The 115,343-nt window shown below is 45.7% G+C and carries 102 protein-coding genes and 1 pseudogene (1 of these 103 cut by a window edge); 84 read left to right on the top strand and 19 right to left on the bottom strand.

Annotation, left to right across the window (positions count from 1 at the left end):
- The first annotated feature begins 357 nt into the window (after window positions 1-357).
- From ABIE48_RS15925 to ABIE48_RS15910, 4 genes are all read left to right on the top strand, one after another.
- Entirely contained in the window at window positions 358-783 is a 426-nt protein-coding gene (locus tag ABIE48_RS15925) for a MarR family winged helix-turn-helix transcriptional regulator (protein ID WP_192713951.1), read from the top strand.
- A gap of 203 nt (window positions 784-986) precedes the next feature.
- A complete protein-coding gene (locus tag ABIE48_RS15920; RefSeq protein WP_192713952.1) occupies window positions 987-1,718 on the top strand; it encodes an NADPH-dependent F420 reductase in 732 nt (243 codons plus the stop codon).
- 385 nt (window positions 1,719-2,103) lie between these two features.
- Window positions 2,104-3,060 carry a sigma-70 family RNA polymerase sigma factor gene (locus ABIE48_RS15915; RefSeq protein WP_192713953.1) on the top strand — a complete coding sequence of 319 codons (957 nt, stop codon included), beginning with the start codon at window positions 2,104-2,106 and terminating at the stop codon, window positions 3,058-3,060.
- Between the two features lie 75 nt (window positions 3,061-3,135).
- Window positions 3,136-3,561 (top strand): SRPBCC family protein, encoded by a 426-nt coding sequence (locus ABIE48_RS15910; protein ID WP_192713954.1) that lies wholly within the window; start codon window positions 3,136-3,138, stop codon window positions 3,559-3,561.
- Between the two features lie 80 nt (window positions 3,562-3,641).
- Here ABIE48_RS15910 and ABIE48_RS15905 read toward each other — a convergent pair whose 3' ends face one another.
- Both ABIE48_RS15905 and ABIE48_RS15900 read right to left on the bottom strand, forming a co-directional pair.
- Window positions 3,642-4,058: a VOC family protein gene (locus ABIE48_RS15905; protein WP_192713955.1), complete on the bottom strand. Its 417-nt coding sequence runs from the start codon at window positions 4,056-4,058 to the stop codon at window positions 3,642-3,644.
- 98 nt (window positions 4,059-4,156) lie between these two features.
- The gene (locus ABIE48_RS15900; RefSeq protein WP_192713956.1) at window positions 4,157-4,708 is read right to left on the bottom strand and encodes a TetR/AcrR family transcriptional regulator; all 552 of its coding nucleotides are present in this window, start codon (window positions 4,706-4,708) and stop codon (window positions 4,157-4,159) included.
- A gap of 148 nt (window positions 4,709-4,856) precedes the next feature.
- Between ABIE48_RS15900 and ABIE48_RS15895 the strand changes: the two genes are divergently transcribed.
- Window positions 4,857-5,783 carry a ketopantoate reductase family protein gene (locus tag ABIE48_RS15895; RefSeq protein ID WP_192713957.1) on the top strand — a complete coding sequence of 309 codons (927 nt, stop codon included), beginning with the start codon at window positions 4,857-4,859 and terminating at the stop codon, window positions 5,781-5,783.
- 19 nt (window positions 5,784-5,802) lie between these two features.
- Here the strand turns inward: ABIE48_RS15895 and ABIE48_RS15890 are convergent, their stop codons facing one another.
- A complete protein-coding gene (locus tag ABIE48_RS15890; RefSeq protein WP_145018805.1) occupies window positions 5,803-6,612 on the bottom strand; it encodes an AraC family transcriptional regulator in 810 nt (269 codons plus the stop codon).
- 96 nt (window positions 6,613-6,708) lie between these two features.
- On the opposite strand from ABIE48_RS15890, the gene ABIE48_RS15885 reads away from it, so the two are divergent.
- From ABIE48_RS15885 to ABIE48_RS15850, 8 genes are all read left to right on the top strand, one after another.
- On the top strand, window positions 6,709-8,637 hold the full coding sequence (locus tag ABIE48_RS15885) for a glutaminase domain-containing protein (RefSeq protein ID WP_192713958.1): 1,929 nt from the start codon (window positions 6,709-6,711) through the stop codon (window positions 8,635-8,637).
- Between the two features lie 150 nt (window positions 8,638-8,787).
- Window positions 8,788-9,036, top strand: a complete 249-nt coding sequence (locus ABIE48_RS15880) for a hypothetical protein (RefSeq protein WP_145133101.1) — start codon at window positions 8,788-8,790, stop codon at window positions 9,034-9,036.
- 157 nt (window positions 9,037-9,193) lie between these two features.
- Complete coding sequence (locus ABIE48_RS15875; protein WP_192713959.1) at window positions 9,194-9,493, top strand: IDEAL domain-containing protein; 300 nt, start codon at window positions 9,194-9,196, stop codon at window positions 9,491-9,493.
- Window positions 9,494-9,714: 221 nt separating this feature from the next.
- Window positions 9,715-10,197 carry a DUF2975 domain-containing protein gene (locus ABIE48_RS15870; protein WP_192713960.1) on the top strand — a complete coding sequence of 161 codons (483 nt, stop codon included), beginning with the start codon at window positions 9,715-9,717 and terminating at the stop codon, window positions 10,195-10,197.
- 168 nt (window positions 10,198-10,365) lie between these two features.
- Entirely contained in the window at window positions 10,366-11,244 is an 879-nt protein-coding gene (gene rarD / locus ABIE48_RS15865) for an EamA family transporter RarD (protein ID WP_192715253.1), read from the top strand.
- 286 nt (window positions 11,245-11,530) lie between these two features.
- The gene (locus tag ABIE48_RS15860) at window positions 11,531-11,989 is read left to right on the top strand and encodes a MarR family winged helix-turn-helix transcriptional regulator (RefSeq protein WP_145018824.1); all 459 of its coding nucleotides are present in this window, start codon (window positions 11,531-11,533) and stop codon (window positions 11,987-11,989) included.
- Between the two features lie 79 nt (window positions 11,990-12,068).
- A complete protein-coding gene (locus ABIE48_RS15855; RefSeq protein WP_192713961.1) occupies window positions 12,069-13,049 on the top strand; it encodes an aldo/keto reductase in 981 nt (326 codons plus the stop codon).
- Window positions 13,050-13,083: 34 nt separating this feature from the next.
- Entirely contained in the window at window positions 13,084-13,962 is an 879-nt protein-coding gene (locus tag ABIE48_RS15850; protein ID WP_192713962.1) for an NAD(P)H-binding protein, read from the top strand.
- Between the two features lie 251 nt (window positions 13,963-14,213).
- Here ABIE48_RS15850 and ABIE48_RS15845 read toward each other — a convergent pair whose 3' ends face one another.
- Window positions 14,214-15,041, bottom strand: a complete 828-nt coding sequence (locus ABIE48_RS15845; protein ID WP_192713963.1) for a helix-turn-helix transcriptional regulator — start codon at window positions 15,039-15,041, stop codon at window positions 14,214-14,216.
- 218 nt (window positions 15,042-15,259) lie between these two features.
- Here ABIE48_RS15845 and ABIE48_RS15840 point away from each other — a divergent pair, with 218 nt between their 5' ends.
- The 3 genes from ABIE48_RS15840 to ABIE48_RS15830 all read left to right on the top strand — a co-directional run bounded on the left by ABIE48_RS15840 (window position 15,260) and on the right by ABIE48_RS15830 (window position 18,620).
- Window positions 15,260-16,009: an SDR family oxidoreductase gene (locus tag ABIE48_RS15840; protein ID WP_192713964.1), complete on the top strand. Its 750-nt coding sequence runs from the start codon at window positions 15,260-15,262 to the stop codon at window positions 16,007-16,009.
- 399 nt (window positions 16,010-16,408) lie between these two features.
- A complete protein-coding gene (locus ABIE48_RS15835; RefSeq protein ID WP_192715254.1) occupies window positions 16,409-16,831 on the top strand; it encodes a hypothetical protein in 423 nt (140 codons plus the stop codon).
- Window positions 16,832-17,126: 295 nt separating this feature from the next.
- Window positions 17,127-18,620 carry an alpha/beta hydrolase family protein gene (locus ABIE48_RS15830; RefSeq protein WP_192713965.1) on the top strand — a complete coding sequence of 498 codons (1,494 nt, stop codon included), beginning with the start codon at window positions 17,127-17,129 and terminating at the stop codon, window positions 18,618-18,620.
- Between the two features lie 190 nt (window positions 18,621-18,810).
- Here ABIE48_RS15830 and ABIE48_RS15825 read toward each other — a convergent pair whose 3' ends face one another.
- Window positions 18,811-19,521 (bottom strand): SDR family NAD(P)-dependent oxidoreductase, encoded by a 711-nt coding sequence (locus ABIE48_RS15825; protein ID WP_192713966.1) that lies wholly within the window; start codon window positions 19,519-19,521, stop codon window positions 18,811-18,813.
- 103 nt (window positions 19,522-19,624) lie between these two features.
- Here ABIE48_RS15825 and ABIE48_RS15820 point away from each other — a divergent pair, with 103 nt between their 5' ends.
- Window positions 19,625-19,984: a MerR family transcriptional regulator gene (locus ABIE48_RS15820; RefSeq protein ID WP_192713967.1), complete on the top strand. Its 360-nt coding sequence runs from the start codon at window positions 19,625-19,627 to the stop codon at window positions 19,982-19,984.
- 300 nt (window positions 19,985-20,284) lie between these two features.
- Here the strand turns inward: ABIE48_RS15820 and ABIE48_RS15815 are convergent, their stop codons facing one another.
- Complete coding sequence (locus tag ABIE48_RS15815) at window positions 20,285-20,929, bottom strand: TetR/AcrR family transcriptional regulator (protein WP_354520646.1); 645 nt, start codon at window positions 20,927-20,929, stop codon at window positions 20,285-20,287.
- An 86-nt stretch (window positions 20,930-21,015) separates the two neighbouring features.
- Between ABIE48_RS15815 and ABIE48_RS15810 the strand changes: the two genes are divergently transcribed.
- The 16 genes from ABIE48_RS15810 (at window position 21,016) to ABIE48_RS15735 (ending at window position 38,164) form a co-directional block, all read left to right on the top strand.
- The gene (locus ABIE48_RS15810) at window positions 21,016-21,576 is read left to right on the top strand and encodes a cysteine hydrolase family protein (protein ID WP_192713968.1); all 561 of its coding nucleotides are present in this window, start codon (window positions 21,016-21,018) and stop codon (window positions 21,574-21,576) included.
- Window positions 21,577-21,592: 16 nt separating this feature from the next.
- Window positions 21,593-22,795, top strand: coding sequence for a multidrug efflux MFS transporter (locus tag ABIE48_RS15805; RefSeq protein ID WP_192713969.1), 1,203 nt, complete (start codon window positions 21,593-21,595; stop codon window positions 22,793-22,795).
- A gap of 315 nt (window positions 22,796-23,110) precedes the next feature.
- The gene (locus ABIE48_RS15800) at window positions 23,111-23,761 is read left to right on the top strand and encodes an MBL fold metallo-hydrolase (RefSeq protein ID WP_192713970.1); all 651 of its coding nucleotides are present in this window, start codon (window positions 23,111-23,113) and stop codon (window positions 23,759-23,761) included.
- Window positions 23,762-24,047: 286 nt separating this feature from the next.
- A complete protein-coding gene (locus ABIE48_RS15795; RefSeq protein WP_192713971.1) occupies window positions 24,048-25,169 on the top strand; it encodes a helix-turn-helix domain-containing protein in 1,122 nt (373 codons plus the stop codon).
- Window positions 25,166-26,845 (top strand): ABC transporter ATP-binding protein, encoded by a 1,680-nt coding sequence (locus ABIE48_RS15790; protein WP_354519248.1) that lies wholly within the window; start codon window positions 25,166-25,168, stop codon window positions 26,843-26,845. Before ABIE48_RS15795 ends, ABIE48_RS15790 begins: the two co-directional genes overlap by 4 nt.
- 288 nt (window positions 26,846-27,133) lie before the next feature.
- Complete coding sequence (locus tag ABIE48_RS15785; protein ID WP_192713972.1) at window positions 27,134-27,889, top strand: class I SAM-dependent methyltransferase; 756 nt, start codon at window positions 27,134-27,136, stop codon at window positions 27,887-27,889.
- Window positions 27,890-28,065: 176 nt separating this feature from the next.
- Complete coding sequence (locus ABIE48_RS15780; protein WP_192713973.1) at window positions 28,066-28,518, top strand: DinB family protein; 453 nt, start codon at window positions 28,066-28,068, stop codon at window positions 28,516-28,518.
- A 194-nt stretch (window positions 28,519-28,712) separates the two neighbouring features.
- Window positions 28,713-31,106 (top strand): excinuclease ABC subunit UvrA, encoded by a 2,394-nt coding sequence (locus tag ABIE48_RS15775; RefSeq protein ID WP_354519246.1) that lies wholly within the window; start codon window positions 28,713-28,715, stop codon window positions 31,104-31,106.
- Window positions 31,103-32,065 (top strand): serine hydrolase domain-containing protein, encoded by a 963-nt coding sequence (locus ABIE48_RS15770; RefSeq protein WP_354519244.1) that lies wholly within the window; start codon window positions 31,103-31,105, stop codon window positions 32,063-32,065. The genes ABIE48_RS15775 and ABIE48_RS15770 overlap by 4 nt, the downstream gene beginning before the upstream one ends.
- Window positions 32,066-32,377: 312 nt before the next feature.
- Entirely contained in the window at window positions 32,378-32,731 is a 354-nt protein-coding gene (locus ABIE48_RS15765) for a helix-turn-helix transcriptional regulator (protein WP_354519242.1), read from the top strand.
- Window positions 32,728-33,231, top strand: a complete 504-nt coding sequence (locus ABIE48_RS15760; RefSeq protein WP_354519240.1) for a GyrI-like domain-containing protein — start codon at window positions 32,728-32,730, stop codon at window positions 33,229-33,231. The genes ABIE48_RS15765 and ABIE48_RS15760 overlap by 4 nt, the downstream gene beginning before the upstream one ends.
- A gap of 429 nt (window positions 33,232-33,660) precedes the next feature.
- Window positions 33,661-34,317 carry a response regulator transcription factor gene (locus tag ABIE48_RS15755; RefSeq protein ID WP_192713974.1) on the top strand — a complete coding sequence of 219 codons (657 nt, stop codon included), beginning with the start codon at window positions 33,661-33,663 and terminating at the stop codon, window positions 34,315-34,317.
- Between the two features lie 2 nt (window positions 34,318-34,319).
- Window positions 34,320-35,759: a sensor histidine kinase gene (locus ABIE48_RS15750; protein WP_192713975.1), complete on the top strand. Its 1,440-nt coding sequence runs from the start codon at window positions 34,320-34,322 to the stop codon at window positions 35,757-35,759.
- Entirely contained in the window at window positions 35,756-36,541 is a 786-nt protein-coding gene (locus tag ABIE48_RS15745) for a hypothetical protein (protein ID WP_192713976.1), read from the top strand. The genes ABIE48_RS15750 and ABIE48_RS15745 overlap by 4 nt, the downstream gene beginning before the upstream one ends.
- Before the next feature lie 281 nt (window positions 36,542-36,822).
- On the top strand, window positions 36,823-37,083 hold the full coding sequence (locus ABIE48_RS15740) for a hypothetical protein (RefSeq protein WP_192715386.1): 261 nt from the start codon (window positions 36,823-36,825) through the stop codon (window positions 37,081-37,083).
- 157 nt (window positions 37,084-37,240) lie between these two features.
- The gene (locus ABIE48_RS15735) at window positions 37,241-38,164 is read left to right on the top strand and encodes an alpha/beta hydrolase (RefSeq protein ID WP_192713977.1); all 924 of its coding nucleotides are present in this window, start codon (window positions 37,241-37,243) and stop codon (window positions 38,162-38,164) included.
- A 254-nt stretch (window positions 38,165-38,418) separates the two neighbouring features.
- Here ABIE48_RS15735 and ABIE48_RS15730 read toward each other — a convergent pair whose 3' ends face one another.
- Window positions 38,419-39,945, bottom strand: coding sequence for a monooxygenase (locus ABIE48_RS15730; protein ID WP_145018862.1), 1,527 nt, complete (start codon window positions 39,943-39,945; stop codon window positions 38,419-38,421).
- Window positions 39,946-39,969: 24 nt separating this feature from the next.
- Window positions 39,970-40,377 (bottom strand): RidA family protein, encoded by a 408-nt coding sequence (locus ABIE48_RS15725; RefSeq protein ID WP_354519236.1) that lies wholly within the window; start codon window positions 40,375-40,377, stop codon window positions 39,970-39,972.
- Between the two features lie 896 nt (window positions 40,378-41,273).
- On the opposite strand from ABIE48_RS15725, the gene ABIE48_RS15720 reads away from it, so the two are divergent.
- Complete coding sequence (locus ABIE48_RS15720; RefSeq protein WP_192713978.1) at window positions 41,274-42,707, top strand: PAS domain S-box protein; 1,434 nt, start codon at window positions 41,274-41,276, stop codon at window positions 42,705-42,707.
- Between the two features lie 113 nt (window positions 42,708-42,820).
- Here the strand turns inward: ABIE48_RS15720 and ABIE48_RS15715 are convergent, their stop codons facing one another.
- Window positions 42,821-43,192 carry a MerR family transcriptional regulator gene (locus tag ABIE48_RS15715; protein ID WP_192713979.1) on the bottom strand — a complete coding sequence of 124 codons (372 nt, stop codon included), beginning with the start codon at window positions 43,190-43,192 and terminating at the stop codon, window positions 42,821-42,823.
- A gap of 117 nt (window positions 43,193-43,309) precedes the next feature.
- Here ABIE48_RS15715 and ABIE48_RS15710 point away from each other — a divergent pair, with 117 nt between their 5' ends.
- Together ABIE48_RS15710 and ABIE48_RS15705 are read left to right on the top strand one after the other, a co-directional pair.
- Window positions 43,310-44,164 carry a patatin-like phospholipase family protein gene (locus ABIE48_RS15710; RefSeq protein WP_192713980.1) on the top strand — a complete coding sequence of 285 codons (855 nt, stop codon included), beginning with the start codon at window positions 43,310-43,312 and terminating at the stop codon, window positions 44,162-44,164.
- A 382-nt stretch (window positions 44,165-44,546) separates the two neighbouring features.
- Entirely contained in the window at window positions 44,547-45,608 is a 1,062-nt protein-coding gene (locus tag ABIE48_RS15705) for a DUF4037 domain-containing protein (RefSeq protein WP_192713981.1), read from the top strand.
- A gap of 288 nt (window positions 45,609-45,896) precedes the next feature.
- Here the strand turns inward: ABIE48_RS15705 and ABIE48_RS15700 are convergent, their stop codons facing one another.
- The 3 genes from ABIE48_RS15700 to ABIE48_RS15690 form a co-directional block, all read right to left on the bottom strand.
- Window positions 45,897-46,814, bottom strand: coding sequence for an AraC family transcriptional regulator (locus tag ABIE48_RS15700; RefSeq protein ID WP_145018892.1), 918 nt, complete (start codon window positions 46,812-46,814; stop codon window positions 45,897-45,899).
- A gap of 111 nt (window positions 46,815-46,925) precedes the next feature.
- Window positions 46,926-47,708 (bottom strand): phytanoyl-CoA dioxygenase family protein, encoded by a 783-nt coding sequence (locus ABIE48_RS15695; protein WP_192713982.1) that lies wholly within the window; start codon window positions 47,706-47,708, stop codon window positions 46,926-46,928.
- A gap of 193 nt (window positions 47,709-47,901) precedes the next feature.
- Window positions 47,902-48,741, bottom strand: coding sequence for an SDR family NAD(P)-dependent oxidoreductase (locus tag ABIE48_RS15690; RefSeq protein ID WP_192713983.1), 840 nt, complete (start codon window positions 48,739-48,741; stop codon window positions 47,902-47,904).
- A gap of 173 nt (window positions 48,742-48,914) precedes the next feature.
- On the opposite strand from ABIE48_RS15690, the gene ABIE48_RS15685 reads away from it, so the two are divergent.
- Window positions 48,915-49,826, top strand: coding sequence for an AraC family transcriptional regulator (locus ABIE48_RS15685; RefSeq protein ID WP_260869142.1), 912 nt, complete (start codon window positions 48,915-48,917; stop codon window positions 49,824-49,826).
- 856 nt (window positions 49,827-50,682) lie between these two features.
- On the opposite strand, the gene ABIE48_RS15680 is transcribed toward ABIE48_RS15685, so the two are convergent.
- Entirely contained in the window at window positions 50,683-52,422 is a 1,740-nt protein-coding gene (locus ABIE48_RS15680) for a sensor histidine kinase (protein ID WP_145018901.1), read from the bottom strand.
- Window positions 52,419-53,153, bottom strand: coding sequence for a response regulator transcription factor (locus ABIE48_RS15675; RefSeq protein WP_145018904.1), 735 nt, complete (start codon window positions 53,151-53,153; stop codon window positions 52,419-52,421). The genes ABIE48_RS15680 and ABIE48_RS15675 overlap by 4 nt, the downstream gene beginning before the upstream one ends.
- Window positions 53,154-53,436: 283 nt before the next feature.
- On the opposite strand from ABIE48_RS15675, the gene ABIE48_RS15670 reads away from it, so the two are divergent.
- From ABIE48_RS15670 to ABIE48_RS15650, 5 genes are all read left to right on the top strand, one after another.
- Entirely contained in the window at window positions 53,437-54,696 is a 1,260-nt protein-coding gene (locus tag ABIE48_RS15670; protein ID WP_186325803.1) for a TraB/GumN family protein, read from the top strand.
- Between the two features lie 238 nt (window positions 54,697-54,934).
- A complete protein-coding gene (locus ABIE48_RS15665; RefSeq protein ID WP_145018910.1) occupies window positions 54,935-55,246 on the top strand; it encodes a YbjQ family protein in 312 nt (103 codons plus the stop codon).
- A gap of 78 nt (window positions 55,247-55,324) precedes the next feature.
- Window positions 55,325-56,128 (top strand): CPBP family intramembrane glutamic endopeptidase, encoded by an 804-nt coding sequence (locus tag ABIE48_RS15660; protein WP_192713985.1) that lies wholly within the window; start codon window positions 55,325-55,327, stop codon window positions 56,126-56,128.
- A gap of 324 nt (window positions 56,129-56,452) precedes the next feature.
- Complete coding sequence (locus tag ABIE48_RS15655; protein WP_192713986.1) at window positions 56,453-56,998, top strand: phosphotransferase enzyme family protein; 546 nt, start codon at window positions 56,453-56,455, stop codon at window positions 56,996-56,998.
- A gap of 291 nt (window positions 56,999-57,289) precedes the next feature.
- Window positions 57,290-59,161, top strand: coding sequence for a heparinase II/III domain-containing protein (locus tag ABIE48_RS15650; protein ID WP_192713987.1), 1,872 nt, complete (start codon window positions 57,290-57,292; stop codon window positions 59,159-59,161).
- Window positions 59,162-59,377: 216 nt separating this feature from the next.
- On the opposite strand, the gene ABIE48_RS15645 is transcribed toward ABIE48_RS15650, so the two are convergent.
- Together ABIE48_RS15645 and gap are read right to left on the bottom strand one after the other, a co-directional pair.
- Entirely contained in the window at window positions 59,378-60,358 is a 981-nt protein-coding gene (locus tag ABIE48_RS15645) for an NAD-dependent epimerase/dehydratase family protein (RefSeq protein ID WP_192713988.1), read from the bottom strand.
- Between the two features lie 178 nt (window positions 60,359-60,536).
- The gene (gene gap / locus ABIE48_RS15640; RefSeq protein WP_145018922.1) at window positions 60,537-61,547 is read right to left on the bottom strand and encodes a type I glyceraldehyde-3-phosphate dehydrogenase; all 1,011 of its coding nucleotides are present in this window, start codon (window positions 61,545-61,547) and stop codon (window positions 60,537-60,539) included.
- Window positions 61,548-61,768: 221 nt separating this feature from the next.
- Between gap and ABIE48_RS15635 the strand changes: the two genes are divergently transcribed.
- From ABIE48_RS15635 to ABIE48_RS15500, 28 genes and pseudogenes are all read left to right on the top strand, one after another.
- On the top strand, window positions 61,769-62,368 hold the full coding sequence (locus ABIE48_RS15635; RefSeq protein WP_145018925.1) for a TetR/AcrR family transcriptional regulator: 600 nt from the start codon (window positions 61,769-61,771) through the stop codon (window positions 62,366-62,368).
- A gap of 379 nt (window positions 62,369-62,747) precedes the next feature.
- Window positions 62,748-64,112 (top strand): cytochrome ubiquinol oxidase subunit I, encoded by a 1,365-nt coding sequence (locus ABIE48_RS15630; RefSeq protein WP_145018927.1) that lies wholly within the window; start codon window positions 62,748-62,750, stop codon window positions 64,110-64,112.
- Window positions 64,109-65,125 carry a cytochrome d ubiquinol oxidase subunit II gene (locus ABIE48_RS15625; protein ID WP_354519229.1) on the top strand — a complete coding sequence of 339 codons (1,017 nt, stop codon included), beginning with the start codon at window positions 64,109-64,111 and terminating at the stop codon, window positions 65,123-65,125. The genes ABIE48_RS15630 and ABIE48_RS15625 overlap by 4 nt, the downstream gene beginning before the upstream one ends.
- A gap of 100 nt (window positions 65,126-65,225) precedes the next feature.
- Window positions 65,226-66,968, top strand: a complete 1,743-nt coding sequence (gene cydD / locus ABIE48_RS15620; protein ID WP_397341283.1) for a thiol reductant ABC exporter subunit CydD — start codon at window positions 65,226-65,228, stop codon at window positions 66,966-66,968.
- The gene (gene cydC / locus ABIE48_RS15615) at window positions 66,965-68,695 is read left to right on the top strand and encodes a thiol reductant ABC exporter subunit CydC (protein ID WP_192713990.1); all 1,731 of its coding nucleotides are present in this window, start codon (window positions 66,965-66,967) and stop codon (window positions 68,693-68,695) included. The genes cydD and cydC overlap by 4 nt, the downstream gene beginning before the upstream one ends.
- Before the next feature lie 67 nt (window positions 68,696-68,762).
- On the top strand, window positions 68,763-69,497 hold the full coding sequence (locus ABIE48_RS15610; RefSeq protein ID WP_192713991.1) for a response regulator transcription factor: 735 nt from the start codon (window positions 68,763-68,765) through the stop codon (window positions 69,495-69,497).
- A 230-nt stretch (window positions 69,498-69,727) separates the two neighbouring features.
- Window positions 69,728-70,594, top strand: coding sequence for a GNAT family N-acetyltransferase (locus tag ABIE48_RS15605; RefSeq protein WP_192713992.1), 867 nt, complete (start codon window positions 69,728-69,730; stop codon window positions 70,592-70,594).
- A 98-nt stretch (window positions 70,595-70,692) separates the two neighbouring features.
- Window positions 70,693-71,328, top strand: a complete 636-nt coding sequence (locus tag ABIE48_RS15600; RefSeq protein WP_192713993.1) for a TVP38/TMEM64 family protein — start codon at window positions 70,693-70,695, stop codon at window positions 71,326-71,328.
- A gap of 261 nt (window positions 71,329-71,589) precedes the next feature.
- Entirely contained in the window at window positions 71,590-72,420 is an 831-nt protein-coding gene (locus tag ABIE48_RS15595; protein ID WP_260869303.1) for a helix-turn-helix transcriptional regulator, read from the top strand.
- Between the two features lie 259 nt (window positions 72,421-72,679).
- Window positions 72,680-73,831, top strand: coding sequence for a Gfo/Idh/MocA family protein (locus tag ABIE48_RS15590; protein WP_192715260.1), 1,152 nt, complete (start codon window positions 72,680-72,682; stop codon window positions 73,829-73,831).
- A gap of 200 nt (window positions 73,832-74,031) precedes the next feature.
- Window positions 74,032-75,201, top strand: a complete 1,170-nt coding sequence (locus tag ABIE48_RS15585; RefSeq protein WP_192713994.1) for a dihydrodipicolinate synthase family protein — start codon at window positions 74,032-74,034, stop codon at window positions 75,199-75,201.
- A gap of 38 nt (window positions 75,202-75,239) precedes the next feature.
- Window positions 75,240-76,061 (top strand): sugar phosphate isomerase/epimerase family protein, encoded by an 822-nt coding sequence (locus ABIE48_RS15580; protein ID WP_145018956.1) that lies wholly within the window; start codon window positions 75,240-75,242, stop codon window positions 76,059-76,061.
- 76 nt (window positions 76,062-76,137) lie between these two features.
- Window positions 76,138-77,379 carry a Gfo/Idh/MocA family protein gene (locus ABIE48_RS15575; RefSeq protein ID WP_192713995.1) on the top strand — a complete coding sequence of 414 codons (1,242 nt, stop codon included), beginning with the start codon at window positions 76,138-76,140 and terminating at the stop codon, window positions 77,377-77,379.
- A gap of 404 nt (window positions 77,380-77,783) precedes the next feature.
- The gene (locus ABIE48_RS15570; RefSeq protein WP_145018962.1) at window positions 77,784-78,734 is read left to right on the top strand and encodes an ABC transporter permease; all 951 of its coding nucleotides are present in this window, start codon (window positions 77,784-77,786) and stop codon (window positions 78,732-78,734) included.
- Complete coding sequence (locus ABIE48_RS15565; protein ID WP_192713996.1) at window positions 78,728-79,624, top strand: carbohydrate ABC transporter permease; 897 nt, start codon at window positions 78,728-78,730, stop codon at window positions 79,622-79,624. Before ABIE48_RS15570 ends, ABIE48_RS15565 begins: the two co-directional genes overlap by 7 nt.
- Before the next feature lie 86 nt (window positions 79,625-79,710).
- Window positions 79,711-81,312: an extracellular solute-binding protein gene (locus ABIE48_RS15560; RefSeq protein ID WP_192713997.1), complete on the top strand. Its 1,602-nt coding sequence runs from the start codon at window positions 79,711-79,713 to the stop codon at window positions 81,310-81,312.
- 106 nt (window positions 81,313-81,418) lie between these two features.
- On the top strand, window positions 81,419-82,861 hold the full coding sequence (locus ABIE48_RS15555) for a response regulator (RefSeq protein ID WP_192713998.1): 1,443 nt from the start codon (window positions 81,419-81,421) through the stop codon (window positions 82,859-82,861).
- A 398-nt stretch (window positions 82,862-83,259) separates the two neighbouring features.
- Window positions 83,260-84,711 carry a sensor histidine kinase gene (locus ABIE48_RS15550; protein WP_354519224.1) on the top strand — a complete coding sequence of 484 codons (1,452 nt, stop codon included), beginning with the start codon at window positions 83,260-83,262 and terminating at the stop codon, window positions 84,709-84,711.
- A gap of 325 nt (window positions 84,712-85,036) precedes the next feature.
- Window positions 85,037-89,596 (top strand): family 43 glycosylhydrolase, encoded by a 4,560-nt coding sequence (locus tag ABIE48_RS15545; RefSeq protein WP_483312689.1) that lies wholly within the window; start codon window positions 85,037-85,039, stop codon window positions 89,594-89,596.
- 914 nt (window positions 89,597-90,510) lie between these two features.
- Window positions 90,511-90,996 (top strand): sigma-70 family RNA polymerase sigma factor, encoded by a 486-nt coding sequence (locus ABIE48_RS15540; RefSeq protein ID WP_192714001.1) that lies wholly within the window; start codon window positions 90,511-90,513, stop codon window positions 90,994-90,996.
- The gene (locus tag ABIE48_RS15535) at window positions 90,996-92,072 is read left to right on the top strand and encodes an anti-sigma factor (protein WP_192714002.1); all 1,077 of its coding nucleotides are present in this window, start codon (window positions 90,996-90,998) and stop codon (window positions 92,070-92,072) included. The genes ABIE48_RS15540 and ABIE48_RS15535 overlap by 1 nt, the downstream gene beginning before the upstream one ends.
- Window positions 92,054-92,389 carry a hypothetical protein gene (locus tag ABIE48_RS15530; protein ID WP_192714003.1) on the top strand — a complete coding sequence of 112 codons (336 nt, stop codon included), beginning with the start codon at window positions 92,054-92,056 and terminating at the stop codon, window positions 92,387-92,389. Before ABIE48_RS15535 ends, ABIE48_RS15530 begins: the two co-directional genes overlap by 19 nt.
- A gap of 357 nt (window positions 92,390-92,746) precedes the next feature.
- Entirely contained in the window at window positions 92,747-93,613 is an 867-nt protein-coding gene (locus ABIE48_RS15525; protein ID WP_192714004.1) for a class I SAM-dependent methyltransferase, read from the top strand.
- A 193-nt stretch (window positions 93,614-93,806) separates the two neighbouring features.
- Window positions 93,807-94,015, top strand: a pseudogene (locus ABIE48_RS15520) (short-chain dehydrogenase); the annotation flags it as partial.
- Window positions 94,016-94,030: 15 nt separating this feature from the next.
- Window positions 94,031-94,912, top strand: a complete 882-nt coding sequence (locus ABIE48_RS15515; RefSeq protein WP_145018981.1) for a fumarylacetoacetate hydrolase family protein — start codon at window positions 94,031-94,033, stop codon at window positions 94,910-94,912.
- A 293-nt stretch (window positions 94,913-95,205) separates the two neighbouring features.
- Window positions 95,206-95,715, top strand: a complete 510-nt coding sequence (locus tag ABIE48_RS15510) for an NUDIX hydrolase (RefSeq protein WP_145018984.1) — start codon at window positions 95,206-95,208, stop codon at window positions 95,713-95,715.
- 356 nt (window positions 95,716-96,071) lie between these two features.
- Window positions 96,072-96,584 carry a DUF4871 domain-containing protein gene (locus tag ABIE48_RS15505; protein ID WP_145018986.1) on the top strand — a complete coding sequence of 171 codons (513 nt, stop codon included), beginning with the start codon at window positions 96,072-96,074 and terminating at the stop codon, window positions 96,582-96,584.
- A 174-nt stretch (window positions 96,585-96,758) separates the two neighbouring features.
- Complete coding sequence (locus tag ABIE48_RS15500) at window positions 96,759-96,911, top strand: hypothetical protein (protein WP_260869148.1); 153 nt, start codon at window positions 96,759-96,761, stop codon at window positions 96,909-96,911.
- 453 nt (window positions 96,912-97,364) lie between these two features.
- Here ABIE48_RS15500 and ABIE48_RS15495 read toward each other — a convergent pair whose 3' ends face one another.
- Window positions 97,365-98,285, bottom strand: a complete 921-nt coding sequence (locus ABIE48_RS15495; protein ID WP_192714005.1) for an MmyB family transcriptional regulator — start codon at window positions 98,283-98,285, stop codon at window positions 97,365-97,367.
- 124 nt (window positions 98,286-98,409) lie between these two features.
- On the opposite strand from ABIE48_RS15495, the gene ABIE48_RS15490 reads away from it, so the two are divergent.
- The 6 genes from ABIE48_RS15490 to ABIE48_RS15465 all read left to right on the top strand — a co-directional run bounded on the left by ABIE48_RS15490 (window position 98,410) and on the right by ABIE48_RS15465 (window position 105,169).
- Window positions 98,410-99,351, top strand: a complete 942-nt coding sequence (locus ABIE48_RS15490; protein ID WP_192714006.1) for a zinc-binding dehydrogenase — start codon at window positions 98,410-98,412, stop codon at window positions 99,349-99,351.
- Between the two features lie 713 nt (window positions 99,352-100,064).
- The gene (locus ABIE48_RS15485) at window positions 100,065-101,258 is read left to right on the top strand and encodes an aminotransferase-like domain-containing protein (protein WP_192714007.1); all 1,194 of its coding nucleotides are present in this window, start codon (window positions 100,065-100,067) and stop codon (window positions 101,256-101,258) included.
- A gap of 95 nt (window positions 101,259-101,353) precedes the next feature.
- Window positions 101,354-102,460 (top strand): iron-containing alcohol dehydrogenase family protein, encoded by a 1,107-nt coding sequence (locus ABIE48_RS15480; protein ID WP_192714008.1) that lies wholly within the window; start codon window positions 101,354-101,356, stop codon window positions 102,458-102,460.
- Window positions 102,461-102,484: 24 nt separating this feature from the next.
- On the top strand, window positions 102,485-103,513 hold the full coding sequence (locus ABIE48_RS15475) for an ABC transporter substrate-binding protein (RefSeq protein WP_354519216.1): 1,029 nt from the start codon (window positions 102,485-102,487) through the stop codon (window positions 103,511-103,513).
- Window positions 103,514-103,585: 72 nt separating this feature from the next.
- Window positions 103,586-104,380: an ABC transporter permease subunit gene (locus ABIE48_RS15470; RefSeq protein WP_145019001.1), complete on the top strand. Its 795-nt coding sequence runs from the start codon at window positions 103,586-103,588 to the stop codon at window positions 104,378-104,380.
- Between the two features lie 39 nt (window positions 104,381-104,419).
- Window positions 104,420-105,169: an ATP-binding cassette domain-containing protein gene (locus ABIE48_RS15465; protein ID WP_192715263.1), complete on the top strand. Its 750-nt coding sequence runs from the start codon at window positions 104,420-104,422 to the stop codon at window positions 105,167-105,169.
- A gap of 217 nt (window positions 105,170-105,386) precedes the next feature.
- Here the strand turns inward: ABIE48_RS15465 and ABIE48_RS15460 are convergent, their stop codons facing one another.
- The gene (locus ABIE48_RS15460; protein WP_145022913.1) at window positions 105,387-105,701 is read right to left on the bottom strand and encodes a winged helix-turn-helix transcriptional regulator; all 315 of its coding nucleotides are present in this window, start codon (window positions 105,699-105,701) and stop codon (window positions 105,387-105,389) included.
- Between the two features lie 181 nt (window positions 105,702-105,882).
- Here ABIE48_RS15460 and ABIE48_RS15455 point away from each other — a divergent pair, with 181 nt between their 5' ends.
- Complete coding sequence (locus ABIE48_RS15455; protein WP_192714009.1) at window positions 105,883-106,788, top strand: NAD-dependent epimerase/dehydratase family protein; 906 nt, start codon at window positions 105,883-105,885, stop codon at window positions 106,786-106,788.
- A 324-nt stretch (window positions 106,789-107,112) separates the two neighbouring features.
- Here the strand turns inward: ABIE48_RS15455 and ABIE48_RS15450 are convergent, their stop codons facing one another.
- The gene (locus ABIE48_RS15450) at window positions 107,113-108,219 is read right to left on the bottom strand and encodes a glycosyltransferase (protein ID WP_192714010.1); all 1,107 of its coding nucleotides are present in this window, start codon (window positions 108,217-108,219) and stop codon (window positions 107,113-107,115) included.
- A 455-nt stretch (window positions 108,220-108,674) separates the two neighbouring features.
- On the opposite strand from ABIE48_RS15450, the gene ABIE48_RS15445 reads away from it, so the two are divergent.
- The 7 genes from ABIE48_RS15445 to aepY all read left to right on the top strand — a co-directional run.
- Complete coding sequence (locus ABIE48_RS15445) at window positions 108,675-109,358, top strand: succinylglutamate desuccinylase/aspartoacylase family protein (protein ID WP_192714011.1); 684 nt, start codon at window positions 108,675-108,677, stop codon at window positions 109,356-109,358.
- Between the two features lie 364 nt (window positions 109,359-109,722).
- Window positions 109,723-110,856 (top strand): glycosyltransferase family 4 protein, encoded by a 1,134-nt coding sequence (locus ABIE48_RS15440; RefSeq protein WP_192714012.1) that lies wholly within the window; start codon window positions 109,723-109,725, stop codon window positions 110,854-110,856.
- 1 nt (window position 110,857) lies between these two features.
- Window positions 110,858-111,877 carry a phosphotransferase gene (locus tag ABIE48_RS15435; RefSeq protein ID WP_192714013.1) on the top strand — a complete coding sequence of 340 codons (1,020 nt, stop codon included), beginning with the start codon at window positions 110,858-110,860 and terminating at the stop codon, window positions 111,875-111,877.
- Between the two features lie 805 nt (window positions 111,878-112,682).
- Window positions 112,683-113,240 carry a C40 family peptidase gene (locus ABIE48_RS15430; RefSeq protein WP_192714014.1) on the top strand — a complete coding sequence of 186 codons (558 nt, stop codon included), beginning with the start codon at window positions 112,683-112,685 and terminating at the stop codon, window positions 113,238-113,240.
- 416 nt (window positions 113,241-113,656) lie between these two features.
- Window positions 113,657-114,397 (top strand): YheC/YheD family protein, encoded by a 741-nt coding sequence (locus tag ABIE48_RS15425; protein WP_192714015.1) that lies wholly within the window; start codon window positions 113,657-113,659, stop codon window positions 114,395-114,397.
- Window positions 114,398-114,426: 29 nt separating this feature from the next.
- Window positions 114,427-115,326 carry a phosphoenolpyruvate mutase gene (gene aepX / locus ABIE48_RS15420; protein ID WP_145019025.1) on the top strand — a complete coding sequence of 300 codons (900 nt, stop codon included), beginning with the start codon at window positions 114,427-114,429 and terminating at the stop codon, window positions 115,324-115,326.
- Window positions 115,326-115,343 carry the start of a phosphonopyruvate decarboxylase gene (aepY, locus tag ABIE48_RS15415; protein WP_145163930.1) on the top strand. It continues 1,143 nt past the right edge of the window, so only the first 18 of its 1,161 coding nucleotides appear in the window; the start codon lies at window positions 115,326-115,328; its stop codon lies beyond the right edge, outside the window. Before aepX ends, aepY begins: the two co-directional genes overlap by 1 nt.

Here is a 115,343-nt window from a genome sequence, read left to right as displayed (position 1 = left end):
TTATATTGCCCTCTTTGCAGATCCAGCAAAACTATTTATGATAATGTCAATACCATTGAGCAGTCAACTGAAACGAACATTTATTTAGCAGGCTAAGTATTATTGTAACACAAAAGAGAGTGATTTATCTCTAAGCCTATACAGAATGAAGGTGAAGAAAAAAAACGAGCGTACAACATGAGAAGCAGCTTGCTTAACAAATGGTCTGTGGGAGGTTCAGTTCACCTTTTAAAGAAATTCGCAGCCCACTGCATTTCATCCTGTTATGTATATTAAGCTCAGTTGACACCAGAATTTCACCATGATATATTGAGCCCGCTTCATCATAACAAGATGCTTAAATGAGGAGATAAATGAATGTCAGATACAGTGGATTGTGATATTCGTCAGTCGTTAGATAGAATTTCTTCCCAAATGCGCCGGGATTACAGCGAGTCTCTAAGAGAACTTAACCTTTATGTCGGCCAAGAAAATTTACTTTATCGATTATGGTTAGGCGATGGGGTAACACAAATGCAGCTATGTGAACATTTAAAATGTGAACCGCCTACAGTAACTAATATGGTTAAATCACTGGAGCAAAACGGATTTATATATCGTAAACGTGATGAACATGATGCTAGGGTAATGCGAATCTTTCTAACCGACAAAGGCAAAGCATTAGAGAACCCGGTTGAAATGAAATGGAGACAACAGCAGGGAAAATTACTGCACACCATTTTACCCGAAGAACGCTTGTTATTAAGGAGGCTTTTAAAGCAAATGGAGAGTAACTTATTATAAGTTATCTCTTCGGAATTTTACTTAGCAAACTAACTAACTACATCAAGGAGATATAGGATTGGTTGACAACAGGTTACTTACTAACTCTTGGTATTTTGGGGATGCAAAAATAGAAATTAAGTCTTGTTAACCGTCGTAGTTGCCAGTTAACCAGACTGTCACCACGGTAATATAACACTTAGAATAGGACAGGAGAAATGAAAATGAGATTTGGAATTATAGGTGCAGGACCAATCGCGTTAAATATTTCAAAAAAATTAGTTGAGAATGGACATGATGTCAAAATTGCAGATGCTCGCAGTATTGAACGGCTAGAAGGAAAAGAACTTGCAGGAACACCTGTGAATGTAAATGAGGTAATTACAAACATTGATGTTCTAGCCATATCTATCCCTTTCCACGCACTGCCAAGCATTCGCAACATTGTAGATCAAGCGGGGGAGGACGTAGTCATTCTAGACACCTCAAATTATTATCCATATAGAGACAACAAAATCCATGAAATTGAGAAAGGGATGGTTGAAAGTGTTTGGGTATCAAATCAGTTAGGGAGACCCATCACTAAAGCTTTCAACAATCTGTTAGCCTATACGTTAGAACATAAAGGGACTCCCGAAGGTACGAGAGGCCGCATTGCCATAGCGATTGCTGGTGATAACCAGTTGCATAAACAAATAACCATGAACATCGTAAATGAGCTAGGCTTCGACCCAGTAGATAGCGGATCTTTAAGTGATTCGTGGAGACAACAGCCGGGAACTCCTGCATACTGCACAGAACTTACCAAAGAGGAACTAACCGAAGCATTAAATAAGGCAAATAAAGAAAAAGCCCCATTCCTACGGGATGAAGTGATAGAGAGACTATCGGCAGCCAACGGGGGATATTCGCACCAAGACATTGTGAATCTGAATAGAGATATATTTAGTTCTTAACACGCTTGAGTGCCGCGTAACTGCGGCTTTTTCTATTTAAACGATATGACAAGAACATATATGGTTAACCGTGGTTAATAAGGATTCTCATTGTTGATGTAGTTTTTAGCATTTTATAATACGTGGTTGAGCAGGGTCGATAGAAGAACTGAGTGTGATAAGTATAAGGAGAAAATTGAGTTCTAGATTAAAAATAATGTGCCAGACTCAGCGAATATAGTTTTCTTAGTGCTACAAAGCTCAAACTAAAAACTATATGCTAGGTGTCCCTTGGGTTGAAAAATGCCTAGACATAAAAATGCCCAGAAACAGTTGATGAATTAGACCGCTTCATTGAATATAATGAAGGTACTGCCCTTCGGGGAGATCGCTAAGGGAGGACACGATGAACGAGAAGGTATTTGACGAACCATTATTTGCAAGCTTGAAGCCGGGCTTAACTTCGTTCTGTTACCGAATGCTAGGCTCCATGGACGATGCGGATGATGCTGTTCAGGAGACGAGTATTCGGGTCTGGCAGAGCTGGAGCACGTTCAGACAGGATTCCTCGTTCAAAACTTGGGTCTATCGGATTGCCTCCAACCTGTGCTTGGACAAGCTGAGACAATCCAAACGCCGCGCGCTTCCCGTTGACCTGTTCGACCCGGCCGTCGCCATCGTCGAGCCGCGCGACACGCAGCCGGACTCTGCCTGGATCTGGCCGTCTCCCGACTTTGGGGGCAATCCGGAGGATCGGCTCGTCCGCAGAGATACCCTTCAACTGTGCTTCATCGCTCTCCTGCAGACCTTGCCTCCGCGGCAGCGCGCGGTACTCATTTTGAAGGATGTATTTGAATGGTCCTCCAAGCAGATCGCTGATACGTTGGCGATGTCGCCGGCAGCGGTGAACAGCGCCTTGCAGAGAGCCCGAGAGACGATGGACCGGGCGCAGCTTCGCTCGGATGAGCTCAGCAGCATGGACGTTCAACCGGAGCAGGAGCTGCTGTCCCGGTATGTGGAGGCCTTCGAGCAATTCGATATTGCTGCGCTCGTCGCTTTGTTCCACGAGGAAGGCTGCATGTCGATGCCGCCCTTCGAGATGTGGATCCACGGCAAGGAAGATTTGTCCGCCTTCTATTCGCTTACTCGCTGGCATTGCGAAGGTTCGCGTTTTGTGCCGATTACGGTGAATGGCGGTTATCCGGCGTTGGCCCAGTATATGCCGGACAAAGAGGGCTCTGGCCTGGTACCCTGGGGCATTCACGTCATCGAAACAAAAGAAAATCAAATCCTTCACGTTCAAAACTTCATCAATACAAAATTATTTTCGCGATTTGGGATGCCTAAGCGACTCGACCGATGAATTTCGTATTTGGCATTCGTCTATATTATTGAGACTAACCAAACGACGAATATGATGAGAGAGGTGTCCAATCAAATGGAAACGAATCAACCAACGAAAGTAACCGTACAAACCGTCATTCAAGCCCCCGTCGACAAAGTATGGCGCTATTGGTCCGAGCCGGAGCACATCACGAAGTGGAATCAAGCGTCCGAGGACTGGCATGCGCCGAGAGCGGAAAACGATCTGCGGGTTGGCGGCAAGTTTACGACACGGATGGAAGCGAAGGATGGCAGCATGGGCTTTGATTTTGGCGGCGTCTACGATGTCGTGAATCTGCATGAAGCGATCGGCTACACCATGGATGACGGAAGAAGAGTGGATATTGCTTTCGTCGATCAAGGGAATGAGACGAAGGTCATTGAAACGTTCGACGCGGAAAGTTCCAATCCCGTCGAGTTCCAGCAAGCAGGCTGGCAAGCGATCATGGACAATTTCAAGGCCTATACCGAACAAAACTAATCATCACGAAGAAGACGCCGGGGAAGATGCCCGGCGTCTATTATTTTTAAACCCTGGTATGAGCATGCTCCCCGTTAGCCTTAACCTTGTGCCGCATCCATGTTCATGTAGTTAATGGCCCACAGATGGCCGTCCAAGTCCACGAAGCCCCAATGATACATGATCCCATGATCTTCAGGTTCAGCGTGCAATTTCCCGCCCAAGGAGACCGCGGTATTCACGATTTCATCGACCTTTTCCCGGCTCTCGAAGGCCAATGCGATCGTCATCTGCGCATACTTGCTCGTATCGACGGATTCCTTCTCCGTGAGCGTATTAAAGAATGCTTGATTGATCAGCATGACCTGCAGGTTGTCGCCGATCACGATGGCTACCGAATTCTCGTTTTCGGGGAATTGCGGATTGAGCTCGAATCCGAGTCCGGTGAAGAACGCTTTCGATTGTGCTACGTCTTTTACAGGCAGGTTGAAGCTCGTGAATGCGGACATTAATGCCATTTTCAAAACACCTCTTCGTCAAATTAGTTTGTGTTCATTTATGCCTTCGTTTATATAGACGACAGCCGATCCGGGAATTCATCGGTCTGAAGACAGACTCATTCTTTAAAATAGGGCGTAATCCCGCTTGAATACAGGTTCTCCACTAGCTTGAAAAATTGTTCTGACGATAAATCCTTTTGGCGCTGGATCCAAAGTCGAAATAAAGAAAGGGAAGTTGTAAGGTAAAACTCAATGAAGTATGGCGTTAAGGAGTGGTTTTGCGGAACGTTTAATTCTAATTGCCCCAAAGTGATTTCTTTTTTTAAGCGTTTTAAAAAACGGGCGCTTCCATAATCTCCTAAAAGGGCATTAAGAACCAGGAGATGTTCTCTTTTGTCCAGACAATAGAGCGTATCTTGAAACGTATGCATCGATAGCTCTTGATTCGCCAATTCTTTTTTCATGTCATTCAATAAGTCATTTTCAACAGAGTCTAACAATTCGTAAATGTCAGTAAAGTATTGATAAAAGGTGCTGCGGTTATATCCTGACTTTTTCGCAATCTCCTGAACTGAAATTTTCTCAATCGGCTTTTGGCTATATAACTCACAAAAAACTTCTATAAACGTTTGTCTTGTTTTCTCTGTTATTTGGGGTTGCTTTTTCATGTTACCCTCCTACTAGCCAATAAAAATATCATCCGACAAATCCTAAAATACTGATGGTTGATCAAGGAATAATAAAGATTTATGATCACATCATACAACACGTTGTCTGATAATCCAAAGGAAATGTTAATAAGTAGGGGTGGTTTTCATGTCAGCAAAACAAGACAGAATTTTAATTTTTGGTGCAGGTGTCATCGGGAGCATGTACGCAATGAAGCTTATTGAAGCAGGGTTTGATGTTACCCTGTTTGCCCATTCTATTAGATATAAATCATTAAGAGAAAATGGCCTGCAGTATAAAGAACAAGGTTCAGTAAAATCGATAAAAGTGAAGGTCATTGATACGCTCAAAAATGACGATATTTACGATTTTATTTTCGTCACCGTTCGTTATGACCGGTCCGAATCAGCGTTGTTAGCGCTAAAAGATAATCAAAGCAAACACATAGTTACGATGACTAGTAATTCAATTGGATTTTCTTCGTGGCTGGATATCGTAGGGGATCGTCTTTTACCCGCTTTTCCCGGCTTCGGCGGACAGATTAAAGATGGAGTATTGCATGCTCGATTTCTACCAAAGATTATAGCGGCAACTGCATTTGGAGAAATGAATGGTGAAGTGACAGAACGCATCGAAAAACTCGCAAAATTATTTAAAACAGCAAAGCTTCCTTACGTTATTAAAAAGGATATGCAAGCGTATCTCATCACACATTCCGTATCCGACATTGCCATGTTGAGCGTTTTGCATTCTGAGAATAATATAATTGACAAAAAAACAATCAGAACCAGAAAGACGGCACGCAAAATAACAGTCACTTTAAAAGCGTATTTAAGGGCTATACAAAAAGCTGGCGTTTCAATTGATCCACCCATGCTTAAAATGGTGCTTAAATTTCCGAACTTATTTTTGGATCTTTTCTTTTTGACATGGCTGCGAACTAAAATGGTCAGCGATATGATGCTGCCGGATTATGCGAATCGTGCTAACAATGAGATTGTGCAGCTGAGCAATGATTTAATGAAATTTTTAAGTCAAAATGATATCAAATCGGTTGCGCATTCATCTGAATAGATGGAAGACGACGTCATTGTTATTTTTTAATCTGCCGATACTCTGAAGGGGAAACACCGGCAATGGATTTGAAGACAGAGGAGAAATAATGTTGGTCGGCGAAATTCAGCTTGTTTGAAATTTCGTTAATGCTGAGATGGGTATTCAGTAAATATTGCTCGGCCAATTCAATTTTGTGTTTGCGAAAATAGGCGTAAGGCGTGATCCCATACGTTTCCCGAAACATCTTGATCATATGATTTTTCGAATAGCCGAGTTGTTCACACAGATCGTCCAAATCCACTTTATTCTCGATATTGCCGTCCAGATACGACTTGATCTGCTCGGATACGGTTGGCGCTTTATGTTTTAAATGGTTCTTTAAGCGCAATACGATTTTAAGAAGAAGGACGGTTACTTCGTCTATAAAGCTGGGATAGTCCATATGTGTGGCCGACGATAGGTTAATGATCTCATTCATATAGGAGAGAATGTTACACTCCTTGATGAGATACGTATTTTCAGGGAGATATTGTTTGAATAAAGATTCGGCAAAATCACCATTAAAAATAATCCAAATTTTAATCCAGGGCTGATCTTCGCTGGAATAATAGATATGGTCGCTGTTTTTAGTCAATATGTAAACGTCGTTTTTCTGAGGGTACAGCGTTTGGGAATTGATCTCTAGAACGCCGCTGCCGTCGATGATATATTCAAACGAGTACAGGTTTTCTCCATGGCGTTCGATCCGGTAATTCTTATCACAGTAAGAGATGCCCGACATGAGCACATTGAGTGGAAGCTTGGAATCATTAAGATGCCAAAAATTGAAAATGGTTTCGTTCATCATGATAATCCTCACATTTACAATGATAAATCCTATTAAATTACGTTTCGGAACATGATAAATTATACACTAAGAAACGCATTAATGGGAGGAATCCAAATGAATCTTCGTGCACCAGCTGTTCCGCTGATTACGGTTGATCCTTACTTTTCCGTCTGGTCCATGGCAGACAAGCTCAATGAATCGGACACCAAGCATTGGACGGGCAAACCTCACCGGATGACCGGCACTGTGCTGGTTGATGGGAAAGAATATGTTTTCATGGGCATTAAGCCGGATAGCCTGCTCATGGAGCAGACAAAATTGGATATTCATGCTTTGTCAAGCCAATACGAGTTTGCATGCGATGAGATTCGGTTAACCGTTACGTTCACGACTCCGCTGCTGTTGGATGATTTGAAGCTCATGTCCAGACCAGTGTCCTATATTCATGTGACAACCGAGTCGAACGACGGGAAAAAACATGACGTCACAGTTGCCATCACCGTAGATGGAGAGTTATGCCAAAACTTAAAATATGAGTTTCCGACCGTGTATACGGATCTGAGCGAACCTGGTTTTGCTTGCGGCAAGGTGGGCAGCAGCATTCAGCATCCGTTAACCAGAAGCGGGGATGATCTTCGAGTTAACTGGGGCTACGTCTATCTCGCATCCAATCATAGCGGCGCTTCAGTAAGCGCTTCCGAAGATACAAACCTCTACGGAACCGTAAATCATGCCATGGGGCTATCGATCGTTCTGGATACGGAGCAGAATGCAGAAGGGCTTTTTGCAGTCGGCTATGACGATATCAAATCGATCGAATATTTTCATCAAAAGCTGGATGCCTATTGGAGAAAAGACGGGGAGACGATTGAAGAGGCTATAAAGCAGGCGCTAAATGAATATGATACGTTGTATGAAAAATGCGAACGGTTTGCTGAAAAATTGTATCAAGACGCCTCGGCATCGGGAAGCGAAAAGTATGCAGACCTGGTATCCCTCGCTTACCGGCAAGCTATTGCCGCCCATAAAATCGTAGCGGGTCCGGATGGAGAAGTTCTGTTCATTTCCAAGGAGAACTTCAGCAATGGCTGTGCGGCTACGCTTGACGTGACTTACCCATCCATTCCACAATTTTTGCTATATAATCCCGAATTGGTGAAAGGGATGCTTCGGCCGATTTTCAAGTACGCTTCAACCGAGGTTTGGCATTATGACTTTGCTCCCCACGATGTGGGCACCTACCCGCTTTTGAATGGGCAAGTATACAGCAACGGAACTACACCCGACTGGCAAATGCCGGTCGAAGAATGCGGCAATATGTTAATATGCGCTGCGGCTGTCGCGATAACTGAGCAGGATATTTCATTTGCACAAGAAAACTGGGGACATCTTGAAACTTGGTGCCAGTACTTGATCCAAAACGGCATCGATCCGGATAACCAGCTGTGTACCGACGATTTTGCAGGGCACTTGGCCCATAACTGCAACTTGTCGCTTAAAGCGATTATGGGTATCGCCAGCTTTTCTATCTTGAACCGCATGGCAGGAAACGAGGAAAAGGCAGAGGAACTCATGGAACTCGCCCGATCGATGGCGGAGCAATGGAAGTCTATGGCTGCAAACGATGACGGTACGTTCCGTCTGGCATTCGATCGCCCCGGCTCTTTTAGCATGAAGTATAATGCCATCTGGGATAAAATCTTCGGCCTGAACTTATTCCCTGAGGATACGTTCAAGGCAGAGACGCAAGCCTATATCGAGAAGCATTCGGGTGCCTACGGCCTTATGCTGGACAATCGCAACACCTACACCAAATCCGATTGGATCGTGTGGAGTGCCGCGCTCTGCAAAGACAAGGATGATTTCAATACGATCGTCGATCGGTTATGGCTCGCTTACGATCAATCGGAGAGCCGCGTTCCGATGACCGATTGGTACCAGACGACCGACGCGAAGATGGTTGGTTTCCAGAACAGATCGGTACAAGGCGGGTTATTTATCAAGCTTCTTATGGATAAGGAGATTTGCAAGCTTCAATCGTAGTCAACGACTTGCATTAGAATAGCGAAATAGTCAAATCCCCCTTTGAGTATTTATTCTGAAGGGGGATTTGCTGTCTTCAGAGGACAAGGTAGATATCAGCTGAAATTGCATGCCTGAATTATGAGGGAAATGATTATGGAGGTGTGCTTCATGAAAGTTGAAATTGAAGTGAGGGCGTTTGGGAAAGTGGAAGTTCAAGGTACAGAAGATGCTTATCAAAGTACGGAAATAGCGCGTGTTTTCAAACTACCAAAAGAAACAACCTTAGGTGAGCTTGAGTCATTATTAACCAAGTTATTTGGTGAAGTTGAACATGGGTATTCGAATCCGAAACAGTGTTTAGGTAAAATCACAATGCGCGCCAAGAAAGCCAATGGTGACAACGTTGATTTGAGTTAGAGATCCGCGATCCAATAATATAAACTGACCAGACGCTAACCAAAGGTAGCTTGGAATAATCAGGCGCTTTTTTCTAATTTGATGACATTAAGCATAAACATAAACAAGGGCGATCCTTTAATTCTAAGTAACAGGTTCATTGGAGGCTGATGGGATTATGACCGAAGGAGATTGGGTATTTGCCAGCTACAGAGGGCAGAAGGTAACCGGCTTTTTGTTGCTGATGCGGGAATCCACGGTTTTGGTTCAAGCCACAATTCCACATGATTTGGGAATTATCGAAGTTTCTACGGATCGGGTTTCTTGGAATAACGACGCTGTAATATGTATGGACGATTTACCGGAACTTATAGATCTCTCCTTGGATTGGAAAGATAAAGAATGGTTTGAGAAGTGGACACACGAACTATCGTTATGGAAGCGGTTAACGGATCAAAATGTATCGATGAGGTCGTGAATGAGCAGGCCCGGTGTTAAACCGATGCTATATTTGGGCTGCAGGCGTTAAGCTAACGGACAGTTTTGTTGAATGAGTTGTAAATTTAACATTTTAAAGGAAGAGCATTTCTTTGTCATGAGAAATGCTCTTTATTTTTATATAAAACGATATTAATTTATTGTAAAACAATAAATTATGTGGCAAAGTAAAAACTGACATCAAATAAGTGAGGTGCACTTATGAAACGAGGAACAACACTCTTTTTGAAGATGGCTGTTATTATGATTGGAATACCAATTCTCGCATTGTGCATATTTTTAGTGCCTAAGATCGGGAGTTTTGCTGGAGAATTGTATCCCAAAATAGCTTATATGAAATCTCTCGTTTTAATGGATATGTACGCAGCAGCGATTCCTTTTTACTTTGCTCTGTATAATGCCTTTAAACTATTAAGCAATATTGATAAGAACCAAGCGTTCTCGGAATTATCGGTAAAAGCATTAAAAAATATAAGATACTGTGCCATCACAATCAGTACCCTGTACCTGTTAGGTATGCCACTCTACTATCTCATGGGAAGGAGAGTTGACCCTCCAAGTTTCATACCAATGGGATTGGTCATTATTTTCGCCTCTATGGTGATCGCCGTTTTTGCTGCTGTTCTCCAAAGACTTTTACAAGAAGCTATTACTATAAAATCAGAAAATGATTTAACGGTCTGAAGTGGAGCATATGGCGATTATTTTACTATTGATGTGATGTTAGTAAAACGAAAAGTGAGCGTAAAGGAGCATTCGGGGATTTGGGCTAAAATATTAATCCCTTTACTTAAACGATGATCGAGGCGTATAATCCGTTAAGACATCGGAGTAAGGAGAGGGAAATTGATGATGAACAATGGATTGGTCAATGCTATTATCGCGTATATCATGTGGGGGATTCTCCCGCTTTATTGGAAGTTGTTTAACGATGTGCCGGCAGGCGAGATACTGTCACATCGGGTTGTCTGGTCGTTCGTCTTTATGGGTATTTTCGTCGCAGTCCAGCGTCGCTGGGGTGACATGAAACGAATTGCGGCTAGCCGCTCGCTCCTGCTGTCGCTCACCGCTAGCGGACTGCTGATCGCTGCCAATTGGCTCATCTTCATCTGGGCGGTCAACAACGACCATGTCGTCGAGACAAGTCTAGGCTATTATTTGAACCCGTTGGTGAACGTGCTGCTTGCGGTTGTCTTCCTTCGTGAGAAGCCAAACCGTGGCCAATGGCTCGCGATTGCCATTGCTGGCGCCGCGGTGCTCATCATCGCCATCGACTACGGACGGTTCCCATGGATTTCAATCTCACTGGCTGCGACGTTTGGCTTGTACGGCCTCGCGAAGAAGAAGATCGGACAAGACGCTTCTGTAGGCTTGCTGTCGGAGACAGCTGTAGTCCTGCCCGTTGCGCTTGGCTACTGGATCTATTTGGCCGCCGTGGGAAAAACGACGGCATGGACGCTACCTGTGTCCACTTTCGTCGAACTGCTTCTTTCCGGCGTGGTAACAGCGCTACCGCTGCTTTTCTTTGCGCGAGCGGCCGCCCGGATGGCGCTGTCTACACTCGGCTTCGTACAATATATCGGGCCGACGATCATGCTGTTACTGAGCGTATTCGTGTTCAAAGAATCGGTCTCGCCGGTTCTTCTCATCGGCTTTGCGCTCATCTGGACAGCGCTTGTCGTATACGCTGCGGCATCGGTTCGCGGCACGAAACTCGCGAAGGCTCGATGACGGCGACAAAACGTCTACCCGGTACCGTTATATCAGCCATTTCCGTCCGCTGGGGGGGAGATGGCTGTTTTCTGTTCGGGGTTAAACTAACGGGCATGATAGTTTAAGATTCATGTGCGGTGAACGTTATCCTAAGTAACTGCGAAAAAAATCAGAGAATAAAAGGGTAAAGAGGCCCTGCAGGAAAGCTGGAATGAGGGCAGTGGCGTCAATACATACGAGTCATTGACAAAAATAAATACCCCATATATAGTGTAGACATCTACATGAATTAAAGGAGAAACCTATGCCAAGCGTTTTCGAAATGTACCCCTATAGCCTATACATCAAAGTAATTGCACAACGGGTCCGGGAAATCATCGACCAGCTTCTGAAGGACCATGGCTTGAATAGCTCGCAAGCGATTCTTCTCTCGCATATTCATCAATCCATTGAGGAGCATATAGAGATCAATCGAAAATATCTTGAAAGAACAATGGCTTTAAGCGGTCCGTCTGTGACGAATTTATTGAACGGTTTGGAAAAGTCCGGATTTATCACGCGTAATAGCAACCCTAAGGATGGACGCAATCTTCGCATTGACATAACAGATAAAGCCAAACAATTTCTTAGCGAGAGGAGTGATGCCTTCTCGAAATCTGAAGAATTGATCACACAGGGGATGTCTGATGCCGAAAAAGCCATGTTTGTTTCTTTGCTGACCCGTGCTTTTGAAAACGTCGAAAAACTGCCGCCGAATGGATGAATTTACCACATTTGATTATTTTTTGAACGAATATGTAGTCGGCTACATAATTTATTTTAAAGTTCAGGAGGTTTCCATAATGAATGATCAACCAAACGGACTGGAGCTATCCAGAATCGGACTCGGCTGCGGCCATATGTCAAATGTCAATGAAGCTGTCAAAAGTGCAGGCGTTGCTGCCATTCATACCGCTTTTGAGAGCGGAATCAATCATCTCAACACAGGGGACTTTTACGGTGCCGGCCGAAGCGAGATGGTCATCGCCGAAGCGCTTAAGGGGTACAAAAGGGATGACTATTTTATATCGCTGAAGTTCGGAGCATTGAATGCGCCAAGCGGCTCCTTGTACGGACTGGATGTTTCCCCCCAACATGTTAAAAACTATCTTGCCTATTCGCTCACACGACTCAATCTTGACTATATTGATCTGTATCAGCCCGCAAGAATTGATCTGGGTATTCCTGTAGAAGAAACGATCGGCGCCATTTCCGATTTGGTTAAGGCCGGCTATGTCAGACAGATTGGAGTCAGCCAGGTTGACGCAGAGACGTTGAGAAGAGCGCATGCCACGCATCCGATCAGCTGGGTGGAAGTCGAATACTCGCTTTTTAACCGAAGTATCGAGAAAGAACTTTTGCCAACTGCGAGGGGATTGGGCATCGGAGTAGTTGCCTTTGGGGCATTGGCTCATGGTCTTCTTGCCGGCCAATGGACTGATGAGCGGATCGAAAAGAGCAAGGGCGGCTATGTTCCGATGTTTTTTGAAGAGAATATAGGAAAGAACGTTGCCCTGGCCAAAAAACTAGAAGAGATCGCCGTAAAAAAACAAATGACATTATCCCAACTGGCGTTGGCATGGATATTATCCAAAGGCGAAGATATCATACCGCTTATCGGTACCATATCGCCGGTTCATCTTCAAGAAGCTTTGCAATCACTCGATATTCATTTGACCGAAGAAGATATCAGGGAAATTGAAGATGCAATACCCGAACAGGAGATCGCCGGCGCTTCTTTTCCCAATATGCAATTTAGAAACGGGGAGACTGTTTCCGTATAAACACGATCATACAAATGAAAGGATGTTGTTTGTTATGATTATCGTTACCGGAGCCAATGGGAAATTGGGGCGGGGCGTAGTAGAACAACTACTCAAACGTGTACCTGCCGAAGAGATCGGTGTCAGCGTCCGCGATCCGAATCAAGCACAAGAGCTTCGGGAACGTGGAGTTCGTGTCCGTCGGGGAGACTACGACGATGCCGAGAGTCTGCACCACGCCTTTGAGGGGGCGTCACAGGTTCTCATCGTTTCGTCCGGCATCATGGGCGAGGCTGACATCCCGCATGGCATTCAGCAACATCTAACCGCGATTGACACGGCAAAGAAGGCAGGGGCTAGCCGGGTGCTGTACACAAGTCATATAGGTTCTTCCCCAACCTCACACTTCGCCCCTATGATTCACCATGCGGCTACGGAAAAACTGCTGAATGCTTCAGGTATGGCCTTCACATCGCTCCGTAATGGCTACTACGCCGCATCGGCATTCCTGTTGATCGGTGGAGCCATAAAAACAGGGGAACTGATCGCTCCTGAGGATGGTCCGGTTGCCTGGACAGCTCACTCCGATTTGGCCGAGGCTGCGGCGGCGATCATCAGCGAGCAGAAACTGGATGGCATAACCCCCAATCTTACGGGATCCGAGGCCATTGACATGGAAGGGATTGCGTCAATCGCTTCCGAGGTCTTGGAGCGAACCATCCGCCGAATCGTTGTGTCGGACGAAGAGTTTCGAGACCGCATGATGGCTCAAGGCGTGCCGGAAGCAAGTATAAATATGCGGATGGGGATGTTTCTGGCAAGCCGTCAGGGCGACTTCGCACAAGTCGATCCGGCTCTGGCTGATTTGATCGGCCGGCCTCCGAAAAGTTTTAGAGAGGTTCTGAAAGAGTCGATTTCTCAGCAGCAAGGTTGATTGCGTTAAAAATGAAGGAGCAGTTTTGCCGGCGGCAACTGCTCCTTTATTCAGCTAAAGGGCAGGATAGTTTAAAGATAAAATTGATCATTACGGTAAATGAAAGGGGAGAAATTACATGCTATATCACTTTAGTGTGGATGATAGTATCAAGGTATTTGTTCCCAAAGAAAAAACAAAATCGCCCCGCTTTTCCTACAGTAGTATAGGCATTTGACGAAGAGCAAGAATGTTGTTTTGGGATCATGAACTTACTTAAGCAATTCTTCCAACTGTTCTTCGGTTCCCGAGTTTTCAAGTGGCGTGAACACCCTCATTGCTAAAGCGCTGCTTTCAGAGATTGTAAACGTATGGTAACGGAAAGTCAGCTGGCCAGCTTCTGGAAGATGGATTATTTGTTCACCTTCCAAAATACCGGAAACATCTTGTCGATCCCATAACGTCCTGAACTCCTCGCTCCTGTCATATAACTTGTCGAATAGCTCTTGGAACCACGAATCGTTCATGTTCAAGGCAAACCGATTTCTGAAAAAAGCCACCATCGTAGAGGCGACATTCTCCCAGTTAACGATGCGGGACTTGTTGTCTTCGACCTCGAAGACACGCCAGAGCATATTTCTTTTGAGCTCCGGAGCTCGGTTTAAGTCTCCGCACAACGTACCCGATATTCGGTTCCACGCAAGAACGTTCCAGTGCCTGTCGATAATGTAGGCCGGGTAAGTTCCCATTCTGTCCAGAATCCGCTGAAGGGAAGTGGGAACGGAATCATCCGCTTTTGGCTGAGGAAGTGAGGAATGATTGGCCAATACGAAAAGATGGTTGCGTTCGTCGCTGCTAAGCCGTAATGTTCGTACCAAGCTTTCCAAGACTTGCTCAGACACATGAATGTCCCGGCCTTGCTCCAGTGCGGTATACCACGGCAAGGAGATGCCTGATAAGCTTGCCACTTCCTCCCGTCTTAAGCCCGTTATGCGACGGCGCGATGATTCAACCAGCAACCCCGCCTCTCTTGGGGATAAACGCAAGCGGCGTGACCGGAGAAAGTCAGCCAATTGTTTACGTCTTCTTTCATCATTCATCACGTAGTTCCCTCTCCATATGGTGATAGAATTTATAGCAGTATGAATTCAGATCTATTTGTTGGTACTATGGCTCATTATAATCTACTTATCATCCGTCGTGAAGGGGAGTCGGAGATAAGACAAGCTGTACCGAAATTCGCATTGATCAGCTGTTCACGGCTGATGAGAATCATATTGCAAGGTCGGTCCAACTATCGAATACAAAGGAGAATATTATGGTGAAATCAGAACAGATCGAACGTGGGCATTGTTTCAAGGGAAAGCGTGTTGTTGTTCTTGGAGGAACGTCCGGAATCGGGTTTGCGGCAGCCGAAGCCGCTGCATGGGAAGGGGCGTCCTTGGTCGTAGTGTCCAGTCAAAAAGAAAGAGTTGACCGTGCTGTTTCACGTTTGCCTGAAGGTACCCAGGGATATGCGGTTGATATGACAAATGAGGAACAAGTTCGTCAATTTTTCAGCGAAATCGGGGAATTCGATCACTTGGTCTTTACTGCCGGCGATACATTGATGGTTGAAAATCTGGACGCCACCGACGTCGACACAGCGCATCGATGGTTTAACGTGCGATACTGGGGAGCGTTTATGGCCGCCAAATACGGCAGCCGAAATATCAGACGGGGAGGGTCAATCACGTTGACTTCCGGTGTTGCTGGAGTTCGTCCACAGAAGGGGTTTACTGTCTCAGCCAGCATATGCGGCGCCGTTGAGTCCCTCACCAGGGCGTTGGCCGTCGAGCTGAGCCCGCTTCGCGTCAACGCCGTTTGCTTCGGACTTATGCGTACCGAGTTGTGGGACGGTATTCCTGAGGAACAACGGAACGCAATGTATGAACATACTGGGAAATCATTGCCGGTTGGGCGAGTCGGTGAACCGGAGGACGGCGCTGAGGCATATCTCTACTTAATGCGCGAGAATTATTCCACCGGTCAGATCATTGTCGTAGATGGCGGTTCTACTTTGGTTTAAGTTTCTTGAAATATGAACGGTGAACGTAAGCCTCTTTCATCAAAACCCACCCGGAAGAGGCTTTACCTCACAAATATCTGCGCTTTACACTTACACAAATCGTTAATTCCATACGATGTATTGATGGCTAGAGGGCTCCTGGAAAGTAATCGGAATAAGTATTCAAGTGTTCCATGAACTTTCAGGCGAGAGCATCGGCTGGAGGGATATATCGGGTCACAACAAGAAGAGCTCCGGGAACACCCGGAGCTCTTCATCATCACTGCCAATTCCGCTTATAAAGCACAACGTACGCTAACGGGCAGGATAGCGTGATGACTTTCTCGAAATACATCATCTAAGATTATCTGCCCATACTTTTGAAGCAGAGTGAACAAGGAGGAAAAGATAATAGAGTTTATGAAAAATCGATTAGAACAAGACATTATTTCAACAGCGGAGAGCTTTGCGGAAAATTTTTCGGATCGGGGTCATTTTGATTTTAGTATTCAAAGTCTACGGATACTAGACGATATTCTCGAAGAGTTATGTGATTATAAACTAGATAACGACGCATTGGTTTCTGTTTCATCCATGGCTGGAAGTTACATCTTTGAAGTGGCAAGAAGGAATTATGGAGGCCAGTACTATTGGGTACAGGATAGAGACCAACCTGTTTTGGTTACCGGTGAGCCTGATTATTCAATTTCTATATTTGCATTCGATAAAGTTAAAGGCAGAATCCAGAACGGTAAAGAAGATGAGATTCCATATTATTTTGACGGCTATATTGAGGCAGTTAAAAAAGGTAAGAAAACCGGATACCGCGCTACTATAGTTTAGAACTCATGATCCCAATACAGTGAAGGACAAGTTTGTGGTTACCTTCCATGTGAATGTGCCGGGCAAGCAGTCGCAGCAATAGGCAGAGAAATTAGTACCTCTTTAAATTCAGGGCTTTTACAGTGACCCCGACTCATCATCGGGGCTTTTTTTGTTTTGTATGGATGATTGCGTAGATAGTAAGCGTCTTACTAATTTGAAAGGGAGATGTAAGGAAAGTCGATAGCTTGGGCCAGCCTCGCAGGATAACATTGGAGCAAACGAAAACCGAGATTTTCTAAAAGGAGGAATCGAGATGAGGCTGTTAGAACTGTTGCTTTTGCTGTCGAATATCGGCTTGTTTGCCTTAACAGTCCTATTGGAAAAAGGACGGCGTAGAGTTCCAGTATTCGTTGTAAGCGGGATCGCCACACTTGTACTGGTCGTTCATTGGACGGTGGAAGGATACAGAGTTCAGCTCCTATTCTCATATGGTATAACGATCATGTTTTTAGCCATTTCAGGTTATCGTTATTTTAATAAAAAAGGCCCAAAGAAAATCCCGCGATTTATGTTGGGTTCAGTTTATACCGCTATAGTGATCATGCTGGTCATCACAGCGGGTCTCATGTATGCTTTTCCAGTGTTTAAACTACCTGAGCCGACAGGCAATTTTAAGGTAGGTACTCAAACTTTTCAACTCGTGGATACAAAAAGGGAAGAGATTTTCGACGAAGCTAGAGATCGTAAGAGAGAATTGATGGTTCAGGTATGGTATCCAGCTCAAGCAGGTACTGGCAAATACGCTCCCTTTATTCCCAATACCCCGATTTTACGTTATATGGCTGCGAACTATGGCCTTCCCGGGTTTACATTTCAACACCTGAAGTATGTATCCAGTCATGCCTATTCGGGGGTTGAAATCTCATCGGCACAGACATCATACCCGCTGATCCTTGCGAATCCCGGCAACGGTTCTTCCAGGTTCCTCCACACGTCGCAAGCCGAAAATCTCGCGAGCCACGGATATATCGTAGCCGTGATCGACCACACCTACAATACATTTGCAACCGAGTTTCCGGACGGTCGAATCACGACCAGCACAACCGACAATTTATTCTCGCCCGACCATGATTACGCGACGGAAAGAGAAAATCGCGACAAGTTGGGAAAAGTGTTAACCGACGATGTGGCTTTTGTGCTGGACCAATTCGAGCTCATCCAATCGGGGCAGATACCAAGTCAACTACATGGGAGGATTGATCTCGGTCATGTCGGAGTGTTCGGTCATTCCATCGGCGGAGCGACGGCCTATGATGCTGCTTATGATCCGCGCATTGCGGTGGGAATAGACCTTGATGGAGGGCTTTATCGTCTGCGTGACAAAGAGGGGTTGCGAAAGCCATTTTTATTCATCAACTCGGAAAGCTATTTCGAACAATTAACAAGGGTGATGAATAACCGGGTCTACTCGGATGAAGAGCTTAACCGTATGGGGTCAACAAGAGAGTGGGAGGATCAAGTAGCGGCGGATAAAAAGGTGGAGCTTGAACGGATGCACGAAACGGTCGAGGAAGGGGGACAAGTCCTCTATATCGAGAATACGGAGCATTTGAATTTTACTGACGTACAGTTCATTTCTCCGATTTTTAAGATACTGGGCATTAAAGGAAAGATAGCGCCGGAAAGAGCGAACACCGTTATCAATGCCTATATGCTGGATTTCTTCGAAATGTATCTGAAAAACCAAGGGGGAATCTTAATGAAAGGAGCGGATAGCCGCTTTCCGGAGGTGAACCGGATGCGATAATGAAACCAGTAAAATTTATAACGAGGAGAATGGCAAAAGGGTGGAGTGAAATACAAAAGTCAAAGTTTATTCTGACATCATTCAATAGCATCCTAAATAATACGAAGAAGGGAAATCCCTCTAGGATCTCCCTTCTCTGAACTTCATGTTTTAGACAAGGAGACTGCTAAACGCAAGGCTTAGAAGTTGATTACCAAGCGTAAATGCCTTTCTCATCCAAAAACTCGCCATTATGACGTTTGCCATCTATGGCATAACCCACGATAATGGCAGCAGCGGCTTCCTTGGATTTACCTCCTGCGGCATTGCCGTTGAGATCGGTGGTTGTAAACCCTGGCGTTACCGCAAATACTTGAGCGCCGCTGTTTCTAACTTCATAAGCCATCGATAATGTCATGGCATTGTTTGCCGTTTTGGAGGAATTATAATCAAAAGCGTTTAGAGTGGATTCCGCATTTTGCATATGATCCAAGGAGGCCATGTCGGTTGAGACGTTGATGATGGTTCCTTCGTTGTTCTTGATCAACGGGAACAGACGCTGGTTTAAACGGAAAGTACCGAAAAAGTTAACTTCAAAGGCGTTCCGCAAATTCTCCTCTTTAGTATCCGTAAACGAGCGGGAGAATGCACCAGGCATGCCAGCGTTGTTAATCAGCAGCTTCAGGTCAGGATAGTTTTGTTTGATCGTATTGGCAGCTTGTTCAATAGACTCTAAGGATTCCATATCTATTTGTACAAATTCTACGTCGAGCCCTTGGGAAGTCAACTCAGATACGGCTGCTTCGCCGCGTTCGGTACTGCGGGCGCCTAGAATGACTTTCCAGCCGGCTTCACTCAGCTGCTTAACGATTTCAAATCCGATTCCTTTATTGGCTCCGGTTACGAAGGCGGTTTTTTTCATTCAAATCCCTCTTTCTGTATAATGGTTATGCTACCTGATTTATAAGTTACTATGCTACACTTAGTGTAGGTCAACATAAACTTTTTTATAAATGAGGGGTTATATGCTTACAATCGGAGAAGTAGCAAAATCAGTCGGAATCAACATCGGTGCGATCCGTTTTTATGAGAGAAAAGGACTGCTGGAACCGGCTGCGCGCAGCGAGCAGAATAACCGTTTATATACGGAGAACGAGTTGAATTGGCTGGTGTTTATCAAATGTCTGCGTGAAACCGGAATGAGTGTGGAAGATATCAAAATGTACTACGACAAGGTCAAAGAGGGTACCTCGACCCTTCCGGAACGAATTCAACTGATTCAAGACCAGAAGCAAAAGCTGCTGGATGACATTGAAGCGAAGAAAAACCAGCTCGCCCATTTGGAACAAAAGCTTGAACGGTATTATCGCGGGGAAAATTACTAGAACTCTGGGGTGAAAATCGGAATAGGTAAGATACCAAGAGCATACACACTTATAGCGATGTTATCGATTAGGCACCGAAAGAGCTTCTGCTGCTGCTTGGGCGATGAACTCCGTAACAGCAAGCTGATCGACGTATCGATGTTAATGTCTTCGCTCGAATCAGGTTGATATTTTAAGGAAAATAAATAAGGAATGGATACGAGCTTTTAGAAAAACTGCCCCTAGACTTGAACGTAACTGTTCGAGCGCTAGGGGTTGTTTTTTAGGGAGAGCTATTCGGATGGTTCTCAAGAGTCTTAATCACAAGTGGAAAATGAAGCAGATCTGTTCAAATATCGACTCGGGCGAAAGACCACGGACATCCCTTTGGATGGAATAGAAGTCACGGCTCAGCACCATCTGGAGCATATCGGCTTTAAAAACACTGTCACTGTCTGCACTTAATGTCTCGGAAGCCGCCATCTTATCGAATAACGACACAAAAATTTTGTTCAGCTCAATGTAGATGGGGCTGCTTGTCCGCGACTTGGGTCGGTTTGTCTGCGAGGAGTCTTCGACGCCGATCAAGAGCTGCGATTTCTTCTCGCGAAACCGGATGAACAATCGGATAAAATATTTCAACTGCTCTTGCGCCGGCTCCTTGCGGTGTTGCTCCAAGTAGGACTCGTATTCCTCGAATAGAAGGTCGGCGCTGTCGCGGATCAAATCCAGGCACAATTCACTTTTATTCTTGTATCGGCGATAGAGCGTTCCGGGCCCGACCTGTGCTTCCGATGCGATCTGGTTCATGCTGACGGCTTCAACACCATGCTGTTCAAACAGTCGAAGCGCCGCATCCAAGATGCGCTGACGATTCGCCGCCGCGTCGCGGCGTTCGGAACGGGCTGGGGATGTATCGGTTTCTTTCATCTGCACATCACGTCCTTGAATTTCGATTTCGATCACGGTTGACAAGTGGAGATATCTCCGCTTAATATGAAGTGGAGGGTTCTCCGCTTAATCATATCATATGGACTAGGAGTGTTCAACGAATGACACAGATCAATTCTGCTTTGTTAGTTATGGACTTACAGAACGCTATTGCCGGGCACCTCGGCGACAAGCAAGCGCTGTTCCCGTACAAGATGGCGCTGGAAGCGGCACGCAATCACAACATTCCGGTCATCTTCGTGCGAGTCGCCTTCCGCGAAGGCTATCCGGAGATCAGCCCGATGAACCAAATGTTCGCGAGAGCGGCTCAATACGGCGGCATGACGCTGAACGACGAGACGACGCAAATTCATCCGGAGCTGGCTCCTCAGCCAGGAGAGCTGATCGTTAACAAGAAGCGCATCAGTGCCTTCACAGGCAGCGATCTGGAGATGATTCTTCGCGCTAAGGGCATCAACAAGCTTATTCTGAGCGGCATCTCCACGAGCGGCGTTGTACTGTCGACGTTGACGGAAGCAGCGGACAAAGATTATCAGCTTACCGTTCTATCCGATGCTTGCTTCGATCCCGATCCAGATGTGCACCGCGTTCTGCTCGAGAAAGTATTCACCAAACGGGCGGATGTTGTGACGGTAGACGCGTGGGTCGATACTTTGGTGTAAAGAAGGCGTATTTGTAATGCAGATTTGGAAAAGAAATTTATGGGTCTGCTGGTTCGGCATGTTCATGACGGGTGTAGGCATGAGCCAGATCGCGCCTGTCTTGCCTCTCTTCATTAAGCAGCTCGGCGTTGAGAACGCATCCTGGATCTCCCAATTGTCCGGCGTCGCATTCGGTGTGACTTATATTATCTCCGCCATATTCTCGCCAATCTGGGGACGCGCGGCTGACAAATACGGTCGCAAGCCTATGTTGCTCAGAGCCAGCCTTGGCATGGCGATCGTCATCGGCTGCATGGGCTTCGCGCCGAATGTCTACTGGCTGATCGGCTTAAGGTTGCTGCAAGGCGTCATTACAGGCTATGGCACGGCCTGCACAACGCTGATCGCGACCCAGACGAGCAAGGAACATTCGGGTTGGGCTCTGGGCACGCTATCAACGGCCAACATCGCGGGCTCCCTGCTCGGACCGTTGATCGGCGGCATAATCGAAGAGCATTTCGGGATGCAGAACATTTTTTACATCACGGGTGGCTTCATGTTCATCGCCTTCCTGACGACCTTATTCTTCGTGAAAGAGACGTTCGTCCGTACGGAAAAAAAGGTGCCGAGCTTCAAGGAAGTCTGGGCTCAAGTTCCGCAGCCAAGCTTAACGATCACCTTGTTCGTTACGTACTTCGTAATGTCGATCGCCACGTATTCGGTCCAACCGGTGCTTACAGTCTTTGTCGATCAAATCGCACATCATCTGGGCCACGTCGCATTGATCTCAGGAGCGATTTTCTCGGCTTCGGGATTGGCTAATATCATTGCTGCTCCTCGGTTGGGGAAGCTGTCAGATAAGATCGGGGCACATCAGATCATGCTCTTCACGCTGATCGTGGCAGGTATATTGTTCATCCCACAGGCGTTCGTCCACAATCCTTGGGAACTGATGGGGCTTCGCTTCCTGCTAGGATTGGCGGCAGGCGGGCTAAATCCTTCGGTCAACGTCTTACTGAAGAAGATCACCCCGTCCAATCTGACCGGCCGCGTGTTCGGATTGAATATGTCGGCTGCCTATCTCGGCGTTTTTGGCGGTTCGGTGCTTGGCGGGCAAATCGCAGGGCATTTCGGCGTCCGTTATGTTTTCTTTGTCACTGGCGCATTGCTGTTGATGAATGCCATTTGGGTTTACTTCAAAGTGTACGGCAAGCTGCAGAGGGAGAAAATGCTAGAATAAAGCTCAGAAACAAAGCTCAGAAACAAAGCTTAAGGTACAAAATTCATGCAGTGCCAAAGCTAAAAACGCCCCAAAGTAATATGTATTTACTATCTGTTTTGGCGTACTATTCTATACTTTTATGGCAAAAAACCTTTGAACTGTGTTTAGGATTTTAGTAGCGGCTTGGTTAGGTGCCGAGATACGTCTTTTATGCGACGGCGGCGTTGCTGCTGCTCAATGCGGCGTGGGTTTACTATAACGTGTATAAGAATAGTTGCAGGGGAACAAGGGGCCGGAGTCGCGAGCCGATAAACGAAAGGAGCGCATAAAATCATGCAGATCAAGTGGTATGGCCATTCGTCATTCCAGTTCACCTCGGACGCCGGAACCAGGATTCTTATCGATCCCTACTACAAGTTCCTCGGCTACCGTATGCCGGTTCCGATCGAATCGGACATCGTCGTCGTGACCCACGATCACGGCGATCACAATAAGATTCAAGCCGCCTCAGGCGATTACTTGGTCGTGAACGAGCCAAAGGAGTACAGCGTAGGAGACGTGGATATTAGCGGTTTCCGCACGTTCCACGACAAGGTGAACGGTCAGAAAAGAGGCCCGAACATCGTGTTCCGCTTCCGGATGGACGGGTTAACGATCTGCCACTGCGGGGATCTGGGTCATCTGCTAACGGAGGAGCAAGCGAACGCCATCGGCCCGGTGGATGTCCTCCTCGTTCCCGTGGGCGGAAGGATGACGCTGGACGGGGCGGAGGCGGCACAGGTGATGCGGCAATTGCAGGCGACCGTGGCGATTCCGATGCACTACAGCACGAAGGCGCTCGGCCTACTCGGACGATTGTTCTTCGCTAAGGAGGATAAGTTTCTCCAGGCTGTAGGGGCGAAGACGATCCACGTTCAGACGCTGAACTTGTCCAAGGAGAACGTGCCCCAATATGCCGGGACCGTGACGATGGAGTATAAATAGCAGCCACCCAGCTTCCGCACGGAAGCTGGTTTTTTCCTTTTCTCCTCAAGCTTGGCTGCTGCCTACGAATGAACTCTCCGAAGAGCTGGGGCAAACTTCTAAGCCGATCGGTCTCCCTTATCCCGGCTTTGTTTGAGCTCGATCCAAAGTAAAGCAAGAACTGTGGATGCGTCGTTCGGTTTAATCAAAGTTTCATGTTAGTTGATTTTTTCAACTGAAATTAATTACGACTCCATTGTCATCATTCCACTCCTTTCGTTAGACTTATTAACGGAAGGTGATGAAAATGAAGGAAATCAATATAGCCGAGGTGCTTGCTCAAAAACGAAAAGAAAAGGGCATGACACAGGAGGATGTCTCCAATTTTATAGGAGTATCGAAAGCCTCGGTCTCCAAATGGGAAACAGGCCAAAGTTACCCGGATATTACAATGCTGCCGCTTCTTGCATCATTCTTCAATACAACCATTGATGATTTAATGGATTATCGACCGCAATTAGAACCGGATGATATTCGAAAACTATGCGATCAGTTATCCAATGCTTTCGATTCACAACCATTGGATGAAGCCTTGAACCAATGCCGTGAAATAACGAAGAAATACTGCGCCTGCTTTCCGTTGCTAAAAAAAGTGGGAATGTTGATCCTAAACCACAGTACACTTTTGCATGATGTTTCTGAGATGAATGTGTTGATCCAAGTGGCAAAGAGGCTTTTTGTACGAGTGAAAGAAGAAAGTGACGACATAGAGCTCATCCATCAAGCCGTGTATTTGGAAGCAAGCTGCTGCATGGCCCTTGGCGACCCTAATAAGGCACTAGACCTGCTCGGGGAAATGAACCCGCCACTCATGCCCGTCGAATGGATCAAGTCTTACGCATACCAAATGCTTGGTAACACAGACAGCTCGAGAGCTTTCCTGCAAATGGGCATGTACCGGCATGTCGTTACATTGTTCGGACTTATGATCTCTTACTTAATGACTTCGGCGGATCATATTAAAACATTCGAGGAGATCTATCGACGAACACTTGCCATAGCGGAAGCTTTCGACTTTAAGCATCTAAACCCTAACCTGTATGCAAACCTTTTTCTTACAGCTGCTCTAGGGTATACGACTCTAGGAGATAAAGAGCAGGCGCTGGATAACCTCAAACGATTCACGGAACTCGCAGCTCGTCATCAGAAGCTGACTGCAGCTGGCGGGGACTCCTTTTTTGACTTGATCCATGGTCAGTTAGCAGAGTGGGATTCGGGGACGTGGTTCATGGGCAATACGCAGCACCAGCGAAAAAAGATGTACGAAATGATTGCGAATCATCCCGAGCTATCTGCGTTTCTGGATGATCCCCGTTTCAAAAAAGTATTGGAGAAGCTCATCTGCAACGTTTGGGGGGAATTCCGTTGAATTTGACGATCCCTGCAAATGTCATGAGTAGAATCGGACCGTGGAAGAATCTTTTTAAACTAGTTCCCTTTATCGGAAAGCACCGATTGTCCTTTATGTTTGGGGTAGGCACTGTTTTGGCGAGTTCTATTTTAACAGTTCCCATCCCGTATCTAACAGGGATATTGCTTGATCGGGTTTTATTAAAAGATAAGAACATCAACGACATGTTTTTGTTGTTAGGCATGATGGCAGTTCTATATCTGGTGCAGTATGCATTTTCTCTTTTATCTGGATGGCTGTTTGTTAAAATAAGTTATTCTATCATTAACGAGTTAAAGTATTCGGTCATGTCAAAAGTATTATCATTGCCAATGAGTTACCTCTCAACCACCGAAAAAGGATACCTCCAAGGGCGAGTAGCCGAATGCAATTCAGTTGGAAATGCCTTTTCGCCAGTCATTATCAGTATGGTGCTTAGCGTATTAAATGCAATGTTTGCAGTGATCACGATGTTCGCGATTAATTATAAAATATCTTGCGTAGTTATTGTTTTAGTACCGGTCTTTATTTTTTTATCCAAATCATCCAACAAAAAATTTTTGAACAGCACAAGGGAAATGATGGAGTCGTCCGCCGTTTTAAGCGGGGAAGTCTTTGAATCCATGAATGGTATCGAGGACATTAAAATTCTCGGAGGCAAAGAGACGCAGCTCTTCAAATTTAAATCCAAGATGAATGAGCTGTTTCACCATAGCGTCAAACAAAACAAGTCATTGATTTTTTTAACCGAAAACGTCGGCTTGTTAAACAACTTGTTCACCCTAATCATATTGTTAATCTCCGGCATCCTTATATTAAAAGGGCAATTTACTGTCGGCATGTACACATCCTTTTCCCTATACACCACGAAAGTGTTTGCCAGTGCACAAAGTATCACATCCTTAAATACGATCTTGAAACCGGTTTGCTTGAGTGTCGAAAGAATTTACCAGCTATTGGACATGGAGGACGAAAACAGCGGTAAGGTTGCCGAGTTGGATTCAAGGATTGAAACGATAGAATTTCTCCGTGTAGGTTATCGATATCGAACAGATCTGCCTCTGGTTTTTAATGACTTGACTTTCTCGTTCATGAGAGGGGATAAGGTTCTTCTTCTTGGGGATAACGGTACGGGAAAAACGACGCTTATTAAACTATTATTAGGGTTATACCAGCCTGCTTACGGAACCATTTCCTTTAACGGAATCCATGCCTCATCGATTCAAAGCGACTCCTTAAGGCAAAGAATTGGTGTGGTATCACAGAGTACCTTTCTCTTCCGTGGGACTGTGTTGGACAACATTCTATACGGGCAAAATTGTGACCGCAGCACTGTAGAAAACCTGATTGACGAACTTGGGTTGAAAGAGTATATAGACAGGATGCCAAAAGGGCTGGATACCGAAATCAATCAAAACACTTCAGGTGTCTCGGGTGGTCAGGCTCAAATCATCGCTTTTATACGAGCCATGCTTGCCGAAAAGGATGTATTAATATTAGATGAACCCACAGCTAACGTCGACGAAGAGACTCGTCGCATCATCATTCACTCCTTACGGGAACAACGATATATGGGGATTTTGATTGTGATCTCGCATCAAATGGACGGAATGGACTTTTTTAATAAAACCATTCATTTGACGAAGACCTTATAGAACCCAGAGAACTCCTTAATGGGGCTCATTTACAGGATTGCGGCAATTGGTCAAACGATCAGTTGACGTTAATAGCCGCGTAAAAAGCGGCTTTTTTCCGTAGCCAATAAAGCTACTGTCCACTGAAGTGACAACAACGGTCAAGTATAGAAAATGTCCATCGACTGAGCAGGGGAAAAAGGTCCTTGTTTTATTAGGCTATGGGTAGGTTAGATAACAAGGAAATAAATTATGATGTGTCGAAAACTAGTTAGGTGAATTAGAAGTATATTTTTGGGGGGGACAGAGATGATTAAAGAACATGAAATTCTGAAAATCAATAAGGACGGTTGGAATAAAGTAGCTGACCAATTCTTTGAAGGTACATTTAATACCTTAGGATACGGTATATATTCTCCCGATGAAAATGAACTAAATTTGTTGGGTGATGTGAAAGGTAAAGTGATCCTTGAAGTTGGTTGTGGGAGCGGTCATACCCTTGAATACTTGGCAAATAAAGGAGCAAAGGAATTATACGGTGTAGACTTTTCTACAGCACAATTGAATACTGCTAAAGGGGTAACTTCTTACTTAAGTACGCCAATTCACTTCATAGAGTCTCCATTGGAAGATATGATAGAATTGCCAGAAGCATATTTTGATATTGCAGTGTCGATATACGCTCTTGGATGGACGGTTAACCTTGATAAAACATTAAAGAATGTATATGATTCACTAAAATCAGGAGGAGTATTTGTATTTAGCTGGGAACATCCTGTTCATAGTGTATTGGAATATGACGAAGAAAAATTATTTTTTCGTCGTTCTTACGTTGATGAAGGACCTGAAAAACATGAGTCGTGGAGATCAGTACCTATAATAATGAATTATCGAAAGATAAGCACATACATAAATGCTTTAGTTAAAGCCGGTTTTATTATTGACCAAGTTGTTGAAGAGACAAGAATTCCCGAGAATGATAATAGTAAACCAAGTAAATGGTATTCGGCCGAGAAAGCAAGAATTATATGCCCAGATATAATTATTAAAAGCCACAAACTCTAAGCTAACGGAATCATTAGTTCAACAAGCCGAAATAAATATACTGGCATAATAAATCTTTGAATTTGGTAAGGGCAGGATCTTTTATTTATAAGTGATCTGTACATTTCACTTTAAAACAATATGCGTTGTTAATGGATTAAATTAACTTATCCCATATCAGAAATGGAGGTTAATAAATGAGTAATAAAGCAGCTTTAAGTTATGATCAGACAGCAGAAGAAATACTAAAGTATAAAGAATTCGATGAACAACGTCTTCTTGAGCCAATAAGTGAAGGTAAGTGGTCAGTCAAGGAAATCATAGGACATCTATATTATTGGGATAAGTTCATTTTACAGAATCATGTCCCCTATATGAATGAGGGTGCAAACTTGAACGCTTTCCCTAATCATGACTTACATAATAGAGAAGCCATCGAATACATAAGTGTTTTTACAACAACTGGTTCTTTAATAGATGAGTTTGTCATGAATCGAAGAATATTAATTAAAGCGATATCTGGAATCGACGGTAATGCTAAGTTCACAATTGGTTCTGGAAAACGTCAGTTTACAGTGGATAAATACTTGAAGATATTCATTGACCACGATTCTCATCACCTTAAACAAATGAATGAACGACTAAGCTAACGGGATACCATAGTTGAATAACTCACAAGTAAGAAGCTGCCGGTTGCTGATCTCGAAATCGTCCTTGAAAGCAATTAGAGGGGTCATTTGACATCTAAGAAAAAGGGATGGTACTTTCCTCATCACGCGAAATCTCTGGAAACGGAGTCGGTACGAATCATTAAAGAAGCCTGCCTCCCATGGATGGGTTAAAGATGAAATATTATGAAAGGCAGCATACTATGAACAAATTTATCGAAATAAAGGGTGCACGGGTTCATAATTTGAAAAATATCGATCTTCGGATTCCACGGGGTAAATTGACCGTGATAACCGGAGTATCCGGCAGCGGGAAATCCAGTCTTGCATTCGACACATTGTATGAGGAGGGCAAACGCCGATACCTCATGTTTTCGGGTACGCAGTTTATGGTGGACGCCGCACCGACCTTTGATCAAATCACAGGTCTAGCCCCTACCGTCGCAGTGGAACAAAGAATTATTCGCCAGTCCAATCCACGTAGCACGGTTGGAACGCGGACAAAGATTGGCAATATGCTCGCCGTTTTATTTGCTACATATGGCAAGAGAGATCCCAATTACGACGATGGGCTTTCCCTAAGCATGGACATGTTCCTGAGGAACTCACCAAAAGGAATGTGCGTAAAGTGCTTAGGTAATGGGAACGTCTATTCGATTGATGAAGATAAGATATTCTCTAATGGAAGAACACAGTTAAAGGATCTATTAGTCGAACGGTTGCTATATCGGGGAGGAGCCAGAAAGAGGTTGGACGAATTTTGTTCATATCATGGACTGACTGTAACGCAACCGCTCCATACTTTGAGCAATGAACAACTGTTAGCTTTAAAATATGGAGACCATGGAAAGACAAGCTTTCAGGGTGTCATTCCTTGGCTGTTGAATGGATTTAAATATGGTGAAATTAGCGGTAGGCAAAATGGCATTTTATCTGAAGCGTACGGAAAGAAGGAGCCGTGCAGCAAATGTGGAGGAGCCGGCTTGGGTGAACAGGCAATGCATACAACAATAGCCGGAAAAACCATAACAGATCTGGAGAATATGTATATTAGAGAATTGAATGATTTTTTAACAAAGGAAAACTCTGAGTTATTCGGTATGACGCTTATCAACGAGATTCATCTTAAGTTGGATTGTATGATTGATGTGGGCCTTCACCATCTTTCATTGTCGCGACCTGTCCCAACCTTGTCGGGTGGCGAAATACAACGCTTGTTCCTCGCTTCCTCTATCATTGCTCAGATGGATTCCATCATCTTTATATTCGATGAGCCGACCATTGGTTTGCATGAAATTGAGAAAGCAAAGCTCATTCAAATTATTCAAAATCTGGTTAATCGGGGGAATACGGTAATTGCTGTTGAGCACGATGAAAATTTTATGCGTGCTGCAGATTATATCATTGATCTAGGACCTGATGCTGGAATTTTCGGAGGTCATCGTATCTTTCAAGGCAGCTTCGACGATTTTATGACCAGTGAATTATCGAGGACCTCGCCATATCTAGCCGATCAAAAGAAGCTGCAAGTAAAGCAGACATATTCTAAGGTAAACCCGGAAAAAATGCTGACGATTGAAAATGCATGCCTACATAATCTTCGCCACTTAACTGTACAAATCCCCCTCGGGGTAATGGTAGGGATCGCGGGGGTATCGGGCAGTGGAAAATCGAGTTTTATCTCAGGCACCTTGGTCCCTAAACTAAAAGAGTTTCTTACAATTACAGATGACGACGAAGAAACGGTATTTTTATCTGATGTAAGGGTAAGTGGAATTGAACATATCAAGAAATGCTTGGTCATTGATCAAAAACCTATAGGAAGAAGCAGAACCTCTTGTCCGGCTACTTACACGGGGATATACGATCGGATCCGAAAAATGTTTGCAAGCACGTCTGATTCGATAGAGAGAGGATATGGAGCAGGATTATTTTCACTGAACTCCGAAGGTGGATGTCGTCAATGTAAAGGTGATCAAGTGATTAAATATCATGTGGGCTTTGGAAACTATATCGAACAAAATTGTGACGCTTGTGGAGGAACAGGCTTTATAGAAGAAGCTATGGAAATAACGATTGAAGGCAAAAATATACGGCAAATCCTCGAAATGAGCGTATCGGAAGCGATAGATTTTTTCGGAAATGAGAAAAGTGCCGCATATGATAAGAATATCTGCCATTTACTTTTCACTCTTGAACGAGTAGGACTGGGGTATATTAAGCTGGGGCAGCAAACACCGACCATTTCCGGCGGGGAGTCTCAAAGGATTAAACTCGCTAAAGAGCTTGGCAAGCAATCGGGAAAGGATCGTTTGTATATTCTCGATGAGCCTACAACCGGCTTATCTTTTTCAGATAGTGAAAAACTAATCAAGCTGATGCTTGAATTAACAGAGAATGGGAATTCGGTCATTGTGACTGAGCATGACCCCGCAGTGTTAAGCAATTGCGATTATATTATAGAGTTGGGGCCGGGAGGCGGCAGTGATGGTGGGTTTATTATTGCGCTCGGATCTCCAGAGCAGTTGAAAAGAAACGAAAAATCGATTATCGGCAGGTATTTGAGATGAATTTAGAGTGGCAATATTCCACGCCCCAGGCGGAAGGCATGGATGCGGAGATGTTAGGCGACCTTGATGATTTTATTAAACGAAAGCGATATCGGCTTGTCAATAGCGTCCTTGTTGTGAAAAACGGAAAAATTGTTTTTGAAAGATATTACAACAAGTATAATGAAAATACCAGAAATCATATTAAATCGATATGGAAAAGCATTCTTTCTTTACTGACGGGGATTTGTCTCGATAAAGGCATGATTCGAAGCTTGGACGAGCCAATCGGCGATTACTTGCCCGCGTTTCAAACGGGTATCCATCATTATCATAAGGCCATAACGATTCGGCATCTTCTCACCATGTCATCAGGGATTTTCTGGAACAGCGGCGTTCATTATCATTGCCCAATGGTCGAACAAATGAAGCGGACGAGGGATTGGATCGCACATGTCGCAGATGTTGCGGTGAAGGACTATCCTGGAAGCAGCTACGTGTATAAAGAATGGGATGTGCTATTGTTATCTGCTGTTATTGGAAATGCTTTCGGAAATACATCATATGAACTGTGTGAGGAGTTTTTATATAAGCCTCTAGGAATATCGAGTGGAAGATGGGCTGAAAGCCCTTGTGGTGTATCGTATACCGTGATGAAAGGAGAGGGAAATTCTAATTTATCTGCCAGAGATCTTGCGAAGATAGGATTTCTAGTTCTAAACAACGGCATTGTAGAAGGCCAACGGATTGTTTCTGAACATTATGTTAAGGAAATGCTAAGGCCAAACGACAACAACAGCTCATACGGATATTTGTGGTGGATACTGGAAAATGGCTATGCATGCAGGGGATTCGGCGGTCAAGAGATAAATATTCTGCCTAAGCAAAACATGATAACAGTTATCCAGGCTACCCCCACTCCATCAAGCAAAACTTATGGAGATATTCATAAGGAGATTCTTGAGAAATCTGTTGTTTGATTTATAAATCGTCGAGCCATCTGAACTAATGGGGAAACAACAATCTAAAACAACACTACAGCAGCCGGCTAAACGGCTGCTGTTTTTGTTGAACTAACGAGCAGGATAGTTATAAAACACGATCTCAACGTTCCGACAAAACTTAATTTAATCCGTAGATCTTTACGCTATATAATTAATTATTAGAAACGACATGAATTCTCTAAGGAAACTAAATTGTGCACAAATCGTTGCGAGATGAGAACGTAGCATACCTATACTTTTGATAAGAGGAGGGATCAGATGGATTGGCTCACGAGGATGAATCGAGCGATGGATTACATTGAAATGAATCTAACCGGCAAGATCGAATTGAAGGAAGTTGCTCAATGTGCTTGTTGTTCTTCCTATCAGTTCCAGAGAATGTTCTCGTTTATTACAGATGTGTCTCTTGCGGAGTACATAAGGAGAAGACGCCTCACTCTTGCTGCAATTGAATTACAAAATAGTGGTATGAGAGTTGTTGATATTGCGATAAAGTATGGTTATGAATCTCCAGTTTCATTCGCAAGAGCTTTTCAATTGTTGCATGGTGTTAATCCAGAATGGCTCGAGAAGAAGGGACTGACCTCAAAGCCTATCCTCGTCTTTCCTTCCTTATTTCAATTAAAGGAGAAAAGGCTATGAACTATCGTATCGAGACAAAAGAACCCTTTCAAGTATTCGGAATCGAAAAAGTGTTTCAATTAAACGGAGTAGATACCCCAGCAGAATTATGGAAGCAAAGCCATGTTAACGGTGAGGTTGAAAGGCTTACGGACAATGCAGGTGATCTACCAACTTTTTTAAATCAGAACTATCATAAAGTACATGCTGTTTGTAGCTACAAAAAAACGGAAGAAGCTTGTTTTCCGTATATGCTGTCCGCATTTAAAGGGGATTCGAGTAAAACGGATGGGTACACAATGATAACAATACCAGCTCAAACATGGGCGATTTTCCCCTCTGATCCATTCACATGGGACCAATTTGATGAAACCATTGAGACATTATATAAACGATTCTTCTCCGAATGGCTTCCTACTGCTGGATACGAGCAGGTCGAGGGGATGGAATTTGAAGTTACAGGAGTTAAGGATGGACTTAATTTCGTTGAGCTATGGTTTGCAGTAAGGAAAATAACTTAGGTGTGGTTGTTTAAACACATAAGAAGTCCGTATATGGTATCCTGGTTCAGCTTGATGTCAAGATTCCAAACAGCATCGTGTCTGCAGTAGCTTTTCGTTACGCTCGTCCCAGTCCCAAGCTCCCATCGCTAGATGGGGGCTGATTTTTTATCTGTCCATCTTTATCCGTTATAATATATGTTGAACTATATAGATTGAACTAAAGTTTTGCATTGAACTTCCCTGGTATAACTGCCCAATACGGTGGCCAGTAACATTCACTTCTTTAGTTCATTCTATCTAGAATGATTCTGCTTGTAGGCAAGTGTGCGAAATTGATTCAGAAGCAGCGGTCGATAAAATATTTCATAGGTAGGCTTACCCTAAGCTAGTTATCAAAAGTTCAATTTAGATAGATGACCACTAATGTACCACAGGAGCAGAATCCGTATGACGAAGAAGATCCTAATTGTTGAAGACGATATCCATATCTCTAAAATTATCAAAATGAACCTCAATCTGGTGAACTATGATACCACTGAGGTCTATGACGGCCTTGCTGCGATCGAAATACTGAAGCGGGAGAAATTCGATCTGATCCTGCTAGATGTCATGATTCCGCATCTGGATGGCTTCGAGCTGATGGAACGCATCAAGCCGTATGGCACGCCTGTCATTTTCCTGACTGCTAAAAACTCTGTATACGACAAGGTCAACGGACTAAAGCTGGGGGCTGATGACTATATGGTTAAGCCCTTTGAGGCGATCGAGCTGCTGGCGCGGATTGAGACGGTCTTGCGCAGATACGGCAAGGAAGAACGAATGATGGAGTTTCAGCATGTGCAGGTCGACCTCGACAAGCGCGAGGTCCTGATTCAGATGGAGCCAGTGGAATTAACGCCGAAAGAGTACGATTTGCTGGTCGTTCTGCTCAAAAACAAAAATATCGCCCTGACACGAGAGCAATTTCTGGACAAGGTCTGGGGCGGGGATTATTACGGAGAGACCCGGACCGTGGATATGCACATCAAATCCCTCCGCAAGAAGCTGAACCTGCAGGATCAGATCAAGACGATTTATAAAATCGGATATCGCCTGGAGGATTGAGCATGAAATTGTGGCAGAAAATTTATCTCCTGTCACTGCTCGTGTTTGTCTTGATTTTCAACGGTGCTTCGGTGATGGTCATCGAGCGCACGCATAACAGAATGTTGAATCAGGCGATCGAAGTGGCACTGAGCCAGAACATGAGTATTCATTCCAGCGTAGATGCGATCGTACCGATATTGCGGATTTATGATTCATTGGATTACGAGAAAACCGTGCTGACGAGCATGGCTAAACAATTTGTAGCGAAGAACAGCGGCCAGGGCATTTATCTCGATATTACCGATGGTGCCAGTCGGACGATTTTCAACAACGCTGATTTTGGGATGCCGCAAGCACGCCGTGAGCTGGAGAACCTGGACAATAGCAGCATTCATTATATTTTGCGGGATGTCGGTGACCGGACCATTTTGTTTACTGTGAATCATGCACAGATTAATCAGAAGAATTATGTGTTCACCTATATGAAGGATCTGACGCCTGTCTATCAGGACCGGATCGAACAGTACAGCTTTTTTGCCAAGGTTGATTCGGCCGCCTGTGTACTGTTTATGATCGTCATGTTCTTCGTGAGCCGTGGACTGACCCGGTCTATCGAACGACTGAATCGAACGTCACAGATCATTGCGCAGGGGAACTTTTCGGAACGGGTGAAGGTGAAATCCCGGGATGAAATCGGCATACTAGGGTCGAGCTTTAACGAGATGGCGGAGGTTGTGGAGGACAAAATCAATGAACTGGAGAGGAACAATGATGAGAAGCAGCGGTTCATCGATAACTTTACTCATGAGCTGAAGACACCGTTAACTTCGATCGTCGGCTATGCCAATTTTCTGCGGACGACCAAATATAACGAAAAGCTGTTTCTCGACGCACTTGGCGTCATTTATGACGAAGGAAAGCGGCTAGAGGCACTGTCGCTGAAACTGATGGATCTTATCATATTGAAGAAGGAGCAGTTTCAGATGGAGCGTCAAGAGATGCGGGCGCTGCTGTTGGAAATGAAACCGACACTGGAGATGATGGCGAAGGAGAAAGAGGTCAGCATCAATCTGGAATGTCAGGAAGGCCGTCTGGAACTGGAGCGCGATCTTATCAAGGTATTAGTCTTCAATCTGGTAGACAATGCACTGAAGGCATCTTTCGCGGGAGGAACCGTTACGCTCCGCACCTACTGGCGAGAGGGGTCTTATGTACTGGCCGTTATCGACCAAGGGATCGGAATTGCCGAGGAGCATCTGAATAAAATCTTTGAACCGTTCTATATGGCGGATAAAGCCCGGACAAGAAGCAGCAATGGTGCTGGTTTGGGACTAGCGCTTTGCGGAAACATTGCCGACATTCATCATGCAGTCATACGGGTGAGCAGTCAAGTTCAGCAGGGAACGACGATCGAAGTGGTCTTTGCAACAGAAGGAAGGGGAGGCGGACCTGAGTCATGAAGCGATATTATGGGATCACCGTGAGCTTAGTCAGCATGCTTCTGATATCAGGATGTCAAGGCTGGTTCAATGCCGTTCCCAAAGATACGGTGATGGTGAAGAAGATCGTTCAGGAACAGAAGCCGGATGAGGTCGATTATGAAGGAGTCTTGTCCCAGAGTGCGGCGGAATCCCTTGGCCTGAATGCAGTCAATAAGTATTTTGGCCAGAATCTGCAGATGGATCAGGTCCAATTTGAAGTTTCCATGATCGATCAGGTGAAGCTGCAGGAACTGTTCAAAGAGGCGAGTACAGTTGCAGTAATGCCCGCTCAGGCGGAGAGCACAGATTCCGATTCCGAAAGAACAATGCTGACCAGCGACATCTCTGCGATCACCAAAGGCCTATATTATGTAACGCTGACCACGAGCACCGTTCCCCTGGAGAACTTTCAGATTGTGCTCAATGCCAAGGATGGCGATGTACTCAGGATTCTTCGGTCGATCAGCGTGGCAGAAAACCGGTCGCCACAGCAGGACTCTACATTCATTGATTTAGCGAATCGTTTTCTTGAGAATCATGGAAGCTACCCCTTGTCGGAGGTGAAATATCAGCCTCAACTCGACCGCTCAAATACGAATCTTGAATTGTATTATACCAGCAAGGATAACAAGACGATGCGGTACTGTGTTGTGCTTAACACCAAGCGCAAAGAGGTTGTAGGCTTTAGCAAGAATGTCATGGCTTTCTTCAGTTACACAGCCAAGCAATCCGCTGAAAGCGCGCCTTCTCCCGCATTATAACTTATAATTGATAGATTGAACTCAATTTTCGAATTGAACCCCCTGTTGTAATGGCTTATCCAAGCCCTTCAACATGAACTTCTTGAGTTCACTCTTTATAGATCGTCCCCTTTCAGACTTGGTGAACAGGTTTGAAAGGGGACTTTTTTATGCTCAAGGCCTCTCTTCTGTAAACTTTACAACTTCTATATAAGTCCATCTAACTTATCATAAATCTCCCTTCTATACTGAGATAGTCAAGACAAGAAAGCGATAAAGAGATGGAAGGGAAGTTACATATCATGAAAAAAGCAATCCTGATGATGATGTCCGCACTGCAGGCGATGAGTGTCACAGCCTGTGGTGCAGGTACCTCGAATAGCAGCAGTGGAAACAGAGCTCCGGCCGGCCCGAACTCTACTCCGGAACACAAGGAAGTGATCGAACCGCCGTCAACCACAGAGGAGAAGACGGTTGTTTTCTCCACCTTTTTTCCTAGTGATTATTTCAAGGAAGCGAAGAAAAATACGAAGCCAAGCATCCAAACATCACCATTGAGCTGAATTCCATTGCAACGGATGATGAAAAGTGAAGGGGGGAATCACGACATGACAGATTGGAGCAGAACGGGTTTGTAGCAGAACGAATGGAACAGAGCTCAATAATCACTTGTAAATTCAGTAAAGTAAATTCAGTAATAGTTAGAGGTGTAGAAAATCTATGAACGTATTTTTTAAAGAAACAAAAATGGTATTTATATTGCTCATTTTGTTAGTAACGATTACAGGATGCACCACTAAAAAGCCTATATCTCCAGATGAAAATCAATCACTATCTAATCAATCTCAAAATACGAAACCTATAGAAAATGCTGTAAATGAAACACCGGTTTCCGAAGTGAAGAACATACCATCAAACCCACCGGTTGAGTATGATCCTGCCTGGCCAGATCAAGCGGTACGCTCTTCTAGCGGGCATCTTGTGAACAGTTGCGTTCCAGAAGAGCTACGCGATAAAGCCACTACGTTGACAACTAGCGATGGGGTGCATCTGTCTGCGCTTGTGCTTGGGAGCGGAAATAAAGGAGTCTTGCTTGCACACGAGCAAGGCTATAACATTTGCTCTTTTCTTGACATGGGAACTGAGCTGGCAGACAGTGGATATCTGGTTGTTATTCCTGAATATCGTAATCATGGTGCCTCACAGAATATTCCGGAGGATAACCAGAATATAGATCGTGATGCAGATGCTGCCTTAAGCGAACTCAAACGATTGGGTACAAAAAGTGTGTTTTTGGCCGGAGCATCATGTGGCGGTAGTACAGCAATCATTGCAGGTGTTCGTCAAGCGCTGCCTATTGAGGGACTGATTATTCTTTCTTCTCCTGCACAATGTGGGCCCCTTAATGCCATTCCAAGCGTCGAGAAGATAAAAGCACCATCCGTGTTTGTTTTTTCACCTGGCGATTATGGAGGCTCAATTGAAAAAGAAGTGCGCAAATTATATCAAGCATCCGGAGCAACGGATAAAGAGCTGATTGTGGATGAGAGTGGTTATCACGGAACAGATATGTACCACAGGGGAGAGCACGGTGATGTATTAAAGTCCAAGCTTATTGACTTTGTTAAAAAGGTTTTTAATTAAAATAAATCAGGCGTAGTGTTGTAAGACGACAAGAACATACACGATTAAAAGCCGCGTAAAAGCGGCTTTTTTTGTTTTAACGATATATGTTTTGGTCAGAACCCGACGACAAGAACATATACATTTTTACTGAAAAAGACAAAAACCTGTATGGTTATAAGCACGGCCGTAAAGGATACGGAACGGTCATATCTGCGGTTTCTCCTGTGTAACGTTCTGAGTGGCCTTATCCTAAAGAAGTGGGGGGCAGTCTCTCAATCGGCAGATTTATGACTCTTGTATGGCTTATCCATAATGTCTCCGCACCAGCGAGTGATACCTTCATTTATTTTTTGCATTGGATTCGCATCAGATAGAGAAATCGCCCAGGCAATATGTCCATCCGGACGAATAAGTGCCGTGTGGACGTCGTTCCAATCCGCGTCTGCCTCAGCCAAAGATGCATGTAATACTTGAAGGTTGCTATACGTTTCCCATTGGCCGCTATTCTGTTCATTAGAATGGAAATACAGCAGAAGAAAAGTACCTTTGTGTAGGAACGGATAGGCGTTAATCAATTGCCCGTCTTCCAGCTTTAAGCGGAGATCTTTGAACCGTTTCCCGTTTAAAGGATGAGTAGGCGATTCGGCGTCTGGAGCATAATGTACATCCATTGCGGAAACTTGTGCGGCGACTTGATAATTAGCCTCTGGTACTTGAATCAGATTAGCCAACATGCTTCGCAGTTCCGTGATGGGAGGAGTCACGTCCAGAAGCAGGGTTTGGACTTCGGTATTCCGGAGCAAGGCCGTATTCCATGGGAAACGTTCGGTATGATAACTGTCCAATAGCCAGTCCGGAGCCCAGCCTTTGATTACTCCTGCAAGCTTCCAGCCTAAGTTCATCGCTTCTTGTAAGCCGACGTTCATTCCCTGTCCACCAGCGGGAAAATGAATGTGCGCCGAATCTCCCGCCAAAAACAATCGACCATCCCGATAGCGTCCCGCTTGCCGCGTAGCATTTCCGAAACGTGACATCCATTTTACATCGTTTAATCCCAAGTCGCTTCCGGTCGTACGGATGAGTGATGAACGAAACTCTTCCAATGTAACCTTCTCATCCTTAGAGATGTTACGTCTCTCCATATCGATAATCAAGACTCGATAGATACGATCATTGATCGGCATGATGCTGACCAAACCTTTTTCTGTAATTCGGGATATGACACTCATTGGAGCCAAATCAGATAGAACGGCATCTCCCAGAATAGCCGTGAAGGTCGCATCTGTACCTTCAAAGGATATATTTACAGATTTGCGAACCAAACTTCTGGCTCCGTCCGTACCTACCACATAAGCTGATCTTAACGTTGTTTCTCCATTAGGTCCGGCGATCTTAACGTCAACCCCATCTTCATCCTGATGCACAGATAGAGCCTCAAACCCTCTCCAGACCTCTGCGCCAAGGCTAAGAGCCCATTCCTCGAGCACCTTCTCCGTCTCACTCTGCGGTAAAAAGAGAGTGTGATTGGAAGAAGAATCCAACACAGAGAAATCCAAAGGAGTTTCTAAACCGGCAAAATGTCCTCTCGAAAGTAAGCGGCCTTTACTGATTAATTTTGATTTCACTCCACGCATATCTAATATTTCAAGGGTTCGTGGATGTACGGTAAGCGCACGTGAATACGGGGTTGTCTCTTTTAATCGCTCAATGACGCAGACCTTTACACCGGCTAATGCCAATTCTCCAGCTAACATCATGCCGACAGGTCCGCCACCGATAAGGATGACTTCATATTTCATATCAATAACCTCTTTTCTTAAACATTATGGGAAGATTACGATAGCGTCTATTTCGATAAGCCATTCAGGATCGCCTAGTGCTTGAACGCCTATATAGGTACTTGCTGTCCTCGGCCAGTTAGAGCCAAACACATGAAATCCGGCGTCAAAAATAATCGAAATCAATGCCGGGTGGTGGTTTACCACAAAAATATTCATTTTTGCAATGTACAATGGATCCGCTCTTGCGGCTTCCAATGCATACTTAAGATTGGTGAACACTTGAATCGCTTGCGCGTAATAGTCCCCTGAACCGACCAATGCGCCTGTTTCATCTACAGCAACCTGACCTGAGATGAAGGCCAGTTTAGAGGCAGTAGTTACCACGACATGTGAAATGACAGATGTAACTTTATCCGTCAATGTCTTGGGATTCACGATTTCCATAGGCATGAATGAGCCTCCTTCATTAATTATTGTTTCGTCAGAATCTTTTTCGGTGCTTATTAAAAAAGGTGTTATAAAAATTATATATAATTTATGTTTCATATGAAACAATATAATTGTACGTGGTCACTCTTTATCCTGTCAACCCCAATCTCAATATATGAGGATACCTTTATTTCTCTGGAAACAATCTGTGATATGATGAGGCAAATAAGTCGAGGAGCCAGCATAATACTGCCAGTAAGAACAAAACTGCCATTCATGAAGTTTTCGTTCAGTTTCTTGAGCAAAAAGGGCAGGGGAGTTAGCCAACCCGAATCAGCCGACAGGCGAGCCGATTTCTACCTTCGTAGGAAGAGCCTATACGACTTCCAAGTTATGCAATTCCGTACCGGATGATTTGCGGTATCTTACTGAGCAGATCGCGGAAGGAACACTGATTCCCAGAATTGAGGTGGAAGCGCGATGGACAGATATCAAACGGGTAGGGCCGTGTCATTCTAAATGCACCTGAACATTTTGAAGAACAGCTCAAGCTATTGTTTGCGTTCAAACGGACAGCAGCTATAAGGACCAAACGAAAGGCAATTATGCGGAGAAGCGTTGCGGCCGTCCGTGGAAGTCTGCTCCCTGGTCTAACATACCCCAGCTGTCGTTTTCCTCACTTGCATTTACATAAAAGGGGATGTTAACAGCATTGGAAAGAAAAATGCTGGAACAATAATATCTACGGTAAGATGGACGGTTGAATGTGTAAAAGGGAGCGGGCTTACGATACGAAGGTGACTACCAAGCGAGGGCTAATTTATTTGGATTAAGACAGGAATGACTTGTGAAGGACTTCCTAAAATGCTTGTCGAATGTGTTCCTATTCGAGCCCTTCTGAAGAGGTGTTGAGACCAATGCTTAGGAAACCATCGGACAAGGATCTAGAAAAGTACTTCCAAGATATTGAGGAAATATTACGAGAGCAGCAAGGCATGACCTTCAAGTTTATTAATGAAGATGGACGGTTTGTTCATACTTATTGCGCTGGACAATTAATGTCCAAAATGGGTTTGGATGAAAGTGACGTCGTTGGGAAAGAACTTAAGGACTTTCTCCCCGCTGGGAAAGCGGCAGCCAAGGAATGGCACTATGTTAAAGCTTGGGAAGGAAATGAAGGAGTCACGTATGAAGGGGAATCGAAAGGCATCTATTATTTGGCATCGCTGAGGCCAATTCGACGAAATGGTAAGGTCATTGAGGTTATTGCCTCATGTGTCGATATTACGGAACGGAAAAAGGCGGAACAAGAGCTGGAAAGAACTAAGAAATTGCTGGAATCTATAATTGATGACTCGGCAGATGGTATATGTATCATAGATACGGGTGGTAACGTGGTACGTGTAAACCATTCATTTGAAATGTTATATGGTTGGTCTGAAGATGAGTTGGTTGGCAGGCAGTTGCCCATTGTCCCGCTGGAGATGGAAGATGAATTCAAATCCATTACCCAAGAAATCCAAGGTGATATGCTGGCAAAGACTTTTGAGACGGTTCGGCAGAATAAAGCCGGAGAGTTAGTACATGTTTCTATAACCCTTTCTCCAATTAAAAATAGCTACGGCGAAATTATTGCATTGACAGGCATTACCCGGGACATCTCTGAGCGCATAAAATCCGAAGAATTTTTCCGGAAAGCAGATAAATTAAATGTTGTTGGACAATTGGCCGCAGGGCTAGCACACGAAATTCGCAATCCTTTAACATCACTAAAGGGATTTCTTCAGCTTATGAAGGAATCTGATAAGAGAAGAGTTGAGCACTGTGAGATTATGTTATCTGAGGTCGACCGGATGAATAGTATTATCAATGAGCTATTGATATTCTCCAAGCCGCAGCCGAAGGTTTTAAAAAGGAACGATATAGGTACCCTTTTGTATAGTGTAATAAATTTATTAGAAGCCCAAGCTACAATGAATGGGGTTCAAGTTTACATAGAAATACATGGAGATCTTCCTCCAATTTGTTGTTCGGAAGTGGATATTAAACAAGTGTTCGTCAATGTATTAAAAAATGCAATTGAGGCAACTCCGAATGGTGGCAAAATTCAGATCGTCGCCTTTGAGCAATTGAATGAGCTCATTATCCGTATTAAGGATGAAGGTATTGGAATACCTACTGACAACCTTCATCGGTTAGGGGAACCCTTTTATACGACAAAGGAACAGGGGACAGGGCTTGGTTTGATGATGTGCTATAAAATTATTCATGACCATAAAGGGAACTTGAGCATTCGAAGCGCACTTAATCAAGGAACCACGGTCGATATCGAATTACCTGTTACGGACTAACTGCTCTGGAATATCGATACGGTGGTTTGAGTTTAACAGTAAAAATAGTTTAAGGAAAATAGAGGCGAGAACTATAGCTGAAGTGTATTACGATAGGAGCATAAACGATTTTCTTATGTTCCCTTCTTCTCCAGCAGCGCCAATTTGTTGTCTAGCATCCGGGCGAGAAGAGACTGCGATTGTTCCAATTCTCTTTTCCTATGGTCCATTTCCTTCATTTTCTTCCGCAAAAATTCAATGGCCCGGGAGAGCTCAAGTTTGTTCCCGTCTTCTTCCTTCAAAATAACTTTGATTTCCCTTATCGTAAAACCCGCAGCCTGAACCCTTTTAATCAGTAAAAGGTGTTCGACCGCTTCCTCGGTATATTCACGATAATTATTGTCCCTGCGCTCAACGTGGCGTCTATCCAGCAATCCTTCCTTCTCGTAATAACGAATGGTCGGCGGATTTAACCCGGTCTTCTGCGCCAGCACATGAATTTTCATACTTCCTCCCGCGTAAGGCTTGACCTTCAAGTATACTTTATAGTTTATACTTTAGAGGTCTAATGGAACCTTGTCAAACCTATTGGCACAATAGTCGATCAGAAGGAGGAGCTGTGAATGAACGTTCAGAAAAGGAATTCACCGACCAGAGCTGTAGTTTTGGGGGGCGGTGGCGTGACGGGGATCGCATGGGAGGTTGGTGTCTTAGCGGGTCTGCTCGAATCCGGAGTAGACCTCCATCGAGCTGACGTGATCATCGGAACGTCCGCCGGTGCCTTTGTCGGAGCAGCCTTGGCCAGTGGATACGACATGAATAATCTGTTTGCCGCCCAGTCGGAGGCGAACGCGGCCGAGTTACCGGTCGCCGCTTCCGATGAATTGAGGCAAGCGTGGTATAGGGCATTTGCCACGGGAGGAAGCGATCCGCGAAAAGTTGGGGCAGAATTTGGCCTTATCGCCAAAAATACTCCCTCCCCCGTGTCGCCTGAACAGCGGCGCGCCGTGGTCGAGAGTCGCCTTGTGACCAGAAAATGGCCGGCGAATCTTAAGGTGACCGCCATCGATGCCGAAACCGGGCAACTTCATACTTTCGATCATCAATCGGGAGTTTCTTTGCTCGATGCCGTGTCAGCCAGCGGAGCCGTTCCGGGAATTTGGCCGCTTGTATCGATCGGTGACCGCTCCTGGACCGACGGAGGAATGGTGTCCACGACCAATTCAAGGCTGGCTGAAGGTTACGATCGGATCGTGATTCTCTCCCCGATGCCAAATGGTTATGGCTCCATCCCGGGAGCGGCGGAGGATGCGGCAAGCATGCGTACAAACGCGGACGTTTATCTCATAACTCCCGATGAACGCAGCGTTGTGGCCATCGGCCCCAATCCATACGACCCGGCCCGCCGCAGCGTAACAGCGATCGCCGGACGGGAGCAGGGATGCTCTATCGCCGAAGCCGTTCTGACTATTTGGTAAGAAGGCGTTTCTTTCTGTCCTAACGGACAAGAGGGTGCAAAAGATGGCGGCGATTTCGCTCGTTCATCTTATTTATAAAGTACAGCTGACAAGGAAAGGTGCTCATCTTGCGAATCCATCGAAGCATTAAGCTATTTCAAGGGCCGATTGATCTGTACGTCTTGTTTAAGGGAAACAAGAGGACCTTAACGGCATTTGGGGCAAGCTTGGAAGCGCCGTCGTTCTGGACAGTGATGTGAACCAAGTTCATTACGCTCTAACGGGTAGGATAGTTCTACTATAATGTTTTTTTAACTATACATTGCATCCAGATTATGCTGAAATAATGAGTGAATGGGTTTAAAAATGATAATTGTGGTTGATGGACTTGGGGGAATGGGAAATGTCTTTTATAAAAGGAATAGAATTATGCCGTCGATTTCATATCGAAATCGTTGAGCCTGTAATGAAGGACAAATACTCTTTCTTGTCTTATTCATCGGCTCTAATAGGTCCCGGTAGCGAAGTGCTCGGATATGATACGGAAATGTCGACTGATCACGATTGGGTTCCCCGGGTATATCTTTTTCTTAACCAACCAGATATCGGGTATTCCGAACACATACAATCAACACTGCAAGAACGAGCTCCAGAACGGTTCTATGGCTTTCCCGTAGATATAGGGAGGAGCGTAATTACCACGGTGCCGAGGTTCATTGAAAGTTACCTGGCTGTAAACAAAATTGAAGAGTTAGAGCCAATAGATTGGCTAACCTTTCCTTCACAGTCACTTCTCGAAATAACACGGGGAGAAGTTTATAGGGACGATAACGGTCAACTTTCCACATTACGCAAACGATTCGAATATTACCCTCACGATATTTGGTTATACCTTATGGCATCCAGTTGGCAGCGAATCGGTCAAGAAGAACATCTGATGCATCGTTCGGGTTTTATAGGGGACGAACTTGGCTCAGCTATTATTGCTTCTCGCCTTGTCCGCGATATTGTAAATCTCTGCTTTCTCATGGAGCGTCAATATGCACCTTATCCAAAATGGTTTGGTACTGCATTTAAACGTTTGAAATGTTCTGATCAAATACTTCCTTACCTTTGGACAGCTCAAACGGCAGTTACATGGAGAGAACGCGAGTATGTTTTGAATAATGCTTACAAACATCTATCAAATATGCACAACGGACTAAAGATCACTGAAAAGATCCCTGATGAAGTTTCATACTTTTTTGATCGTCCTTTTAAAGTAATGGGCGGTGGAGATATTGCTTGCCTCATCGCAAATCAAATTGTCGATACAGACATTCGGCAGTTATCCAAAAAACGCTTGATTGGTAACATTGACCAGATCACAGACAACACAGATTTCAGGAACATGAATAAGTGGTCTGAGGGAGAAGGAGTATACGCAAGAAAAGCTTTGAAAAAACTATTTAAGCCCGGTTTGTAATTTAAATCCAAAAGGCTTCCACGGTGAACGTTAAGCTAACGGGTACAATAGATCAATGAAGACATTTAAGGGCAGCCGGCTTTTTGGTCGGCTGCTTTTTTTACGCATTCAAAAGCAGCTAGGAAATATAAAGAGCCGGGACGAGGCGCTGCAGGCTGTGCTTTCCAGAATCGACCCCTACGGCACTGTGCAAGAAGTTTTTGGATGGCACGTTGGTCGCTGATTCCATTGAATATTATAAGCAGAATAATACTGGCCCGATGCCGTACGGCCAATCGATGACATTGCTTATGATGGTGGGGAGTTAGAAGCATGTGTAGCTGTTGTGGCTGCATTGCGGTATTGGCTGGGTGAGAACCCAACCATATTTTTAAACATTTTATTGAAGAAACTTAAGTCCTCGTAGCCGACATCCTGGGCAACTTCCATAATTTTGCGATCGGACTGCTCCAGCAGTTGCTTCGCCACTCGAATGCGTGTTTCGTTGCGGAATTCAGTGAATGTCTTGCCGATATATTGCTTAAATTTGGTTGAGAATCCGGTCTGACTCATCCGGCACATCTCGCTGACCTGAGCAAGCGTTAACGGCTGTGCGTAATGCTTGCGAATAAACTCGCTGATGTGCAGGATGACCTTCTCGTCAGACGATAATTCCTGCAGGGGGGAATGCTTCCGGTCGTGATGGCAGCGGCTCAAAAAAATAAAAAGTTCAATCAGGCGCGTCTTCGTCAAAATACGATATCCAAGCTTTTTCTCTTTGAAATCGAGAATCAAGCGATGGAGAAGGGATTCCATTTCGATCTGTTCATAAGGCTTCAATCGGAGATGCCCTTGAAAACGTACTGTCTTTCGAAGAAAGGGTTCCAAGTAGAAGAAGTCTACGAAGGAGGCGACATCGGCAAGCGGTTCCAATTCGCGCCGTAACAACTCGGGTTGAAAGAGCACGTTATATACGACCGGTAGATGCGCATTGCCCGCTCGATAAGCATGCTCCTCATCCGGCTCGATCATGAAAACGTCGCCTTCCGCAATATTGTAGTACTCTCCCTTATAGTAATGCTCTCCTTGTCCTTGGGCAACGTAAGCAAGCTCGATGAAGTCATGCGAATGGGAGGGGACGATCTCCCCCGAGCTGAATCGGTAGGGAGCGGCATGAAACAGGAAATCATGGCTTTCTAGGAACTTTCCGCTGTCCATTCGTGTCATGTGATCATCTCCAATATTTTACATAGGACTAATCATAACTAAATTATAACGCTTTGCAGGCAAACGGGTAAGACAGAAAAGGCGAGCCGAATGACCCGCCCGCTCTCGTTCCTAAGGCTGTTTGGCGACCAAAGGAAATAAACCGCCGCCGAACGGTTGCCCCCCCTCAAGACCTGCATGGTCTGTTACTAGGTGGCTTTTGCCGCTGTAAATTGTCCCGTCCGGCATGTAAATGATTGCCAATACACGTCTTGGTTCGTCGCTTTGATTCGCGTGTGCGAAGTGGAAGGTGAGACCATGGTGGAACGTGCAGCTGCCTCGTTTCAACGGAACCTTCACCGGCTTAGTCTTTTCCAGCTCTGTTCCCTTGATCTGATCATATAAGTCCTGAGGGTCTGCTAAGTTAATCCCACGCAGCGTGCCCACCTTATGGGAGCCAGGAACAAACATCATGCATCCATTTCGTTCGTCGACATCATGCATTGGAATCCAGACTGACAAGGCGCCGGGTGCGGTCATCGGCCAATACGGAAAATCCTGATGCCAGGCCGTCGGCTTGGAATCCTGTGGCATCTTCCATAATCCGTGGTCATGGAAGAGCCGAATGCCGCTCGCGCCGCTTAGCTTCATTGCCATCTTAGCCAGCTTCGGGTGAAATGTGTAACGGCTCATACCGCCATGATCGCGCCAAAGGTTTACCTTCTGGTTTAATACCTTGTAGTAGCTCTCGCCTTTGACAGAGGTGGCTACCGAATGATTACTTTCCTGTATCATGGCTTCTTCCAAAAACTCGGATAATTCATTCATTTCTTCTTCCGTTAGGGCATTCTCGATTTCAACGAAACCATTCTCCTGATAAAAATCAATTTTGCTTTGCGGTAACAGTACATCCATCGCGATAACTCCTTCCAACGTATAGGGTGGTCATCTTTGATTACACATTACCAGAGGAATATGTTCTAATTCTTGGTTTTTTCTACAATACAGTAAGGTTATTTTTCAAATAGCTGCATGTGCAAGCAGAAAAAAACGCTCATTAAATGAGCGTCAACCAATCAATGACTACAACGGTTATTGATAACGAAGATTAGTTACTATCCGTTCGTTCACTTATTTTCTTATTTGCCTGCATATCTTCAAGCAGCTTGTTATATTTTTCGGTTGCCCGCTGGTATGCGTCGGATCCTAGAAATAAGCAGGTCGGTGGATTGTCGGATTCTACCAGCTCGATAAAAACTTCAGCAGCCTTTTCCGGATCACCAAGCTGCTTGCCATGATTTGCTGCAAATTGTTTAATACCTTCGTGGAGAGGAAGATAATCCGCTATTTTATAATCCGCGACAACAAGAGATTCGGCTGAGTTAAACTCAGTTCTAAATCCCCCCGGCGCAACAACCGTTACATTAATGCCCATAGATCTAACATCCTGGGCTAACACATCAGACATCCCAATAATAGCTGACTTTGTGGCAGCATAAATACTCCATCCCGTGTGTGGAGCAACTCCAGCGATGGATGAAATATTAATGATGTGGCCATAGCGTTTCGCCCTCATGTAGGGTAAAACACTTTGGATCACGTAAATACTGCCAAACACATTAACTTCGAAATTTGACATGATCTCTTGTTTGGAAAGTTCCTCTATCGCTCCTCCAATTCCGTATCCGGCGTTATTGACCGCTACATCGATTTGTCCGAAATATTCGTATGCCAATTTCACGGATTGATCAATAGAATCGGAACTTTTCAGATCCACTTGCAGTGGCAAAAAACGACCCTCTGGGACTTGGCCAACAGCTCGTCTCAGCTCCTCTAAGATTCTTGATGTGGCAGCGACCCGGTAATTGTTACTTAACAACTTTTTTACAAGAGCAAGTCCAAGACCTTTCGAAGCCCCTGTAACATACCATACCTTTTGATCCAGCAATGATATCTCATCCTTTCATTTAAGATGTGTTTATTATGTATCAGCACCTGCTCTGACCTGTATAAGAAAACTTTCAACATTATGCCTATTCTTGTCATACTATTAACAAACACAATGCTTTACTTTATATTTAAAAGCATGAGAGACATCATATTAGAGCAGAGGTGTTCCGTGTGACCGAAATCGCTTTGCAACAACAAGAGTTAGCGGGACTCATCAAAAAGTTTACCGGAAAAGATGGGGACCATAAAACCCTGATTCCTTCACTCCATCTCATCCAAGACTCCAAAGCAATGGTCCCAATATGTAGGATTCAAAAGCCCTCCTTATGCATTGTTGCCCAAGGTGAAAAAATAATCATTCTGGGCAATGAAAGTTACAAATACGGGGTTAGTGATTATTTAGCAGTGTCTTTAGACGTGCCTATATCGGGACAGGTGATCAAACCTTCGTCGGAAGCTCCCTTTTTGTCAATCAGGCTTGATCTTGATGCAGGAGAGATTTTTGAAATCATGAAGGAGACCCATCTGTTTCCAGAAAGCACAGAGCATTATCCGAAAAGTTTATTTGTAGGTAAAATGAACATTAATCTTCTTGATGCAGTGATTCGGCTAGTAAGACTATTGGATACTCCAAAAGATATTTTAGCGCTAGCACCATTAATCATTAAGGAAATCATATATAGGTTACTTACTGAAAAGGAGGGGGATGTTTTCAAGCAAATTGCTACATCTGGGAGTCATTTTGCAACGATTGCAGAGGTCGTAGAACGAATTAAAACAAACTTTAACAAACCTTTACGCATTAATGAATTAGCGCAGATCGCCAATATGAGTACTTCATCTCTGTATCGACATTTCAAGCAAGTCACTGCGATGACACCCGTTCAATATCAGAAACAGCTGCGATTACAAGAAGGGCGGAGACTTTTAATAACTGATAAATACAACGTCGCGGATGTGGCATTTCATGTCGGCTACGAAAGTCCTTCTCAATTCAGTCGCGAATATGCCCGATTATTTGGGTGTCCTCCGACTACCGATATTTTACGGATGCAGTCCACAACTAATTTGTCTTCTAGTTAAAAGATCAGTTGATTAAACTTAGGTCCCGAGCTTGTTCGCACTGCTCGGGACCTTTCATATTTGGTTAACCGTAATTGACGGTTAGGATCATTGATCGGGTCGGAACGAAATTCTTGCAAAAAAGATCGTTCAGAACTGCAAACACCAGACCCATGGGGATTCATTGTTATATAAGAAAGAGGCCGGTCAAATAAAGAAGTCGCACAAAAGCGGCTTCCTGTTTTAGAATTGACATCGAAAAACAGGTGCATGTGACAAACGGGGCGGGTATCAACAACATTACTAGCCAGCCAGTCGCTGTTCGCAAGGACGCTATTTGCTTTGATGGGCAAAAGCAAAATGTGGGATCGGGGTTTATCTGGCGTCTACGAAAGAAATAGAGCGCGCAAATGGGCGTGTTCTCTTCTATTTGAGGGTATGTTAACGTACCATTTGCCGTATCGTGACAATTGGAGACTCGTCATCTTTAATAGAACCTTAACCGCTGGGAGCAAAATTAAGGAGTTGTTAATCGATTCGTTTAGGGTCCGTTTTAGATAACGATGTTAGCATCTGGTCAATCAAGCTACTTGAGTGATAAGGGATTTGATATGAGCAATGGGCTTAATCTTGGACAAGTAGATCCCGCGATATTGGAGCATCTGCCGTCAACCTTTGTTTTTGGCACCAAAGACCCGTTTATATTTGCCGGGCTATTGACGATCGTTGCGCTTCTCATCGGGGAAACATCTATCGAAAGATAAATGATATAAAAGGCCCCACCCCTCAAGACATCTGAAGAGGTGTGGCCATTTATAATTATTGATTGCTATTCGATTTCGCGTGACGAAGAGCAGAATGTATCATACTGTTACGTTCAGCAAGACAATAAGATTTCAATTTTCGTGCCCTGCCATACTTTGGACTGCACTTGGATTTCGCCATCGTGCGCTTCTACGATGGCTTTAGCGATGCTCATTCCGAGACCGGAGCCCACCGTCGATTCTTCCGTATTCGTTCCCCGATAGTAGCGATTGAATAAATGTTGCAGGGTTTCCTCGTCCATTCCTTTACCGTTATCGATCACTCGTATGCAAGCCTTGTCGTTGATCCTGCCGACAGAGGCTGTGACGACTACGCCCGGGGGATTATGCTTAACGGCGTTGGACAGCAAGTTGTCCATTAGCCTCTGCAGCCAGGTCTCATCCGCTTTTACCATTAAGGGACGCTCATCCCCAACATAGTGAAACTGATACTCGGACATTGTGGCGTCGTTGACGTACTCCAGAACGGAGCGGCGTACTAACTCATCCAAATCCAACTCCCGAAGACTCATGATAGAATCTCCCTGCTTAAGCTGATGAATCATGGAAAAGTCGGAGATCAGCTCAAGCATATAACCCCCTTTTTCCCGAATCGTCGATCCCATGATCTGCATTTCTTCCTGACTCCATTGCTCAGGCAGACTCTCCAGCATATATCCGTAGCCTTGAATGGTGGACAGGGGGGTGCGCAGATCGTGGGAAACTCCTGACATCCACTCCGCTTGTGCCTTTTCCAGCCTTTCACGTTCCTTCTCGGTTTGTGCCAGTTGATGAGTCATCTGATAGAAGGATTCAATCACTTCCTTATACAGTTTGTACCTGATTCGCAATGTGCCGTTGCGGCGGAATACCTTTCGCTTGTCCTTGGTGGTCAGCACTTCGTCGTATTGCCCCTTACGCATGCGCTCGAACCAGCCTGCGAACAGAATGAGCGGCTGACCGTAGCGGAATCCATGCCATATGGAGACCGGAACCGCCAAGAGAAGGATTAGACCAGAAAACCATAAGAGACCACGTGTTGCCGTATCGAGCACCGGATGCTTCAGGGGACCTCCGGTTGGATTAGGCGTATAGAGGATCCAGGTCCTTCCGCTCAGCTTGTCCCGCTGGGAGACAATATTTGTCTCATAATTGCTGGGTGATTGCTGGATGGCCAGAACATCCAGCGGACGATATGCCTTCTTGATGTTTGCTTCATCACCGATACCTTGTATGGTATTGCCTGCGGGGTCAATCACCTGAAGATAGCTGCCGGTGTCACGCAGTCGCTGTTCCAAGGTGGGGACCGCTTCACTTCGCACCATCCCCTGCATCCCGTAATCGTCAAACAAGGCCATAAGCTGGTCGAGATTGGGACTATGGTAGCCCAGCATATATAGGTGCGGCTCGTTGAAGGCAAAATTTAGCTCTGTGTTTACGGCATACGTTCCAAGTGTACGTGTCTCTTGAATATCAAGCAATTGAGCGACGGAGTAGGAGGTCGGCAGCACATGCTGCGGAGTAGAGTTGACATTGTAAACAACTTTTCCTTCGGCATTAACAACTTGCAGCCACATTCCTTTTTCTTCGATAAGCTTCTCCCACTTGGACGAAATCTGAATGGTCCCATCCTTGGAGTTAGCTTCTTGAGCGATCAGCTGCAGGGCGCCTGCCGGAAAGTTTCGGCGCATTTCATTGTTCTTCGCATTCTGAAAGTACAGGATGCAGGCAACCAGCGTAATGGCCAGAATCAGCAGGGAATAGAAGATCAATTGATACGTAAAGTGGAAAGCCATGCGTTGTTGTATTTTCATCGCTCCTGCGACTCCTTCACCAGCTTGTATCCGAGCCCGCGGACGGTAACGAGCAGCTTCGGATCACCGGGATCGATCTCGATCCGTTCCCGTATGCGCCGAATGTGAACCATGACCGTCGAGTCATCTCCCAATCCGTTGATCCCCCAAACCTTCTCGTATAGCTGCGTTTTGGAAAATACAATTCCAGGATGCTTACAAAAGTGCAGCAGCAGTTGGAACTCCTGAGCGGGGCATGGAACTTGTTGTCCATCCACGATCAGCTCGCCCTCCGCTTCGTTAACGGTAAAGCGGCCGAACCGGTACCCCCCTAGATCGGGCTGCTTCATTGGGTTGGCTGTAGGAACTTCCGGCTCCAGTCGGCGGATGCGCGCCTGAATTCTCGCGGCTACCTCCAAGGGATTGAAGGGCTTTGTGATATAATCGTCCCCGCCCATAGCGAAGCCTCGCAGGACATCGAGATCGGAAGCCTTGGCCGTCAGGAACAAAATATGCGGATTCCCATATTCGCGGAGCTTCGAGCAGAGCTCTAGTCCGCTGCCGTCGGGGAGCATAATATCGAGCAGGACGATATCGGGGGCAATCCGCGTCGCTACATCGAGTGCTTCTGCACAAGTTGACGCCGCGTACAAGCGATGAAACCCTTCCCTGCGAAGCACCATTTGGAGCATCGTAACAATCGAGGGCTCGTCGTCAACGATTGCGATTTTAATATCTGATAGATTAGTCATCATGTTCACCCTTTCCCATAGTAGCATACTCACATTAACAGAACCTAAACAGCTGGGAGCAATATTAAGGTATTGTTCATCGCTTCGTTTAGGTTCTGTTTTAGTAGCGTTGATAAGATTGGAAATGAGGTTGCTAAGCAGCCACCAAACGCCGCTGACATTCAATAAGGTATTATCAAGAACGCAACGCGCAGCCCCAGGAAAGGCTTGAGAAACGTGACCTGTAGTCGCAGAATTCGTTCTTGCTACATTTATCAAATTAGGAAAAGGAGATTTTATGCAAATGAAAAAAATAAGCGTATCATTGTTGTCCCTAGCCCTGCTTACCTCTGGATTCTCTTCCGTGCATGCAGCAGAGAAAGCCTCTACTATATGGCTTAACGGTGAGCAAATCCAATTCAGCAACTCGGCATCGATCGTAGAAAAAGGGATGACACTCGTTCCGATGCGTCCGCTACTGGAGAAGTTGGGTGTCAAAGTGAACTGGAATGGAGCGACCCATACCGTTAATGGTACCAAAAACGGCCTATCCTTGTCCCTGAAGATTGGCATCGCCAATGCAACTGTAAACGGCAAAACGGTCAAGCTGGGTGTTTCTCCAAAGCAAGTCCGGGAAGTAACGTATGTGCCACTTCGCTTTATCGCGGAGACCGCAGGCTATCAAGTGGCCTGGAATCAATCCTCTCGCCAGATAAGCCTTACTTCCAAGCAGCAAACGGAAGGCAGCCGTGGCTATTTGTGGAAGGTAGAGCATAAAGGCAATACGGTGTATCTGCTGGGTTCACTTCACTACGTGCTTGAAGGAATGTACCCGCTAAGTCCAGAGATTGAGAATGCCCTCAAAGCAGCTGATTACTTGGGTGTTGAGGTCGACTTGTCAAAGGTCGCTCCTGAAGAATTACAAAAACTAGTGTTGGAACTGGGTGTTTATAAAGACGGTACAACATTGAAAGATCATATCTCCGCTGAAACGTATAAGAAAGTCACCGCCCTTCTAAAAGAAAATGGAATGCCAGTGAACAGCTTCGACCATTTCAAACCGTGGTTCGTCCAACAAAACGTTCTGGGCATTATCGCTGGCAAAGAAGGCTATCAGTCAGACATTGGGATTGACCAGTACCTGATCGATAAAGCCAACAAAGCGAAAAAACCGGTTGTTGCTTTGGAAACTATCGATTCCCAATTCCAAACGAACAATAACTACTCAGACGCGCTGCAGGAAAAATTGCTGCTCCAAACACTGGACCCATCTGCTGGGGTCACCCTTGCTCCGGATGGAGGGATCGATACTTTCGCCAAAATGTGGAGAGAGGGAGATGATAACGCATTGAATGCGTATATCAACTCTTCAGATTGGGATGCTGAATATCACAAAGCTTTGCTGACTGACCGCAATGGAGAAATGGCCGACAAGATAAAAGACTATCTGAATGGTGATAAAAAAGAAACCTATCTAGTCGTCGTCGGAATGCTGCACATGTTAGGCGACGAAGGGGTCGTTCCATTGCTGAAGATGGAAGGCTATAAAGTGGAAAGACAGTAGTCCTTATACGATTTGGTACACAAAAGTTACCATACTGATGTTCTCAGCAACAAAACCTAAAACTTAGACGAACTGTTCTTTCTTAGCTCCTTGGTTATTGCTTACCTCGTGCTGAACCGACTAACAATCTTTCTGACGAGACCCTAATGGAGTCTTGGGAAAATCAATCAAGAAAGCAATCAACATCCAAAAGGAAAACAGAGGCGTCATTCCATAATGAATTAAGGAGGGATAATTTATGATCATGACCACTACATCAACTATTGAAGGTTCACCGATCAGGCAGTATTTGGGCATTGCCACTGGTGAAGTGATCATGGGGGCTAACGTATTCAGAGACTTCAAGGCTTCCATTACCGATCTGGTAGGGGGGCGCTCGCGCGCTTATGAAGGTAAGCTTCAGGAAGCAAGGGATGCGGCATTTGCTGAGATGACCCAGAAAGCTTCGAGGATGGGAGCTAACGGGATTGTTGGAGTCGATATTGACTATGAAGTTATTCGCGAGGGCATGTTAATGGTCGCTGTAAGCGGGACTGCGGTAATCGTATAAGCCCACTTAACAGCATTGCTAATGGATTGTGTTGGAGCGCGCGCTAGAAAATATTAATTTATATTGGGAGTGTTTATGATGTCAACCAAAAAGGGCTTGCAGCAAGAAACTTTGGATCCCGCCCTTCGAGTTCGCCCCCTCGTGCGATGGGGTGTTCTCGCATATTTCCTCTACATTGCAGTCTTCTACGGTATTTATGTGCTCAACGGCATCGACTATACGCAAGTGGGCGAGAGTGAGCGGACCCTTCTTCTCGGGTACGTAGCCACGCTGTCCGGCGGTGCTATACTAACCCTCACAGTCGTCACGATCTACGGATGGTGGCTCCCCGCCCTGGTAGAAAGGCAGAATCTTTCTCGATGGACGATGACGTTCCCGATTATCATGGCGGTCATCGCGATCTTGAATATGCTGATCGGAGATTTCACCCGTGTTACACCCCTCATGTGGTTGTATCTCGTCATCGGCAGCATCTTGGTCGGCTTCAATGAGGAGATGATCCATCGCGGTCAATTGATAGTCGCTCTGCGCAGCCGATTCGGTGAAACTGGGGTCTGGCTGCTCTCAACAGCGATGTTCGCAGTCTTCCACCTGCCGGGCATGTTTTTGGGCCTCGGAGCCGGTGCGCTATTCCAGGTAGTGATGGCATTCGGCCTCGGTTCGATCTTCTATCTCGCCAGGAGGTCGACCGGATCGCTCGTGGCCTCCATGTTCCTGCACGGACTTTGGGACTTTAGCGTTTTCTCTACACATAACTCGTCGTTTCACCTGGCTGGTATATTAGCTCCGTTGTTGGCGATCGCTGCGGCGATCACGGTTCCGATCATTCTCCGCCGTGAAAAGCGACGCGATAGTATGAAACGTGTAATTCAAGAAAACTGAAGAATGGGTAACCTCCACTGACTAACCTCATCCTGTAGGATTACTCAATCACAACACCTTCAAGGAAAATGTCGTCTTATCTTCAGATAAGTAAACCTTGAAGGTGTTTTTTACGTCCCGGCAAATAGCAGGGTCGAAAGAAGAAACGAGTGCGATAAGCTGATTGTTCATGTAGCGGATGACATTATAAAGATCCAATTCGAGCATTGGCAAAGACCAAAAATTTTCGAAGACACAAAACCATTTCTTCAATCGGTCCGTGGTCTAACGACGCTTATCCTCTCCAATATAGACACAAAGGATATTCTGAAGCAATAAGATACCATGATATGGGGCGAATTTCTGGGGAAAATCCACCATGCCACAAAGGGTTATGAATGGAGTAATCCGGCGTTTAAACGACAAGCCTGGGACCAAGAAGTTCAATTAAAGGCGGAGAAGTACCTGCGACCTGATGATGTAATGATTTCAATTCTAAAAGAAAGATTAACAAGACTTACTTCTCTGCCCAAGTCCAAAGATACATACGGTTTGATTCATAGTGACTTTAGTCAAAGTAATTTTTATCTGCATAATGGAGACATATATTTATTCGATTTCGATGATTGCGGTTATACGTATTTCATAAACGATATCGGTATTACATTGTGTTATGCACTTTTTTATCCCTATAAGGAATTTGAAAATAAAACGGAATATTATAGATTGTTTTTCCGCACTTTTATAAAAGGATATCTAAAGGAAAATACAATCCAAGAAGAAGAAATAGTACATTTACAAGATGCTATTAAACTTCGTTATGCATTGCAGTATATTTATTTTCATCAAGCAAACGATGTGTCAAATTTGGATGAAAAATCAATGGACTGATTAAGAGAGCTCCAACGAGTAGCCGCTTCTGATGAACCTATGCTGCCGATTGATTTTGTTCAAGAATTTAAAAGTATTTATAATAGTATTCATAATAGTATTCATTAACCTGGGAGCATTGTATTGTACCGGTTGCCGGGTAAAACTGCCAACACATCTGTAATTGATTTTGGAGTGGATGATAAATTCGTGAACGAAAGTTATGGGTAATGCAACGGTATAACAAGTATTCTTTATTGGGCTAATGTAAGAGGCTCTCATCATTGATATATTGGGGAGAGGTTGACGTTCATGTTGGCAGAACGATTTATTAATGACAATCTTGGAAAGTGTTTGCTTAACCGGAATAATTACCGACCGTTTCCTACAATCGAAGACCGAAATCAATGGAACCAGCTACCATTGAATCTTAGGTCTTTTTGGATCAATGAAGCCACAAGTAAGCTTCATTATGCATGGCCTACTATAACTGCCACTCAATATATGGATTATAGCAGAACGGGTAATCGGGTCGATTTTGACAATGCTTCGTGGAAAAGAAGAGAGGTGCTGGCTTCTTTAGTCATCGCCGAATGTTTTGAAAATCAGGGACGCTTTATGGATGATGTCATAAACGGTATATGGTGTATATGTGAAGAAACATTCTGGGGGATCCCTGGTCACGGTTATATGATGAAGAGGCAGGATCCACTTCCAGACATATCGGATCAGATCATTGAATTATTCTCTGCCGAGACGGCCGCGCTGCTTGCATGGACTTATTATCTGCTGAAAACCAAATTGGATGGAATAAGCATTATGGTAAGCGAGCGTATACAGCACGAGGTGAAAAGGAGGATTCTTGATCCTTATTTACAGCGGAATGATTTTTGGTGGATGGGTTTCAATCAGGAGAAGATGCTGAACAATTGGAATTCATGGTGTAATTCAAACTGCTTAGCGGCGTTTTTGCTGTTGGAAGACGACCCCAATCGACGAGAAGCAGCGGTGATCAAGGCGATGAGAAGCTTAGATATGTATCTACATAGACTCCCTTCAGACGGCGGTTGTGAGGAAGGTCCGAAGTATTGGATGTATGCCGGAGGAACGATTTTTGATAGTCTGGAACTGCTTCACGGCGTTTCCGGCGGTAAAATTGATGTATACCAAGAACCTCAAATTAGGCAAATAGGATGTTATATTTACAAAGCTTTTATCGATGACTCGTATTTTGTCAACTTCGCTGACAGCCAGGCACAAGTCCATATCCCCGCGGAACTTACATATCGATATGGACGCCGTATTGGAGATTCGAGGTTGTGTGAGCTTGGAGCAAGGGTCCAGAGAATGAAGCGGGAAGAAGGGACCCGCTTAGAGTTTTCATCCATGTTTCGCCTTTTGCCGGCTTTATTTAATTATACGGAAGTAGAGCAATATTCCGGAAAATCTCCTTATATTCGAGATGCATGGTTTGACAGCATTCAAATCATGGTGGCACGAGAGCAGGAGGGTTCGTCCAAAGGGCTATTCCTAGCTGCCAAGGGCGGGCATAACGGTGAAAGCCATAATCACAATGACATTGGACAATTCATTGTATATTGTAATGGCTCCCCGATGATAATTGATCCCGGATTATTGACCTATACATCTAAATCGTTTTTCTCGGAGCGGTATACCCTATGGGCGATGCAATCAGGATATCACAATCTCCCTATGGTAAATGGCGTTCAGCAACAGGACGGAAGACAATTTAGGGCCGATGAAGTCGAGTATAACCAGAATGATAAAGTTACATCGTTATCAATGAATCTCGCGGGAGCCTACCCCGAATTCGCCGGGATAAGAAGCTGGATACGATCAGTTAATTTCTATCGTGATTTGTCCCCGAATATTGAAATCAGTGACAATTTTCTTCTGAATCAAGTGACGGATGATATCACACAGATTCTAATAACGCCTCACCCTCCTCAAACCCAAGAAATTGGGAATATTATCCTTCAAGATAAAAATTACAATAGGGTAAAAATACAATATGACAGCGAAATGTATGCGTACTCAGTAGAGAAAATTTTACTCGAGGACGAAATCATGAGAGAGATATGGGGAGATACCTTGTATCGGATTAAGCTTACAGCCATTATACCCGCTGCTCAGGGTGAGTGTGTAATCAGGATAAGCAGATAGTGGCGTTATGCTAAAATGATGAGCAGGGAACGGAGACTTTAGTTAAACAATAGAGGAGCAGTCTCGCCGTCGGCGACTGCTCCATTTTTTACGCTAATAGGCTTTTTGATGATCCTGTAGTGCTCATCTTCGTCAGACGCTGCCTACCAAATTGGCCAAAAGAGCCAGTCCAGAGAACAACTTACTATCGATTGCCATCGTTTACCCACCAAAGCCCTATCGTCGAGCAGATGGTTCCTCATAGCTTTGCAAGCCAGCATCGCGCAAAGTTCTTCCGACATAGCCCAACTCTCGACGTGCAGCGGTATCGTTGACGGTGAACTCACGCCCAATCATGCGTATCATTGAGCGTGAGATCGGCGGATCGCCGTCTTTCCGCGTGACGGCCCAGATCGTGTCGAACAGCCGGCCAATGGCAGAGGCGATCCAGTAGGGGATCGAACGCAGCTTATCGATGGACAGGCCCTGCAAGTTCGCAAGCGAGGCGACGAACTCACGGAAAGTCTGCCCTTCCTGGTCTTTGATGAAGAAGGCATGGCCGCCTTCTCCGCGTTCAAGAGCGCATTGTATGGCTTCAATCACATTGTCCACATGGCAGGTTGAAAAAGGGTAATCGCCGCGGTCGATGAACGCGAACTGTCCAGACCCGACTGCTTCGGGAAGCGCTCGGCTAAACGGATCACCAGGCCCCCAGATAGCCGGTGGGCGAAGCGCGATTGTGCGAAAGCCGGGTTTGTTGGCTGCCAGAACCAATGAATCGGCCCGTGCCTTGCTCGCCAGGTAGGCGGAGAAGTGGTCCGGGAAAGTCGGCGCGCTTTCATCGGCGTCGCGGATGAGCGTACCGCCGTTATCCATGTTGATCCCCGCCGCGCTGATGTAGACGAATGTCTTCGCACAGGCGGACTCGGCTGCCTTCAGCAAGGCTGCGGTGCCATCAATGTTGGTACGGAAGAAGGGTTCGCGAGGCCCTGAAAAGCGGAAAAGGGCGGCAGCATGCACAACCGCATCGATCATCGGTAACACGATTGGCGTGCTGCTTTCGAGATCGGCATCGACCGGCGTCGCACCTATGGCCTTGAGTTTGGCGTGAGATGATACAGAGCGTGTGAGGGCGAATATCTGGTGACCATCCTCCAAGAGCTTCGGGATCAGCCGGCCGCCGAGCAAGCCGGTGCCTCCCGTGACGAGAATTTTCATTGTGATCATCCTTTCGGTTCGGAATTCAGGATAAACCGCATGGCGTCGCCGCGGATTGATGGTATAGCGTCAACCGACGCGCCTCCCGTCAAAACCAGACTAATGCCGAACAATCGGCATCATCGTATTGTGGAGTGCATCCTTCATAGAATTTTCCTTCTCTCCATCTTTTGATTATTTATCTAGCGATCTTAGCGAAGTGCTCCAGAGTACGAACCAATTGGGCTGTATAAGACATTTCGTTATCGTACCAAGCTACGGTTTTCACCAATTGCTGGTCACCGACTGTCAGAACTTTCGTCTGCGTGGCGTCGAAGAGCGAACCGAATGTGATGCCTTTAATATCGGAAGATACAATTTCGTCTTCCGTGTAGCCGAAAGTTTCTGGATCGGAAGCTTCTTTCATAGCAGCGTTAACTTGCTCAACCGTTACCTTGGTATTCAAAACGGCAACGAGTTCAGTCACGGAACCTGTTGGTACAGGTACACGTTGAGATGCCCCATCCAGTTTGCCCTTCAGTTCCGGAAGAACCAGGCCAATGGCTTTTGCGGCACCGGTGGAGTAGGGAACGATGTTCTCCGCTGAGGCGCGAGCAGCTCGGAAATCGTCTTTTGGATCCGGAGCGTCAAGCGTGTTTTGGTTACCCGTGTAAGCGTGAACGGTCGTCATCAGCCCGAATTGGATACCAAACTTGTCGTGCAGAGCTTTAGCCATAGGAGCCAGGCAATTTGTTGTGCAGGAAGCGCCGGAAATGACGGTTTCCGTTCCGTCCAGTGTGTCATGGTTCACGTTGTATACGATCGTTTTCATGTCGCCTGTAGCAGGGGCGGAAATGACGACTTTCTTTGCTCCGCCTTTCAGGTGAAGCTCGGCTTTTTCTTTTGTGGTGAAGAAGCCTGTACATTCGAGAACAATATCAACGCCAAGCTCACCCCAAGGAAGATCTTCAGGATTCCGCTTAGCCATAACCTTAACCTCTTTGCCGTTTACTTTGAAGGTTCCGTCATGGACTTCAATGTCACCGTGAAAAGTGCCTTGCGTCGTATCATATTTGAGCAGATGAGCTAACATTTTAGCGTTCGTAAGGTCGTTAATCGCTACAACCTCGACGCCTTCCACATCTTGAATTCGGCGAAAAGCGAGTCGTCCGATTCGTCCAAAACCGTTTATACCTACTTTTACAGTCACTGAAAAATCCCCCTATAAGTTTTATTTATTCCAACAAGCCAATGCCTGCAATGAAATAAAAATGACCCAGTGCTATTTCATTCTAGAATGGCTTGCTGTATAATGCGAAAAGAGACCGATCGGTATTTTTTATATTAGCATGATATTAGTGAATTGCAAGGACGAATTGGGTAATTCGTTTAAAACAAATGAAATAAAATACGGTTCATACGGAGGAGCTCATGAAAAAAGGGGACAGAACAAGGGAACACATTATTATGAAATCGGCTGAAATTTTTAACCAGAGAGGATATGCCGGTACATCGCTAAACGATATTATTGCCGACACAGGAATTAAGAAGGGGGGCATCTATCGACATTTTGCCAGTAAAGACGAGATAGCGCTTGAAGCCTACAATTATGCTGCCAGTATGGTCGCCAGTAAATTTTCTGAAGCGGTCGATCAAGAGCAGTCTGCGTCAGGAAAGTTGGTTGCTTTTTTTCGTGTCTATGAGAATGTCGTCAACGATCCCCCATTTATTGGCGGATGTCCCATGCAGAATACAGCTGTAGAAAGTGACGATACTCATTTGGAGCTTTGTGGTCAGGCAAGGCAAGGGATGCATACCTTCTTGGATATGATGAAAAGTATTATTCGTGACGGCATTCAAGCTGGGGAGTTTAGGGAGGATCTGGATGTGGATGCGCTAGCATCATTTGCATTTTCCTTGTTGGAAGGAGGGATTTTACTCAGCAAGTTGGATGGGGATAACAAGCACATGCTAATGAATACAAAAATCTTCTCATCCTATTTGCAGCAATGCTGCTTAAAGACCAGTTAATCTGGTGTACTGGCACATTGGAATGGAGCTGGGCAGCTGTCTTATGCAATAGCCCAAACGGGTGGTTTTTATATTTTTCACGGAGTTGTAAGAAAGAATTGATCTTTACTTGAACGTTTAGAGGAGAAGGTGTGACCACGATTGCAAGGCTAAACGTCGAATATATAATAAATTTTAAATATCAGGTTTTGTAATATTTCAACTGCATTTCTCACAAATTTGGGGAAATGCCAACTTACTATGTGAAAAAGTTCTCTTTTTATTCACGATGGAGCAGAGCATATGTTAGCCCCCAAAGGTCGTAAAGTTTTACGTCTAAACCTGATGATTTCATTTTTCATTTTGTGTACAGGAACAGCGTGGAAGGGAGGAAGTTAATATGGGAATCGATACGGTGCTATGGAGTAAACTCGTGACTGGAATGACACTAGGATTCCACGCTATTTTCGCGACACTTGGCGTAGGTATCCCATTAATGATTTCACTCGCCGAGTTTATCGGTATTCGTAAGAAAGATCTTCACTATATTCTAATGGCAAAGAGGTGGTCACGAGGGTTCGTTATCTCTGTTGCAGTAGGCGTAGTCACAGGAACAGCAATTTCGTTACAACTCTCCTTGGTATGGCCCAATTTCATGAAACTTGCGGGAAATGTTATTGCGCTTCCATTGTTTATGGAAGTGTTCGCCTTCTTTTTTGAAGCCATTTTCCTAGGGATTTATCTGTACACGTGGGAACGATTTAAAAACCCGATGATGCATTGGTTACTAACGATTCCTGTTGTCGTCGGTGCAGGGATGTCAGCAGTATTTATCACGACGGTAAACGGATTTATGAATCAACCCGGGGGATTTACGTTCGAAGGAGGACAATTCACAGCCGTTGACCCCGTTCAAGCAATGCTGAGTACGGCAACATTCTCCAAGGTGTTTCATGTATTAAGTTCGGCCTATTTAACAGGAGCTGCTCTGCTGGCAGGTGTTGCAGCATTTGCAATACTTCGAAAAGGGGTTTCAGCATACCACAAAAAAGCCTTAAAGCTGATGATGGCTGTCGTTTTAGTGTTTAGTTTAGTAAACACATTTGCCGGAGACGTATCCGCTAAATTTTTGGCCGAACATCAACCTGAAAAACTTGCGGCTGCCGAATGGCATTTTGAAACTAAAAGTGGCGCAGATTTGATATTTTTAGGGTGGCTTAATGCTGAGCATGAAATTATAGGAGCACTCCACCTTCCCAAATTTCTGAGTTTCTTGGCTTTTGGAGATTTCAATGCAGAAGTAACGGGTCTTAATGAGTTTCCTATCGACGAACAACCATCACTCGTGGTTCATTATTTTTTCGATTTAATGGCGACCATTGGATTTTTATTATTAGGCATTTCCTTTCTGTATTTCCTATTTGTGCTTTGGAAAAAGCGTAACGAACTCAACAAGTGGATGCTGCGAATGATTGCATTAGGAGCACCGCTTGCTTTTTTAGGAGTTGAACTGGGGTGGTTTTACGCAGAACTCGGCAGGCAACCTTGGATTATCCGAGGATATATGCGTGTAGAGGAAGCGGCTACGACATCCCCAAGCGTCAGGATCCTTTTTTTCTTTTTCCTTCTACTATACATAGTATTGGGAACCGTTAGTGTTCTTGTGCTTCGTCGCATGTTCAATAATAATCCGGCGGAAGTTGAGATGGAGACGTGGACGCAGCGTGCAAGTGACAAATCAACATTGAAGGGTGAGCACACATGATGAATTACGAATTGGTTGGAATTTCAGTGCTCTGGTTGTTTTTGTACGGATATATCATCATCGCTTCCATTGATTTTGGCGCAGGTTTCTTTGCCTTTTATGCTCGTTTAACCAAACAGGACCATGTAATCAATAAACTGATTTCTCGCTACTTATCGCCAGTTTGGGAAATCACGAATGTATTTTTCGTTTTTTTCTACATTGGTATCATCGGCTTTTTCCCGGAAACTTCCTATTATTATGGATCAGCCATGCTTGTCCCAGGAAGTCTTGCGGTCATTTTGCTCGCTATACGCGGTTCATTCTATGCATTTGAAAATTATGGCTCCAAAAATAATATGGTTTATCTGTTTCTGTATGGAGCAACCGGAGTGCTTATTCCTGCTTCCTTGTCAGTGGCGCTGACATTATCCGAAGGCGGATTTATCTTGAAACAAGGAGAGACGGCCTCGTTGGATTACTGGGCACTCTTGAGCAGTCCACTGTCTTGGAGCATCGTTGGACTGGCCATTGTATCTGTATTATTCATTAGCGCTGCTTTTCTGGCTTTTTACGCTTCGCGTGCTGAAGATCATGCTGCATTAAAATTGATGCGAACCTATGCGCTTTTTTGGAGCACGCCTACAATCGTTACCGCACTGACAGCATTTATTTTTTTGGGTCAGCACAATGACCGGCATTTCCAAAATATGATGGATTTATGGTGGCTACTCGCGTTCTCCATTGCATTTTTCATGATTGCCATGTGGTTATTATACCGAGGAGGCCGTTACGGGATGGCGTTTATATGCATCATGCTGCAATTCTTCAGTGCTTTTTTTGCTTACGGCATTGGGCAATATCCTTACATTCTTGATCCATACATCACCATTCAAAGAAGTGTCACCTCTTCGTCTATGGGATTCGCACTGGTTGTGGCGTTTATCGGTGGTATGTGTCTCTTAGTTCCTTCATTGATCTTGGTCTTCAGGCTTTTTCTGTTTGATGCGGATTATGTGAAAGGAAACAAATAGATTAGTACATTGTTTCTTACTGTAATATTCCCTCAACGCCACTTTCCGGAAGGAGGAGAGTTTTTACGTGAAGAGAAATAAAAACCTCATTGCGCAACACATGTCTGCACAACGAAAATATCTTGTTCTTCTTGGCATCATATCCATTGCACTTGGTACAGCCGTTGTTGGTCAGGCTGCATTGCTTGCAGAAGCTATTCAGCGCATCTTCGTGGAAAAAGCCTCTTTCTCATCCGTAGCTATGATCCTTGGCATGCTTTTGGCGATTATGGCTTTACGTACATTGTTATCATTTGTCAATGGGAGAATTGGTCTCCATATGGCTGCCACTGCAAAGACCAACATGCGTGAATCTGTTTTGCAAAACTTGACCCGTGTTTCCATGGGTTTAAGTCTTCAGGAACAGACGGGAGAGAGGGTCAGCGTAGCATTGGATGCAGTAGATGAGGTGGATAGTTATTTCAGTCAGTACATCCCGAAAATGGTGGAAGCGATGATAATTCCCATTTTAATCCTGATCGTTACATTTACTCAACATGCCAATTCAGGTTGGATCATGATGTTTACGGCTCCGTTTATTCCGATATTCATGATCCTGGTGGGGCTAAAGACGAAAAATAAATCTGAAGAAAAATACGCGCAGCTGGCCAACTTTTCCGGTACGTTTTTGGATTCCCTTCAAGGGTTGGTTACATTGAAAATATTCGGGCGAACTCAGCTTCAGCAACAGGAGATAGAGCGCAGTAGTCTCAACTATCGTGACACAACCATGGATATTTTGAAAATCGCATTCATGAATACGTTCATGTTGGAATCCATTGTGATGCTTAGTATCGGTATTGTCGCCCTTGAGTTGGCCATTCAGTTGGTTGTTTTCAAATCAATGGCGTTTCACACTGCTTTACTCGTTCTGTTACTCGTTCCAGAATTTTATAATCTCTTAAAAAATACAGGCACCGCTTTCCATAGCGGGCGGACAAGCATGGGAGCGATCCGTAAGGTTGAGAGTATGCTTGAGAAGAATAGGGTAGAAGCGCATGTAAGCGATGGTAACGATCGGATGCCAAATTTTCAATTGTCCCATGCAAAGCCACTTCCAGTACCCCCTTCGATAGAACTGAAAAATGTACGATTTCAGTATGCTCCTGATTCATTTGAATTCCACTCGGGAAGTGTGTTTCTTAAACCGGGGGACAACATTGCCATTGTTGGTAAGAGTGGAGCCGGTAAAACGACACTGCTTCATCTTATTGCCGGTTTGCTGAAACCGGATTCGGGGATCATTCTGGTTAATGGAAACCCTCTCTCTCATGATCATGAAGATGTATGGTTTAAACATGTTAGCTACATCACACAGCACCCTTACATTTTTGCTGGTACATTCGCAGAAAATATTGCGATCGGTGCAGGTAGGGACGTTTCTAGGGCAGAAATCGAGAAGGCGGCAGAGGAAGCCGGACTTACAGCGGTTGCAGCACAATTGGATAAGGGGTTTGATACATTCGTTGGCGAAGGCGGACGTGGACTATCTGGTGGCGAAAAGCAACGTCTTGCCCTGGCACGCGCATTTTTGAAGCGACCTGCCATCATATTGTTCGATGAGCCTACAGTAGGGCTCGATTTGCGCACCGAAAGCATACTGCAACGTTCCATTTCCACATTGTCGAAAACCTCTACCATGATTACTGTGGCACATCGTTTATATACGATTCAACACGCCACCAAAATTTTGTTTGTAGACCATGGATCGATCGTGGATTCAGGGTGTCACGAGGAACTTCTGAAGCGCTTGCCCCAATATGCTGAAATGGTCGCTGTTCAACAAAAAGGAGAATTAGCATGAGTGAGCTGGCTATGTTTTCGAAAGCGATGTTTCAAGAGCGGAAGGATATTATCTTTTCGATAATAGGAGGGTTTATTGCTGGAATAGCGGGTGTAGCTCTCTTTTCCGCAAGCGGGTATCTGATTTCTCAAACGGTATTTGCGCCACCGCTCTATACATTGATTATCCTTACATCTCTTGTGAAATTTCTTGGTTTTCTCCGGTCGGTGAGCCGTTATGGAGAACGATTGTATACCCACCGGGCGACGTTCTCCATCCTCAGCCGTTTGCGAACTTCCTTTTTTGCTAAGCTCATCCCTTTGACACCTGGAATACTGAATAAAAATCGAAGTGGGGACTTACTTGCACGGATCGTTGGAGATGTAGAAAGTTTACAACACTACTTTCTGCGCGTTGCATATCCGCCGCTTATTGTAATTATGGTGTTTTTGGCAACGGTGCTTTTTACAGCTTCCTATTCCTTCTGGATTGCTGGTTTGCTGGTATTGGGAATGTTGATGACTTCACTGGTCGTGCCTGGAATCGTTCTGTTGGGACAGCGAAAAATACATGAGCGTGTCCGCGAGCAGCGATCGAAACTGTCCACCGAAATCACAGAAACACTGTATGGATTTCGTGATTTAAAGATTTATGGGCAGTTGGCACAGCGTGAGGAGCAACTTCAGCGCTATTCAGCTTCATTGGCAGCTGAACAGCAACGAGCTGCTGTCCAATTGTTACTGGGACAATCCATGCATGTTTTTGTTACATTTTTTATTACTTGGGGTGTGCTGACGCTCAGTGCCTATTTGATTCTGGACGGAAGACTTGCTGGCGTATTTCTTGCCATGATGGTCATGGCCACGCAAACCGTTTTCGAAGAGGCAGCTGCTTTGGCTGTACTACCTGCATATAAGCAAGATAGCGAACATGCAGCCAATCGGCTGACGGAAACAATACCATCTCAAGCTACAACATTGCGATTGAGTAAGTCTGAGTCTTTGCCAACCGATTTACCTGTATCCATTGAAATAAGCAACGCTACTTTTCAATATGAGGGGGAGTGGAGGCCAGCACTAATGAATTTCTCACTACATCTTGCTGCAGGTTCTAAAACAGCGATTGTTGGGCCGAGCGGGTCAGGAAAATCTACGTTAATCGAGTTGTTGCTCAAACTGAGAACAACAACATCGGGGAATATACGCATAAACAAAGTCTTGATTAACGAATTGGATGAGGAAAACATCTGGGAATTGACAAATGTAGTGTTGCAACAAAGCCATTTTTTCAAAGGGACGCTTCGTGAAAATCTGTTGGAGAATGCAGATGAACATTCTGACGAGGAGCTAATGGAGATACTTGCTAAAGCCCAATTACCAAATGTTTCGCTAAACCAGGTGGTCTATGAGAACGGTGAAAACTTATCCGATGGAGAAAAACAGCGTCTTGCCTTAGCGCGAGCCATGCTACGCAAAGGGCAACTTTGGTTACTTGACGAACCAACGTCTTCTCTGGACTATGTAACCGAGCAACGCGTTCTAAAGCAATTGTACGAGCAAGCGAGCGGAGATACACTTCTTCTCATTTGTCATCGCCTCACCGGTCTAGAGAAGATGGATCAGATTGTCGTCATGGAGCAGGGCGAAATTGTGGAGATCGGCTCATTTACGGAATTGATGGAACAGAAGGGATACTTTTATAAATTGAAACAGATTGAACTACAGATGATTGGTGAATCTGGAGTTTAAACCGCTTGAGCTCCTGTAAGCTAATTGGTTGATTCGGTTCACTCAGGCCATAGGAGGGCGATTGAAAATGATGGCAAACCATAGAAGAGTTTTACTAGTTGATGACGAGACACGCATTCGCAACATTCTACGAATGTATTTGGAGTTCGAAGGATTCATAGTCGAAGAAGCACCGAATGGTACACAAGCCATCGAAAGATATTGTGAGAACCACGCAAATTATGATTTGATCGTGCTGGATTGGTTGCTGCCAGACATGAATGGGATTGAGGTTTGCAAGTGTATGAAACAGACGCAACCTGATATTCCGATTCTGTTGTTATCTGGGCGATCGGAAGAAAAGGACCGCATTGAAGGTTTTGAAGCGGGAGCAGACGATTACGTCATCAAGCCATTTAGCCCAAGGGAAATTGTGCTGCGTATCCAAAACATGATAACCCGTATATATTCTCCCGGTTCCTATGTTTCTGAAACCGATGAATTGCTAAATAACGCTTTCAAGATTGGTGAAATTGTGCTTTATCCTTCAGCACGTCGTGTTATGGTGAAACAAAATGAGGTCCATCTGACTCCGAAAGAATATGATCTGCTCTATTTCCTGATCACACATCAAGAACAAGTATATTCTCGTGAAGTATTGCATACTGAAGTTTGGAAGCCATCGCACAGAGTGATTTACGACCGGCGTACAGTAGATACCCACATTAAACGCCTGCGTGATAAGCTATTCTCCTATTACCCGGAAGGAAATGGATGGATTCGGACATTATGGGGACATGGGTATATGTTCAAAAAAAATTAATTTTTGGGAGATCAAAAATCCATTAAAATGTTTGCCGAAAAAGACAAGAACATGTATGGTTAACCGTGGTTGATAAGAGTTCTCATTTCAGATGTAGTTTTAGCATTTTATAATACGTGGCTAAGCAGGGTAGAAAGAAGAAGCGAGTGCGATAGGCTGATAGGGATTGGTGTAGTTTAACAGGCGGGGTTAAAGATCAGGAGTTGAGCAGATGAAAGGGTGATATTGCAATGCAATTCAAGTTGTATACGGATGTGCATGAGTTTTACAATGACACCTATGAAGTGCTAATGCGTCATGAAGCACAAAATTTGATTCCTCTTGGCAATATCATCATTGGGCATGAAGGAAAAGACAAAACAGACTGGCGTAACCCTGTAAATTGGCTTATGGCAACTATTACGGATGCTAAGGGTATACAACTTACCGCCATAATGACACCGCCACACAATATTACGCTTTATGCAACAGACAACATCATTAACCCAGATGCTATAAACTGTCTGATAGATGGGCTGAAAGACCGTGAAATTCCAGGTGTGATAACTGAAAAAAACTTGGCAGAATATTTTGCCAAAGAATATACCTTGCGCAGGGGAATAACCTTTAAAACAACCATGAGCCAACGTATATATGAACTTACGGCAGTAAACCCAGACATTCAAAAGGTTGGTATCGTTCGATTGCTAAATGAAAAGGATATTCACTTTTTCCCATACTGGGCTGAAGCATTTTATGCAGCGGGGAGTTATGGCAAAACAGAAATGTCCATCCCGCAAATTGCAGACCCTTACCTCTACCGAATAGCATCAAAAAAGCTCTATATTTTAGAGGACAATGGGATACCCGTTTCTATGGCAGGATATACAAGGGAAATGCAGACGGCTATTGGCGTGGCATTTGTATATACCCCTCCATATGAGCGCAGGAAGGGTTACGCTACTTCAATTGTGGCGCAAATAAGCCAACTTGCATTGGATAAAGGGTTTAATAAATGTGTCTTATATACGGACTTAGCAAATCCCACATCTAATAGCATCTATCAAAAGATAGGCTATATGCCAATTTGTGATTCGCTCCAGTTAAAATTTGAATAGTAGAATGATGCGGACAGAACTTCTGCTACCTTAGAAAATAAGAGCATAATATAGAGTTATAATGAAATCACTTGGAGTTATAGGGGGAAACACATACTATGTTAGGCGCTGAGATCAGCATAATGGAGTATTTTACGGAGCAAAACATCGAACTCCTTTTGGAGCGTTTCCGCTCGCTGGGGCCACTGCCCGGCATTCTGCTAACTTTTCTAAAGTCTTTCGTTCCGCCACTGCCTACGATCATGATTGTCGGCGCCAATGCCGCCATCTATGGATTGTGGCTGGGTTTTTTATATTCATGGATCGGCCTTGTAACGGGCAGTTTTCTTACGTTTTGGCTTTTTCGCAAAGCGTCGGATACACCGTTTATTCAACGCTGGGCGGTCAAGCCCAAATTACGGATGGCCATGGTATGGGCGCAGAGGAACGGGTTTAGCTTCGTTTTTCTCTTAAGCATGCTCCCGATAGGACCGTTCGTAGTCATAAACATGGCCGCGGGATTAACGCGAATGTCGTCGGTTTCCTTTGCGGCAGCCGTAACTCTAGGCAAAGGTGTCATGGTATTCTGCGTTTCCTATATCGGAATGCATCTGTCCGATTTTATTGCCCAGCCCGTCAAGTTAATCGGTGTGGCGTTGTTTATTGCGGCTTCCATATGGTTGAACCGGAGGCTGCAGGCCTATTTTACGTCCTCGGCAGCTGTGGCATCCGAGCCCTCGAAAACTATGGAATAAAACGGGGAGAGAACTGGAGTTAGATTATAAATATTAGAACAATGAAGGGGTATGTTGCCAGATTGATTTGGTCATGTAGACGACAAGAATATACACGCTTATTAGCCGCGTAGCTGCGGCTATTTTTGTTCAAACGATAAATGTTCATGTCAGCTTCACTTATTCTAAAATGTTGTATAGAAGCCGCCGATCGCGCTAAAATGGCTTTAAATGAAACGCTTTAAATGTAACGCTCAAAAAAACGGGGGCTTCGCCGTGACGATGAAATGGATCGACTTGTCCAGGAATGCGATAGACTTATACGAGCAGAAACATAGGGGCGGGCATCTCGTGTCCGAGCACTATCATCAGACGCACCAGCTGCTATTTGTGCTGGAAGGGGAAGGCACTATCCGGCTAGGGGGTGAAGTACGGAAGCTTGCGGTCGACGATACGGCGCTGATCGTTCCGTATTCCGTCCACTCAGTCATGTCCGACTTCAGGCTGACCTTGTTAGTGTTGGCGTTTGACGAGGCAGTGCTCGATCCGGATATGAGGGCGCAGCTGCTCCACGCCTACTTTCCGGCCTCCTGCCTGATGAAGCCGGGATTGTTTGCTGCGAGTGAACTGCGTCAGCTGCTGAGGAAAATGCTGTTCGAGCAGTCCAGGGAGCTGTCGCCGCTCGTACGGCTTTCGCTCAAAGTCCAGCTGTCCCAGCTGCTGCTCTTGCTGGTTCGATCGGCCGGAACGGAGGCCGCCGGAGCGGGCTCCAGCTCCAACAAGCTGCGCGCCGAGAAAATTCGCAGCTATATCGATTCGAAGTATTTTGATCCGCTGACCGCGGGGGACATCGCCTCCAAGCTGGACATCAGCACGAGGCATGTGAACAACATCTTCAAGGAACGGTACAACATGACACCGATGCAATATTTGACCGAGGTACGCATCCGCGTCGCCCAGAAGTTGCTGGTGGAAACGGGTAAGGACATTATATCGATCTGCTTCGAGGTCGGCTACGATTCCGTGTCTACGTTTTACCGGTCGTTCAAAGCGGTCGCCAAGCTGTCGCCAAAAACGTACCGGGAACTGAACGCGCCCGAGCAAGCTGAGTAGGCAGGGATCCTTCCGTCAAACGGACAGCGAGCGCACAATAGTGGTATCAAACGAACAAGATAACGATCAAAGGACGACCAGCCGATTGATTGAAACATATTTTCCCCTTCATCCCCCATCGGATAAGCGCCGGCGGGGGGTTTTGTTTTTTGCTCGAATAATTCGCTTCCAAAATTGAGAATCGTGTTCCCGTAATCGTAAGAAAAGCGGTTTCGCATCGACTACAATACGGTTATACGAAGCGAAGGGAGCGATGAATGTGGCAGTTCGCAACATCGGCATTATTATGAACGGCGTTACCGGACGGATGGGAACCAACCAGCATTTGGTCCGTTCAATTCTTGCGATTCGCAAGCAAGGGGGCGTCGCGTTACCGGACGGAGACGTCATCATGCCCGACCCGATTCTGGTCGGACGGCAGGAGAGCAAGCTGCAGGCGCTGGCCGCCGCCCACGGCGTCGAACGTTGGAGTACCAATCTTGAAGCATGCCTCGCCGATCCGTACTATGAAATCTATTTCGACAGCCAGACGACGGTGCGCCGCGCCGAAAGCATCAAGCAGGCGATCGCCACGGGAAAGCATATTTATTGCGAGAAGCCGACGGCCGTCGATTTTGAAGGGGCGCTTGAACTGGCCCGCATCGCCGCTGAGGCCGGGGTGAGAAACGGCGTCGTGCAAGACAAGCTGTTTTTGCCGGGATTGCTCAAGCTGAAACGCTTAAACGACTCTGGCTTCTTCGGGCGTATCCTGTCCGTGCGGATGGAGTTCGGCTATTGGGTGTTCGAGGGCGACTGGCAGCAGGGTCAGCGTCCATCGTGGAACTACCGCAAGGAAGACGGCGGCGGCATTATCGTCGACATGTTTGCACACTGGCGCTATGTTCTCGAGAACTTGTTTGGGGAAGTGAAGGCTGTTTCCTGTCTTGCCGCTACACATATTCCGAAACGTCTGGATGAGCAGGGCGTTCCGTACGAATGCACGGCGGACGATGCGGCGTACGCCATGTTTGAGCTGGAAGGCGGCATTATCGTGCAGGCCAACTCGTCCTGGGCGGTGCGCGTAGACCGCGACGATCTGCTCACGGTTACGGTCGACGGCACCGAAGGCAGCGCTGTGGCGGGTTTGCGGGACTGCAAGACGCAGCATCGGGTCAATACGCCGAAGCCGGTATGGAATCCGGATATTCCGAACCCGTTCCAGTTCCGTGACCTATGGGTGGAGGTGCCGGACAACGCGTCATACGACAACGCGTTCAAGGTGCAATGGGAACTCTTCTTGAAGCATGTCGTCATCGGCACGCCGTTTCCGTGGGATTTGCTCGAAGGCGCGAAGGGCACCCAGCTTGCGGATCTCAGCTTGCAGTCGTGGCAGGAACGCCGCTGGATCGACGTGCCGAAGCTGAGCCTGTAAAAATAAATACTAAAAAAATCGGGTTTTCAGCACCGAGAAGGTTGGATGAAGCTAGGGACTGAGCAACGCAGCGTAGGTGAGCCTACGTGAGTAGCGGAAGGCCCGGCTGAATTCAAGATTCGACGTCGAGTAAGCTTCATAGCTATACTTCGTGATCAAAAGCCGATTTTTTTAATTACCTCTTAAGGAGAGGAATACAGATGGCCAAATCGTTGCTCCTCCCCCGCGCAGGGGGAGCGTTGTATGAATATACTCCGGGCAATGCAGGCTCGTTCTCCGTGCCGGCCAAGCCGTTTACGGGCCGCATCGCCTTCTCGGCCGCCCATGTCGTCTGCGATCCGTTTGCGGACGCAGATCCGCTGCATCATTCGCAGATTGATTGGAACTCGACGCTCGCCTACCGGCACCATTTGTGGTCGCTCGGTCTGGCCGTAGCGGAAGCGATGGATACCGCGCAGCGCGGCATGGGCCTCGACTGGAACCGCTCGAAGGAGCTTATCCGCGCTTCGATCGCGGAAGCGCGCTCGGTCGGTGGCAAAATCGCCTGCGGCGCGGGAACCGACCATCTGTTTCCGGGACCGTGGGTCACGATCGCCGACGTGGAGGCCGCCTATGAAGAGCAAGTCGGCTTTATCGAAGGCGAGGGCGGTCAAGTCATTCTGATGGCGAGCCGCGCGCTTGCCGCCTGCGCGAAAGGGCCCGAGGATTACGAGCGGGTGTATGGGCGCATTTTGGGGCAGGTGAAACAGCCGGTCATTCTGCATTGGCTCGGCGACATGTTCGATCCCGCTCTGGCCGGCTATTGGGGATGCAAGAACGATCTGGACGAGGCGATGGACGTTTGTTTGCGCGTCATTCGGGCAAATGCGGATAAGGTCGATGGGATTAAAATCTCGCTGCTCGATGCTGGCAAAGAAATCAAGATGCGCCGGCTGCTGCCTGAAGGCGTCAAGATGTACACCGGCGACGACTTCAACTACCCGGAACTGATCAAGGGTGATGAGCAGGGCTACAGCCATGCGCTGCTCGGCATATTCGACGCGATCGCGCCGGCCGCCGCCCAGGCGCTTCATGCGCTAGACGCAGGCGATCTGGTCAGTTATGAGGCGATTATGGAGCCTACCGTTGCCTTGTCGCGTCATATTTTCCAGAAGCCGACATACGCCTACAAGACGGGAATTGTGTTCATGGCCTACTTGAACGGCCACCAACCGCATTTCCGCATGATCGGGGGAGCGGAGGGATCACGCTCGATCGTCCATTTGGCCCAGCTGTTCGTGCTTGCCGACAGGGCCGGGCTATTGGCCGATCCGGAGCTTGCCGCCGAACGGATGAAGCCTGTCTTGGCGCTGGCGGGTATTCGGCCGTAATCATTTATAGAGATGTTTGAAATCAAGGAGGGATCAGTATGGAACCGCTTCGTTCCATAGACAGACTCAGCTTGAACCAGATTACGACCGATCGGCTGAATATGCGTGAGGCCGTAGAAGCATGCGTTCGAGCCGAAGTGCCTTGGATCGCGCTGTGGCGGCATAAAGTGGCTGAGACCGGCCTGGCCGAGAGCAAGCGGCTTGTGCGGGACGCGGGCCTGCGCGTCTCCAGCCTGTGCCGTGGGGGTTATTTTCCGGCGGCCACCGCGCCTGCGCGCAAAGAGCGGATGGACGACAATCGCCGCGCTGTCGAGGAAGCGGCCGAGCTCGGCACCGATGTGCTCGTGCTCGTTTGCGGACCGGCGCCAGACCGGGATATCGATTTCGCCCGCAAGACGGTCGAAGAAGCGATCGCGGAACTTGTGCCGTTCGCCCGCTCGCACGGAGTCAAGCTCGGCATCGAGCCTTTGCACCCGATGTACGCCGCTGAACGCTCCGTCATCAATACGCTGGCGCAAGCCAACACGCTCGCGGAGCAGCACGACCCGCAAGACGTCGGCGTCGTCGTCGATGCGTTCCACGTCTGGTGGGACCCCGAGCTATACGCGCAAATTGAGCGGGCCAGGGGGCGTATACTCGGCTTCCACGTCTCCGATTGGATCGTGCCGGTACCCGACCTGCTGATGGGCAGAGGGATGATTGGGGACGGCTTTATCGAGTTGCGCCGGATGCGTCATGCCGTTGAAGCGTCCGGTTACGTGGGGGCGATCGAGGTGGAAATCTTCAACCGGCAGGTATGGGATATGCCGGGAGATGAGGCGCTCACGCTCATCAAGGAACGTTATTTGCAGCATGTATGAATTATAAATTTGCAGCTTTGGCGGGCCGGGAGAATCGTTCCCGGCTCGTCAAGGCATAGCTTTGGAGGGAAGGAACGTGAAGATTTGTCGCACCGCGCTGATCGGGATCGGGGGATTCGGCGCTGAACATGTGAAAGTCATGCAGAAGCTGGTCGAAGAGGGTAGCCTGCAGGTTGCTGCTTTTGCGGAGCCGAATGTCGGCGCTCATCGGGAGTCTTACGACAAGCTGACCGCGCTTGGGGCCGTCCATTATATGGATTACGTGCAGATGCTCACGCAGCATCCAGATATCGATTTCGTCGTAATCGTCACGCCGATCTCCTCCCACAAGCCGATGTGCATCCAGGTGATGCGGATGGGCTTTCACGTGCTGGTGGAGAAGCCCCCGGCGGTAACGATCCAGGACTTGGACGAGATGGTCGCGGTGCAGCTGGAGACCGGGCGCTTGTGCCAGGTGAACTTCCAGAATACGTCGGGCCAGGCGTTCCGAACGCTGCTGGAAAGGATCGGCTCCGGTGTGCTCGGGCAGGTGGAGCAAGTGGTCGGCATTGGCATGTGGAAACGGCTTCGCTCTTACTACGATCGAACCCGCTGGGCTGGCAAACTGGTCAGCGACGGCCAGTATGTGCTGGACGGGACGTTCAACAATCCGTTCGCCCACTTGCTGCACCATAGCTTGCTGGCGGCCGGAGGAGACGCCGCAGACTTGTACCCGGAATCGGTGCAGGCCGAGCTTTACCACGTCAATGACATCGAGGGGGACGATGTCTCCTGTATTCGCGCCGTTATGGCTAACGGTGTGATCGTTCATTTTTACGCCATGCTTTGTCATGAAGTCAGCGAAGTGCCTTCGATTGCCGTGTACGGAACGCGAGGGGAAGCGCATTGGAATTACCAGAACAAGCTGACAATTCGCGCACAGGACGCCGAAGAGGATTTGGCGTTTGGTCCGACCGATTTGATGTGCAGCATGTATCTGAACCTAATGGAAGCGATTGAAACCCCAGGGAAACCACTCTTCTCGCCGCTCAAGGCAAGCCGAAGCTTCGTGCTGGTATCCAACGGCGCCTATGAGTCGGCTCGCGCCGTTCGTGCCATTCCCGGCCGATTCGTGACCGAGCGGGAGGATGGAGATTCCACGTTGCGCTTGCTGCCCAGCTTGTCCGAAAAGATGAGAGACGCGGCAGCGAAGCGGCAACTGTACAGTGAATATCCGCTTCCTTGGGCGACGCCGACCCGGCTGTTCCGGATGGAGGGCTACAGCCGATTCGAGCTGCCTGCCAATATGCACACAAATAACGGTAGACCGACCAATTAGAGGCGTTCCTTCAGGGCTCTTCTTTTTACAATGTCGAGGTTTAATCTAAAGATAAACCATAAATCAATATTTTTCCGAGGCAACCCCACTTTCCACTGTTTTTTGGATTCCAAAACAGTTAAAGATGGGGTTTCTTGTTGCAAGGGGAAGCCGACCATGTTACATGTATTAAAAATTCATTTTATATATTTTTGTAGGCATGCTACCTATTTAATGAATCAGGACCAAATGGTCTCTGGTTCTTTATTTTGTTTACCTGACTAATTCCTCACTCTACAGTTTACATACAACTACCTTTTTAAGTTATTACCAAATTGATTTAAGGAAGTACATTTTTTTATTTAATCCTGAAGGTAAAATGATAAACATGAGAGCTCCTTATTACAGTCGGAGGGATGGGAAAAATGAAAGCGGTTTTAGACAGCTCCCGAAAGTACGGCGCAACAAAAAGGAAAAATAACTTTCTGTACTACATCAAAAGAGACGGTCTGTTATATTTTCTTTTGCTGTTGCCTATGGCGTATATCCTGATTTTCAAGTATGCACCCATCTATGGCCTTGTGATGGCATTCCAAGATTACAACATTTTTGAAGGAATTAGAGGGAGCGAATGGGTAGGACTGGACGTGTTCCGGTTTATTTTTGAGCAGGACAGCTTCTACCGTGCATTGAAGAATACGCTGGTCCTGAATGTTCTGGACTTGATCGCGGGTTTTCCAGCGCCCATTCTCCTGGCTATTTTGCTCAATGAAGTAAGACAAGCAAAATTCAAGAAAATGACCCAGACCGTGTTGTATCTGCCCCACTTTTTGTCCTGGGTTATTATTGGCGGTATGGTCTATCTGATGTTTTCTAACGGCGGCATGATCAACAATTTCCTGTCGAGCTTTGGTTTGGAGAAGATTGAGTTTCTGTCGCGGAAAACACCTTGGCTGATTACTTATATTGCCGTTGGCGTATGGCAAAATATCGGATGGGGCACCATCATTTATTTGGCGGCCATTACCGGAATCAATAGGGAGTTGTATGAGGCCTCCGATATTGATGGCTGCAGCAGGCTTCGCAAAATGTGGCATATTACACTGCCTGGCATTAAATCAACCATCAATATTTTGCTGATTCTCCAAATAGGCAGAATGGTTACTATCGGATTTGACCGTCCCTTTGTGATGGGAAATTCACTGGTTAGCGATTACTCTGATGTTATCAGTACTTTCGTGTATAGAGTTGGTATTAGTTCGGGTGATTTCTCCCAGGCAACGGCGGTAGGATTGTTCCAATCCGTGGTCGGCCTGATCCTGCTGTTATCTGCAAACTTTGTTGCGAAAAAATTAGGCGAGGATGGGATATGGTGAGGGTGGCGAGCAATAGGGGCAAGATGAAAAAAATGACTGTAGCGGATATTGCCATCATTGTATTTATCGTGGCATTGTCCTTCACATGTATCGTACCGTTTCTGTACATGATTGCGCTTTCTTTCAGTTCCAACGAAGCGATTATTTCTCAAAAGGTAGGACTGTGGCCAGTAGACTTCACAGCAGAAACGTACAAAACCATATTGAGCGATATGGATATGCTTTATACGCTTGGATACAGTATTGTGCTTACGATATTTTACACTTTGGTATGCATGTTCCTGACCATATGTGCAGCGTATCCGTTAACGAAGAAGCGGCTGAAGGGAAGAAACTTTATTTTGACGGCGTTGGTCTTCACCATGTATTTCAGCGGCGGTTTAATTCCCTCATATATTCTGGTTAAAAACCTGGGCATGATGAATTCGGTTTGGAGCCTGGTTTTGCCGGGTGCCATGAGCGTGTTTAATATGATCATCCTGAAAACCTTCTTCAGCAATCTTCCGGAGAGCCTGGAAGAATCGGCAGCCATTGACGGGTGTTCGGATCTGGGCATTCTCCTCAAGATCGTGCTCCCCCTTTCGTTGCCATCGATCGCCACATTAAGCCTTTTCTATGCGGTGGACAGATGGAATGGATTCCAGGATGCGCTGTTCTATATTACGAAAAAAGAGCTGTACCCTATGCAGATGAAGCTATACCAGATCATTTCGGCCAATCAGCAGTTGGATAGCCAACAAGGAGGAGAAGGAAGTGTCGGCTCCTATATTGTCCCTGAGTCTTTGAAAGCGGCCAGTGTCATGTTTACAACGATTCCGATTTTGCTGATCTATCCTAAACTGCAGAAGTATTTCGTGGATGGTGTGATGACTGGGGCTATCAAGGGATGATGGGGAAACAGATTATGATGAAGGGGGGATCCCGGCCTCGCGGATGATTTAAGAGAATCAATCACAAGAACGAAAGGGTGGTTAAAGTGTATAAGGGCATAAAGAAGAAAGCAGCAATTCTATTTAGCACAGTGCTTCTAACCGTAGGAGTAGCAGGCTGTGGTGGCGCAGGCAATAACAATGGGGAGACGGTATCAAAAGGGTCCAACACATCGGAAACGGGCTCCGGTTCCCCAGTTACCTTGACAGTGGAAGTGTTTGATAGAGGTATTCAGGGACAACCGGACTTGAACAACAACACGTGGACCAAATATGTCAATGAAAAATTCGGGAAGCCTAATAACGCCATTGTAAAATTTGTTCCTGTCCCCCGTTCCCAAGAAGTCGACAAGCTGAATGTGTTGATGGCAGCCAACGAGGCTCCTGATATTTCCTTCACTTATGACGGGAATACCGTAACTCGTTTCGCAAAAAGCGGTGGCCTCTATACACTGGATGAATTGTTGGAGAAGCACGGCCAGCAATTAAAGTCTTATCTGGGCGAGAAAGTTCTTTCCTACGGGAAATATGAGGGCAAACAAATCTCGATCCCAGGCAAGCGGACTCTGATTGCTTGGAACGGCATGTTTATCCGCAAGGATTGGCTGGATAAGCTGGGAATGCCTGTTCCAACGAATCGGGATGAATTATATAATACCCTCGTTGCTTTCCGTGACAAGAACCCGGGTAATGTGGATGGTGTCATTCCGTGGGCTACAGCGGCTTCCGGCATGAACTACACCTTTGGCAACCTGATTCCTTCGTTCTGGGGTCCGATGTCGGAGGAGGAATTCGTTACCACCACCAATTGGCTGAAGCCCGGCACCAAGGATGCTTATAAATGGCTGAACAAACTGTACAATGAAAAGCTGATCAGCCCCGACTTTGCGCTGGATAAAACAACCAAACAAGCGGATGCCGATGTGACCAATGGCAAGGTAGGCTTCTACGCTGCCAACTGGGATTATCCACTTTCACAAAAAATTCGTGAACCACTGAAGCAAAATGCACCTGATGCCAACTATGTTGCTGTAGATACCTTCAAAAACGAAGAGGGGAAATACCTGAAAGAGATGTACAATGAAAACGGGATTTTCTCCTTCATCCCGAAAAGCAGCAAGAATGCGGAGCTGGCCATAAAGTATCTGAACTGGATGGCTGATCCGGAGGTGATGTTCTTCCTTCAGTTTGGTGAAGAAGGCGTCAACCATAAGCTTGTAAACGGCATCCCGCAAGGGATTGCGCAAACCGGCGAAAATATGCAAACGAGCAATCTGAATATGGATTATACTCTAATTGTAAACGGTGCAGAGCTGGGCGATACCGAAAAGAATGTGCGAACGTACGCAGCAGCCTTAGCAGCCGGAGATCAGAACTATGAAAAACTGGCTGTCGATTCATACAAGATCAATACGACGGATGGTTATACAGGCTTCTATTACGGCGTCTCGAACGAAGCTAGTATCAAGTACGGCAAAACGTTGGGTGACATGAACAAGCAGATGAGTGACAGGCTGGTCGTTGCCAAGCCGGCAGAGTTCGACGCCTTGTATGACAAGCTGGTGAAAGAATATATGGACGCTGGCGGTCAGGCTGTTCAGGATGAGAATATAAAGAATTATAGAGATGTCAAAGCACAGAGCAAGTAATCCATGGCATAAGGATAAACCAGTCTGTGGTTTATCCTTTTTTCGTTGCTGTTCCCGATTAATTTTGCTATTATTCGGGAGAATCCATATGTTCAGGAGGATACCCATGTACAAGGTCATGATTGTAGATGATGAGCCGTGGGCAATTAAAGGAATCCGCAACGCCTTCGATTGGGATAAATATGGATTTGAAATTATCGGACAATTTAAAAGCGCTTACAAGGCATGGGATGCCATAAAAGCGAATGAACCCGATTTGGTATTTACGGATATCCGTATGCCAGAGATATCTGGACTGGATCTGATGAAGAGGGCCAAAGTAGAAGGGCTGGACATTGAGTTTGTCATCGTAAGCGGATATGCGGAATTTGAATATGCCCAGGAAGCGCTGCGCTATGGCGCGCTGGATTATTTCCTGAAACCTTTGGATATCGATAAGGCTGACCCCTTCATTGCGAAGCTGGCCATGCACTTCTCCCGAAGAAGCACAGCACGCAACCAACTCCTTCTGGATGCACTGACCTCGGCGAATGAGGACGAGATCAAGAGCTTCCTACCGCTTCCCGATGATGCAGCTGTGTACTATTATCAGGTGTTGACCATCTATTTCGAGGGAGAAAATAAAAATATTAGAAACCTGCTTTCTTTGGAGGGAAAGCCTGTTCATGTTGTGGAAGTTGAAGCCGGAGCCCGAAAAATGCTTGTTGTCCTGATGACGGAGCATAGGGCTTGTCTGGAAGGACATTTGGATAAGTGGGTTCTGAATAAGACGGGCATCCATGTTATGGGCGTCAGCAGCATCTCTAATCAACTAAAGCATATGAGCAAGCTCATTAAAGAAGCAGACCTGTCCGCTTCCCAGGTTTTTCTTGAAGAAGCTGGGGGCGTCGTTCACTACGAGCCGAAGCTTCATCTGGTGAAGCCATGTATCGATGAAATCCACCACATCCTACAGGGAAATCAATTTGACGATGTGGATGCGTACATTAAAGGGCTGCAGGCATATTTCAGGGATCATCATCTTGGCATGTCTGAGGTTGTCTACCTGTGGAATCAAGCCGTCGGGATCCTTATCAAAGCATATTCTGAGGAATTGAAGGATATGGAACTGGAATTCCTGAATTATTCCGAGATCAAGGAACGATTTGAACACTTTGAGTCGCTATGCAGCTTTTTACATGAGGTTCTCGACTCCATCAGGATAGGAAACAGCCGCTCTGTGCAGGAAGGGGACATCCAGTCCTGCTTCAACAGGATGATCCATTATATCAACCATCATTTTGAGCAGAAATTGTATTTGAAGGATTTATCTGCCCAATTCTTCATTAACCAGGTGTATTGCTGCCAATTATTCAGAAAAAATCTGGGCAAAACCTTCTCAGAATATGTGTCGGAGCTGAGAATCAAGAAAGCCCGTGAGCTCCTGAAGCGAACGGATCTATCCATTGAAGAAGTGGCCATTCAGGCCGGGTATGTCGATTATTATTATTTCAATAAAGTGTTTAAGAAGCATTGCGGGATGACCCCTACCAAATTCAGAAAAAGTTGATATGAACGGAGCGGCGGGCCATGAAGATCAGTAAACTGAAATTGAAGCATCAGATATGGCTTATCTTTTTTTTCTCAATCATCATATTTACTGTCATGGAATTTTATTATTATTATAGTTTCTCTAATTTAACCCAGAAGAGAGCCGCCCATTACAGTAACCAGATGATAGAACAAACACGCCGCAAAATTGATTCTGCATTTAGTGATATCAGGGTCAGCACCAGCATTGCGGTCAATAGCAGACGGGTTCAGGAATTTTCTGTAGTGGATGATGATTACCAAAGGGCGTTTAACAGCGGTCCAAATGCATTGGATCTCATGGAATATATGAGATCCTTTAATTCGTATGTGGACGGAATTGTAATTAATGATATTCGGGGAAGACGGCTTTACAGTTTGGCATCAGCAAGCGGAGATATTTTTTTTCTCAATCGTTACGATACCTTTATCCAGAAGTATAAGGAAGATCCTTCGCTGCGGGACAAGGGGATGTTTACTTCGATTCTAAAAGACGACAGAACAGGAACGGAACAGTTCTTTTATATAGCGCCGATTGTGGAGGCCATCGGGGGAATCTATTTCTCCCAAATTACGGGTTACTGTACCGTTTTAGTCAATATGGACAAAATGCAGGGGCTTGTGGAAAATACGGAATTAACGCCCAACTCTACCTTGTACATTCTGAATAGCCGGGATGAGGTGATTGCTTCCACCAATTCCAATGCCCGAGGTGCGTTATTCAGGGAAGTTCTGTCTATGGATAAGGGCATCCTGCTTAACGGGGTCAAAACAACGATCGATGGGGAAGATATTCTCGTCCAGGTTAAGGGTTTGGAGCAGGCAGACGGGTGGCGGGTTGTGAGTATGATTCCAGTGCAAGAGCTTACTGCAGACATGAACCCTATACGGAAAGTCAGCATTACCGTGGGGATTGGGATGATTCTAAGCATGCTTATCATGGGCAGTTTCTTTATGAACAATCTGATGCGTCCGGTGATGGGACTTGTTCTGGATATGAAGAGAGTGGGGAGCCGGGACATGGGCTTCCGCATTAAAGTCCGTTCTACCAATGAAGTAGGCATGCTGGCCTGCGACATTAACCGGGTAATTAATGAAAGGGAACAGATGGCAAGAGATATGATCAATACCCAGGCCAGATTATATGAATCTGAGCTGAGTCAGAAACAGGCGGAGTTCGCTGCCCTGCAAAGCCAGATCAACCCCCATTTTCTCTATAATACGCTCAATTGCATCAGCAGCATCGGATTGGAATACGGAAGCAGGGAGATCGCGCAAATTGCATCTTGCATGTCCAAAATATTCCGGTACAGTATAAGAAAAGATGATCTTGTGCGGATAAGGGAAGAACTGGACTGTATTCAGGCTTATATGATCATTATCGCCATCCGGTATGAAAATAAATTTATCATCGAGATCGATGTGGACGAGGGACTCCTGGAGATGCAAACCCCCAAGATGATACTCCAGCCCATTGTGGAGAATGCGGTCTATCATGGGCTTGAGCGGATGGATCAAGGGGGCCGGCTTCAAGTTACCGGGAGCATAGACGCGCATGGGGACGTGTGCTTCCAAATCACGGATACCGGGAAGGGAATGGACCCGGAGCAATTGGCTTCCCTTCAGGCTAAGCTGGGCATGGCATCCCCGGAACCTGCACCAGATGGCCAACCTGCTGCAAGCATCGGACTTTCCAATATCCATAACAGGCTCCGGCTATTGTTTGGAGAGGGTTACGGGATCACCATAGAAAGCCAGTTCGGCCATGGGACGACAGTGACCGTGAGGATTCCAAAGCTGTTAAACAACCGCAAACCTTCGGAAGAGTAAGGTTATGTCGATAGCCGGACACACTACAATGAAATGTTTTTCTTCAGGACACAACCCTTAATTGGGGATTGTGTCCTTTTTTCTTTGAATTCCCGGCGATAACCATCATACGTTGAGAAGGTTAAGGATAATCCGAAGGTCAAGACACTTTTTCTTAAACGGTTACCAAAACAATTTAAGATCGTACCTTTTTTAAATTTTCTCTGAAAGTAGAATGAGGACATGGCTGAAAAAATCAATGACAGGGGGATGGATGAAGTTGAAAGCGGTTTTATGGGATAGGAAAAGATTCAGGTATTTGCTGTTTTGTCTCGCATTGCTGCTGATGCTGCCGCAATGGAACGGAGCGGCTATGGCGGCAGAGCAAACGCCAGAGAGGGCGGATTTGGCATCCCGGCAGGAGGGAAAGGATGTGTCTGATTTCTACAATGTTATTATGCAGACAGGGGCCGACCCTTGGGTTTACAAGCATACGGACGGCTACTACTACAATGTGTTTGTCAATGCCAGCGGCATCATGATCCGCAGAGCGAAGACAATTACCGGCATTGAGGCGGGCGAGAGAAGCCTAGCCTGGACACCGGTTAAAGGTACCATGTACAGTTCCGATGTTTGGGCACCTGAAATGCACTATCTCAGAGATAACGATGGCCTATTCAAATGGTATATCTACTTCGCAGCCGACGACGGAACCAATGCAAACCATCGCATGTACGTGCTGGAGAACGCCAGTGATAATCCGATGACGGGAACCTGGGAGTTCAAAGGGAAGATTACCGATTCCACCGATCGTTGGGCAATTGACGGCACTGTTCTGACTGTAAATGAGGATCACTATTTTATTTGGTCCGGCTGGGAGGAAACCGACGGAAGCTTTCAAAACTTATATATCGCAAAGATGAGCGATCCACGGACCATCAGTTCGGAACGGGTCCTGATTTCAACGCCTGAATATGACTGGGAAACTTCCCCGGGGAGGATCAATGAAGGGCCCGAGGTCACTGTAAAGGGCGACACGATCAATCTGATCTATTCGGCCAACGGAAGCTGGACAGACAGTTATTCCCTCGGGTTGATCACGGCCAAGATTAGCGACGATTTAATGAACCCTGGCTCCTGGGTAAAGCGGGATAAGCCGATCTTTTCTAGCGCCAATGGTGTTTACGGCCCCGGCCATCATAGTATCGTCTCATCTCCTGATGGTGCGGAGGACTGGATCATTTACCATGCTGCCCGCTGGCCGGGGTCAGGCTGGACCCGCAAAGTCTACGCACAGAAATTCACTTGGAATGACGACAATACGCCGAACCTGGGAGAGCCGGTAGATCCGAACATACCGATTGCCATACCTTCCGGCGAGCCGATGCGGAAGCGCTATGAAGCGGAAAATGCGTTGCTGGTGAAGGATCCGAATGGAGAAACTTCTCCGGCTGTCCTGCGGGAAAGCACCGCATCAGGCGGGATGAAAATCGCGGGTATCAAGAACGCCAATGATTATGCCCAGTTTACAGTAAATGTGCCGGAGGCGGGATTCTATAACCTGTCCGCGCGCAATGCCAATGGCTCCCCCAATGCGGCGGATGCCTCCCATCTATTGTCGGTCAACGGCAGCTCCGGTGCCAAATTGAACATCGTCTATTCTGGTCCGAATCGTTGGGGAGCCTCCACGGCGAAAGTCTTCCTTAAGGAAGGCGAGAACATCATCCGCTTCTCGAAAGGGAGCAATCTGGCCGAAATCGACAGTATGGATCTATTTAAGCTGGATACATCGGATATTTTATTTGAATCCCCGGGATTCACCCTGGGGTTGAACGAAACCCGCAGTTTGCCCCTGTATACGGTAACGGGCGCTACCTATACCGCTATTGATACAGGAGCTACCTTCAGTTCTTCCGACACGAAGGTAGCCATTATTGATGAAGGGGATCAGATTCAAGCTGTCGGGGCGGGCAGTACGACAATTACCGCGACATATAATGGAAAAATAACAACGGCCGCGGTAACCGTAGTCGCAGAGCCCAGATCGGTGCAGTCTCTTGAGATAAGCGGATTGGACCGTGTCCTGACCAGCGGACAGCGAAGCCTCCCATTGCAGTTAACTGCTCGCTATAACAACTATGAAATGAAGAATGTGACAGCTGATGCTCAGTATACCAGCAGCGATCCCGGGGTGGCCCGGATTGATACTGTCTCGGTCACCCCATCGGTATATGCAGATAAACCGGGTACAGCTCTTATTACAGCCGAATACAACGGCAGCAAAACGGCAATCCATTTGACGGTGATCGAGGCTTCAGATGCGGTTCAGGTGGTTTCCGAAGTGAAGACTCCTTCGGGAGTGACTCCTGATCCGCCCAGCGTTGTGGATGTTGTATACAATAGCGAGTCGATAACGGCGGAAGTTGTCAGCTGGAAGCCGGATGGAATGGACTTCAGCTCTCTTGGTACGGTTCAGGTGCCAGTCATTCTGAAGGTGGATGGCCGAGATATTCCTTCCACGGTATCCGTAGAAGTTGTTGCAGGATGGGGTCTTGATGACATTGTGAATCAGCTCCGCAATAGACTGGCGAACTTCTCTTATCCGTTAGGCACTGGGTTAGGCAACTATAGCCAATCCAAGTATGACGCGTTTGTGGCCGAGGTGGATAAAGCGGAGGATATGGCCTCCAACCCGGATCTGAGCAAAGAGCAGTTTGACGGGGAACTGGATAATCTCGCTCAGGCGGAAGAGGCTCTGTTAGGTTCGCTTAACAGCGTGCAGGATGGCGTTGTCTATAACGCTTACCGGGATTTCTCCGGTGATACGGTAGGCAAATACCCTTACGGTATCACCACCGAAGATCTGACCAATGGAGCTACCGCAACGGTAAAGGAAGAGGACGGGAATAAATTTCTTCGACTGACCACGACCGCTACCTCGGGCAAGGCAAACCTGTTCCTGCCATATACAGGCGAGGTAAAAGCGGAGGGGGATCAACACATCGTCATCGAGTATCGCGCCAGATTAAACAGCAGCTTCCAATACGCGAATGGAGCCATGATGAGAAACGACAGCGGTACCGGCAATTATTCGATGGTCACTGCTTTTGATACCGGTAAGTTTATTGTACAGAACGGTGGATCCAAGAAAGCAGTCCAAAACGTGTCCTACAATACATGGTACAAAATCAAAATGGTGGCCAACTGGGATAACAAAACCTACACCGTCTATCTCGACGATGTTCCGGTAGCTACGGATTACAATTTCCGCCATACAGGCGGTGACAAGCTGATCGGACAACGGTTCGGTATCGACGGATACGCCAATGCCTCCATCGATTTTGATGATTTCACAGCTATGGTCATAGGAGGACCAAAGGCTGCGCCAGAGGGTCTTGGGAAAGTCGATGAAACAGCGGCTGGCGCTAATGATGGACGCATCACCGGGGTGAATGATTCCATGGAATGGTCTTCAGATCATGGGGGCACCTGGTTAAATGTAGAAGGGGATACACTTGCCAATCTGCCGCCCGGAACATACTGGGTTCGATACCGCGAAACGGACACACATAAAGCAAGTCCTTATGTGGAGTTCACTATTACGGCTTTTAATCAATCGATTCCTGTCACTAGTGTGAGCCTGAACCAAACCAGTGCACAATTGTATACCAACTATGGTCCCTCTACTGTCCAGCTCACCGCACATATAGAACCCTCTGAAGCATCTAATAAGACCGTGATTTGGAGCACGTCAAACCCGGTTGTAGCTACTGTGGATGAGCACGGTCTTGTTAGTGCCCACGCCTCTGGCACGACTGTGATTACGGCGACTACTGCAGAAGGCAGTTACACAGCGTCTTGCGTTGTGACTGTTGGTGTATATGCGACCAGCGGCGGCAGCAATTCTGGCAACGAGCCTGCCAGTTCGACTGCCCCGCCTACGCCTGCCCCGATCACTAAGAATGGGGACGGCAGCACAACGACTATCGTCACAGACCAGGCAACCGGAACGGTTACGGAAACCACCGTCTGGCCGAATGGCGACCGTAAAGTCATCACGAAGGAACGCAGTGGCACTCTGACCGAAGTGGTCACAAAGAAAGACGGCAGCAAAAGTGAGACCGTTAGCAAGCCGGATGGAAGGAGCCGTTCAGTCGTCACCGATTCGCAGGGTGTGAAGGTTGAGACAATCACGACGTCTCTAGGGGAAGTAACGGCCGAAGTTCATCTGCCCGAAGGAGTGGCACAAGCTCGGATTACAATTCCCGTCAAGAAAGCCTCCGCCTCCACTGTAGCCTATACGGTCAGAGGTGACCGCTCCAGAACAATCATCGGGACCTCCGTAATGACGGAGAATGGATTGAGTATCCTAGTCAGGGGCGATGTAACGGTGAAGCTGGTAGACAACAAGATCACATTTAAGGATGTGCCTGACCACCATTGGGCTGCGGATTCGATTGCTTTTACTGCTAGCCGTGAACTGTTCCTAGGGACAGATAAAGAGAATTTTGCCCCCAATGCATCCATGAGCCGCGCAATGCTCATCACCGTGATGGCCCGGCTGGACGGCGCCGAGACCGAAGGGGGCTTGTATTGGTACAGCAAGGCGCAGGACTGGGCAGTGGCTGAGGGGATCAGCGACGGCAGCGTTCCGAAGGCTGCTATTACCCGTATGCAGCTGATCACGCTCCTTTACCGGTACGGCGATCAACCTGCTGTGGACGGCATCGGCAAGAGCTTTGCGGACAGCGGCGAGATTTCCGCTTGGGCAAAGGACGCCATGAGCTGGGCTACGGAAGTGGGAATCCTGAACGGCAAGCCAGGGAACCTTCTGGACCCTGCCAGTGTTGTCTCGCGGGCTGAAGTATCCATCATGCTCGCGCGCTTTATAGCTTGGCTAAAGTAATGCATCTTGTTAGAAATCCGATTAATGGAAGTGTGGCTCCGATTGTTTTACCGAGACAAAACTCGAACGCTTGTTAACAAACGGCGCGTGAGTACATTGGTCAAACCTTCGATATGATTCATCTTATCTTGGTCAGCTCTTCCCATTCGATGGGCCCATTCGACCCGGTGTCTCGGATGGATGTGTGCTCCAGCTTGAATTCGAGAATCGATATCCGAACTGCGGATCTTGAGCGATCGCGACTCGAATATGTTGCTCAAGATCCGCTAAGCATTCTCCCGGCAAGGAGATTTTTCTTGCATTATTGAAAGACCCAAATGAAAGCTCTTGCGAAAGGAGGGGAAAGAAAAAATATAAGCGCAAACAAATTGAATCTTGAGTTGTGGTCTAAAGTGGTCAGATATTCAAGTCGTATGATTGCGGTGATGATCATGATCGCCCTTTTTGCCGGGATGTTGCCCACCTATGCAGCAGGTAATCCATCCCCTAGAAACGAAGGTCTAGTCATCTCGACATGCTCCTGCGGACCAATGGATAAGTCATCGGAGTAACCAAATAAATGCAAAGGAGAACATTTCCTTATCAGGAGCCGTATCATACTTTTTTTTAATACTACAAAGGGAAGCATCTTACTTATATCTTGTCTTCCGAATCGAACAGACCGAGAATCACTAAAATCCATTATCATTTCCTCCTCTTAAAGAAGGTCTGATTTTGGGTTCTTTTTATTTTATTGTGATTTTTTTATGGTTGGGGCGGTGGAACTGTTTCCTGTTTTCAAAAAGTAAGCCGCCTTGGATTCGGGATTATAACCAACAAAACACTGGGTTTGCAGTTAAATTTTTTAAAAAAATACATAATTTCATGCAACTTTATTAATACGCTAAACGTGGATACATTGAAAGGAGTACACAATGGATTTAGAGCTTCTTTATCAACGGTATGTAAATGATTTATACCGATATTTATTTTCCCTTTCAAATGATCATTATTTAGCGGAGGATATGGTGCATGAAACATTCTATCGGGCTTATTTATACTTAGAAAGTAGTGAAGTTGATGCAGTAAAGCCATGGCTATTTAAAGTAGGTTACCGCGTGTTTATTGACTATACGCGCAAAAGAAAGAGGTTAATTTTAAAAGAAAAACTAAATGAACAACTAGATTACCGGTCACCGGAAAAACATACTATCGACAAAGATGGTTTACAAAATCTCCTTAGATTAATACGAACTCTGTCTGACAATGAGGCCCAAGCTATTTTACTCTGTGATTTTCATCAGCTAAAACTGATCGAAGCTGCGGATATACTGAATCTTAATTTAAATACACTAAAAAGTCATCTAATACGCGGTAGAAGAAAATTAAGAGAAATACTTCAAAAAGAGAGGTCAAGGTAATGATGAAGGACGATGACGATAAGAAGAAGGACGATCAATCGGGATCTGATGATACAAATCAAAATGTAAAAGGACCTAAATTTAAAACTCATGACGATTATTATGATACCCTTAATGATTTTGTTAATGACTATAGGTCAATTGAGAATTTCGAGGGATCCCAAGAACAGAAAATAATAAAAAAGGCAAAATTCCACTCGAGAATGACAACGATTATAAGTGTGCTCGCAATTCTATTATTATTAAATCCAGCTCTTACTATTGTCACCTATATGTATTACTCGGGAAAAGCGAACCAGATGTTAGACACCATAAGCAAAATTGCATATATTACAGAACCAAACACTAAAATAGAAGGGCAGGGTATAAGCAGTAAAATTGGGATTTTTTCTATGGATGCATATTTTTACACTCTTAAAAGGGTAGGGAAAGAAGACTTTAGAACTGCCGAATATAATATTCATTTTCTAGGAAATCATGTTTCTTCAGTAGATCGAAGGAATTTACTTGATAAACCGGTACCCGAAGCTTTTGTTTCATCTGAAAGCACTGGATTTCTTCACCCTGATGCTTCTATGACATTTGATGATTTTAGGGAGCGAGAAGTCCTTAATGGCCTGGCCTCTGATACTGTAGCAGAAGTTTATATTTCTTTTGATAAAGATTACACACCAGAAGAAATCAACAATTACTTTCCGAACCTTGATGTTGTTTGGGTAGCGGTTGAAACCGGGGAATCTGGTGAAAATGCAGAGGGCATATATACATCGCCATTAGGCTATCCCTTTATGAAAGATAGCGATCCCTGGTCACCATTTATTGGGTCGAAATCAAATGAAGAAACTTTTATCAGTATATTGAAGTCACTGTCCAAAAATGAAAAATTAGCAACCCAAGTTTCTAGGGCAAAAGCCCTTTCTATATCCAAGGGTTTAACTTATATAGAGAAGAATGGTATTAAAATATATGGTGCAGTCGTTACCGGCCCAGTCAATGAGATAAGAAAAATTGAAGACAAGCCTATGATTCGTACCATAAAGGTGGAGGATTCTAAATTATGGAATTGGCATTCATAAAAGGAAAAGATCCTAACAAGAAGGAATGCACTTGGAAGTGGCAGATATTTAATATCTTAGGCATGATATCTTCATTCTTAGGAATTTTGGAATTGGCTATCATTAATATTGGTTTAATACAACAAGACTTGTTAGTAATGAATATATTCCCGTTAAAGGAAACTGGGATTATAGGATTGGTTTTGGGAGTTCTGGGTCTTTTTAAGAGAAGGGGAACAAGGTCATATGCGTGGTGGGGAATAATTTTAAATGCATTTATCTTATTTTTTAGCTATACTATTTTGATTTTTGCTTTATTCATAAACACAAAACCATGATATAAGAAACTTCTGTTTGATTAAAACAGAAGAATGATGATAAGGTTGTAAGACGACAAGAACATACAAGCTTATAAGCCGCGTAAAATTGCGGCTTTTTTTGTTTTAAAGATATTGTAGTTTTTAGCATTTTATAACACGTGGCTGAGCAGGGTCCAAAGAAGAACCGAGTACGATAAGCTGATGCCCGGAAAAACGGAGTAACAAATCTATAACTGGCTTCAGACATTAAGCTAACGGGCAGGATAGTATTAATTAGACTACAGGAATATCGACAAATTCAACCCCTAACTTTTATCGAAATTTTAATTTATATTGAATTTATGAACAATTAAAGTACGGTTAGGAGGGGAGAAAATGAGTCAAGTCCGGAACTACTACGAGAATTCACAAAATAAAGAAAGCATACAATCAATTTATAACACAGGTAATAATCTTAGTGCTAAGTATGAGGTCATGGGTAAATACGGAATATCAAAAGAAATGTTTGAAACTTGGACCATAGATAAGCTTAACTTGTTGGGCAGTGAACGCGTTCTTGATATTGGGACAGGGAATGGGAGGTTCTCGATCCCCACCAGTAAAATTTTGAAGAATAATGGCGGGTTTATGGTTTGCTGTGACTTAACAGAAGGAGTTATGAATTCAGCACGTATTCAGGCAGAACAGGAAGGGCTACCTATCCTCCATATGATTGCTGACGCTGAGAAATTGCCGTTTCTTTCTGATGAGTTTGATGTCGTCATGGCTAATCACATGCTTTACCATCTACCTGATTTGAAAAAAGGATTGAAGGAAATTAGCAGAGTTTTAAGAAATACAGGACAATTTTTAGCTACTACTAATAGCAGCCAGGGGATGCCTGAATTCTTCGCACTGCATCAGGAGACAATGCATCAGTTACATATACCATTTGAAATTAAAGAAGATCCGATTCCTTTTTCCTTAGAAAATGGGGAAGCCATACTGTTAGAGCACTTTAATCGAGTAAAACTGTTAACTTATGAGGCAGGATTCAAGGTAACAGATCCAGAGCCTGTGTTAAAATACTATATGGCAACTCAACTCTATCAAGGTCCTTTTCATGACATATCATTAAGCCGCGAACAACGGGAAGCAATCTCACACACTTTCCTTACTCTAACTAGACAAAAAATTGAATCATGTGGGGGAGAATTGATCATTTCAAAACCAGTTGCGGCTTTTATTTGTGAATTGAATTAACTAACAGGAACGATAGCTCAATTGAAGACTTTTCTCTAACAGGCAGTTTTCTTGATTGGTGATCTTTAAAGAGTAAAGAAACCAGTATTTTAGTTTCAGTTCTTAAGTTCCTCGCCGGATCCCTAGCGCACGTCGGAGGCACCACGCTCTTCAAGCAATGCCGACATCAGCGGCGACGGGGCGATTCACGAGGCTCGCTCTGACCAAGTCGATACAGGTCGACTACGCACCGTACGTACAACACCCTTTTTGACTCCGTTTGTCAAGTAATATTTGCGCCAGTCGTATTCCGATCCGGAGGAAAAGTATGAGGCACTGTTCCACGCCTCCAACGAACCGAAGTTCATGATGGGCTTGCCACTCTACATCGATGGCGTCCTCGTCTTCGGAAAAAATGCTTAGGGAGGACCATAACCTATGAAACTGCTAACCTATCTTGAAGGTAATACATACCGTCTCGGTGTCGCTACCGAGGTAGGCATCGTCGACGTTGCGGCGGCGCTTGGTGACGGCCCGGGGCCACGCACCGTACACGAAGTGATCGAAGGAGGGGAGGAAGCGATACGGACGCTGCAGCAAGCAGTTAACCGCACACTGGCGTCTTGCAGCGACGTCCTGCTCGGAAAATCTGGTCTCAAGCTCGGACCGTGTGTTACACACCCGAACAAAATCATTTGCGTCGGCCTTAATTACCGCAAACACGCCGAGGAGACGAACGCGCCAGTCCCGGAGTATCCGATTCTGTTCAGCAAATTCAGCAACACGTTGGCTGGTGACGGCGAAGACGTGCCGCTGCCGCGCACATCGGAGAAAGTTGACTACGAAGCCGAGCTCGTCATCGTGATTGGCAAGACGGCCAAATATGTCGCCAAAGAAGAGGCGCTGGACTACGTATTCGGCTACTGCGCCGCCAACGATTTGTCCGCGCGTGACCTGCAGATGCGCACTCAGCAGTGGCTGCTCGGGAAGTCGTGCGACAAATTTTCGCCGCTCGGGCCGTACCTCGTTACCGCGGACGAGGTCGGCGATCCGAACGCATTAGACATCAAGTGCATAGTAAACGGCGAAGTGCGACAGCATTCCAACACGTCGGACATGATTTTCCGCTGCGACGAGATCGTCAGCTACATTTCGCACCATATGACGCTCGTGCCCGGCGACATTATTTTGACCGGAACGCCGGAAGGCGTCGTGCTCGGCAAACCGCCAGAGAATCAGGTCTACTTAAAGGCCGGTGACATCGTCACAATCAATATCGAGAAGCTGGGCAGCCTCACGAACCGCATGATATCCGAATAAGCCTGCACTTTAAAAAGGGACCCGACGCAGCGCCCGTGCCAGCAGCGGGTTCCTTTTTGCCATCGTAAGCGGCGCTTGCTAATACATTCCCGAAAGCACCACCCCAGTCAGAATTTACCCGAAACTTGCAATGAGATCGATTGAGATGAAGTTAATGGAAAGCGCTGACACGAATACGTCGTCGAAATTTTCGAATTACACTCATTTTAAACATAACATTTATGATATAAAAATCCATATTGTAAGGCGACAAGCTAATTTCATGTTATATGGTGATTGAGGATACTTTGTGAATGGGGGGGATTTCTTTGGTAGATGCATATTTACCGCCAAAACATCAGATTTCAGTGTCGGCACTCATTGAGAATAATAAAGGTGAAGTTTTGTTAGTAAAGACTCATTGGCGCCCGGATACGTGGGAATTCCCTGGTGGAAATGTAGAAGAAGGTGAATCACTTGATGATGCAATTACTCGTGAAGTCCTAGAAGAGACTGGAATTCTGATACGTCCCATTGGTGTAACGGGAGTTTATTACAAGGAAACAAGCAATCTATTATCGGTGGTATTTAGAGCAGACATCATTGAAGGACAATTAAAAATTCAGCCCGAAGAGATAACGGAAGCTATGTTTGTAAGGTTGACGGTGAGCAACATAGAACAGTACATTACTCGTCCTCATATGAAGTCACGATCATTAGATGCAATTCGGAGTAAGGGGCTCGTACCGTATGAATTTTGGAAGACAAAGCCGCTTCAACGGATTTCTCGCTTAGACCCTCACGGTGTTCAACCTGAAGTATAGCAACCTGAAGTGTAGCAACCTGAAGTGTAGCAACCAAGTCCTTTAAGCTAACGTGATATGATAGCTCAACGAAGATATTTGAGGGCAGCCGACCTAAAAGCTGGCTGCTTTTTCCTCAACTAACAGGCAGGATAACGGAGAGTAAGGGGCTGCTGTTTATTTTGTATGCGACAGGAACATAGACCCATAATAGCCGCGTAGGAGCAACTTTTTATGTTTTAACACTATATGTTATTGTCCAAACCCGACGACAAGAACATATTTCGTTGGCCGAAAAAGACAAGAACATATATGGTTACCGTGGTTGATAAGGATTCACATTACAGATCTATACGGATTTTTGAGGAAAGAATACGTTGTCGGAAATAATGGAACGGAGAGCGTATAAGATTAAATCATTAGCTATTGCGGCTCCGCTAACGGGAGGAGTGATTATTGTGAAATTTCTTAGTACTAGTATATTAATCGTTGGATTGCTAATTTTATTTGGTTGTTCAAATACTTCAGAAAAAGATGCAGAAGTCAGCCCAAAGTTTGTAAGTGAAGGAATCGAAATGCAAGGCATAGAAGGGAAAATCGGTATCTTGGGACCGGATTTCGTGGCGAATCAGGCTAATAAACATATGTGGCACTTATGGGGAAGTAAAGCTGATTTGGACGGAGAATTTAAAGTTGATGCCATTAATATAAAATCCGGTGAGAAGATAAATCCGTTTATTTTTGATATTCCTACATCATTGTTCGGTCCAAATAACGGTGCAGATGCACATTTACCATCCTCAATGAAGCTACCGGAACCTGGCATTTGGCAGCTTAGCGCTTATATTGATGAAAAGTTGTTCGGCAGTATTAATGTCGAAGTCAAATGAACATTGAACTAACGGGAAACGTTAGCTTCAATAAACCGCCTTTTCAATAAGGCGATTTTCCTCTTATTAAAAGCCATTGTAATAAAGGTGAGGGGAAGGTGAAAAAAACATGGATCAAGATAAAATTAGCGGTCAATCAGAATTTATTGTATGGGCAGTAGGAGAGGAACGGCATTGGATTTCGATGAAGACATTTCAACATTAAAATCAGACGAAGAAGTTAAACTTGAGGAACAAACCAAACGTATCATCACTGAAGGCGTACGTGTCTTTCTTTGCGCTTATGGAAAACGCACCGTTCAAAACGAAAATCAGCCATCAAACTGATAACTTGATAACATTCCCGACTGATGACAAGAGCATGGTTACATAAAACATGGACTGTATGCCTTGTTCGGAATGATGACAAAATATCATGAGTCCCTTTTTTACTACATTCAACTAACGGGGAACGATAGTTTAATAATAGCTTTCGGCTGCAGCGCTTTCAGGCATTTTGTTCTCTGCAGGCATATGCAGTTTTATCGGCTCGAAAATCGGGGGCACGGTATATGAAAAACGAAGGGATAAAAGAGAAGGGGACACGGAGACATTGGCCGTTATTAGCGTGGAAAAAAACTCTGCAGCAGCCATGCGAGAATCGATATGACGGTGGCAAGATTAGTTTGATCTTCTGTAAGACGACAAGAACATACACGCTGAAAAGCCGCATAGCTGCGGCTTTTTTTGGGTTTAACGATTTATGTTCTGTGCTAGTCAAGTGGATTGTCCGTTCAAAGTTTAGATTATCACTTGATAACGGTCAAGCATAGATTCAACGGGACAACCCAGCCACTTAAACATGTGTCTCGCCGGAAGGTCTTCGGGCAAAAAAGCCTCAATTCGGGGAAACATGTAGCTGCTGACGGATATGTGGATCTGGCGCACGCGAATGGGAAACCATTCCGAATCTTCTCCTTTACGAACGAGGAGCATTTTTGGCTCGGAAATAGGGTCCTCAGGTGACTCCGCTTCATAGTCCCAATAGGTTCTAAATTCTTCATATCGGTTAAAATCTTGCAGTAAGTCGCGATACCAAGCGTCGTGACGAAAATACATATTATTCAGCTTAAAGGTCTGAATTCCGTATATGGCATGAGATTCCCATTTCTGGAATGATTCCTCGTTGAATGAGGACCGTTTGCGAATGGGTAAATCGGGACTGAAATGATTGTGGATCATATTAAAACGACCGTGGTGAAGCGTATCATAACTCACGCCATACAAACCCTGAAACATGGGATTCATTTCGGTAATATCAAACTTGTGGGTCGCAATGAAGGCGGGGAGAGGAAGACCACTCAGGATCAGCTTAGCTTGTTCTAAGGCTAGTTTAAGAGCTGTTCCCGTCAATTCGTAATGTTCCGGGATATAGCCTGCGGCAAGCAGAAGATCATTTCGTTCTGCTGATGTACACTCCAGATAATCGGCAATATCCATGATAGCCGTCCGGCTTGGAATGCGTCTTGAGCGGCCGGATAATATGTTTTTATACGAAGTAAAGGCTACATCGTTTAGCTCTTGCTGAGTAAATCGTTTCAGTTCCGGGTGGGACTGGAGTTCGCGGTATTGCTGTTGGCGCTTGCTTCTGACCGCTTCGATTTCACCGATTACCGCTCTAAGAACTTTTGTCTCCGTATGAGCATTGGATGAATAAATCATGGTTCATCTCCTCTTTCCGGGAGGTGTATTTTTACTCTTGGTCAAAAGATGTTAGAGAATTATACTCCTAGGTAAATCCCCTGTCAATTTGGGGGGATCCAATATACGCCGAGGAGGAGCAATCATGGTACGTGCAATCATTGCAGATCCGTTAGTTACAGAGCGGCTTATTATAAAGGAAGTGGAACCGCCGATCCCCCAATCTAATGAGGCGATCGTTCAAGTAAAAGCCATTTCTCTAAACCGTGGTGAAATCAGGGATTCCTTGAGCGGAGACATTGAGCAACGGCTAGGATGGGATTATTCAGGCCTCGTGATCGAACAGGCTGCAGACGGATCGGGGCCGGCAAAAGGGAGCCGTGTCGTCGGACTACTCCCATTCGGTGCCTGGGCGGAACAAATTGCTGCCCGGACTTCCTTGATGTCTGAAATACCAGATTCTGTTTCTTTTGCACAAGCATCGACGATTCCAGTCGCCGGGCTCAGCGCCCTCTATGCGCTTAAAAAAAGAGGGCTTCTTCTTGGGAAAAAGGTGTTGATAACTGGATCTACGGGCGGGGTTGGCGTTTATGCCCATCAGCTCGCTGCCCGGACAGGAGCATTTGTGGTCGGAACAGCCAGATCGGAAGAGAAGGCTAATCTGGTTCGTGAAGACGGGGCAAATCAGATTGTTGTTGGTGAACTCTCCGAAAGAGCAGGGCAATTCGGGCCATATGATCTGATCATAGACACGGTTGGCGGGGATACGCTTGCAAGTCTTTTATCCCATCTGGCACCTGAAGGTGTTGGAGTAACGATGGGGTATTCCAGCTCACCATTTACATCCATAGACGTAAGGAACTTAATTCATACGGGCCGGACGACTTTATATGGATTGTATTTGTTAGAAGAATTAAAGGGCTATTCCGTACCGGATGATTTGCGGTATCTTACTGAGCAGATCGCGGAAGGAACACTGATTCCCAGAATTGAGGTGGAAGCACCATGGACAGATATCAAACGGGTAGCGGATCAATTAATGGAACGGAAGTATAGCGGAAAAGCAGTCCTGCATTTAGAAAATTAATACCCCAAAATGGCCGTGGCTGAACAGAGGCGAAAGAAGAACCGACAACGACAGGCGGAGGGTATGGAGGTTGCACGAAGTTACATTTGGAAGACCTCGGAAGGAAATCGATGATCGTTTTCTTCGGGTGCACCAGGAATGGAAGGACGGACTAATAACTGCAACCGAGGCTAAGCGACAAATTGATATGAAGAGGACGACTTTTTACCGACGGGTCAGAGAAGTCGAAGAGCAGGGGAGTCATGGAGTACCAGAAGCAAGAACTGAAGTTTAATAACAGTTAAAGGCAAGGCATTAATATTATTGGCATCATCGCTTTTAAGCTAACGGGCAGTTTACAACAACATGAGTTTAATTAAGTAGGCAAGAAGGCAGCCGTCCAATCTCGGTCGGCTGCCTTTTCCGTACATATGGGGGAGATTTAATTTCACAGAGAAGCTCCTACCAAATAATTGTTCCGGGGTTACGTCAAGAAAGATGTCCCACATAGATTCCTTTGGGTGCACCCTAAACGGGTGCCTTTTATTATGCATTGACGATCATCAAGTCTGGATAAGGCTCTCCTTTTTTATGTCCCTGATAAAAAATCAATCCATATATTTGATTGTTCTATTATGAAGCATGGTTTTGTTCGATTATCATAAAACATATCGGAATTATTGGTTTTATCATTCTACATTTCAATGATGATTAGAAGGAGGGGGTTATTATTCATGGGGAACCTAGCTTATCCGTCCCGCTTTTCCAACCATTTACCGCCACCGTCCATAGGTGGCACGAAATCGGCAGAACCAGAGCATGTCCATCTATCGTATGGTTTTCCGGCGTCGGATCTCTTGCCTATCAGGGAATTAAACGAGGCGGCTAATGCCGCCCTTCAAGTGGCCCGGGTTGATCTGCTGCATTATTCGGGGGCTCAAGGGCCTGTCAGAGTCAAGTCTTGGGTGCTAAATCGTGTTCGCAAATTTGGCTTACATGCGGAAGGGGGCAACTTTCTTCCGGTGTTTGGGGCGATTCAGGGGATTGATCTGACTGCACGGATTCTGATAAATCCCGGGGATGAGGTGTGGGTGGAAGCGCCGACCTTCTTCAATGCCCTGCAATCCTTTCGAGCTGCCGGCGCACATATCCGCTCCTTTCCTGTAGATGAAGAAGGCCTGCAGGTGAATCGGGTTGAAGAGGCTCTACAGAAGGCATCGGCAGAAGGCTGTAAATTACCTAAATTTATCTACGTCATGCCAACCTTTCAAAATCCTACAGGCTCAACGCTACCTATCGGGCGTAGACGGCAGCTGGCGCAACTAGCCAAAGATTATGATGTGTATATCTTGGAGGATGATGCATACGCTGAGCTGAGTTTCAATGGGACCACCCTCCCTGCTGTGTACTCGTTTGCTCCAGAACGGGTAATCTACGTCAGTACCTTTTCGAAAACGCTGGGTCCGGGACTCCGGCTGGGCTGGGTTATCGCCCCGGAAGAAATCATCCAGTACATGGCCACTTTATCGCTGGGAAGCCAGCTTAACCCATTTACGCAGGAGATCGTAGGGGAACTTCTTGAACACTATGATTTTGATAGGCAGGTAGAGCGTCTGAGCGATCGTTACCGCAGTCGGCGGGATACGATGATCCGGGTTCTGCATGAAGAACTGGGTAGTGAGATCCAGGTATCCGTACCAGACGGGGGATTCTTCATCTGGGTTACGTTTGGTGAACATGTGGATGTAAATGCCGTAGCTCCTTTGGCACACAGAAGAGGTGTAAGCTTTGTTTCCGGAAATGCATTTTTCAACGATGGAAAAGGGGCCCGATACTTGCGACTTTGCTTCAGTCATTGCAGTGAGGAGCAAATCAGAAAAGGAATACGAAGCCTGGCTGAGGCTTATTATTCTATCTATTCGGGATAGGATCTTTGACCTTTTCGCATCCGTTTATAAACTGGACACCAATACTTTATCGAGTTTTATGCATAAAATCCATTTTACTTAAGGAGGTCAACTACATGGTCAACGTCAAAGCCCCTGCAATCTATATTAACGAGCCTAATATCCTCGCCAGCGGCGGAGAGAGGATTACATTGATCGGCAGAAAGCTTCTTATTATTGGCGGCAAAACAGCATTGACGGCAGCGGCTCCCCTTCTAGCTAGTCTTGATGAAGTAAAGGCGGAGTATGAAATCCATACGTTTGCCGGGTATCCAACGTTGGAGCAGATTGCCCGGTATGTATCAGTAGCATCCGGCAAGGGATACGAAGCCGTTGTGGGCATTGGTGGAGGCAAAGCACTGGATGTGGTAAAGGCAGTAGCCGAACGCTTGGAGTTGCCGAGTATTACGGTGCCTACGGTGGCCGGAACATGCGCAGCCTGGTCGGCGCTGACGGTTCTTTATGATAACGAGGGACGTTCTGCAGGTTATCTGCCCCTCAATCAGTCCCCACAGTTGGTTCTCGCGGATACCCGTGTGTTGGCAGCGGCTCCAAAACGATATTTGGCATCCGGTATTGCGGATACGTATGTGAAATGGAACGAGACTGCAGTTAATATGAAAAATCTTCACTCAGATCTAGATATACGACTTAGCGTACATACATCCCTATTAGCTGTTGAAGTGCTTGACCGATATGCGCAGGAGGCTTACGAAGCAGCATATGAGGATGAGGTTACTTGGGCATTTCACGAAACTAGTCACGCCATTATCTGGCTTGCAGGACAGGTAGGTAGTGTCACTGGGGGACAGCCACGCATCGCGCTGGCCCATGCCCTTCACGACTGCCTTACCCAGTTTCCCGAGACGAAAGACACGCTGCACGGCGAAAAAATCGCCTTTTCCTTAATCGTCCATTCGATACTACAGGGACTTCCGCATGAAGAAATCCTGCAACTGGCTGGCAAACTGCACAAGCTCCACCTGCCGGTTACTCTAGAGCAGTTGGGATTTTGGGGAAATGCGGAGCAACATGCGGAGGCCATAGCCAAGGTGTTTCCGTTGGAGAAGGTGCAGGCGATAAAGTTGCCATTCATTGTAAATTGGGAAAAGATTGCATTGGCGATTGTTCAGGCTGACCTTACGGGCAAACGGGTTATAGGACTGGCATCACCTGTATCCTAATAGACATGGAGAGGAGAATCTTTTGTGAACAAGAGGAAGCTGTCAATTCTATCAGTCGCATTACCTTTCGTCATAGCCGTCATCCTGGCCGCTTGCGGAAATGAGAAAAATAGAACCGGAAATGAAGCGGAAGCTGCTGCTGCGGCAGGTTCGCCAGATTTGAGCAAAGTCACCTTAAAGGTCGGACAGACGGGGTGGGGAAATCTGGAGGCTGGATTTAAAGAGGCGGGTTTGGACGACACACCGTACAAAGTGGAGTTTAGCGTTTTTCAGGGTGGGAATCTGCAGTTGGAAGCGATGGCGGGAGACCATTTAGATATCGCGCTTACCAGCGAAATTCCGCCAATCTTTGCCAGTCAAGCCGCGGATGGAGGTAACCTCCAAATAATCGCCATCCAGAAATCCGATACGCTGGAACAAGAACTCGTGATTCCAAAGGGTTCAACTGTAAGACAGGTATCGGATCTGAAAGGTAAGAAGGTCGCCTATGTTAAAAGCACGACAGCCCATTATTTTCTCGTAAAGATGCTGGAAGAAGCAGGACTAAACTGGAGCGATATTGAGCCAGTCGCGCTCTCAACATCCGATGGACTTAGCGCTCTAATCGGCGGGAGTGTGGATGCGCTGGCAAGCTATGGCAATGCCATTATTTCGGCTCACCAGAACGGGGCGACGACCCTGGCTAGCGCTAAGGACATATTGTCAGGCAATTTCCCGGTGATTACGACTAAGGCGGATATTGTTGATCCAGCCAAACACGCAGCGATTGCCGATTTTCTGAACCGTCTAAATCAATATAATGAATGGATCCACAATAATCAGAAAAAATGGGCAGAAATCGTAGCTGAAAATACAAAGCAACCGCTTGAACAGGCGCTTGAAACGTTGAAAAACAGCCAGGAGCAGCGGCCAACAAAGGTGACTGCCATTTCAGATGAGGCTATCGCCTCGCAGCAGGATGTCGCAGATACACTTCAATCTGTAGGGCTGCTGACGAAAAAGGTGGACGTGAAGTCTCTCTGGAGCGATGCCTTTTCGCAATTGATTAAATAAAAAGTAGTTCTGAAAAAAGCGGCTGGTAATTGGTATTAGCCCGCCGTTCCATTTGAAAGGAGCCGCCAAACTATGAGTAAACCAAAAATCAAATACAACTTTTGGGTCTCGCCCATTACCCCTTGGCTGCTGCCTGTCGTTCTTCTTTTGGCTTGGCATGTTCTGACCGTTACTGGGATCATCCCGGCGAATAAACTTCCGCAGCCGCTGCAAGTCGTTAAAGAGCTTATTATTTCTGTTAAAAGCGGCGTGCTGCTTGATAATATTGCGATCAGTGCAAGGCGGGCCTTGCTTGGATTTTTGATTGGGGGCGGGATCGGCTTTGTTCTCGGGTTAATCAACGGCTTCTCCTCTAAAGCAGAGATTCTAATGGATTCCTCGGTGCAGATGATCCGGAATGTGCCGCACTTGGCACTAATTCCTTTGGTGATCATGTGGTTTGGGATCGGTGAGGAAGTTAAGCTGCTGCTCGTGTCCCTCGGCGTGTTTTTTCCTATCTATCTCAATACCTTCCACGGTATAAGGTCAATAGACCGGGGGCTGATCGAAATGGCCAAGGTCTATGGACTGAAGGGCCTCGATCTGTACAAGGAAGTCATTCTCCCGGGTGCACTGCCTTCCATTCTGGTGGGAATCCGTTATTCACTCGGTATTATGTGGCTGACGCTCATTGTGGCCGAGACGGTGGCTGCAGACTCGGGCATCGGTTACATGGCCATGAACGCCAGAGAGTTTATGCAGCTCGATATTACCGTTCTTAGCATTATCATTTATGCGCTGTTGGGCAAGCTGTCAGATAGCATCGCCAAGGGGTTGGAACGATGGCTACTCCAGTGGAACCCGAATTATAGTGTGGCCAAAAAGTAAAGGAGGCGTAGTGTGGTGTCTGAAATCGGAAAGGGAGCAATGCTGTGCCTAAACCATGTCCGCAAATATTTTGGTGAAAAGCGGATTCTGCAGCAGGTTGATCTGACGATTGAACGCGGAGAGTTTATCGCCGTCGTCGGGCGGAGCGGCTGTGGCAAAAGTACACTGCTCCGGCTGATTGCTGGGTTGGAGCAGCCGTCGGATGGACTCATATCCATCAACGAGAATGATCCTGCTACTTCTGGAAGCGGGCATACAAGGGTATTGTTTCAGGAGGCAAGACTCCTTCCATGGAAAACTGTATTGCAAAATGTGAGGATCGGTACTCCGGGAAAAGATAAAGCTAAGGCTGCGGAAGCGCTAAACCTAGTCGGTCTATCAGAAAGAGAGGATGATTGGCCGCATTTTCTTTCCGGCGGACAGAAGCAGCGCGTTGCACTGGCACGGGCACTGGCAAGTAAGCCTACCCTTTTGCTGCTGGATGAACCGCTAGGCGCCTTGGACGCATTGACTCGGATTGAAATGCAGCAGTTGATCGAACGGCTCTGGCTTGAGCAGGGCTTTACCGTCATTCTCGTCACGCATGACGTCAGCGAAGCGGTTGCCTTGGCTGACAGGGTAATTCTGATTGAAGATGGGGTCATTTCATTGGATAAGCGAATTGCGCTGGAACGACCACGTGAAAGAGATAGTGGTTTTGCTTATTATGAAAATTTGATACTCAACAAGGTACTTGGAAGGGAGGAGCCGCTGTTCCAGCGTTATTTTGGTAAGGTTGAAGCCAAATGAGCAAATGGGGAGCTGTTAATATGATTAGTCGTGGAGCTAATCAATAATCGCGTTTACGACTGGAACATTCTTCACGTAATTGTAATAGTAAAAAGGACTTCCGTTTAGTTTGGAGGTCCTTTTTATTGTCATTGCTAGATATAACATAAGATTTTACACGGTGAAGAGAAAGAACAATAACACGAAAAAAAATATTCGAAAATCACCTTTTTTTAGCTCATTTTTGATCTACGGAGTTGTCGACACACCTGTTTAAGGATCGCGCTCGGTTTAAATGATCTTTTCCCCATTGTTCGAGACAATCCAGAACGGGTCCAAGACTTTTCCCATGATCTGTAAGTGAGTATTCAACCTTAGGCGGAATTTCCGGAAAGACGGTCCGGTGAACGAGTCCGTGATTTTCCAAGTCACGCAAATGCTTTGTCAATATTTTTTGTGTAAGTCCGGGAATAAGCTTCGGAAATTCGCAAAAACGGACAGTCCTTTTTCGTAAATGACACAAAATCAGTAGACTCCATTTGCCGCCGATCATGTTCAGTGTGACGTAAGCGGCATAGTCGTTTTCTTCGTTTTTCACGGTTCTCCCTCCTGTTTAATACTTTCTTATTGGAAACTAACGCAATTAAAAGTGCCTACTTAACAAGCATGCATGTTCCCTTTATGGTAAGGATGGAAATCAATTTTATTTTTTATTATATAGGGAGGCTTCTCAAATGAACAAGAAGGTGCTCGTGACCGGCGCGACGGGCTATATCGGCGGTTCGGTTGCGCTCAAGTTGCGTCAAGCGGGCTTTCAAGTAACAGGGTTGACCCGAACAGACGAGGGAGCTGTCAAGTTAAGGGAATTGGGGATTTCACCATATATCGGCACTCTAAACGATTTCGAACCGCTCATACAGGCGGCAAAGGAAGCTGACATCGTGGTTAACGCTGCGGACTCGGATAACATCTTCGCGGTGACGACGCTATTAACGGCGCTTGAAGGAAGCGGTAAAACGTTCGTTCATACGAGCGGTTCCAGTATTGTCGGGGATAAGGCGGCGGGAGAATACACCAGTAAGGTGTATCATGAAGAAATCATCGAACCACTCCCCGAAAAATTGGCGCGCGTCACGATCGATCGGACAGTGCTCGCGGCCGCCAATCGCGGCATACGTTCGATGGTCATTTGCCCCTCGCTGATTTATGGCACAGGTTATGGTATTCATAAGGATAGCATACAAGTTCCTTGGCTGATCGAGCTTGCATTGAAGCGTGGGGCAGCGTGTCATATCGGAAAAGGCGAGAATGTCTGGTCGAACGTTCACATCGACGACCTTGTCGAGCTTTATCTATTAGCGATAGAGCGCGCGCCGGCCGGTTCTTTCTTTTTTGCCGAGAACGGCGAAGCCTCCATAAGAGAGGTTGGTGAGGCGATCAATCGGGCATTCGAATTAGGGCCGGAAACGGAAATGATGAGTCTAGATGAAGCGATTAATCAATGGGGCCCTGAAGCTGCTCATTTTGCTTTCGGTTCCAATAGCCGCGTTCGTTCGACAAAAGCACGAAAAATGCTGGGATGGAACCCGAAAGGGACTGCGCTGCTCGAAGAAATTGAAAATGGGTGCTATAAAAAGTGACATTCTGATATGAGCATGGGAGTCAAAAACTTTCAACATGCCAGGCGTTCAGACTGCAAAGTTTGAACGCCATCTTTTGTCAAAATGCATAGTTAGACGCAAATTTACTGTAAGATGACAAGAACTTACACGCTTAAAGCCGCGTAACATAATCGTTTTTCAACTATACATTGCATCCAGATTATGTTGAAATAATGAATGATTGAGCTTGAAAATGATAACACAACTCTTCTGTTGATGACCCCCATGCCTTGCGCCAGGCAACCGCTATCGGAACCAACTTTCACCTCAAAGCAAGAGTACAGGCAAACCGATAAAAAGGAACTACCGATGGTTTGTTCTGTCTACCTCTTTATATAGTTGAAGTAATCGAGCACCAACTTTATTATTGGAAAATTGCCGCTTAACCATTTTCATGCCGACTTTCCCAAATTCCCTGGCTCTGTTTGGGTGACTTAACAGACTGTTTATATCAGATGAGAGCTTTTTGGTTAAGATAGGTGCAACTGCTCCATGATCGCCGAAGTGACATTGAATCAACTTATTCATGTTTTTTTGCTGAACAATACCACAGTATCCTGCAACACCTGCAGAAATAACGGGTTTTGCACAAGCCAAAGCTTCAAGTGCAACACGCCCCGTTCCTATTACGACATCTGCGGCAAAGTAAGCAAGTTGGATACTAGACATAGGGGGACGAATGATGATAGCTGTTCGGCCAAGACGATGATTGGCTTTAGCTGCAAGCTGATTCAAATGAGTGCGACGGGATCCGGGACCAACTAAAACAGCTATAAACTGATCATTATTTTTAGCAATTCCTTCTGCTGCTTGGATCACTTTTCTAGCTATGGGATATTTATCAGATGAGAATCTTCCAGCGTACACAAGAATTTGGGCAGTTGATGGTAAATGAAGAGCCTTTCTCGAGTAATTTTTATTCAATATAGGACGAAATGTTGCTGTTTCAATCCCATTAGGGATCATCCTGATCTTGTACATAGGAATTTTATGACTTGCCAACCACTTGGGGAGCTTAGGTGAAACCGCAATCACACGTTTTGACATTCTTGCCGCAGCTAATAAGGCATCCTGGCGATGATAAGTGCCATGTACGGTAACGATCAAAGGAATGTTATGTTTTTTGGATAAGGCTGCTGCGAGTTTAAATGAGTTGGAGTCATGAGCGTGGATTAGATTGTATCTTCCTTTAACAATGATCGAAGACAAAAAGGATACCTTTTCGGATTTCTTCCCAGTTGGCAGTTTATGAAGCGAAATCCCCGCTTTTTTAAATGAGTCAGTAAGAGGTCCTCCTTTAGCTGCAACAGCAACCCGGATCCCACGAGTTAGTAAATATCGGGATAAAGAAAGAATATGTTTTTCTGTTCCTCCAATATTCAGCCGTGATACCAACATTAAAATATTCATTCTCACTCCCCCTAACTACCGAATCTTATCCTTTTCCCGAGTTAATAATCATAATTAGAATATGTCACTTGAGTGATGATGGCTTCGGACTACTGCCCTTTTCATGAACCTAAGAAGGGAGCGTTCTGAAATAAGTCAGGGTAGGAGTAGATTTAACTCCCCAAAATATTATGAAACTAGTGAAAGGCACAATCAAAGCAGTTTGAATTTATATATAGTAATATCACCTTTTAATATTATTTTTAAATCTCTATTAAAAAGCTGCCAATCCAATGTGTACCCCATTAACGACCATTGGAATTTCAAGTGCTGCCTTTTAATGACATGTTTTTGTTGTTTAACTGGGAGCTTTATGCGTATTGAGAAGCTTGCAGAGGACCGAAATATTTGCTGAAACCTGATCCAGCCTGTACTTCTCCAATAAAAATGGGATATTGCAATAGGGGGGGAATCTTATGCTGACAGAAAGACAAAAGCTCGCCAAAGGCACACCATTTGAAACATGGCTTCATTTGTTCCATGGGGAACTCCCTGGTCCGACAGTTATGATCGTGGCTGGCATCCACGGCAAGGAAGTGGGTAGTATTCGCGCAGCACAGAAATTGGTCAAGCAGCTGAGAAATCAGGAGTTGACAATCATTCGTGGGAGTCTGATTGTAGTCCCTGTTGCAAACCCACCTGCTTTCAAGAAAAGAGTCCGGGGCACGCCAGACCTGAACCGTACATTTCCACGCGGGCAGAACCGAAAAGCAACACAGGAGATGTCCCGCGCTTTATTTAGTATTATGCAAAAATATAAACCAGCCTGGTATCTGGATCTTCATGAAGCAAATGGTTTATCGTCAAAAAGCAAAGATGTACTAGGTCAGACGTTAATTACGAACCCAGGAAACGCTTCTATTCCCATTGTCCGGAAGATTATCAAACAGATGAACGGAATTGTTAATCGTCCTTCCCACCGGTTTCACATTCGGCTGCACAAACTTAAAGGCTCTTCTCGTACCGCTGCGGCAGAGCGAATTAATGCCAATGCGGTAACAGTCGAAACATGCTGGAGCCTTAAAATGAATACAAGGATTGAATATCAGATGCAAGTGGTACAGCACTTCTTACGGGAAGCTGGTCTGATAAAATCTTGATCATGAATGATGGAGTAAATAGGATCACGAATCCTAATACAATAAAGTCTATCGGGGAATCCATCACTACCGCGTTATGGCTTCTGAAGATGTTTAAGCCGCTAATATTGTGGCTTTTTTTATTGGACTTAAGGATATATTGAAGCGACAATGCGCTAAGTTATTTCGTCTCGATGAGTCGCTGACTGCAGCGGGAACACTGAGGGCTCTATCCAAAGAAGATCACGGTTTTTTATTGCAAATTATGATCTGAAAATAAAGGAATCCAGATCAGTCTTAGGCCCATGCATACACATTTATTAACTAACCAAAATGATCGGGCAACATAATATGTATTTAGAACTCATCACTTAGGAGGGGGAAAATGGGGGACGAGAGTAAACTAAAAATATGGGTCATGACAAATGAGTTTGAACCTGAAATTGTAGGAGGACTCGGGATCGTCGCTACCCAGCTCACGAGAATGTTGAGCAAACTTGGTGCAAAAGTAACGGTTCTGTGCCCCGGGAATTCGGATCGATTAACGACATCAAATACTTATGGCAATTTGCGCATTCTCAGATTCCCCAAAAATTCAAAGTATTTTAATCGAGCCAAGCATTCATTTATAGCCGAAGCCATCATAAAGAGCGCATTCGCTAAGGGGGGAGGCAAGCCTGATATTATTCATGTGCATAGTACGGAATTTGCGTATACTGCCAAGGCAGCTGGAGAGCGATTTGATCTCCCTATCGTCTACACCTGTCATTCATTGGCATCACAAGGCATTTCTTCGCTTCCTGGTAAACAACAGACCACACTGATACGCACTGCAAATCGAATTATTGTACCGAGCCGCTGGCAGGCCAAAGTAACAAGGAGGCTTTATCCTCGAATTGACGGAAATAAGATGATCGTTATCCCCCACGGCGTTGTTCCTGTCACGAAGGGTTCAACAATAGGTTTTTCGCATAAATTGCTTTATGTAGGAAGATTGATTCCATCAAAAGGAGTTGAGCCCTTAATTAAAGCTGTTGGCCTTTTAGCCCAGGAAAATAGCAAAATCCATTTAACTATTGTTGGAAGCGGCAAAGCGAGTTATAGGAACAAGCTGCGCTTCTTGGCAAAACAAGCTGGAGTCGAGAAGCGAATTCGTTGGGCCGAAAAATCCCCACACAAAACAGTTCAACGGATGTACGGTTCTTATGGAGCCGTAATTAATCCTAGCAAAAAGGAATCGTTCTGCTTGGTCGCACTGGAAGCTATGGCAAATGGCGTTCCGCTTATTTCTACAACATCTGGGGGCATGAAGGAATTTGTAACCCCCCAAAACGCCAAAATCATTCATTCAGTTGATACCACCCATATTGCCCGAGCCATCAAGGAATTTTGGAATAACCCGGAACAATCAAGAAAGCGAACAATCCATGCCCGTACTACTGCAGCCCAGTACAAATGGCCAGTAATAGCCAGGAAATACCTTTCATTATTTTCGGACTTGAAGCGGGGGAAGCCATAGCATGAGTGAATATTCTACAATCCATGTTAAAAAGTTAGTGAAACAGTTTGGAATCAAGGCAAGTGCACAAAAACGTATCCGTGGAGGAATATATCAAATTGTGACTGCGGACGGGCGAAAATACAGCTTGAAGCGTATGCCTAAACAGATTGCGCGGTTACGATGGATTGATCGAATGTTAATGCACGTCCAGCGTAACGGTCCACTCCTTGCTTGGCGTAATCCCCAAACCCCGGAAGGTCGAAAACCTCATGCAGTTTCGCAGAAGGGGGAGCTCTTCGTACTGACGCCTTGGATTTCCGGGAGAGAACCTTCTCCGCGTTCACTTGCGGATATGCGGTCATGTGGTATTGCATTAGCCAGATTTCATAAAGCAGGGCAAACCGCGCTTAAGGGAGACATTTCCCAAAGCGAGATCGGGACATGGTATTCCAAACTGGATAAACGGCAACGATATATTCAAAATAAGATTTCAAAAGCAAAAACAAATAGCTTTAGTGTGCCTATTAGTCGATTTATCCAACGGCATGGACCAGAGATTCTGCGTTATGCGAATCAAGCAAAAGCATTGCTGCGAAGCAGCAGATATGAGGCTTACCGACAAAGTCCCCGACAAAACGGAGTCTTGTGTCATGGGGATGGTGGGCCGAGTAATTTTATTATGAATGACAAAGGGACGTACCTTATTGATTTCGAAACCTTGCATGTCGATCTTCGCGCTTATGACTTATATCGGGTTATTTATAATTCCAGCAAAGATTACCGTTGGGATTTTTCGATCGCAAAAGCAATTTTGGATGGTTACCGCAAAGTAGCGAATCTAAAAAAAATCGATTATGAACTTATTCGTGTCTGGATACGATTTCCGTTTACGACTTATTTAGTGCTTTCCCCCTTCAAGAGAATTCCGTTTACAGAAAGTCGGTTACAGTGGGCACTTGAAAATGAGCGGAGAATCAGCTCATTCCTAAAAAAATTAGAAGAATATGAAACGAAACATTGCTCTACACGAGGACATTAAAGACGTAGCGGGCCTAGAAATTTTTCATGAAGACAAAAATCAATTAAACTCAAACATGAAAATGTGCTTGCTTGACGATGAATTACTAATATTGGCGCAGCGGCTTCCGTAATTTCACCCGATAATAGTAAGCCCCAAAGCGTATCTCCTGAATTTCACTCTAGCGTAGCGGTCAGACGATCATACGGTAGTGAAGATGAACAGCGCCGCTTCGGAAGCGGCGCTCACCAAGCAGCACGAGCCGCATGCGGAGGTTGTCCGGCAATGCTCGCTGTCTCCCAGTACACCATCGACTCGTACATTCGACTTCCGCATAAGTAGGTGCCAATTGGCCGCTCGAAGTCCGTCCAGAACGCAACACCTCGTCATCGGAGACGGTCCCATCGATATTGCCATGCTCTCCTCAATGAACCGTCCAAAGATACGTTACCAGCGAAGATATTAATACATATTGGAAGTTTCTACCTTTAGCTCAACAAATAAAGTGGCCCCCGCGCCTTCGCTTGGGATACGTCCTCCACATTATTTTCCGTTTCCAATGACTAATAAAAAACCTGCGCACGGAGAATGTAAGCGATGCCGTTATGGCAACGCTTTTTGATTGGGTGGATTTTGAAAAAAAACGCCGAAAAGTGGATACAAGAATATCACAATAAGTAATTGTATAATTTTAACAGGTTACATTTTTTTAATATTTCTATTGAATTTTATATTTCTGTAGTTTATAACTGATTGAGTAGGGTTACGTATCACTTGGCTCCTTGGGCCACAACAAAATCTTTTCTCACTTTTAGGGAGGACTTTTATGAATAACAACACGAACAACATCAAGAGAAGCCGAATCGTCAAAGTTTTAACTGGAGTCGGTCTAAGTCTTTCCATTGTTTTATCCGGAAGCATGCTGCTTCCTGCACAGCCTGCGCATGCAGCTACTGCGTCCGCAAGTTCCATTGCAGATAGTGTAATAAAAACAGGCAAACAATTCCTAGGCGTTCGTTATCAGTTCGGTGCCCCAACTGGGCGAACGAATGAGTTCGATTGTTCTTCTTTCACTCAATATATTTTCAAGCAAAATGGCATCAATCTTCCCCGGTCCTCGAGACAGCAGTCCCAAGTAGGTACGCCAGTTTCCAAAGATCAGCTGCAGCCGGGAGATTTAGTTTTTTCAGATACAAATCGGGATGGGGTAATTAATCACGTAAGTATTTATATGGGTAACGGACAGTTGCTGCATACCTACCGGGTCGGCATTGGCGTTACGATTTCCAATTTTGCAGGAAGCGCTTGGGATCGTACCTTTGTGAGTGCACGCCGCGTCATTCCTAACCATGGACAAGCTTCTGCAGCATCTCTGCCTAACTAATACAACCTCAAACTACTCAAGTTTCTCATGCGAAAATACAATAACATGTTTCCTGGCATGGGAGAGCATCCGATAGATCGGATTCAGAGAACAAGGGGAGAATAATATACCTCGAATGTAGCTCACAGATGGTTAGAAACCCTGTCCTTTTTTAAAGGAACAGGGTTTTTATCAATTCAAGTCTTCAGATGATATTGTGAGGCTGGCTCTTTAATAGATACAAATACATAAGCATGTTGTTTTTCTCGATCTGAATTGCACCGTCTTCGGTGCCTTTTTTGTTTTCTGGAACGTAATCAATGATTTCGGCGAGAGTGATTGTATTATTTTCCTTTATGGGAAGTTAGTCTATACATCAGGGCTTTTTAATGAATATGCTCTTTGTATCTGGATCCCAACATGAGAAGGGGATGTTAATGACCATTGGAAAAATGAAGAAGTATAGGGAAATGTTACAGGTCCCTGTCTTACGTCCACATTTGCCTGAAACTGTCTGGATGACGGAAACAAGGATTTTACGGATGCTCCAAATATATCCCTCTGTCTTTATAAAACCCAATCACGGGAGCGGTGGTAGCGGAATTATCCGTGTGAAGAGATTGGGAAGGGGATTTGAGGTTCGTTGCGGTTCAAGTCTGAAGATTGCGGGACGTTCCTCTGTCTTAAAAGCGATTCGCTCGTACCGGAAATCAAGGCATCGGTATCTAGTGCAGAAAGACCTACGATTAGAGAAGTATCATGGGAAAATTTTTGATATCCGTGTATACCTGCAGAAGCCAAAGAGCAAATGGATCATTTCGGGTATGGCCGCCCGTGTTGCCGCCCCTCATAAATTTGTGACCAATTATCATAAAGGAGGGCATGCGGAACCTTTGCGAAGGGTCCTCATGAGTCTTTTTCAGAATGACCACTCCAAAGTGGACGCCTGTATTCGTAAAATAGAACAATTATCCATTACCATTGCCGAAACGGTTAATAAATGGCACCCGATTCATGAACTAGGGGTGGATCTTGCCCTAGACAAGAACGGCCACATTTGGATCATTGAAGCGAATTCGCATCCGGGCCATATGTTGTTTACTCAACTCTCCGATCACACAATGATCAGAACCATTATGGAAAACAAACGATCCATGAGGATCAAAGCTCCATATTGATTATTTTAAAGGGAAGGAGCAAAGTTTCAATGAAAAAAACAAAGGAGCTTAGAAACTTGATCAACTCCAAAAAACTGGAATTTATTATGGAAGCTCATAATGGTTTGTCTGCCAAAATTGTTGAGGAGGCGGGATTTAGGGGGATTTGGGCGAGCGGATTATCCATCTCTGCAGCGATGGGAGTAAGAGACAATAACGAAGCCTCCTGGACCCAGGTGTTGGATGTTCTTGAATTCATGAGTGATGCGACGTCCATCCCGATTCTGCTGGACGGGGATACGGGGTATGGCAACTTCAATAATGCAAGACGCCTGGTCAAAAAGCTGGAGCAACGGGATATTGCAGGGGTTTGTATCGAAGATAAGCAATTTCCCAAAACGAACTCATTCTTAAACGGACAATTGCAGCCGATGGCCGATATCGATGAATTTTGCGGTAAAATCAAGGCCATGAAAGACGCGCAAACCGACGACGATTTTATCGTTGTAGCCAGAGTGGAAGCCTTTATTACAGGGAGGGGACTTGGCGAAGCGCTGCGGCGGGCGGAAGCGTACCGGAAGGCAGGAGCCGACGCTGTTCTCATACACAGCAAGAGGCCGGACATCACGGAAATTGAGGCATTCATGAAGGAATGGGCGGGAAGATTGCCCGTAGTTATCGTACCTACAAAGTATTATTTGACTCCAACCGACAAGCTTCGGGAGCTGGGGATTAGCCTTGTTATATGGGCGAACCATAATTTGCGATCATCCATTCAAGCGATGGAACAGGTATCCCGCAGAATTTATCAGGATGAAAGTCTTGTTCAAATCGAAAAGGAAGTTGCAACGCTGGAAGAAGTTTTTAGGCTTCAAGGGGCTGAAGAGCTGGAAGCTGCGGAACAACGATATCTCCCGGCAACACAGTCCGACTCGAATGAGGGGATATAATGGATACGAAGATATTT

It is taken from the genome of Paenibacillus sp. OAE614 (assembly GCF_040546645.1).
In the GTDB taxonomy this organism is placed as follows: domain Bacteria; phylum Bacillota; class Bacilli; order Paenibacillales; family Paenibacillaceae; genus Paenibacillus_AQ; species Paenibacillus_AQ favisporus.
The sequence above is the reverse complement of the archived record's forward strand: the minus strand, read 5'-3'. Positions and strand labels throughout refer to the sequence as shown.

Excerpts from the sequence above, each read along its gene's own strand:
- ABIE48_RS15850 (WP_192713962.1), top strand. The coding sequence starts at position 13,084 with ATGATTATCGTTACCGGAGCCAATGGGAAATTGGGGCGGGGCGTAGTA.
- ABIE48_RS15625 (WP_354519229.1), top strand. The coding sequence starts at position 64,109 with ATGATGAATTACGAATTGGTTGGAATTTCAGTGCTCTGGTTGTTTTTG.
- cydC (WP_192713990.1), top strand. The coding sequence starts at position 66,965 with ATGAGTGAGCTGGCTATGTTTTCGAAAGCGATGTTTCAAGAGCGGAAG.
- ABIE48_RS15670 (WP_186325803.1), top strand. The coding sequence starts at position 53,437 with ATGAAAAAAATAAGCGTATCATTGTTGTCCCTAGCCCTGCTTACCTCT.
- ABIE48_RS15895 (WP_192713957.1), top strand. The coding sequence starts at position 4,857 with ATGTCAGCAAAACAAGACAGAATTTTAATTTTTGGTGCAGGTGTCATC.
- ABIE48_RS15770 (WP_354519244.1), top strand. The coding sequence starts at position 31,103 with ATGAATTTAGAGTGGCAATATTCCACGCCCCAGGCGGAAGGCATGGAT.
- ABIE48_RS15540 (WP_192714001.1), top strand. The coding sequence starts at position 90,511 with ATGGATTTAGAGCTTCTTTATCAACGGTATGTAAATGATTTATACCGA.
- ABIE48_RS15580 (WP_145018956.1), top strand. The coding sequence starts at position 75,240 with ATGGAACCGCTTCGTTCCATAGACAGACTCAGCTTGAACCAGATTACG.
- ABIE48_RS15900 (WP_192713956.1), bottom strand. The coding sequence starts at position 4,708 with ATGAAAAAGCAACCCCAAATAACAGAGAAAACAAGACAAACGTTTATA.
- ABIE48_RS15860 (WP_145018824.1), top strand. The coding sequence starts at position 11,531 with ATGCCAAGCGTTTTCGAAATGTACCCCTATAGCCTATACATCAAAGTA.
- ABIE48_RS15555 (WP_192713998.1), top strand. The coding sequence starts at position 81,419 with ATGTACAAGGTCATGATTGTAGATGATGAGCCGTGGGCAATTAAAGGA.
- ABIE48_RS15545 (WP_483312689.1), top strand. The coding sequence starts at position 85,037 with ATGCTGCCGCAATGGAACGGAGCGGCTATGGCGGCAGAGCAAACGCCA.
- ABIE48_RS15665 (WP_145018910.1), top strand. The coding sequence starts at position 54,935 with ATGATCATGACCACTACATCAACTATTGAAGGTTCACCGATCAGGCAG.
- cydD (WP_397341283.1), top strand. The coding sequence starts at position 65,226 with ATGTCTGCACAACGAAAATATCTTGTTCTTCTTGGCATCATATCCATT.
- ABIE48_RS15725 (WP_354519236.1), bottom strand. The coding sequence starts at position 40,377 with ATGCCTATGGAAATCGTGAATCCCAAGACATTGACGGATAAAGTTACA.
- ABIE48_RS15800 (WP_192713970.1), top strand. The coding sequence starts at position 23,111 with ATGCAGATCAAGTGGTATGGCCATTCGTCATTCCAGTTCACCTCGGAC.
- ABIE48_RS15855 (WP_192713961.1), top strand. The coding sequence starts at position 12,069 with ATGAATGATCAACCAAACGGACTGGAGCTATCCAGAATCGGACTCGGC.
- ABIE48_RS15425 (WP_192714015.1), top strand. The coding sequence starts at position 113,657 with ATGACCATTGGAAAAATGAAGAAGTATAGGGAAATGTTACAGGTCCCT.
- ABIE48_RS15730 (WP_145018862.1), bottom strand. The coding sequence starts at position 39,945 with ATGAAATATGAAGTCATCCTTATCGGTGGCGGACCTGTCGGCATGATG.
- ABIE48_RS15780 (WP_192713973.1), top strand. The coding sequence starts at position 28,066 with ATGAGTAATAAAGCAGCTTTAAGTTATGATCAGACAGCAGAAGAAATA.
- ABIE48_RS15480 (WP_192714008.1), top strand. The coding sequence starts at position 101,354 with ATGGTCAACGTCAAAGCCCCTGCAATCTATATTAACGAGCCTAATATC.
- ABIE48_RS15890 (WP_145018805.1), bottom strand. The coding sequence starts at position 6,612 with ATGATGAACGAAACCATTTTCAATTTTTGGCATCTTAATGATTCCAAG.
- ABIE48_RS15735 (WP_192713977.1), top strand. The coding sequence starts at position 37,241 with ATGAACGTATTTTTTAAAGAAACAAAAATGGTATTTATATTGCTCATT.
- ABIE48_RS15675 (WP_145018904.1), bottom strand. The coding sequence starts at position 53,153 with ATGACTAATCTATCAGATATTAAAATCGCAATCGTTGACGACGAGCCC.
- ABIE48_RS15455 (WP_192714009.1), top strand. The coding sequence starts at position 105,883 with ATGAACAAGAAGGTGCTCGTGACCGGCGCGACGGGCTATATCGGCGGT.
- ABIE48_RS15645 (WP_192713988.1), bottom strand. The coding sequence starts at position 60,358 with ATGAAAATTCTCGTCACGGGAGGCACCGGCTTGCTCGGCGGCCGGCTG.
- ABIE48_RS15635 (WP_145018925.1), top strand. The coding sequence starts at position 61,769 with ATGAAAAAAGGGGACAGAACAAGGGAACACATTATTATGAAATCGGCT.
- ABIE48_RS15605 (WP_192713992.1), top strand. The coding sequence starts at position 69,728 with ATGCAATTCAAGTTGTATACGGATGTGCATGAGTTTTACAATGACACC.
- ABIE48_RS15510 (WP_145018984.1), top strand. The coding sequence starts at position 95,206 with ATGGGGGGGATTTCTTTGGTAGATGCATATTTACCGCCAAAACATCAG.
- ABIE48_RS15450 (WP_192714010.1), bottom strand. The coding sequence starts at position 108,219 with ATGAATATTTTAATGTTGGTATCACGGCTGAATATTGGAGGAACAGAA.
- ABIE48_RS15610 (WP_192713991.1), top strand. The coding sequence starts at position 68,763 with ATGATGGCAAACCATAGAAGAGTTTTACTAGTTGATGACGAGACACGC.
- ABIE48_RS15695 (WP_192713982.1), bottom strand. The coding sequence starts at position 47,708 with ATGGATGTACTGTTACCGCAAAGCAAAATTGATTTTTATCAGGAGAAT.
- ABIE48_RS15490 (WP_192714006.1), top strand. The coding sequence starts at position 98,410 with ATGGTACGTGCAATCATTGCAGATCCGTTAGTTACAGAGCGGCTTATT.
- ABIE48_RS15700 (WP_145018892.1), bottom strand. The coding sequence starts at position 46,814 with ATGACACGAATGGACAGCGGAAAGTTCCTAGAAAGCCATGATTTCCTG.
- ABIE48_RS15810 (WP_192713968.1), top strand. The coding sequence starts at position 21,016 with ATGACACAGATCAATTCTGCTTTGTTAGTTATGGACTTACAGAACGCT.
- ABIE48_RS15595 (WP_260869303.1), top strand. The coding sequence starts at position 71,590 with ATGAAATGGATCGACTTGTCCAGGAATGCGATAGACTTATACGAGCAG.
- ABIE48_RS15460 (WP_145022913.1), bottom strand. The coding sequence starts at position 105,701 with ATGATCGGCGGCAAATGGAGTCTACTGATTTTGTGTCATTTACGAAAA.
- ABIE48_RS15805 (WP_192713969.1), top strand. The coding sequence starts at position 21,593 with ATGCAGATTTGGAAAAGAAATTTATGGGTCTGCTGGTTCGGCATGTTC.
- ABIE48_RS15920 (WP_192713952.1), top strand. The coding sequence starts at position 987 with ATGAGATTTGGAATTATAGGTGCAGGACCAATCGCGTTAAATATTTCA.
- ABIE48_RS15775 (WP_354519246.1), top strand. The coding sequence starts at position 28,713 with ATGAAATATTATGAAAGGCAGCATACTATGAACAAATTTATCGAAATA.
- ABIE48_RS15870 (WP_192713960.1), top strand. The coding sequence starts at position 9,715 with ATGAAACGAGGAACAACACTCTTTTTGAAGATGGCTGTTATTATGATT.
- ABIE48_RS15515 (WP_145018981.1), top strand. The coding sequence starts at position 94,031 with ATGAAACTGCTAACCTATCTTGAAGGTAATACATACCGTCTCGGTGTC.
- ABIE48_RS15535 (WP_192714002.1), top strand. The coding sequence starts at position 90,996 with ATGATGAAGGACGATGACGATAAGAAGAAGGACGATCAATCGGGATCT.
- ABIE48_RS15680 (WP_145018901.1), bottom strand. The coding sequence starts at position 52,422 with ATGAAAATACAACAACGCATGGCTTTCCACTTTACGTATCAATTGATC.
- ABIE48_RS15765 (WP_354519242.1), top strand. The coding sequence starts at position 32,378 with ATGGATTACATTGAAATGAATCTAACCGGCAAGATCGAATTGAAGGAA.
- ABIE48_RS15740 (WP_192715386.1), top strand. The coding sequence starts at position 36,823 with ATGAAAAAAGCAATCCTGATGATGATGTCCGCACTGCAGGCGATGAGT.
- ABIE48_RS15660 (WP_192713985.1), top strand. The coding sequence starts at position 55,325 with ATGTCAACCAAAAAGGGCTTGCAGCAAGAAACTTTGGATCCCGCCCTT.
- ABIE48_RS15585 (WP_192713994.1), top strand. The coding sequence starts at position 74,032 with ATGGCCAAATCGTTGCTCCTCCCCCGCGCAGGGGGAGCGTTGTATGAA.
- ABIE48_RS15795 (WP_192713971.1), top strand. The coding sequence starts at position 24,048 with ATGAAGGAAATCAATATAGCCGAGGTGCTTGCTCAAAAACGAAAAGAA.
- ABIE48_RS15435 (WP_192714013.1), top strand. The coding sequence starts at position 110,858 with ATGAGTGAATATTCTACAATCCATGTTAAAAAGTTAGTGAAACAGTTT.
- ABIE48_RS15630 (WP_145018927.1), top strand. The coding sequence starts at position 62,748 with ATGGGAATCGATACGGTGCTATGGAGTAAACTCGTGACTGGAATGACA.
- ABIE48_RS15755 (WP_192713974.1), top strand. The coding sequence starts at position 33,661 with ATGACGAAGAAGATCCTAATTGTTGAAGACGATATCCATATCTCTAAA.
- ABIE48_RS15485 (WP_192714007.1), top strand. The coding sequence starts at position 100,065 with ATGGGGAACCTAGCTTATCCGTCCCGCTTTTCCAACCATTTACCGCCA.
- ABIE48_RS15465 (WP_192715263.1), top strand. The coding sequence starts at position 104,420 with ATGCTGTGCCTAAACCATGTCCGCAAATATTTTGGTGAAAAGCGGATT.
- ABIE48_RS15430 (WP_192714014.1), top strand. The coding sequence starts at position 112,683 with ATGAATAACAACACGAACAACATCAAGAGAAGCCGAATCGTCAAAGTT.
- ABIE48_RS15915 (WP_192713953.1), top strand. The coding sequence starts at position 2,104 with ATGAACGAGAAGGTATTTGACGAACCATTATTTGCAAGCTTGAAGCCG.
- ABIE48_RS15655 (WP_192713986.1), top strand. The coding sequence starts at position 56,453 with ATGATATGGGGCGAATTTCTGGGGAAAATCCACCATGCCACAAAGGGT.
- ABIE48_RS15750 (WP_192713975.1), top strand. The coding sequence starts at position 34,320 with ATGAAATTGTGGCAGAAAATTTATCTCCTGTCACTGCTCGTGTTTGTC.
- ABIE48_RS15600 (WP_192713993.1), top strand. The coding sequence starts at position 70,693 with ATGTTAGGCGCTGAGATCAGCATAATGGAGTATTTTACGGAGCAAAAC.
- ABIE48_RS15565 (WP_192713996.1), top strand. The coding sequence starts at position 78,728 with ATGGTGAGGGTGGCGAGCAATAGGGGCAAGATGAAAAAAATGACTGTA.
- ABIE48_RS15905 (WP_192713955.1), bottom strand. The coding sequence starts at position 4,058 with ATGGCATTAATGTCCGCATTCACGAGCTTCAACCTGCCTGTAAAAGAC.
- ABIE48_RS15710 (WP_192713980.1), top strand. The coding sequence starts at position 43,310 with ATGAACGTTCAGAAAAGGAATTCACCGACCAGAGCTGTAGTTTTGGGG.
- rarD (WP_192715253.1), top strand. The coding sequence starts at position 10,366 with ATGAACAATGGATTGGTCAATGCTATTATCGCGTATATCATGTGGGGG.
- ABIE48_RS15720 (WP_192713978.1), top strand. The coding sequence starts at position 41,274 with ATGCTTAGGAAACCATCGGACAAGGATCTAGAAAAGTACTTCCAAGAT.
- ABIE48_RS15525 (WP_192714004.1), top strand. The coding sequence starts at position 92,747 with ATGAGTCAAGTCCGGAACTACTACGAGAATTCACAAAATAAAGAAAGC.
- ABIE48_RS15715 (WP_192713979.1), bottom strand. The coding sequence starts at position 43,192 with ATGAAAATTCATGTGCTGGCGCAGAAGACCGGGTTAAATCCGCCGACC.
- ABIE48_RS15875 (WP_192713959.1), top strand. The coding sequence starts at position 9,194 with ATGACCGAAGGAGATTGGGTATTTGCCAGCTACAGAGGGCAGAAGGTA.
- ABIE48_RS15830 (WP_192713965.1), top strand. The coding sequence starts at position 17,127 with ATGAGGCTGTTAGAACTGTTGCTTTTGCTGTCGAATATCGGCTTGTTT.
- ABIE48_RS15785 (WP_192713972.1), top strand. The coding sequence starts at position 27,134 with ATGATTAAAGAACATGAAATTCTGAAAATCAATAAGGACGGTTGGAAT.
- ABIE48_RS15760 (WP_354519240.1), top strand. The coding sequence starts at position 32,728 with ATGAACTATCGTATCGAGACAAAAGAACCCTTTCAAGTATTCGGAATC.
- ABIE48_RS15470 (WP_145019001.1), top strand. The coding sequence starts at position 103,586 with ATGAGTAAACCAAAAATCAAATACAACTTTTGGGTCTCGCCCATTACC.
- ABIE48_RS15885 (WP_192713958.1), top strand. The coding sequence starts at position 6,709 with ATGAATCTTCGTGCACCAGCTGTTCCGCTGATTACGGTTGATCCTTAC.
- ABIE48_RS15745 (WP_192713976.1), top strand. The coding sequence starts at position 35,756 with ATGAAGCGATATTATGGGATCACCGTGAGCTTAGTCAGCATGCTTCTG.
- ABIE48_RS15440 (WP_192714012.1), top strand. The coding sequence starts at position 109,723 with ATGGGGGACGAGAGTAAACTAAAAATATGGGTCATGACAAATGAGTTT.
- ABIE48_RS15910 (WP_192713954.1), top strand. The coding sequence starts at position 3,136 with ATGGAAACGAATCAACCAACGAAAGTAACCGTACAAACCGTCATTCAA.
- ABIE48_RS15840 (WP_192713964.1), top strand. The coding sequence starts at position 15,260 with ATGGTGAAATCAGAACAGATCGAACGTGGGCATTGTTTCAAGGGAAAG.
- ABIE48_RS15445 (WP_192714011.1), top strand. The coding sequence starts at position 108,675 with ATGCTGACAGAAAGACAAAAGCTCGCCAAAGGCACACCATTTGAAACA.
- ABIE48_RS15650 (WP_192713987.1), top strand. The coding sequence starts at position 57,290 with ATGTTGGCAGAACGATTTATTAATGACAATCTTGGAAAGTGTTTGCTT.
- ABIE48_RS15530 (WP_192714003.1), top strand. The coding sequence starts at position 92,054 with ATGGAATTGGCATTCATAAAAGGAAAAGATCCTAACAAGAAGGAATGC.
- ABIE48_RS15705 (WP_192713981.1), top strand. The coding sequence starts at position 44,547 with ATGTCTTTTATAAAAGGAATAGAATTATGCCGTCGATTTCATATCGAA.
- ABIE48_RS15820 (WP_192713967.1), top strand. The coding sequence starts at position 19,625 with ATGCTTACAATCGGAGAAGTAGCAAAATCAGTCGGAATCAACATCGGT.
- ABIE48_RS15570 (WP_145018962.1), top strand. The coding sequence starts at position 77,784 with ATGAAAGCGGTTTTAGACAGCTCCCGAAAGTACGGCGCAACAAAAAGG.
- ABIE48_RS15825 (WP_192713966.1), bottom strand. The coding sequence starts at position 19,521 with ATGAAAAAAACCGCCTTCGTAACCGGAGCCAATAAAGGAATCGGATTT.
- aepX (WP_145019025.1), top strand. The coding sequence starts at position 114,427 with ATGAAAAAAACAAAGGAGCTTAGAAACTTGATCAACTCCAAAAAACTG.
- ABIE48_RS15495 (WP_192714005.1), bottom strand. The coding sequence starts at position 98,285 with ATGATTTATTCATCCAATGCTCATACGGAGACAAAAGTTCTTAGAGCG.
- ABIE48_RS15880 (WP_145133101.1), top strand. The coding sequence starts at position 8,788 with ATGAAAGTTGAAATTGAAGTGAGGGCGTTTGGGAAAGTGGAAGTTCAA.
- ABIE48_RS15845 (WP_192713963.1), bottom strand. The coding sequence starts at position 15,041 with ATGAATGATGAAAGAAGACGTAAACAATTGGCTGACTTTCTCCGGTCA.
- ABIE48_RS15925 (WP_192713951.1), top strand. The coding sequence starts at position 358 with ATGTCAGATACAGTGGATTGTGATATTCGTCAGTCGTTAGATAGAATT.
- ABIE48_RS15835 (WP_192715254.1), top strand. The coding sequence starts at position 16,409 with ATGAAAAATCGATTAGAACAAGACATTATTTCAACAGCGGAGAGCTTT.